At 60.2% G+C, this 94489-nt stretch carries 94 protein-coding genes and 4 tRNA genes; 52 read left to right on the forward strand and 46 right to left on the reverse strand.

Annotation, left to right across the window (positions count from 1 at the left end; translation table 11 throughout):
* Positions 1-190: 190 nt before the first annotated feature.
* The 10 genes from F8N49_RS00485 to F8N49_RS28495 form a co-directional block, all read right to left on the reverse strand.
* The gene (locus F8N49_RS00485; RefSeq protein ID WP_151550580.1) at positions 191-1168 is read right to left on the reverse strand and encodes a LysR family transcriptional regulator; all 978 of its coding nucleotides are present in this window, start codon (positions 1166-1168) and stop codon (positions 191-193) included.
* Between the two features lie 167 nt (positions 1169-1335).
* A complete protein-coding gene (locus F8N49_RS00490; RefSeq protein WP_151550581.1) occupies positions 1336-2283 on the reverse strand; it encodes a peptidylprolyl isomerase in 948 nt (315 codons plus the stop codon).
* Entirely contained in the window at positions 2280-2750 is a 471-nt protein-coding gene (locus F8N49_RS00495; RefSeq protein ID WP_151550582.1) for a YbjN domain-containing protein, read from the reverse strand. The genes F8N49_RS00490 and F8N49_RS00495 overlap by 4 nt, the downstream gene beginning before the upstream one ends.
* A 17-nt stretch (positions 2751-2767) precedes the next feature.
* The gene (locus F8N49_RS00500) at positions 2768-3397 is read right to left on the reverse strand and encodes a DNA repair protein (protein ID WP_130899367.1); all 630 of its coding nucleotides are present in this window, start codon (positions 3395-3397) and stop codon (positions 2768-2770) included.
* 17 nt (positions 3398-3414) lie between these two features.
* A complete protein-coding gene (locus tag F8N49_RS00505) occupies positions 3415-5112 on the reverse strand; it encodes a putative porin (protein WP_151550583.1) in 1698 nt (565 codons plus the stop codon).
* A 39-nt stretch (positions 5113-5151) separates the two neighbouring features.
* Positions 5152-5856: an energy transducer TonB gene (locus F8N49_RS00510; protein ID WP_130929959.1), complete on the reverse strand. Its 705-nt coding sequence runs from the start codon at positions 5854-5856 to the stop codon at positions 5152-5154.
* 3 nt (positions 5857-5859) lie between these two features.
* Complete coding sequence (locus F8N49_RS00515) at positions 5860-6285, reverse strand: biopolymer transporter ExbD (RefSeq protein WP_003201710.1); 426 nt, start codon at positions 6283-6285, stop codon at positions 5860-5862.
* Between the two features lie 11 nt (positions 6286-6296).
* Positions 6297-8096, reverse strand: coding sequence for a DUF2341 domain-containing protein (locus F8N49_RS00520; RefSeq protein WP_151550584.1), 1800 nt, complete (start codon positions 8094-8096; stop codon positions 6297-6299).
* Positions 8097-8108: 12 nt separating this feature from the next.
* Entirely contained in the window at positions 8109-9707 is a 1599-nt protein-coding gene (locus F8N49_RS00525; RefSeq protein WP_122610433.1) for a ShlB/FhaC/HecB family hemolysin secretion/activation protein, read from the reverse strand.
* Between the two features lie 54 nt (positions 9708-9761).
* On the reverse strand, positions 9762-10373 hold the full coding sequence (locus F8N49_RS28495) for a transposase (protein WP_151550585.1): 612 nt from the start codon (positions 10371-10373) through the stop codon (positions 9762-9764).
* Between the two features lie 414 nt (positions 10374-10787).
* Here F8N49_RS28495 and F8N49_RS00535 point away from each other — a divergent pair, with 414 nt between their 5' ends.
* The 4 genes from F8N49_RS00535 (at position 10788) to F8N49_RS00550 (ending at position 14929) form a co-directional block, all read left to right on the forward strand.
* Positions 10788-12410: an NADP-dependent glyceraldehyde-3-phosphate dehydrogenase gene (locus F8N49_RS00535; protein ID WP_122704468.1), complete on the forward strand. Its 1623-nt coding sequence runs from the start codon at positions 10788-10790 to the stop codon at positions 12408-12410.
* Between the two features lie 102 nt (positions 12411-12512).
* Positions 12513-12869, forward strand: coding sequence for a DUF3302 domain-containing protein (locus tag F8N49_RS00540; RefSeq protein WP_122746350.1), 357 nt, complete (start codon positions 12513-12515; stop codon positions 12867-12869).
* 2 nt (positions 12870-12871) lie between these two features.
* On the forward strand, positions 12872-13831 hold the full coding sequence (locus F8N49_RS00545; RefSeq protein WP_016774598.1) for an HlyD family secretion protein: 960 nt from the start codon (positions 12872-12874) through the stop codon (positions 13829-13831).
* Between the two features lie 57 nt (positions 13832-13888).
* Positions 13889-14929 (forward strand): FUSC family protein, encoded by a 1041-nt coding sequence (locus F8N49_RS00550; protein WP_178116870.1) that lies wholly within the window; start codon positions 13889-13891, stop codon positions 14927-14929.
* A gap of 3 nt (positions 14930-14932) precedes the next feature.
* On the opposite strand, the gene F8N49_RS00555 is transcribed toward F8N49_RS00550, so the two are convergent.
* Positions 14933-15826 carry a DMT family transporter gene (locus F8N49_RS00555; RefSeq protein ID WP_122746351.1) on the reverse strand — a complete coding sequence of 298 codons (894 nt, stop codon included), beginning with the start codon at positions 15824-15826 and terminating at the stop codon, positions 14933-14935.
* Positions 15827-15974: 148 nt separating this feature from the next.
* Here F8N49_RS00555 and F8N49_RS00560 point away from each other — a divergent pair, with 148 nt between their 5' ends.
* Together F8N49_RS00560 and F8N49_RS00565 are read left to right on the forward strand one after the other, a co-directional pair.
* Positions 15975-16412: an Lrp/AsnC family transcriptional regulator gene (locus F8N49_RS00560; protein WP_056785725.1), complete on the forward strand. Its 438-nt coding sequence runs from the start codon at positions 15975-15977 to the stop codon at positions 16410-16412.
* Between the two features lie 58 nt (positions 16413-16470).
* Complete coding sequence (locus tag F8N49_RS00565) at positions 16471-16800, forward strand: YceK/YidQ family lipoprotein (protein ID WP_071172328.1); 330 nt, start codon at positions 16471-16473, stop codon at positions 16798-16800.
* A gap of 65 nt (positions 16801-16865) precedes the next feature.
* Here F8N49_RS00565 and F8N49_RS00570 read toward each other — a convergent pair whose 3' ends face one another.
* The gene (locus tag F8N49_RS00570; protein WP_008006561.1) at positions 16866-17537 is read right to left on the reverse strand and encodes a Bax inhibitor-1/YccA family protein; all 672 of its coding nucleotides are present in this window, start codon (positions 17535-17537) and stop codon (positions 16866-16868) included.
* A 123-nt stretch (positions 17538-17660) separates the two neighbouring features.
* On the opposite strand from F8N49_RS00570, the gene F8N49_RS00575 reads away from it, so the two are divergent.
* Positions 17661-17748, forward strand: a tRNA-Ser gene (locus F8N49_RS00575).
* Between the two features lie 88 nt (positions 17749-17836).
* Here F8N49_RS00575 and F8N49_RS00580 read toward each other — a convergent pair.
* The 6 genes from F8N49_RS00580 to pstS all read right to left on the reverse strand — a co-directional run bounded on the left by F8N49_RS00580 (position 17837) and on the right by pstS (position 23152).
* Positions 17837-18541 (reverse strand): hypothetical protein, encoded by a 705-nt coding sequence (locus F8N49_RS00580; protein WP_241149622.1) that lies wholly within the window; start codon positions 18539-18541, stop codon positions 17837-17839.
* Positions 18541-19239, reverse strand: a complete 699-nt coding sequence (locus tag F8N49_RS00585) for a hypothetical protein (RefSeq protein WP_122750811.1) — start codon at positions 19237-19239, stop codon at positions 18541-18543. Before F8N49_RS00585 ends, F8N49_RS00580 begins: the two co-directional genes overlap by 1 nt.
* A gap of 93 nt (positions 19240-19332) precedes the next feature.
* Positions 19333-20094, reverse strand: a complete 762-nt coding sequence (gene pstB / locus F8N49_RS00590; protein WP_016774591.1) for a phosphate ABC transporter ATP-binding protein PstB — start codon at positions 20092-20094, stop codon at positions 19333-19335.
* 75 nt (positions 20095-20169) lie between these two features.
* Positions 20170-21081 carry a phosphate ABC transporter permease PstA gene (gene pstA / locus F8N49_RS00595; RefSeq protein WP_016774590.1) on the reverse strand — a complete coding sequence of 304 codons (912 nt, stop codon included), beginning with the start codon at positions 21079-21081 and terminating at the stop codon, positions 20170-20172.
* Positions 21081-22046, reverse strand: a complete 966-nt coding sequence (gene pstC, locus F8N49_RS00600) for a phosphate ABC transporter permease subunit PstC (protein WP_024012838.1) — start codon at positions 22044-22046, stop codon at positions 21081-21083. The genes pstA and pstC overlap by 1 nt, the downstream gene beginning before the upstream one ends.
* Before the next feature lie 74 nt (positions 22047-22120).
* Positions 22121-23152 (reverse strand): phosphate ABC transporter substrate-binding protein PstS, encoded by a 1032-nt coding sequence (gene pstS, locus F8N49_RS00605; RefSeq protein ID WP_051600442.1) that lies wholly within the window; start codon positions 23150-23152, stop codon positions 22121-22123.
* 313 nt (positions 23153-23465) lie between these two features.
* On the opposite strand from pstS, the gene F8N49_RS00610 reads away from it, so the two are divergent.
* Together F8N49_RS00610 and F8N49_RS00615 are read left to right on the forward strand one after the other, a co-directional pair.
* Positions 23466-24905, forward strand: a complete 1440-nt coding sequence (locus tag F8N49_RS00610) for an ATPase domain-containing protein (RefSeq protein ID WP_151550618.1) — start codon at positions 23466-23468, stop codon at positions 24903-24905.
* A gap of 23 nt (positions 24906-24928) precedes the next feature.
* Positions 24929-25291: a response regulator gene (locus F8N49_RS00615; protein ID WP_122746352.1), complete on the forward strand. Its 363-nt coding sequence runs from the start codon at positions 24929-24931 to the stop codon at positions 25289-25291.
* Between the two features lie 21 nt (positions 25292-25312).
* Here the strand turns inward: F8N49_RS00615 and F8N49_RS00620 are convergent, their stop codons facing one another.
* The 9 genes from F8N49_RS00620 to F8N49_RS00660 all read right to left on the reverse strand — a co-directional run bounded on the left by F8N49_RS00620 (position 25313) and on the right by F8N49_RS00660 (position 34731).
* Positions 25313-26227 (reverse strand): LysR family transcriptional regulator, encoded by a 915-nt coding sequence (locus tag F8N49_RS00620; protein ID WP_071172325.1) that lies wholly within the window; start codon positions 26225-26227, stop codon positions 25313-25315.
* A gap of 87 nt (positions 26228-26314) precedes the next feature.
* Entirely contained in the window at positions 26315-26851 is a 537-nt protein-coding gene (locus F8N49_RS00625) for a 2,4'-dihydroxyacetophenone dioxygenase family protein (RefSeq protein ID WP_024012829.1), read from the reverse strand.
* 130 nt (positions 26852-26981) lie between these two features.
* Positions 26982-28106, reverse strand: a complete 1125-nt coding sequence (locus tag F8N49_RS00630) for a glycerol dehydrogenase (RefSeq protein WP_151550586.1) — start codon at positions 28104-28106, stop codon at positions 26982-26984.
* A gap of 24 nt (positions 28107-28130) precedes the next feature.
* Positions 28131-28901 carry an SDR family NAD(P)-dependent oxidoreductase gene (locus F8N49_RS00635; protein WP_073474645.1) on the reverse strand — a complete coding sequence of 257 codons (771 nt, stop codon included), beginning with the start codon at positions 28899-28901 and terminating at the stop codon, positions 28131-28133.
* A gap of 33 nt (positions 28902-28934) precedes the next feature.
* On the reverse strand, positions 28935-29639 hold the full coding sequence (locus F8N49_RS00640; RefSeq protein WP_073474647.1) for an ABC transporter ATP-binding protein: 705 nt from the start codon (positions 29637-29639) through the stop codon (positions 28935-28937).
* A complete protein-coding gene (locus tag F8N49_RS00645; RefSeq protein WP_218574794.1) occupies positions 29632-31413 on the reverse strand; it encodes an ATP-binding cassette domain-containing protein in 1782 nt (593 codons plus the stop codon). The genes F8N49_RS00640 and F8N49_RS00645 overlap by 8 nt, the downstream gene beginning before the upstream one ends.
* Before the next feature lie 11 nt (positions 31414-31424).
* A complete protein-coding gene (locus F8N49_RS00650; protein WP_024012825.1) occupies positions 31425-32300 on the reverse strand; it encodes a branched-chain amino acid ABC transporter permease in 876 nt (291 codons plus the stop codon).
* A gap of 76 nt (positions 32301-32376) precedes the next feature.
* A complete protein-coding gene (locus F8N49_RS00655; RefSeq protein WP_151550588.1) occupies positions 32377-33624 on the reverse strand; it encodes an ABC transporter substrate-binding protein in 1248 nt (415 codons plus the stop codon).
* Between the two features lie 201 nt (positions 33625-33825).
* Entirely contained in the window at positions 33826-34731 is a 906-nt protein-coding gene (locus F8N49_RS00660; RefSeq protein ID WP_136493437.1) for a LysR family transcriptional regulator, read from the reverse strand.
* A 118-nt stretch (positions 34732-34849) separates the two neighbouring features.
* Between F8N49_RS00660 and F8N49_RS00665 the strand changes: the two genes are divergently transcribed.
* Both F8N49_RS00665 and F8N49_RS00670 read left to right on the forward strand, forming a co-directional pair.
* A complete protein-coding gene (locus F8N49_RS00665; RefSeq protein WP_178116868.1) occupies positions 34850-35776 on the forward strand; it encodes an alpha/beta hydrolase in 927 nt (308 codons plus the stop codon).
* A gap of 94 nt (positions 35777-35870) precedes the next feature.
* Positions 35871-36080: a hypothetical protein gene (locus F8N49_RS00670; RefSeq protein ID WP_151550589.1), complete on the forward strand. Its 210-nt coding sequence runs from the start codon at positions 35871-35873 to the stop codon at positions 36078-36080.
* A 1-nt stretch (position 36081) separates the two neighbouring features.
* Here F8N49_RS00670 and F8N49_RS00675 read toward each other — a convergent pair whose 3' ends face one another.
* A complete protein-coding gene (locus F8N49_RS00675; protein ID WP_151550590.1) occupies positions 36082-37056 on the reverse strand; it encodes an NAD-dependent epimerase in 975 nt (324 codons plus the stop codon).
* Between the two features lie 682 nt (positions 37057-37738).
* On the opposite strand from F8N49_RS00675, the gene rfaH reads away from it, so the two are divergent.
* From rfaH to F8N49_RS00745, 14 genes are all read left to right on the forward strand, one after another.
* Positions 37739-38257, forward strand: coding sequence for a transcription/translation regulatory transformer protein RfaH (gene rfaH, locus F8N49_RS00680; protein WP_110646548.1), 519 nt, complete (start codon positions 37739-37741; stop codon positions 38255-38257).
* Positions 38258-38308: 51 nt separating this feature from the next.
* The gene (locus tag F8N49_RS00685) at positions 38309-39469 is read left to right on the forward strand and encodes an outer membrane beta-barrel protein (protein ID WP_151550591.1); all 1161 of its coding nucleotides are present in this window, start codon (positions 38309-38311) and stop codon (positions 39467-39469) included.
* A 12-nt stretch (positions 39470-39481) separates the two neighbouring features.
* Positions 39482-40015 carry a polysaccharide biosynthesis/export family protein gene (locus tag F8N49_RS00690; RefSeq protein WP_150635425.1) on the forward strand — a complete coding sequence of 178 codons (534 nt, stop codon included), beginning with the start codon at positions 39482-39484 and terminating at the stop codon, positions 40013-40015.
* 2 nt (positions 40016-40017) lie between these two features.
* Complete coding sequence (locus F8N49_RS00695; RefSeq protein WP_151550592.1) at positions 40018-42327, forward strand: polysaccharide biosynthesis tyrosine autokinase; 2310 nt, start codon at positions 40018-40020, stop codon at positions 42325-42327.
* Between the two features lie 66 nt (positions 42328-42393).
* Positions 42394-43785: an undecaprenyl-phosphate glucose phosphotransferase gene (locus F8N49_RS00700; protein WP_122507234.1), complete on the forward strand. Its 1392-nt coding sequence runs from the start codon at positions 42394-42396 to the stop codon at positions 43783-43785.
* Between the two features lie 46 nt (positions 43786-43831).
* A complete protein-coding gene (locus tag F8N49_RS00705; protein ID WP_151550593.1) occupies positions 43832-45190 on the forward strand; it encodes a UDP-glucose/GDP-mannose dehydrogenase family protein in 1359 nt (452 codons plus the stop codon).
* Entirely contained in the window at positions 45187-45894 is a 708-nt protein-coding gene (locus tag F8N49_RS00710) for a WecB/TagA/CpsF family glycosyltransferase (RefSeq protein WP_151550594.1), read from the forward strand. The genes F8N49_RS00705 and F8N49_RS00710 overlap by 4 nt, the downstream gene beginning before the upstream one ends.
* Before the next feature lie 11 nt (positions 45895-45905).
* Positions 45906-46985, forward strand: coding sequence for a glycosyltransferase (locus tag F8N49_RS00715; protein WP_151550595.1), 1080 nt, complete (start codon positions 45906-45908; stop codon positions 46983-46985).
* Positions 46982-48088: a glycosyltransferase gene (locus F8N49_RS00720; RefSeq protein ID WP_071172306.1), complete on the forward strand. Its 1107-nt coding sequence runs from the start codon at positions 46982-46984 to the stop codon at positions 48086-48088. The genes F8N49_RS00715 and F8N49_RS00720 overlap by 4 nt, the downstream gene beginning before the upstream one ends.
* A gap of 1 nt (position 48089) precedes the next feature.
* Positions 48090-49397 (forward strand): O-antigen ligase, encoded by a 1308-nt coding sequence (locus F8N49_RS00725; RefSeq protein WP_151550596.1) that lies wholly within the window; start codon positions 48090-48092, stop codon positions 49395-49397.
* Positions 49391-50320, forward strand: a complete 930-nt coding sequence (locus tag F8N49_RS00730) for a glycosyltransferase family 2 protein (RefSeq protein ID WP_151550597.1) — start codon at positions 49391-49393, stop codon at positions 50318-50320. The genes F8N49_RS00725 and F8N49_RS00730 overlap by 7 nt, the downstream gene beginning before the upstream one ends.
* A gap of 17 nt (positions 50321-50337) precedes the next feature.
* Positions 50338-51756: an oligosaccharide flippase family protein gene (locus F8N49_RS00735; RefSeq protein ID WP_151550598.1), complete on the forward strand. Its 1419-nt coding sequence runs from the start codon at positions 50338-50340 to the stop codon at positions 51754-51756.
* Positions 51757-51787: 31 nt separating this feature from the next.
* Positions 51788-52843 (forward strand): UDP-glucose 4-epimerase GalE, encoded by a 1056-nt coding sequence (gene galE, locus F8N49_RS00740; protein WP_071172302.1) that lies wholly within the window; start codon positions 51788-51790, stop codon positions 52841-52843.
* A gap of 31 nt (positions 52844-52874) precedes the next feature.
* A complete protein-coding gene (locus tag F8N49_RS00745; RefSeq protein ID WP_151550599.1) occupies positions 52875-54353 on the forward strand; it encodes a family 16 glycosylhydrolase in 1479 nt (492 codons plus the stop codon).
* A 185-nt stretch (positions 54354-54538) separates the two neighbouring features.
* On the opposite strand, the gene F8N49_RS00750 is transcribed toward F8N49_RS00745, so the two are convergent.
* On the reverse strand, positions 54539-54853 hold the full coding sequence (locus tag F8N49_RS00750) for a hypothetical protein (protein WP_016774554.1): 315 nt from the start codon (positions 54851-54853) through the stop codon (positions 54539-54541).
* Positions 54854-55173: 320 nt separating this feature from the next.
* Here F8N49_RS00750 and cyoA point away from each other — a divergent pair, with 320 nt between their 5' ends.
* From cyoA to F8N49_RS00795, 9 genes are all read left to right on the forward strand, one after another.
* On the forward strand, positions 55174-56103 hold the full coding sequence (gene cyoA / locus F8N49_RS00755) for a ubiquinol oxidase subunit II (RefSeq protein ID WP_151550600.1): 930 nt from the start codon (positions 55174-55176) through the stop codon (positions 56101-56103).
* A 3-nt stretch (positions 56104-56106) separates the two neighbouring features.
* Positions 56107-58080 carry a cytochrome o ubiquinol oxidase subunit I gene (gene cyoB / locus F8N49_RS00760; protein WP_039760284.1) on the forward strand — a complete coding sequence of 658 codons (1974 nt, stop codon included), beginning with the start codon at positions 56107-56109 and terminating at the stop codon, positions 58078-58080.
* A 2-nt stretch (positions 58081-58082) separates the two neighbouring features.
* Positions 58083-58697, forward strand: coding sequence for a cytochrome o ubiquinol oxidase subunit III (locus F8N49_RS00765; RefSeq protein ID WP_039760281.1), 615 nt, complete (start codon positions 58083-58085; stop codon positions 58695-58697).
* A gap of 1 nt (position 58698) precedes the next feature.
* Entirely contained in the window at positions 58699-59037 is a 339-nt protein-coding gene (cyoD, locus tag F8N49_RS00770) for a cytochrome o ubiquinol oxidase subunit IV (protein WP_016774550.1), read from the forward strand.
* The gene (gene cyoE, locus F8N49_RS00775) at positions 58995-60020 is read left to right on the forward strand and encodes a heme o synthase (protein WP_151550601.1); all 1026 of its coding nucleotides are present in this window, start codon (positions 58995-58997) and stop codon (positions 60018-60020) included. Before cyoD ends, cyoE begins: the two co-directional genes overlap by 43 nt.
* Positions 60013-60273, forward strand: a complete 261-nt coding sequence (locus tag F8N49_RS00780; RefSeq protein ID WP_166554697.1) for a metallothionein — start codon at positions 60013-60015, stop codon at positions 60271-60273. Before cyoE ends, F8N49_RS00780 begins: the two co-directional genes overlap by 8 nt.
* Positions 60270-61454 (forward strand): MFS transporter, encoded by a 1185-nt coding sequence (locus F8N49_RS00785; RefSeq protein ID WP_151550602.1) that lies wholly within the window; start codon positions 60270-60272, stop codon positions 61452-61454. Before F8N49_RS00780 ends, F8N49_RS00785 begins: the two co-directional genes overlap by 4 nt.
* 27 nt (positions 61455-61481) lie before the next feature.
* Positions 61482-62156, forward strand: a complete 675-nt coding sequence (locus F8N49_RS00790; RefSeq protein WP_122704543.1) for a polysaccharide lyase family 7 protein — start codon at positions 61482-61484, stop codon at positions 62154-62156.
* A 310-nt stretch (positions 62157-62466) separates the two neighbouring features.
* Positions 62467-63783 (forward strand): MFS transporter, encoded by a 1317-nt coding sequence (locus F8N49_RS00795; RefSeq protein ID WP_372240999.1) that lies wholly within the window; start codon positions 62467-62469, stop codon positions 63781-63783.
* A gap of 7 nt (positions 63784-63790) precedes the next feature.
* Here F8N49_RS00795 and F8N49_RS28160 read toward each other — a convergent pair whose 3' ends face one another.
* Both F8N49_RS28160 and F8N49_RS00800 read right to left on the reverse strand, forming a co-directional pair.
* Positions 63791-63919: a hypothetical protein gene (locus F8N49_RS28160; protein WP_024012797.1), complete on the reverse strand. Its 129-nt coding sequence runs from the start codon at positions 63917-63919 to the stop codon at positions 63791-63793.
* A 132-nt stretch (positions 63920-64051) separates the two neighbouring features.
* Entirely contained in the window at positions 64052-64603 is a 552-nt protein-coding gene (locus F8N49_RS00800) for a cytochrome b (RefSeq protein WP_071172295.1), read from the reverse strand.
* A gap of 174 nt (positions 64604-64777) precedes the next feature.
* On the opposite strand from F8N49_RS00800, the gene F8N49_RS00805 reads away from it, so the two are divergent.
* The 8 genes from F8N49_RS00805 to F8N49_RS00840 are packed head-to-tail and all read left to right on the forward strand — an operon-like array spanning position 64778 to position 71287.
* Positions 64778-65455, forward strand: coding sequence for a thermostable hemolysin (locus F8N49_RS00805; RefSeq protein WP_151550603.1), 678 nt, complete (start codon positions 64778-64780; stop codon positions 65453-65455).
* On the forward strand, positions 65445-66923 hold the full coding sequence (locus F8N49_RS00810) for an AMP-binding protein (protein ID WP_151550604.1): 1479 nt from the start codon (positions 65445-65447) through the stop codon (positions 66921-66923). Before F8N49_RS00805 ends, F8N49_RS00810 begins: the two co-directional genes overlap by 11 nt.
* Positions 66923-67597, forward strand: coding sequence for a TenA family transcriptional regulator (locus tag F8N49_RS00815; RefSeq protein WP_073474673.1), 675 nt, complete (start codon positions 66923-66925; stop codon positions 67595-67597). Before F8N49_RS00810 ends, F8N49_RS00815 begins: the two co-directional genes overlap by 1 nt.
* A complete protein-coding gene (locus tag F8N49_RS00820; protein ID WP_122750786.1) occupies positions 67584-68393 on the forward strand; it encodes an SDR family oxidoreductase in 810 nt (269 codons plus the stop codon). Before F8N49_RS00815 ends, F8N49_RS00820 begins: the two co-directional genes overlap by 14 nt.
* On the forward strand, positions 68390-69034 hold the full coding sequence (locus F8N49_RS00825) for a tetratricopeptide repeat protein (protein ID WP_041478760.1): 645 nt from the start codon (positions 68390-68392) through the stop codon (positions 69032-69034). Before F8N49_RS00820 ends, F8N49_RS00825 begins: the two co-directional genes overlap by 4 nt.
* Before the next feature lie 11 nt (positions 69035-69045).
* Positions 69046-69708, forward strand: coding sequence for a response regulator (locus F8N49_RS00830; protein WP_016774538.1), 663 nt, complete (start codon positions 69046-69048; stop codon positions 69706-69708).
* The gene (locus F8N49_RS00835) at positions 69705-71075 is read left to right on the forward strand and encodes an ATP-binding protein (protein ID WP_151550605.1); all 1371 of its coding nucleotides are present in this window, start codon (positions 69705-69707) and stop codon (positions 71073-71075) included. The genes F8N49_RS00830 and F8N49_RS00835 overlap by 4 nt, the downstream gene beginning before the upstream one ends.
* Positions 71076-71083: 8 nt before the next feature.
* On the forward strand, positions 71084-71287 hold the full coding sequence (locus tag F8N49_RS00840; RefSeq protein ID WP_256675372.1) for a hypothetical protein: 204 nt from the start codon (positions 71084-71086) through the stop codon (positions 71285-71287).
* Between the two features lie 18 nt (positions 71288-71305).
* On the opposite strand, the gene F8N49_RS00845 is transcribed toward F8N49_RS00840, so the two are convergent.
* Positions 71306-72193 (reverse strand): universal stress protein, encoded by an 888-nt coding sequence (locus tag F8N49_RS00845; RefSeq protein WP_151550606.1) that lies wholly within the window; start codon positions 72191-72193, stop codon positions 71306-71308.
* 443 nt (positions 72194-72636) lie between these two features.
* On the opposite strand from F8N49_RS00845, the gene F8N49_RS00850 reads away from it, so the two are divergent.
* A complete protein-coding gene (locus tag F8N49_RS00850) occupies positions 72637-72849 on the forward strand; it encodes a hypothetical protein (RefSeq protein ID WP_224787233.1) in 213 nt (70 codons plus the stop codon).
* Positions 72850-72893: 44 nt separating this feature from the next.
* Here the strand turns inward: F8N49_RS00850 and F8N49_RS00855 are convergent, their stop codons facing one another.
* Complete coding sequence (locus F8N49_RS00855; protein WP_151550608.1) at positions 72894-73814, reverse strand: universal stress protein; 921 nt, start codon at positions 73812-73814, stop codon at positions 72894-72896.
* 233 nt (positions 73815-74047) lie between these two features.
* Between F8N49_RS00855 and fnr the strand changes: the two genes are divergently transcribed.
* The 4 genes from fnr (at position 74048) to F8N49_RS00875 (ending at position 78570) form a co-directional block, all read left to right on the forward strand.
* The gene (gene fnr, locus F8N49_RS00860; protein ID WP_073474686.1) at positions 74048-74788 is read left to right on the forward strand and encodes a fumarate/nitrate reduction transcriptional regulator Fnr; all 741 of its coding nucleotides are present in this window, start codon (positions 74048-74050) and stop codon (positions 74786-74788) included.
* Positions 74789-74859: 71 nt separating this feature from the next.
* Positions 74860-76050 (forward strand): sodium:proton antiporter, encoded by a 1191-nt coding sequence (locus F8N49_RS00865; protein WP_151550609.1) that lies wholly within the window; start codon positions 74860-74862, stop codon positions 76048-76050.
* Between the two features lie 224 nt (positions 76051-76274).
* A complete protein-coding gene (gene potE / locus F8N49_RS00870; RefSeq protein ID WP_122699273.1) occupies positions 76275-77615 on the forward strand; it encodes a putrescine-ornithine antiporter in 1341 nt (446 codons plus the stop codon).
* Between the two features lie 49 nt (positions 77616-77664).
* On the forward strand, positions 77665-78570 hold the full coding sequence (locus F8N49_RS00875) for an amino acid ABC transporter substrate-binding protein (protein ID WP_151550610.1): 906 nt from the start codon (positions 77665-77667) through the stop codon (positions 78568-78570).
* A gap of 41 nt (positions 78571-78611) precedes the next feature.
* On the opposite strand, the gene F8N49_RS00880 is transcribed toward F8N49_RS00875, so the two are convergent.
* The gene (locus F8N49_RS00880) at positions 78612-79523 is read right to left on the reverse strand and encodes a universal stress protein (protein ID WP_151550611.1); all 912 of its coding nucleotides are present in this window, start codon (positions 79521-79523) and stop codon (positions 78612-78614) included.
* Positions 79524-79746: 223 nt separating this feature from the next.
* On the opposite strand from F8N49_RS00880, the gene F8N49_RS00885 reads away from it, so the two are divergent.
* Complete coding sequence (locus F8N49_RS00885) at positions 79747-80310, forward strand: GNAT family N-acetyltransferase (RefSeq protein ID WP_151550612.1); 564 nt, start codon at positions 79747-79749, stop codon at positions 80308-80310.
* A gap of 53 nt (positions 80311-80363) precedes the next feature.
* Here F8N49_RS00885 and F8N49_RS00890 read toward each other — a convergent pair whose 3' ends face one another.
* The 4 genes from F8N49_RS00890 to F8N49_RS00905 all read right to left on the reverse strand — a co-directional run bounded on the left by F8N49_RS00890 (position 80364) and on the right by F8N49_RS00905 (position 84000).
* Positions 80364-81287 carry a universal stress protein gene (locus F8N49_RS00890; protein WP_151550613.1) on the reverse strand — a complete coding sequence of 308 codons (924 nt, stop codon included), beginning with the start codon at positions 81285-81287 and terminating at the stop codon, positions 80364-80366.
* A gap of 100 nt (positions 81288-81387) precedes the next feature.
* Positions 81388-82629 carry a DUF4010 domain-containing protein gene (locus F8N49_RS00895; protein WP_151550614.1) on the reverse strand — a complete coding sequence of 414 codons (1242 nt, stop codon included), beginning with the start codon at positions 82627-82629 and terminating at the stop codon, positions 81388-81390.
* A 37-nt stretch (positions 82630-82666) separates the two neighbouring features.
* Positions 82667-82891: a hypothetical protein gene (locus F8N49_RS00900; RefSeq protein WP_016774525.1), complete on the reverse strand. Its 225-nt coding sequence runs from the start codon at positions 82889-82891 to the stop codon at positions 82667-82669.
* Between the two features lie 35 nt (positions 82892-82926).
* Positions 82927-84000: an NAD(P)-dependent alcohol dehydrogenase gene (locus tag F8N49_RS00905; RefSeq protein WP_151550615.1), complete on the reverse strand. Its 1074-nt coding sequence runs from the start codon at positions 83998-84000 to the stop codon at positions 82927-82929.
* Positions 84001-84260: 260 nt separating this feature from the next.
* Between F8N49_RS00905 and F8N49_RS00910 the strand changes: the two genes are divergently transcribed.
* A complete protein-coding gene (locus tag F8N49_RS00910) occupies positions 84261-85187 on the forward strand; it encodes a universal stress protein (protein ID WP_151550620.1) in 927 nt (308 codons plus the stop codon).
* 144 nt (positions 85188-85331) lie between these two features.
* Here the strand turns inward: F8N49_RS00910 and F8N49_RS00915 are convergent.
* Positions 85332-85418, reverse strand: a tRNA-Leu gene (locus F8N49_RS00915).
* 491 nt (positions 85419-85909) lie between these two features.
* Between F8N49_RS00915 and F8N49_RS00920 the strand changes: the two genes are divergently transcribed.
* Positions 85910-86443, forward strand: a complete 534-nt coding sequence (locus F8N49_RS00920; protein WP_163012213.1) for a GAF domain-containing protein — start codon at positions 85910-85912, stop codon at positions 86441-86443.
* 82 nt (positions 86444-86525) lie between these two features.
* On the opposite strand, the gene F8N49_RS00925 is transcribed toward F8N49_RS00920, so the two are convergent.
* The 6 genes from F8N49_RS00925 to F8N49_RS00950 form a co-directional block, all read right to left on the reverse strand.
* Positions 86526-86599, reverse strand: a tRNA-Cys gene (locus tag F8N49_RS00925).
* A gap of 46 nt (positions 86600-86645) precedes the next feature.
* Positions 86646-86721: transfer RNA gene (locus F8N49_RS00930), tRNA-Gly, on the reverse strand.
* A gap of 60 nt (positions 86722-86781) precedes the next feature.
* Positions 86782-87342: a CDP-diacylglycerol--glycerol-3-phosphate 3-phosphatidyltransferase gene (gene pgsA / locus F8N49_RS00935; RefSeq protein WP_016774513.1), complete on the reverse strand. Its 561-nt coding sequence runs from the start codon at positions 87340-87342 to the stop codon at positions 86782-86784.
* Positions 87343-87374: 32 nt separating this feature from the next.
* On the reverse strand, positions 87375-89198 hold the full coding sequence (uvrC, locus tag F8N49_RS00940) for an excinuclease ABC subunit UvrC (RefSeq protein ID WP_024012762.1): 1824 nt from the start codon (positions 89196-89198) through the stop codon (positions 87375-87377).
* Between the two features lie 2 nt (positions 89199-89200).
* On the reverse strand, positions 89201-89842 hold the full coding sequence (gene uvrY / locus F8N49_RS00945; protein ID WP_024012761.1) for a UvrY/SirA/GacA family response regulator transcription factor: 642 nt from the start codon (positions 89840-89842) through the stop codon (positions 89201-89203).
* A gap of 127 nt (positions 89843-89969) precedes the next feature.
* Entirely contained in the window at positions 89970-90413 is a 444-nt protein-coding gene (locus F8N49_RS00950; protein WP_151550616.1) for an N-acetyltransferase, read from the reverse strand.
* A gap of 603 nt (positions 90414-91016) precedes the next feature.
* On the opposite strand from F8N49_RS00950, the gene F8N49_RS00955 reads away from it, so the two are divergent.
* Positions 91017-92090, forward strand: coding sequence for a 3-deoxy-7-phosphoheptulonate synthase (locus F8N49_RS00955; protein ID WP_110646513.1), 1074 nt, complete (start codon positions 91017-91019; stop codon positions 92088-92090).
* A 17-nt stretch (positions 92091-92107) separates the two neighbouring features.
* Here F8N49_RS00955 and F8N49_RS00960 read toward each other — a convergent pair whose 3' ends face one another.
* On the reverse strand, positions 92108-93220 hold the full coding sequence (locus tag F8N49_RS00960) for a hypothetical protein (RefSeq protein ID WP_151550617.1): 1113 nt from the start codon (positions 93218-93220) through the stop codon (positions 92108-92110).
* Positions 93221-93554: 334 nt separating this feature from the next.
* On the opposite strand from F8N49_RS00960, the gene F8N49_RS00965 reads away from it, so the two are divergent.
* The gene (locus F8N49_RS00965) at positions 93555-94424 is read left to right on the forward strand and encodes a triacylglycerol lipase (protein WP_151550621.1); all 870 of its coding nucleotides are present in this window, start codon (positions 93555-93557) and stop codon (positions 94422-94424) included.
* The last annotated feature ends 65 nt before the right edge of the window (positions 94425-94489 follow it).

The following is a 94489-nucleotide window of genomic DNA, read 5'->3' on the forward strand; positions in this document are numbered from 1 at the left end:
GCGTTCCAGCTCTGGGGGGACGCAGAGCGTCCCGGGCTGCATTCCCACGCGGAGCGTGGGAACGATCAACGGCGTAAGCAATGAAGATTCTTGTGGGAGCGAGCCTGCTCGCGAATGCGGTTTGTCAGTCACTGCGGCTTCGACTGGCGGATTGCTTTCGCGAGCAGGCTCACTCCTACATGGGGGCGGGTCAAGGCTGGAACCATTCGTGGCGTTCGTTGAAGGTTTGCTGGATGAGGTCGGTGAGGGCTTGGATTTCGGGCGCGTTTCGTGAATCGGCGTTGATCGCCAGCCACGCGTGTAGCTGCATCGGTTCGGCGAATAATCCGGGCAGTGCGATGAGGCCACGATCGAATCTGCTCATGTATGCCGGCAGCAACCCGATGCACGCGCTGCAGCGAATCATCTCCAGCATCAATTCATAAGACTGCATCTGCACCACCCCAGCCAACCTCTCCTCCACCAACTCATTCCACGGCCGAAAGCTCTCAACCTGTCGATCATGCTGCCAGTGCACCAACATGAAATCAGCCAGATCATCCGGCGTTTCCGGTCGCGCTGTCACCCGCGAATAGCGCTTGGCAATGTGCGGCAGATATTCAATTCGCGCGAGGTATTGCGGTGCGCTGGTGGCGAAGGTGGGACCAAGGTTTGGAGCTTCGCCGGAGGCGAGCCAGAGGACAATGTCGGCGCTGACCGCACGCAAGGCCAGTTCGCTGTCAAGGGCGATGATTTCCAGGCGCAGGCTGGCGTTGCGCCGCAGCAGTGCGATGAGGTCGCGGCCGAGGATGTCGTGGAGGATGGATGCGGCGACGGCGAGGCGGATCAGTGGCTGTTCGATGACCGGGAGTTTGCGTTCGTGGGCCAGGGTGCTGAGTCGGGCCTGCAACTGTTGGCCTTCGCGGGTGAGCGTTAGGGCGCTGCCCTGGAAGCTGAACAGGCTGTGTTGCAGTTGTTGTTCGAGTTGCGCGAGTTGTTTGCGCAGCAGCGTCGAGCGCACATTGAGGCTGCGCGCGGCTTGCATGAAGCAGCCGCAACGGGCGCTGGCGAGGAAGTACCGGGCGACTTCGCTGTCGATGGTTGCGGCCTGGAGCCAGGGTTCGGGGCTGGTTTGGGGCGTTTGGTAATCAGCGGTGCCCGGGCGTCCTGCGGGTTCAGTGAATGACATTGATGACTCCCTGTCGATCTAATGTGGTTGCTCTGAATACACCGGATTTCATTGTGGGAGCGAGCCTGCTCGCGAAAACGTTGGCACATTCAACATCTTCGCTGACTGACCCACCGCATTCGCGAGCAGGCTCGCTCCCACAGGGGTGAATGGCGTTCTGGCTAACGTCAGTGTTTTTCCTCCAGGACTTTGTTCAGTTCAGCGCCGTCGATGCTCAGGGTGGCGGTGTTGAGCATGCCGTCCAGATAAGCCTGGGCGATCTGTTCCTGGCGTTGTGCGCGCAGGGCCTGGGTCAGTTGGTCGCGCAGTTCCTCCAGCGTCGCGGTGCGGGCCGGTTGTTGTTCGGTTAGTTTGATCACATGAAAACCGGCGGCGCTTTGCACCGGATCAGACACGGCGCCCACCTTGAGCCGCGCCACAGCGCTGCGCACTTCCGGCACCAGTTGTTGCAACGGTTGCAGGCCGGTATCACCGCCCCGCTCTGCCGTGACGCGATCCTGCGAATATTGCGTAGCGAGCGCCGCAAAATCAGCCGGTGCTGACTGCGCCTTCTTGCTCAATTCAGCGGCTTGTTTGCGTACGGTTTCCAACGAAGCGGAATCACTGACAGCAAGGAAAATCTGACTGACCCGGTACAGCGCCGGCGTCTGCCAATTGGCCTTCCCCGCGTCGTACGCCTGCTGCAACTCGGCCGCGCTCGGATACTCCGTCGGCACCTGACTCACCGAGCGCAAATAATCACGGAACACGATCTGCTCAGTCGCTGCGCGAGTCTGCCGGGCGACGTCCGGACGCTGCGCCCACCCCTGCGCATCGGCCTGTTCCAGAACGGCTTTTTCCGCCAGTCGCGCACGAATCCAGCGTTCCAGCGCCTCACGGTTGCCGCGCAGTTGTTCGCGGGTTTGCGCCGGGACAGTGGCCAGCAGCGCCTGCAATTCCTCTGGCGAAACCTGCTGATTGCCTAACCGCGCCACTGCTGGCCCGGCTGCAACCGCCATCACCGGCGAGGACTGCTGAGCGGCGACCGGATCACTGCCCGGCCGCAGCACCAGCGCCACGGCCACCACCAACAACGCCAGCGCTCCGGCGCCGATCACCATGGCAGGCTTTTTCACAGCGCGACTTCCTCTTGTTCGGCGATAGCTGATTTGGCGGTTTGCACACCAGTGGCCTGGCTGAAGTCGCGCAGGTAAACGATGAATTCCTGCAACAGGCGATCCCACAATTCCAAATTGCCGCGCAGGTGCTCGTTGCTCACCCCAGCGGCCACGACCACGTCCATTTCCATCAGCAGAAACTCGCCCTGCAACGACAACCGTGCAAACCGCCGCGTAGCGTTCCACTGCTCGGCCACGCCCTGGGGCAAGTCGCCCTGCACGCGCAGCGCACAGCTGAAGGTGAAATCAACAAAGTTGCCCTGCTCCACCGCCGGGTTACCGAAACGCACGGCGTAGCCGATGCCCTGACTGGCGCTGAGCAATTGCACGATGCCGTTCTGTTCGCTCTGGTTGACGCGATAACCGGCGGCTTGCAGAACGTCGGTCAGTGATTGCGGGGAAACGTGGGTGATCAATTGAGTCATGGCTTTCTTCCTTGTTATCAGTGAGCGATCGCGGCTTGCGGCGCGTCGAATTGGGTTTTGTACAGCTCGTCGCCAAAGCCTTGCGCCAGCTCATCGAACTTGACCCGGGCACTGCCGGCGAATGGCTGGCGGATCTTCATCACTTCGGCGACGTCGATGTTTTCGTAGGCCGTGAGGATCTGTTTGGCGACACCGTACATTTGCTGATTCTTGGCTGAACATTGCTGCACTTGTGTGTCACGTTCCGCCAGTTGCGCTTGCAGCTTCGAGCGTTCGGCTTCCTTGCCGCGAGCGAGGACCAGCAACTCGTCGTAGGCTTTTTTGAACTTGCCAGTCTGCTCGGCACTGGCCGCAACTTGCGCCTGCGCCTGGCTGTGCAGGCTCTGTTGTTGCCCGGCCAGTTGCTCGGCGAGGCCTTTGGCTTTGGCCAGTTCGGCAGTCAGCTGCTTGATCTGCGCTTGCGCTGCCTTGGCTTCGTTCTGCGCCGCCAGTTGCGCGGCGCTGGCCTGGGCCTGTTGGCTTTGCAGGGCCTGCAATTGCTGGGTGGTGCTGCGCAGTTGCGTGCGCAAGCGTTCTTCCATGCCTTCGCCGTTCGCCCCGGTGGCAATCAACAAACCCAGGCCCAGCGCGAGAAAACGCGTGTTCATAAAGCTCTCCCGGCGCCTTAGAAGCGCGTGTTGATCTCAAGCTGCAAGACGTCGATGTCGAACGGCGCGCCGTACACCGCTTCGGTGCTCATCCAGCGACCCGTGGCGGAAACGTTCTTCGCCAGACCGTAGTTGCCGCCCATGAAATAGCCCTTGGCGTTGGTGCCGCCTAGGTGGAACGACGAGTCGTTGAAGCCGTCGGGCAAGGCGTCCGGCTGGATGTACTTGTAGCCGGCGAACAGGTTCCAGTCGCCCTTGCGCTTGAGGTCCAGCGCGTTGCCGAGGGTGAACTGCACCATCCATGCATTGGCGCCGCTTTCGATCTCGCCGTTGCTGTCGAGGTTGTTGACGATCTGCCCGGCGGAACGCTTGCGCATGTCGCCTTCGTCGTAGCTGAGGTTGTGGATGTAGTTGCCCTGGCTGCGCAGTTTGAAGTCCTGCGGCAGGTCGGCATCCCAGACCACGTTGAGATCGAGCAGGTTGAACTCGGACGCAAGCCCGACGAATTGCGGCTGCGGCGTAGCGCTCGGGTTGAGCGGGTTCGGCGTGATGTCACGCAGTAGGAACACGCTGTTGCCCTTCTGCATGAACGCTGCGCGGGTGCCATCGCTGTCGCAGCCCGGCGCGCCGGCCCACGGTTCGCAGGGGCTGGAGCGCTGGCCTTGTATGTCGTCGAAGCGGTAATAGGCCAGCGCACCTTTGAGGCGGTTGTTGCTATTGATCGCCCACTTCGCGCCGAGCTGCGCGCCGTACAGCCATTTGTTGTCGCTCTCTTCCTTGTCGAAACCGTTACTGCTGGAGGTGTCGTTGGTGTAATCCACCGGGAACGCGCCGACCGTGCCGAACACGCCCCAATCGCGGCTGAGCTTGTGATCGAAAATCGCCGCCACACCGTCGAAATTCAGGTCGTTGGAATAGAGCATGTCGGTGGACATGAACGGGTTGGCGAAGCGCCCGCCGGTCAGGGTCAGCTCGTCCGTTGGCTTCCAGCTCAGGTAACCCTGATCGAGCCAGATGTCTTTCTTGGCGAAGCCGCCGCCGAGGTTCTGCGTGGTCGATACCGGGTTGTTGTCCGAACCGGTGCCGATGCGAATGCCGGCGGTCCATTCCTCCGAAATCACCGCTTTCATGCCCAGGCGAGCGCGCAGGCGAAAGAGGTTTTCCCGGTCTTCACGGGTGTTGAGCAACGGCGGCAGGCTGGTGCTGCTGTTGGGGTTCACGTCGTACGGGCCGTTGTTGTTGAGCTTGGCGAAGTCGACGATTTCGTTGCTGTTGTTGCCCGAGTAGTACCGCGACTCGTCTCGCAGGCGAATGTCGCCGTCGAAACTGATGCGCGAGGCCCAGTCCGGAAAGGTATTCGGCGCGGCCCAGTTTTCCTGTTTGGCGGTGGCCATGACCTCGGCTTTGACCTGATCGCGGATCTGGTCGCGCACTGCTGCCGGTACGTACTGCACGCGCACATCCCCCGGCGCGGCGACCGGCCCGGCCGCGACTGCGGTGGACGCTGCGGCCTGTTTGGCCTGCGCCGCTTCGTTCTGCGCCTGGGCGATCAGCGCGTCGGCCTTGTCCTGCTTGAGAATGCCCTGCTCGACCAGCAAGCGGATCAGATTGATCGTGGCGTTCTCCGACGGCGCAGGCGCTGCCACGGCCTGACCGACCAGGGTCGCAATGACCATGCCGACCGCCAGGGACAATCGATTCACGTTGGAAATCATTTGCACACAACTCCTTTTGCCGAAGCTTGAATAAGTGAATTAACCCGGACGCCGCCCTTGCAGGGACAGGCGCACGGGCAAAGTGATGGAGGCCGGAGGCCGCTCGCTGAGGGCTGGCGCACCGCGTAAAGCGGCCAGCACCTGGGTATCGATTTGCGGGTTGCCGCTGGACTTGATCAGCTCGACACGGGTGATCTCGCCGACGCTGCTCAGCCAGACGTCGGCCTGCAGCGAGAACGCGAGGTTGCGCAGGTCGGGGTTCTCGCGCAGCAAACGCTGGAAGGTGAACGCGAGAAACTGGCTGTACGTGCCCGTGCCCAAACGCCCGCCGCCAGCACCGGCCATGCCGCCGCCCTTGCCCGCGCCGATGTTGAAAGCGTCGCTGCCGGACTGCGCGTCGCCGTCCATTTGCATCGGATTGGCCAGATCGTCCGCCGGCGATGGCGGCGCCTCTTCTTCAGGCTTGACCTCCTCCGGCTCCGGCGTTGGCTCGGGCTCGACGACTTTTTCTTCCACCGGCGTTTCCGGCTCTGGCGGTTTCTCCGGCGGCGGTGGTGGCGGTGGCGGCAATGGAATGATCGTCGGCACTTTCGGCGCTTCGCGGCGCACGCCGGCCATGTCGTTGGCCCACTGCCAGAGGAACCACGCGGCGAGCGCGGCGACCAGCAGTCCGGCGCCCCACTTCACATAGCGCAACGGCGACTTTTTCACGGGCGGCGGTTCGATCGGGAGTTGTGCGGTCATGACTCAGCCCTGACTCGGTTTGCCGGTAACGAGACCGACCTGGGACAGTTCGAGCCGGCGCAGCAGGTCGAGCACTTCGATGACTTTCTGGTACTGCACCGTCGCATCGCCACGCACGATCACCGGGAAATCCGGGCTCTGCGCTTTCTCGATGCGCAGGCGTTCTTCCAGCTCGGCCAAAGTGACCGGATAGGCATCGAGGAACACCTGGCCGCCGTCGTTGACCGAGATCGCCTTGGTCTTCGCTTCCGACAGCGACACCGACGCGCTGGCCTTGGGCAGGTTGATCTGGATCCCGGAGACCTGCGCGGTGGCGGTGAGGATGAACATCACCAGCACCACCATCAGCACATCGACCAGTGGGGTGATGTTGATGCTGTCGACGGCGGCATCGTCATCATCGTCGTGGGAGGCATTTACGGACGCCATGGCAGTGCTCCTCAGGCCGGTACGGAGTGGTTGGCGTGATGGCCGCGCTGGTGCGACGCCTCACTGAACTGGCTTTCGCCATGCATCTCTGCCAGACGAGTGATGAACTCGTCGACGAACACGCGCATGTCGGCGCTGACTTCCTTGTTGCGGGTGATCAGGCGGTTGTAGCCAAACAGCGCGGGGATCGCGACGAACAGGCCCATCGCCGTGGCCAACAGCGCGGCGGCCATACCGGGAGCGATGGCGTTGATGTTGACGTCGCCGGCCATTGCCGTGCCGAGGAACACCACCATGATCCCCAGCACCGTGCCGAGCAGGCCGATATACGGGCCGCCGGCGATGGCGTTGGACAGGGTCGAGAGTTTCGAACTCAGTTGCTGGTTTTCGCGGGTGCGCACGCCGTCCATCGAGCAGCGGATGGCTTCGATGGTCGCCGCTGAAACCGAGGAGGTATCAGCGCCCTGCTCGCGACGGGTACGGATCTCTTTGACCGCCACCAGGTAAAGGCGCCACAGCGATGAATGCTGCAGGCGTTGGGCCAGTTGCGCGTCGTCGGCGAACATCTCCAGACGCGTGCCGACTTTGGCGAATTGCACGCGGAAGTCTTCGTTGGCCGCAGTCACGCGGCTGAGGCTGCGGTTCTTGCGCAACATGATGATCCACGACTGGAACATCATCAGCACCAGCACGGCGATGATCACCCAGGCGTCGACTGGCACGGCGTTGAGCAGGAAGCCGAGGCTGCCGAAGCCAAAGCCGGACTGCTCTTCATCGACGCCGTAAGCCACCAGTTTCGACTCGGCGCCTTGCGAGGTGGCATCGGCCAGCAACAACGCGGCCGGACGGGCGACTTTCGACAGGCGCAGCTCATCAATAGCGCCAGCGAATGGCTGGAACGCGCCTTCCTGCAGATCGGCGCCGATGGCCATGACCGAGTTGAACGCCGGCATCGCCTGGGCCAACGTAGCACTTTCGCGACCGTTGATATACAGGGTGACTTTCGAGCCCTCGGCGGTCAGCGCAACGTGTTGCCATTGCGCCGGCGCCAGCGCCTGGGTGGCAGCAGCGCGCTGGCCGTCGATTTCCACGAACGGCAGGCCTTGGCTGACGCCGATCAGCAGACTTTGCGTGCCTTCGCGACGCGCCAGTATCACTTGTTCGCCGCTGGCCTGATCCAGACGCAGCCAGGCACTGAAGGTGAACGCGCTGCCGGCGTTGTGTTGCAGCGACGGACTGGCCGGCAGCAACAACGGCTGGCCGCTGAACTGCAAGGCGCGCCCGACGACGCCATCAATCGCTGTGCCGGTCGCGCTTTGCGCGGTGTTGCCGTACGCCGTGGTGTCTTTCGCCGGGGTGCCGGTGGCGCCGTCGAAGTGATACAGCGCGGTGTAATTCGGATCGAAAGTGAGTTGGCCGTTGCCAGTGGCCGGGGCTTTCTGGTTGCCGTAGTACATCCAGATGTCCTGACGCTGACCACCCTCGACATTCGGCACATCGACCCAGATCAGCGCCATCCCCATCAGCGCATCGAAACTTTCGATCTGGTGGTTGAGCACGGTTTTGTCATCCGCCGCGACGAAACGCAGATCGGAGCCGTCCTCTTTCACGCCGTCGAAGGTGAAGTTGCCGGTGTGCAGGCGCACCAGCAGCGCGGTGCGGCCGAGGTCCTGATTGATCGCCGCGCCTTGTGGCGTGGTGTCGACGGCGATCTGTTTGCGGTAATGCCAGTCGTCCTGCCACCAGGCCTGAGCCGTGGCCGGGAGCACGAAGCCCAGGCAGATCAACAACGAAAGGAAGAGGCGTTGCATGGACGTGCTCCGTTAGAAAGTGGCTTGGAGGTTGAAGTGCAGGCGCGATTCCTGCTTTGAGGTGTTCGGCCCTTCGAGTAGCGGGTAGCCCCAGTCGAGGCTGCCGGACAGCCATTTACTCAGGCTGGCGCGGGTGCCGAGGCCGACGCTGGCCAGGGCGTAATTGGCGTCCTGATCCGGCAGTTCGTCGCGCAGGTAAAGTTGCGCACCCTCGGCGAAGGCGTAGAAGCGCCAGTCCTGCATCCACGTGCCGGCAAATTTCGCCAGCGACGGTGTGCGCAATTCCTGGCTGAGCAAATAGCCGTCATCGGCGGTGCGCTCTGCCGCGAGATAGCCGCGCACGGAGGTGGCGCCACCGGCGGAGAATTGTTCGTTGGAAACCAGCGGCCCCGAGGCGAGTTGGAATGCGGCTTTGCTTGCGCTCTGCCAGTCGCTGTCGAAGGTCCAGGTGTAGTTGGTGTCGCCCTTGAGCACGGCGAAACTCGGTTTGGCGCGATAACGTTTGTAGTCGAAGTCTTCGTCGTCGCTGCCGTAGCCGAACACGCTGCGGGTCGCGGCAACCAGACTCAGGCCGAGGCCGAGCTGGCTCTTTTCGCTGTAACGAAAGCCGTTGTAGGCGAAGGTGAACGGCGCGTATTTCAGCGGCACCTTGTCGCTTTCGCCGGACAGGCTCAGGCGCTCGTCGAAGTCCTTGAAGTCGATCCCGGCCGACAACGAGTTCGACCAATTGCCGCTCGAGGGCAATGTGTAAATCGCCGCGACGCCGTAGCTGTGACCCTTGCCGAGCACGTTGCTGCCGCCGATGGTGGCGACGTTGCTGTCGGACTGGTAACCGGAGAACTGCACGCTCCAGCGCTCGCTCAGCGGCGCGGTGTAGGACCCGGACCAGACCTTGGCGTTGTCGGTTTCCTGCGGCGCGGTGAAGAACGTCAGGTTGACGCTGTGGCCGAGCTGCCAGAGGTTGTTGTAACCGAGACTGGTGACGCTGCGCAGCTTTTCGGTGTCGGCACTGTAGTCGTTATTGAGGCCGACGCTGGCCGTCCACGGGTTCTGGTCTTCGACCTGCAAGTCGACATCCATGGTGCCGGGGCGCTGACCTTCGCGCACCAGCGGCATGACCTGGCGACCGGGGGTCTTGTTGAGCTGCGCGAGTTCGCCCTGGACTTTTGCAAAGTCCGGCACCTCGCCTTCTTTCAGCGCCGGGACGTTGTCGCGGATATCCAGCGGCGAATAGTGTTTGGCGCCGACCACGCGCACCCGGCCGACCTTGGTTTCGCTGACTTGCAGATAGACGATGCCATCGGCCACGGCCTGCTCGGGCAGCTCGACAAACACCGATTGATAGCCGCGTTCCTGATAGGCCTTCTGCAACGCATCGCGGGCGCCTTCGATGTCGCTCAAGGCTTTCTGCGGGCCGAGAAACGGGTACACCGCTTCTTCGATCGCCCGGGCATCGAGCACGGTATTGCCGCGCACGAAGTATTCGTTGACGTCGACCAGTCGCTGCGCGGCGGGCGCTTCTGTGCCCTCCTCGGCCAGCGCCGGCTGCGCGCCCGCCGTCACCAGCAGCCAGCCCCACAGCGCCAGCCGTGACGTGAAAATCCGTTCCACATTACCCCCTGAAATTCGCGATGACCTGTGGGCGTTAGCGCCCGGTGTGCTGCGTCAATTGCTGATCGTGGTGGCGCAGGCGTGCTTGCCCAGCCAGGTGTGCAACAGCGCAAAGTTCAGCGAGAACTCGGGCATTTGCAGCAGGGCACCGCAGAACACTTCGCCGATGATTTTCTGAATCAGCAGCACCGCGCGCGGCTCGTTGAGCAGCGTGGCGATGTCACGGCTGAGGGCGGTGAAACTCCAGACTTTCTGGTTCAGGCCGAGGCCGACGAACCAGCGGAACAGCAGGTTGTAGTTCAGCTGTTCGTAGAGCTGCTGTTCGCTGGGCACCGAATACAGCAATTGCAGGAGCAGGATGTGCATCACCGTCTGCGCGGGAATGAGCATGCCGGGTGCGGCATTGAGGTCGTGCAGCAGGTCCTGGTGGGCGCCGAGCAGATCGTCGATCTGCGGGCGCAGCAACACTAGCGAATGGCCCGGCGGAATGTAGCTGGACACTTCTTTCAGAGCGCCCTGCCAGTCCTCCTGCGAGACGATCCAGACCCACGGCGCGCCGTAGCGATACACCGAAACCGGCTTCTTGCGCGCCGCTTCGACGATCTTCGACAGGCGTTGATCAAGCTCCTGCATGCCCACTTTCGAATAGCGTTCCATAGTCCCCATTGCCTCACTCCCGGCGTCCCGCCTCGGCTTGCAAAGTACGCCCCGAAAGGCCCCTCAAGCGCGTTACACAGGCATGACCGGACTGGCAAAGGGCTACCGAACTTTTGTCATAAAAGCTTCATTACGAAACTGCACATGGCCCGCGAAATCACTCAGACCCTGTGGGAGCTGGCTTGCCAGCGATGGCGGTGGGTCAGTCAATCAAGCGGGTGGATGTGCCGACCCCATCGCTGCCAAGCCAGCTCCCACAGGGATTCGGGGTGGCATGAAGCTTCGGCGACGCACCCGCCCTTCTGCCCTGCACCGTTGCGTGACATTCGCGTGACATTCACGGGGTTAAATCCCGGCCCGTTCAGGCGTATAACCTTCACAAGACTTTCAATCGGCACGCCGACTTCAACACAGGGTAGTGACATGACAGCAAACATCCTTGGCAACCTGTTCCCTTCGGTCAGCGACATCCCGGAAAAATATCGCCTCGACGCTCAGGTCGAGCAGCGTGAATACCTGGTCGATGGCCAATTGCGCCGCTGGGACGGCCCGCTCGCGCAGGTGCGCAGCCCGGTTTATCTGAAAAGCGAAAACGGCGAAGAACAGGTGATCCTCGGCAGCACGCCGCTGCTGGATGCCGACACCGCCCTCACCGCCCTCGACGCTGCCGTTCGCGCTTACGACCGAGGTCAGGGCCTGTGGCCGACCATGCGCGTGGCCGAGCGCATCCAGCATGTCGAAGCGTTTCTCGGCCGCATGCGCGAGCAGCGCGAGGCCGTGGTCAAGCTGCTGATGTGGGAGATCGGCAAGAACCTCAAGGACTCGGAAAAAGAGTTCGATCGCACCTGCGATTACATCGTCGACACCATCAATGCCCTGAAAGAACTCGACCGCCGTTCCAGCCGCTTTGAGCTGGAGCAGGACACCCTCGGTCAGATTCGCCGCGTGCCGCTCGGCGTCGCCTTGTGCATGGGGCCTTACAACTACCCGCTGAACGAAACCTTCACCACGCTGATTCCGGCACTGATCATGGGCAACACCGTGGTGTTCAAACCGGCCAAGCTCGGCGTGCTGCTGATTCGGCCGTTGCTCGAAGCCTTCCGCGACAGCTTCCCGAGCGGCGTGATCAACGTCATCTACGGCAGCGGCCGCGAGACCGTCAGCGCGCTGATGGCCAGCGGCAAGATCGACATTTTCGCCTTCATCGGCACCAACAAGGCTGCCAGTGACCTGAAGAAGCTGCACCCGAAACCACACCGTTTGCGCGCGGCTCTGGGTCTGGACGCCAAGAACCCGGGTATCGTCCTGCCCGAAGTCGATCTCGACAACGCCGTCAGCGAAGCGGTCACCGGTTCGCTGTCGTTCAACGGTCAGCGCTGCACCGCACTGAAAATTCTTTTCGTGCATGAAGACGTGGTCGACAGCTTCATCGAGAAATTCAACGCCAGACTGGCCACGCTGAAACCGGGCATGCCGTGGGACAGCGGCGTGGCGCTGACGCCGCTGCCGGAGTCGGGCAAGGTCGATTATCTGCACGGTCTGGTCGCGGATGCGCAAAGCAAAGGCGCACAGGTGGTCAACCCGAATGGTGGCGAGTCCCACGCCTCGTTCTTCTACCCGGCAGTGCTCTATCCGGTGAACCCGCAGATGCGCGTGTATCAGGAAGAACAGTTCGGCCCGGTCGTGCCCATCGTGCCGTACCGCCACCTCGATACGGTGATCGACTACGTGCTGGAATCCGATTTCGGCCAGCAGTTGAGCATCTTCGGCACCAACCCGGTGGCGGTCGGCCGGCTGGTCGACACTTTCGCTAACCAGGTCGGGCGGATCAACCTCAACGCCCAGTGCCAGCGCGGCCCGGACACTTACCCGTTCAACGGTCGCAAAAACTCCGCCGAAGGTACGCTGTCGGTTCACGATGCATTGCGAGTGTTTTCGATCCGCACGCTGGTGGCGACCAAATTCCAGGAGAGCAACAAGGACCTGATCAGCGAGATCATTCGCGGGCGTGATTCGAGTTTCCTGACCACCGATTACATCTTTTGACGGATGATCGGCAGGATTGAATGATCCTGCCGATCCGTCAGCCCCCCGGCGATTCAGTGACTACACTCAGCCCAGCATTGCTGGATGCCCGGGAGGCTGACCATGCTCGATTACTTCGCATTGGGTCTGTTGGTTTTTGTCGGTCTCGTGCTGTTTTACGGGATCATCGTGCTGCATGACATTCCGTACGAGATCGCCGTCCACCGCAACCACCCGCACCAGGACGCGATCCATGCCACGGGCTGGGTCAGCCTGTTTACCCTGCATGCGCTGTGGCCGTTTCTGTGGATCTGGGCGATGGCTTATCGCGAGGATCGCGGTTGGGGTTTCGGCGATGGCAAACCCATTCAGAACCACGTCAATCAACTGGAGCAGCAGGTCCTCGAGCTGCAAGCCCGGATCGAGCGGCTCGAAGCGCAGTCGCCGGTTGCGCCGCACTCTGACAGCCGGGGGATCTGAGCATGGATCTGTTGCTCATCCTCACGTACGCCGCACTCTGCGTCGCCATCTTCAAGATCTTCCGCATTCCGCTGAACAAATGGACGGTGCCCACCGCTGTCCTGGGTGGCGTGCTGATCATCGGCGCGCTGATTTTCACCATGAACTACAACCATCCCTATTCCGAGGTGGCGCGCTCCTACTTTGTCTCGGTGCCGGTCATTCCGATCATCAGTGGCCAGGTGATCGACGTACCGGTAAAGGGCAACGAACCCCTGGAAAAAGGCGACGTGCTGTTCCGCATCGATCCCACGCCTTTCCAGAACCGCCTGAAATCGCTCAAGGCGCAACTGGTTGCAGCGAAGGGCGACCGCTACCGCATCACCGAACTGATCCGCCGCAACTTCGGCACCCAGCGTGAACTGGATGCGGCCATTGCCCGCACCGACGATCTGCAGGCGCAACTCGACAATGCGCAGTTCGAGTTGGACAACACCGTGGTTCGAGCACCGAGCAAAGGCTTCGTCACCCACGTTTCGCTGCGCCCGGGAATGATGGCGAGCAAGCTGCCGCTGCGCCCGTCGATGGTGTTTATTCCGCAGGAAGGTCAGTACTTCGCCGCTTGGATGCGTCAGAACAGCCTGCTGCGTCTGACCGTGGGCGACGAGGCCGAAGTCGCCTTCGATGGCATTCCCGGCAAAGTCTTCGCGGGGCGAGTGAAAAGCGTGATCGGGGTGATCGCCGAGGGCCAGGTGCAACCTTCCGGCACGCTGATCAGCTACACCGGTTCGCCACCGGCGGGACGGGTGCCGGTGATCATTGAAATCACTGACCCGGCGTTCGCCGAATACAGCGCGCTCATGCCGGGCGGCGCCTACGGGCAAGCGGCGCTGTACAGTCAGCACTTTCATCACATCGGCGCGATGCGCAAAATCCTGCTGCGCATGTCCGCCTGGATGAATTACATTTTCCCCTTCCATTGATTTGACTGACTCACGAGGTTCGCACTGACTACTTACAGCACCCACCGCCTGCCACCGCTGTTGCGCCGTATCCTGCGTCCGCTGCTGGACCCGTATCGGCGCTACCGTCACGCCCGACTGATCCATTCCGTGCGGGTGGCGCTGGGGTTGCTGGCGACGATTCTGCTGACCACTGGCATCAATCTGCCCCACGGCGAATGGGCATCGGTGACCATGCTGGTGGTCATCGGCGGTTTGCAGCACCACGGCAACATCGGCAAAAAAGCCGCCGAGCGCGCCATTGGCACTTTGATCGGCGCGGGGGTCGGATTGGCCCTAGTGGCGCAGCACGCCTGGCTGGGCATGCCGTGGCTGACCTACTTTTCCATGGCTGTGGTGTGCGGTTTTTTCTCGTATCACGCGATTGGCAAGGGCGGCTACACCGCCCTGCTCTCGGCGATCACCGTGTTCATCGTTGCCGGGCATGGCGACAACCCGATCACCGATGGTCTGTGGCGCGGCGTCGACATCCTGATCGGCATCGCCCTCGCCCTGGCGTTTTCCTTCGCCCTGCCGCTGTACGCGGTCTACTCGTGGCGCTACAACCTCGCCGAAGCCTTGCGCGATTGCGCCACGGTATACGGGCGCATCATCAACGGTGAAGCGGTCAGCGCCGACGAGCATGTGCGGCTGATGAGCAAGGTCGGTGCGGTGATGGTGCAGTTGCGCTCGCTGATGCCGTCGGTGTCCAAGGAAGTGAAAATCTCCATGACCGAGCTCGACGCGATTCAGCGCAACCTGCGCATGTGCATCAGCACGCTGGAGATCCTCGGCAATATCCGCCCCAACGCAAGCGACCCGCAGGCCACGGCACATCTGCAAACGGCACTGAAGGCTGAGCACCGGCAAATTCGTGTGCAGCTGATCGGCATGGCTCGCGCGTTGAAAACCGGGGCCTCGCAACGGCTGGAGCGACCGATGGAGCTGCCAGCAGCGGACCTCGACGCGCCAGTTGCCAACACGCTCGACGGCTACCGGATGCTGACCCGACAACTGGCGGCCAATATCAGCGAGATGCGCCAGCGCTTGGCAGCAACCGCACCGCGCTGGAACATCTGATCCTTACTGCGCCGCCAGCCGCCGGGCTTTCCAGCCCCAACCTTGTTGCATGCCGGCGGCGGCGAGCAGGATCGCTGCGACGCCTATCCATTGCAGCAATTCGAGGCGATGGCCGAAGGCGAACCAGTCAACGAAAATCGCCGCGATCGGATAAATGAACGACAGTGCGCCGGTTAATGCCGTCGGCAGCTTTTGAATCGCGCCGTACAGCAAGACGTACATCAAACCGGTATGCACAATGCCCAGCGTCACCAGACTGGCCCACGCATCGGCGCCTTGTGGCAACGCATCGAAATGCGCGAACGGCGCGAGCAACAACACCCCGGTGCAGACTTGAATCAGCGCGATCAGATGTGGCGGCGTGCCGGTCAGGCGCTTGATGATCAGTGCGGCAATCGCATACAGAAACGCCGCGCCCAACGCCAGGGCAATCCCCAGCAGATAGTCATTGCCGCTCTCGCCTTGGGTACCATGGGCGCTGACAATCGCCAGCATGCCCAGAAACGAAATCGCCAACCAGAACAGCTTCTGCAAGGTGATTTTTTCGCCGAGGAACAACGCCGCCAAGCCGACCAGCATGAACGGCTGTACGTTATAGACAGCCGTGCCGATCGCAATCGAGGCGCGGGAATAGGATGCGAACAGCAGCACCCAGTTGCCGACAATCGCCATTCCACTGAGCACCGCCAGCAAAAACGTTGTGCGGGTCAGAATCCCCGGACGCAGGAAGCCGAAAGCGGCGCAGACCAACAGCAAGGTGCCGGCGCCGAACACGCAGCGCCAGAACACCACGTCGAGCACCGGTTGCCCGGACACCAGCACAAACCAGCCGATCGTCCCGGATATCAGCATGGCGGCGGTCATTTCCAGCGAGCCGCGGCGAATTGCGTTGTCCATTATTGTTCTCCTGAGGCTGTGAGCGAAGCATGGCAAAAGTATGCCAAGCGCACCTCGGGCTGCTCCAGCGCATAAAGCAGGCTAAACTTGGTTTTTGCCTTTTTTATCGAGGGTGATTTGCGTCCTTTGCCTAATCCGGAGTTTGAATGTGACTGACGATATCGATCAGATCCTTATCAGCGCGCTGATGGAAGACTCCCGTCGCTCGCTCAAAGCGCTGGCGCAGATCAGCGGCCTGTCATCGCCCAGCGTGGCGGAGCGGTTGCGGCGGCTGGAAGAACGCGGCGTGCTCAAGGGCTACACGGTGGAGATCGATCCGAAATGCTTCGGCTATCAGTTGCAGGCGATCGTCCGGGTGCGGCCACTGCCAGGGCAACTGCAGGAGGTTGAGCGGCAGATCATGTCGATTCCGGAGTTCACCGAGTGCGACAAGGTCACAGGTGACGACTGCTTTATCGCCCGCCTGCACGTGCGCTCGATGGAACAGCTCGATACCCTGCTCGACCGACTGAATACGTTGGCCGAAACCAACACCGCGATCGTCAAGAAGACCCCGGTCAAGCGACGCCTGCCACCGATGGCGTAGGTGTCTTTTACCAATGATCAGGGTAGATTGGGGTTTTTCGCGGCTAAGGAATGGCGCTATGAAAATTCAGGCAATACTGCTGGCCGGCATGCTGCTCGGCGGCTGTGGCACGATTCAGACGGTGGCGCGCGACGACCAGGCTGCCATTGACGGGCTCAAGCAGCAGAAAAGTTATTGCGGCGCGGTACCGAGAATCTACAGCGGCCTCGCTTATGACTTCTGTTCTTTGAATGCGCCGCTGGCCTCGGGTGTTGATGCCGATAATCATCGCAACACTGCGATCCCGGGGCTGTTGGTTGATGCCGTGGTCTCCGGTGCCCTCGATACGCTGCTGCTGCCGTACACGATCTACCGTCAGCAAGTGGACGGCAGCATCGTCATCAACTGAGCAGACACTTTTCTCCAGACAATAAAAAACCCGCCGAAGCGGGTTTTTTATTGCAGCCATTACGATCAGTCGTCGCGGCTCATGATGCCGAACAGTTGCAGCAGGCTGACGAACAGGTTGTAGATCGATACATACAGGCTGATGGTCGCCATGATGTAGTTGCGCTCGCCGCCGTGGATGATCGCGCTGGTCTGGAACAGAATGCAGACCGACGAGAACAGCACGAAGCCGGCGCTGATCGCCAGTTGCAGGCCGCTGATCTGGAAGAAGAAGCTCGCCAGTGTAGCGCCCAGCAGGACAAAGAAACCTGCGGTGATGAAACCACCGAGGAAGCTCATGTCCTTGCGGGTGATCAGCACGTAGGCCGACAGGCCACCGAACACCAGCGCGGTCATCGCGAATGCCGAGCTGACCACTTCAGCGCCGCCCTGCATGCCCAGGTAACGGTTGAGGATCGGGCCGAGCAGGAAACCCATGAAACCGGTCAACGCGAAGGCGGATACCAGGCCCCAGGCGGAATCACGGAGTTTGTTGGTGAGGAAGAACAGCCCGTAGAAGCCGATCAGCACCACGAAAATGTTCGGGTAGCCGACACGCATCTGCTGGGCTACGAAGGCCATCACGCCGCTGAATGCGAGGGTCAGAGCCAAGAGACCATAAGTGTTGCGCAGGACGCGGCTAACCTCTAGCTGCTCAGCCTGCACGCTGTTATTAACTGCGTAATCCTGTTCGCGCATGGCGACACTCCTGTTGGTTTGAAACGTTCAGTCGCAAAGATCATAACAGACGCTCTGTAACAAGCCATGCAGAGAGTTTGACAGTGTGTTTCATTCAGGTATTATGGCGCCCGCAACGCAAACGGAGGTGTGGCCGAGTGGTTTAAGGCAACGGTCTTGAAAACCGTCGACTGTAACAGGTCCATGAGTTCGAATCCCATCGCCTCCGCCATCTTATGTACGACAAAGCCCTGATTATTCAGGGCTTTGTCGTTTCTGCGAGACATGTTTTGCGCAGCAGCGTTTGCGCATCTATTGAGTCATTTCTCAGCAGTGCCTCGTACACCTGAGGCGCTGCTGTCCAGATAGCCAATGCGTACTCCCTCAGCCAAGCGACTCAAAGACAGCCTCCGCACGCTGTTGCACCGCGCCTGAGGTCTGCGCATTTGCTGCCAGGCGAGCTGCGCCTGGACCTTGGCCACCGAATCGAGCACTTTCTGCGCCCAGCGATCATCCTCGGGATGCACCACGACAACCCGGAAGCCATGATCCTTGCCTTCAATCTGCACGCCCTCCGAATCATCGACATGCAAGTCGATATCGAACGCTGGCGGATACTTGGAAGGCGCGTTCGACATCCCGTGCGCCGTCAGGGCACGGTTGTGCAGTACGCTGTTGACCACGCCGTCGACGCGGATACCGTACAGCGCCAACCAGCGCCTGATATAGGACGGCGTGCGCCCGGATGAGGTGTAGACCCAGACACTGCAATCCTGGTGACGCAGCTCTCGGATTAGCGATCGTGTGCCCATCCGCAACGGTTCACCCAGCCAACGATGAATACAGGCCGGTAGTCGACTGGTCTCGACTGCGCAGTGATGAAGCTGGCAGGCGAGCGTGTCATCGATATCGAACGAAATCCGTATACGCTGACGTTCGAACAACTGCGGCAAAGCGCAGCGGATAGCCTGCCCTGCCCGGCTGCCGAAGGTTCTCAATCTGGCAATTGCTGGTGTCCAGTTCATCAATGGCCACCCTGAGAGAGAGGCAAAGGCTTGCCTTTGAGAAAGAACTTCATTGGATCGGGCGCCTGTTCTTCCAGGAATGCTGCATATTTTTTCTTGATCTTGGGCAATTCGTACAACGCCTTGACGCCATGCTTGGCGGAGTTGCGGATGACCGAAGACGGGTTGAAATAGCCCTCGGCATTTTCCAGGGTCAACACGAATGGAGGCAGCCCCGCGCGCATGAGCAAGTAGCTGACAATCAGCGAGCCACTGCGGTTGTTGCCTTCGATAAACAGCTGCGGCTTGCTCAGAATGCGCACATAGACACCCGCTGCACGCTTCCAGACTGACTCACTGCGATATGCGCAATACCAGTTGTACAAGTCCTTGATGCCGCCCTCGACGTTGTTGAAGAAATGCGCCTCGGTGGCTGACAGATGCTGAGCGTATTCCAGCCGGCGCGCCGGATCCCGGCCACACAGCACCGTGGCATTGATCTCCAGCATCAGGTTCAGTTGCTGCAGATCGAACAGGTCGACGCCGCGGGCAACATATTCGTCAACCAACGCATAGCCTTCAAGCACATTGTGCAGAACTTCGTCGGTTAACGGGTCCCGGGGCTCGGTGAAGTGCCGGCTGAGCTCGGCGAAACGGCTCTGCACTTTCCGCAGTGCGCGTTCAATCGCAGGCAAATCAAGGCGATGCGTGGCAGGCATTGGAGCTCCTTGGAAACGCTTGGTAAATGTCCACCGATGCCCGCCAAATCCATTTGGCTTGTGCAGGTAGGCGGCCGTGACCGGTGCTGTGACTTAGCTGAACTTGCCGCTGATGTAATCGCCGGTCATCTGTTCACGGGGGTTGTCGAAGATCTGCGCGGTCGGGCCCATCTCGACCAGATAACCGGTGCGTGTGCCCTGGGAAATATCCACCGAGAAAAACGCCGTGGTGTCAGCAACACGGATGGCTTGCTGCATGTTGTGGGTCACCAGTGCGATGGTGTAGTCCTTCTTTAACTCGACCATCAACTCTTCGACGCGTCGGGTGGCGATCGGGTCGAGTGCCGAACAAGGCTCATCCAGCAGCAGGACTTCCGGCTCGGTGGCGATTGCCCGGGCGATACACAGGCGTTGTTGCTGGCCACCGGAGAGCGACAGGCCGCTGACCTTGAGCTTGTCCTTGACTTCGTCCCACAGCGCGGCGCCTTGCAGCGCATGCTTGACGCGGTCGCCGATATCGCCCTTGTAGCGGTTGAGGCGAAGACCAAACGCCACGTTGTCGAAGATGCTCATCGAGAACGGGTTAGGCTGTTGAAACACCATGCCGATGTAGCGACGTACGACCACCGGGTCGACGCCCTTGCCATAGACATCCTGCCCGAGGAAATGCACATGGCCCTCGAAACGAAAGCCCTTCACCAGATCGTTCATCCGGTTGAGGCTGCGCAGCACGGTACTTTTGCCGCAGCCTGAGGGACCGATGAATCCGGTGATCTTGTTTTTCTCGATGGGCACGTGGCTGTCACGTACTGCCATGAAGTTGCCGTAGAAAATCTTGTCCAGTTTGCAGTCCATGACTACAGGCGCCTGGGTGACAAACGGAGCGGCAATTTGCGCAGTGGATACGTTCAAAATCAGATGCTCCCGTTCTTAATACTTGGGCTTGCCGAAGATCCGGCTGATGATGTTCACGAACAGCACGATCATCACCAGCACCAACGAGGCCGCCCATGCGAGCTCGAGCTGGTTATCGAAAGGCATGCCGGAGAAGTTGTAGATCAGCACCGCCAATGAGGCAGTCGGATTCATGACATCGAGATTGCCCTGGTGGTAGATCCAGTAGTTGCTGAACAGCGCGGTAAACAACAGCGGTGCCGTCTCGCCTGCGGCACGCGCCACGGCGAGCATCACGCCAGTCAGGATTGCCGGCATGCCGGTCGGCAAGATGATTTTCCAGATGACCTGCGAGCGAGTGCAGCCCATGCCATAAGCAGCATCTTTCATGATCTTGGGCACCATCCGCATCGACTCTTCGGCGGTCAGCACCACGATAGGCAGCATCAGGACGGCGAGCGCCACGCCACCTGCCGGTGCCGAATACGTGCCGGTGGTCATCACTACCAAGGCGTAGGCAAATACACCTGCCAGGATTGATGGCAGGCCCGTAAGCATCTTGGCGGCAAAACGCGCGGCGTTCCCCAGCTTGCTGTCCGGCCCCAGTTCAGCCAGGAAAATGGCCGCCATGATCCCGACCGGCACCGCGATCGCTGCCGCGATACCGACCATCACAAAGGTACCCGCCATCGCATTGCCGAAACCGCCACCCATCTCGAAGCCGGTCGGCGGCAGTTCGGTGAAGACTTCCAGGTTCAGACGCGCGCCACCACGGGTGATCAGCATGTAGAGCACGGAAATCAGCGGCACGCTGGCGAGCAAAGCACCTGCCCAGACCAGGGTGGTCAGGATCAGGCTGCGCAGCGCACGGCCTTCGAATCTGCGTTGCAAGCTGGGCATCGCACCGGTTGGCGCCGTCAGGTCTGTTGCTGCGGTCAGATCAGTCATCACTTGTTACCCCGTTGGGCGTACATCATGATCATCGAGCCGAAAATGTTCACGATCAGCGTAATCAACATCAGCACAAGCGCGGCATACATCAACACCTCGATCTCGTTCGGCCCGGCTTCGGGGAAGTTCAGCGCCAGCAGAGCGGCAAGCGTGTTGGCCGGTGCAAACAGCGAGAGGGAAATGTTGTTGGCATTGCCGACCAGCATGGCCAGCGCCATCGTTTCACCCAGCGCGCGCCCCAGGCCCAGCACCAGAGAGCCGAAAATGCCGGTGGCGGCCGAAGGCACCATCACTTTGAGAATCGCTTCCCAATGGGTAGTGCCCATGCCGTACGCGGCCTGTTTGGTTTTCATCGGCACAGCCGTCAGCGCGTCCTGCGACACGGCGGCAATGGTCGGCAGAATCATGATCGCGAGCACCAGCGCTGCGGGCAGCAGGCCCGGACCGCTCAGGGACGTGCCGAAAAAAGGTATCCAGCCCAGTTCGCTGTTCAACCAGGTCGTCAGCGGCCGAATTGCCGGAATCACCACATAGATCCCCCACAGGCCATAGACCACGCTGGGAATGGCTGCGAGCAGTTCGACGATGGTGCGAAACAGCGCAGCGAGCTTGGTCGGCAGGAAATCCTGGGTCAGGAAAATCGCCATGCTCACGCCAAAAACACCGGCGATCAGCAACGCGATGAAGGCGCTGTAAAGCGTGCCCCAGATGGCCGGCAGGATGCCGTATTTGCCTTGGTTGACGTCCCACACGCTGCCCAGGAGCACATCGAAGCCGTGCTTCTCCATACCGGGAAGTGCCTTGCGTCCGACTTCGAACACCAGTGCAAATACCAGCGCCAGAATCAGTACCACACCGATGCGCGCCAGCGCGCGGAAGGTGCGATCAACCAGGAAATCCTTCGTCGAGGGTGGCTGGCAGGCAGAGTCGGGATTAACCGGTACGACAAAAGGTTTGTTCATGGGCTAAGTCCGGAACAGGGGGAAAACTCTCCCGGCGTGGCGCAGACGCACACGCCGAGAGAGACCTCACGGCGTTACTGAATGTTGGCGGACGCTTTGCGAACCTGTTCGACGACCGATTGTGGCAACGGGATGTAACCCATCGAATCGGCAATCTTCTGCCCCTCGGTCAGGCTGTATTCGACCATTTCACGCATGGCCTTGGCCTTGGCCGGGTTGCCATTGTCCTTGCGGAAAATCATCCAGGTATAAGAGGTGATCGGATAGGACTTGGCACCGTCCGGATCAGGCAGCCAGGCCACCAGGTTTTCCGGCATCTTCACCGCCGCCAGGGCCTCGGCACCGCTTTCGGCGTTTGGCACGACGTAATTGCCAGCCTTGTTCTGCAACTGGGCAAAGTCGACCTTGGCCAGCTTGGCGAAGCCATATTCGATGTAACCAATCGCACCAGGGGTCTGGCGTACGGTCGCGGTTACGCCATCGTTTTTCGGCGATTTGATGAACTTGTCACTGGCTGGCCAGTTGACGGTGTTGCCCTCACCCAACGCCTGCTTGAACTCGGCGTTGACGGTTGCCAGGTGCTTGGTGAATACCGCGGTCGTACCGCTGGAATCTGCACGCACGACAACGGTGATCGGCGTATCGGAGAGTTTCAGGTCCGGGTTGGCTGCGACGATCTGCGGATCGTTCCAGCGCGTGATCTTGCCCAGGAAAATGTTGGAATAGACGTCGCGTGGCAGCTTCAGACCCTTGGGATTGCCCGGCAGGTTATAGGCCAGCACGATTTCCCCGGCGGTCATTGGCAGCAACTGCACGCCTTCGGCGACCTTGGCGATATCTTCGTCTTTCATTGCCGAGTCACTGGCAGCGAAATCCACGGTTTTGTTCAAGAAGTCCTGTACGCCCGCGCCACTGCCCTTGGATTGGTAATCGACAGTGACGCCATCGGATTTCTTGCTGAAATCCTTGAACCAGGTCAGATAGATCGGCGCCGGGAAACTTGCTCCGGACCCCGTCAGGCGAACATTTTCTGCTGCAAAGGAGGCCGAGGTGGCACAAAGAGATACCGCAATGGCGAGCGCAGCAGACTTCATCAAACTTTTCATTAAATGACACCTAGTGATTACGGGCTCCCGAACTCTGCAGCAGTTTTATGACGATTTCATGAAAGCAAAGTGGCAAGCGCTACCCTCATGGTCCGCAGCAGCGCCTATGGATGAAATCGGCTTCCGGGTTTCGAAAAATCGAATCTTCCTGTGCCGGACTTGTCACTACCCCCTGATCCCGAGCAGTCACGTGCCAGGTTCACATTGCAAAAACGCTACTTTTCCCCAGCCTTTATGGCCCTCAACCGGAAATGGCGTTAGCATTTCACTCATTCGGCTGAACAAGCCTGTTTATTCAGATCAGGGTCGCATTGTGGAAAAGCTAAAACGCCTTCAAAGCGGGATCGAAGGGCTCGACGCGCTGCTTCAGGGGGGCTTTGTCGCCGGCGCTTCATACATCATTCAAGGGCGCCCGGGCTCCGGCAAGACCATCCTTGCCAACCAGCTAGGGTTTCACCATGCCCGCAACGGCGGCCGAGTGCTGGTCGCCACGTTGCTGGCCGAGTCCCACGACCGCCTGTTCCAGTTCCTGTCGACCATGAGTTTTTTCGACGCTTCGCGAGTCGGCGCGGAAATTCAGTTTGTCAGCGCATTCGATACGCTGGAAAACGAAGGCCTCGATGAAGTCGTGAAGCTGCTGCGACGTGAAATCACTCGGCAGAAGGCGACCGTCATGGTCGTCGATGGCCTGCTCAATGCACGTTCCAAAGCCGACTCGCCGATCGATACGAAAAAATTCATCTCTGAACTGCAAGGCCATGCCGCATTTGCCGGTTGCACCGTGCTGTTCCTGACCAGCTCGCGCCTGGACGACGGCAGCCCCGAGCATACGATGGTCGACGGCGTCATCGAAATGGGTGAAGAGCTGTTCGGTACCCGTTCGGTACGGCGCATTCATTTGCGCAAGACTCGCGGCAGCGGCGCGTTGACCGGTCTTCACGAATGTGAAATCACCGATAACGGCCTGGTCGTCTATCCGCGCCTCGAAAGTCTCTACAAGCGCCCTTCCGCCCCTGACAGCGCGGACATGACGCGCATTCCAAGCGGCATTGCTTCACTGGATGACATCCTCGGTGGTGGCTTGCACAGCTCCAGCGTGACGCTGGTCATGGGGCCTTCCGGGATCGGCAAGACCACGCTGGGTCTGAAGTTCATCGCACAGTCGACGGCCGAAGCGCCGGGCCTGCACTTCGGCTTCTATGAAAGCCCGCAGCGGCTGCGCCTGAAAGGCCGTTCGCTGGGCATTGATATCGAACACATGGAACACAGCGGTGCGCTGAGCATTGCCTGGCAGCCAACAACGGAGGGTTTGCTCGATGGCCTCGGCGCACGCCTGCTGAGCCTGGTCGATGAGAGAGGCATCAAGCGCCTGTTCATCGATAGCCTGAGCGGCATGACACGGGTGTCAACCACACCGGAACGCATCACCGACTTTTTCAGTGCATTGATGAACGAACTGCGGTCCAGAGGCGTGACGGTCTTTGCCTCCTGGGAAATGCGCGATTTGTTCGGCTCCGAGGTCAGCGCACCGAACTCTGACCTGTCCAGTATTGTCGACAACCTGATCCTCATGCGTTTCTTTGAGAATCACGCTGAACTTCGCAGGACGCTTTCCATTCTTAAGGTACGTGATAGCTCCTACAACCCGTCGCGGTTCGAGGTGGTTGTCCGTGATCAAGATGTGTTCCTGGAAAAGGCTTTGAAAAATGAACCTTCAGTCGCAGCTGAGTCATTGCCTGGTTCAATTTCGTAAGTCTTCAAGCGGGTTGAAATAACATGACCACCATTCTGGTAGTCGACGACGAGTATCTGATTGCTGACATTCTTGGCTTTGCGCTAGAGGATGAGGGCTTCATGACTGTGACCGCGAGCAATGGCAAGAAGGCTCTCGAAGTGCTGGAAAGAGAACGTCCAGCCCTGGTCATCACTGACTTCATGATGCCGGTCATGGACGGCCTCGAATTCGCCGAAGCCGTGCGTGCCCAGCCGTCCGTCAAACACTTGCCGATCATTCTCATGAGTGGCGCGCAAGCGCACATCGGCATGCAGCGCTCGGATCTGTTTGATGTGGTAGTGCCCAAGCCGTTTGATATTGCGGTGATTGTGGCTGAGGTAAAGAGGCTGTTGGCGACGGAGTAGTCCGTCGCTGACGCCAGTCTTTTACAGCCAGCTTTCAGTTTTCCACGGATGCTCACGCCACTTGTTCTGAAAAAACTCGATGAACACTCGTATCCGTGGACTCAAATGCTTGCGATCCGAATAAAGCAGGTAGATCGGCTCGACCACACCCGTTTTGAAATCCTCAAGCAACGGCACCAGCGTTCCCGCTTTTACATCAAGTCCGATATGAAAGTCCGCAAGCTTCACCACGCCAGCGCCTGACAGCGCCATGTCGCGCAACAGATCGCCTTGAGTAAACGACGCGCTGGCGGTCACCGGTACCGAGACGCCGTCTCCATCCTGCAAAAATGACCATTTGTTCCACGGGCTGACGAAGCTGAAATTGAAGCAACGATGATTCAGCAAGTCTGCGGGTGTGGTTGGTGTGCCGTGTTCAGCCAGGTACTGGGGCGAGGCACAGATCAGCCATTCACATTCGCCGATGCGTCTGGCAATGCGTGATGAGCTGGGCAATACGCCGCTGTGGATGGCGATATCGAGCCCTTGCTCGAAGTGATCGACGAATTGCGCGCCGAGTTGGATCTCAACGTCCAGTGAGGGATACAAATCCAGAAATTCCGGTAGCCACGGCACGATCTGGTGTTTGGCGAAAGAGGTCATGGTGTGGATGCGCAGGGTGCCACTGACCCTGGAGGGCAACGCCTCGGCCAGCGAGTCCGCCTCGTTCATGGCTTCGACGACGGCTTTGGCGCTGCGCAGGTAAGCGGCGCCCTCCTCGGTCAGCGTCAGCACGCGTGAGCCGCGCTGGAACAGCCGGACCTGCAAGCGATCTTCCAGGCGAGTGATCAGTTTGCTGACCGCTGATGGCGTCAGGTGATGGGCGCGCGCGGCAGCAGAAAAACTTCCACATTCGGTAGACCAGATAAAAGCGAGTAGCTGCGAATAATTGTCCATGGCCGGTCCTGGCGAAAAGCTTGAAGGCATGTTGTCTCAACGCTCATGAAAAAGCGCGCCGAAGCGCGCTTTTTCCTGGGGTCCGGGTCAGCGAATGAACTGTTCGATGTAGTCGTCCGGCAAACCCAGCGTCTTGTAATGCGCTCGGGCGGCTTCAAGCTTGGTGAACACATCTTCGTAACCCACGGCAACGCCCTGCGGATCGACGTAAGTGTAGCCACCCTGCACGTGGAACCAGGTGATCATTTCACTCACATCCTCGGGGACGAACAGGGTATGCGTTTCACCGGGCGGCTCATAGGCAAAAGACCCCTCCTCCGCGACCCAGTCATGCTCCAGGTAGTACCAGCGACCCTTGAGCACGATCGCATGCACGCCGCCGGTATGGCGGTGACGCGACAGCACGCCGGCCTGACGCACCCGCAACAGGTTGATGTAATAGCCGCCGCTGGTGTTGAGCAGCAATGGCTTGAAGGAGACAGATTTCGTTACCGGCACCCACAGCGCATCGTCTTCGAGCCACTGCGTCATGACGCCCGGATGCACCATGTCGGGCGTCATGAAGGGAACTTGCGGCAACTGGTACGCAATGGCGAGCTCATCAGGTTTAACAGGAGTATTCATAGTCAGGCCTCTAGGTTTTCTTGACGAACTCACAGCACTTTATTGCGCCAGGATTTCGCTTGAGGGAAAGGTTATGGCGTCGCGGTACGGGAGAAAACAGCTACTTGGTCATACCTGTTGTGACACAGGATCACAGCGTCGCGGGCGGCTTCGCGCAGCCTCTGATCAACCGCGCCCCCAGGCTGTCAGCCGCCGCCAATCCTTCCACCAGGCGCTGGTAGGTCAAGGGCGGCTGCATGTTTCTGGCGTATGCCGCCGATAAGGTCGCGTCCACGAGAATAGTGATCTGCGCCGTCGTCAACGGCGTGCGCTGACCCAGCTCAGCGAGCGTCACAGGCAGCTTCACCGCGTGCAGCAGACGCGCGACCTGTTCAATCTCTTCGGCCGGTCGCGCCTCCACCGCCATCTGCACCAGCGTGCCGAACGCTACCAGTTCGCCGTGCAGCATCGACGCCATCGCCGGTATCGCGGTCAGCCCCCGAACGAGGGCATGGGACAGTGACAAACCACCGCTCTCGAAACCGACACCGCTGATCAGCACGGTGCCTTCGATGACCCGCTCGACATCATCGGTGAGTTCATGTCGACACACCGCCTGATAAGCCGGGACGCCGTACTGCATCAGCGTGTCGAAAACCAGGTTGGTGAGCATCAATGCCGTGTGCAGCGGCGGTGTGCCGAAAGAGTTGTGGCCGCCGGCGGCGTAGCACTGTCGGGCTTCGAATTTCTTGCTGATGGCATCGCCGATGCCGGCCGCGAAGAACCGTGCCGGCGCCTGAACGATGACCTCTGTATCGACAATCACCGCAGCGGGATTCATCTTCAGGAACTCCACGCCCACCACTTTGTGCTCTTCGTCGTAAAGCACGATCAGCCGACTCGTTGGCGCGTCACTTGAAGCGATCGTGGGGCAGACAATGATCGGTACGTCGAGATTGGCCGCCAGCCCCTTCGCCGTATCGATGGTCTTGCCACCGCCCAGCGCAATGATCGTGTCGGGGGCGTGCAGCAATGCCTGCTCGGATAACTGCGCAATCGCAGCGCGCGTGCACTCGCCGGGAAACTCGATGTGCAATGGCTCCAATCCCTGGTCCTGCAACGCGGCGCCAACCTGCGGCCATAGATGCCGGGCGACAAACTCATCGCAAAGCACCAGCGGCCGTGATCGGCCCATGTCGCTCAGCACTCTGCCCAATTGGTGCAATGCATTCGGACCCTGCTCGTAGCGTCCGGGAAATCCCATCGTTTTAACCATGACAAACGTCCTCGCAAGAAGTCATCAGCGCATCAACCAGCCGCCCGCGACATCAACCACCTGGCCGGTAATGAAGTCGCTTTCGCTTGACGTGAGAAAACACGCCGCCCTCGCCACCTCAAGCGGTGTGCCGAGCCTGCGCAGCGGTGTCTCGTCGACTACGGCTTGATTGGCCTGGGCCGATACGGTCTTGAGCAATGGCGTTTCGATGCGTCCCGGTGCCAGCGCATTGGCGGTGACACCGAACGGCCCGAGTTCGCCGGCCAGGTGGCGGGTAAAGCCGATGATTGCGGCTTTGGTCGCACTGTAGTGCGCTGCGACAATCGGCAAGAACGCGCTGCCCGCCACCGAAGACATATTGACGATGCGCCCGAACCGGCGCTCGACCATGCCGGGCGCGAGCACTCGCACCAGGTTGAAGGAGCCATTGAGGTTGATATCGACAACCCGCTGCCACTCATCCGGTGCCATGGTCCAGATCGGCGCGGGTGCGCCGTGGTGTTTGGGCGAAATGCCGGCGTTGTTGATCAGGGTATCGATGGGGCCGAGCTCACCTTGCACGCGCTCGCATGCAGCAGCGCAGTCTTGAAAACTCGCGACATCAGCCTGCGCCCACGCGACCGCAAAACCCGCATCACGCAACGCCCCGGCCTGCTGTTGCACCTTGTCGACATCAGCGTCGAGCAGCGCCACCGCTGCACCTTCTTCGCAATACAACCGCGCGATCGCCGCACCGATGCCGCCACCGGCGCCGGTGACCATTACGGTGCGCCCGGCGTGTCTGGAATGAGTCATGACCTTCTCTCGCTTGCAGATGAATGGACTGGGTCAGAGCCCCAGATAAGCACGCTTGACGTGCGGGTTTTCCAGCAGTTCCTGGCCGGTGCCGCTGAGCACCACTTCGCCGTTCTCCAGCACGTAACCTCGATGAGCAATGCGCAGCGTATGAACGATGTTCTGCTCGACGATCAACACGGTGGTGCCCAACTGGAGAATCCTGTTGATGATCTCGAAGACCTGCGACACCAGCAGCGGCGACAGGCCCAGCGACGGCTCATCAAACATCAACAATTTCGGCTCGGCCATCAGGCCCCGGGCGATGGCAACCATTTGTTGTTCGCCGCCCGACAGTGTCCCGGCGTTCTGATCAAGACGTTCGCGCACCCTCGGAAACAGATCGAGAATATTGTCCAGACGCTGCCTGTAGCCCGCTCGTGCACTGCGTTTGTAGGCGCCCATCAAGAGGTTGTCGCGCACGCTGATGAAGGGAAACAACTGGCGCCCCTCCGGTATCAGCGTCAGGCCCGCGTCGACAATCTGATCGGGGCGATTGCCATCGATACGCTGGCCTTCAAACTCGATCGTGCCTTGGGACGGTGTGACGATGCCGCACAAGCTGCGCAGGGTCGTGGTTTTGCCGGCGCCGTTGGCGCCGACGATAGTCACCACCTCACCGGCATTGACCTCGAACGACACGCCACGAAGGATCTCCGTACCGCCATAGCCGCTGTGGACGTTGTCGAGTTTAAGCATGGCTGTACTCCTTACCGAGGTAGGCTTCGATAACCTGAGGATCGTTGATCACATCGTGAGGCGCGCCCTGCATCAGCAGCGTGCCGGAACTGATCACGACGATGCGGTCAGAAAGGCTCATGGTGGCTTGCATCAAGTGCTCGATCATCAACACGCTGACGCCCGAATCACGCACCCGGCGAATCACTGCGATGGCCTTGGCAACATCCGTCGGGTTGAGCCCGGCCATGACTTCATCGAGCAACAGGATGCGCGGGCGGGTCGCCAGAGCGCGGGCCATTTCCAGGCGTTTCATGCCGCCGACCGTCAAGTTGCGCGCCCGGGTGTCGAGCAGCGCGGTGAGTTCGGTCAGCTCGGCGACTTGCTCGGCGATCGCCCTCGCCTCCTTCGCATCGGCGGTGTGCATGAATGCACCGAGCATGATGTTTTCGCAGACACTCAAATCAGCGAATGGCTGGACGATCTGAAAGGTCCGGCCAATGCCTGCCCTGGCGAACTCGGCCGGGCTGCTCGGGGTGACCCAGTCGCCATTGAGCAGGCGCACTTTCACTTGGCCTTTGGACGGCAGGAGAAATCCGGAGAGCTGGTTGAACACTGTGGTTTTGCCGGCGCCGTTCGGGCCGATCACACCCACGATTTCGCCTTCGGCCAAGCTCAGCGAAACATCGTTGGTGGCGTGCAGTCCGCCAAAGAACTTGTGCAGGTTTTCTGCGACCAGAACCGGCTCACCGTGCGTGGCCGAGTGGGGTTGCGCCAAGGTCGGCCCGATCGGTGCTTTTGTATTTGCCATCGAACGACGGCCGCCGGGCAATGAGTCGATCCAGGCAAATATCCGGGCCCCAAAACGCCCCACCACGCCTTGCGGAATAGTCAGCACCACCACGACCAGCACGATGCCATAGACCAGACCGTGCACCCCGCTGCCCAGATCGCCAAGCCAGCCGCGTGCCAGTTCAGCCAGCGGCAGCACCAGCAAAGTGCCGATCAGCGGTCCCGATACCGTGCCCAGTCCACCAATCAACGCGAACATGGCGATCTGAATCGACATCTCGAGAGAAAACATCGAGCCGGGTTCGATGAAGGTCAGGTACATCGCGTGAAAGCTGCCGACCAGGCTGGTGATAAATGCGGACAACACCACGGCGATCAGCTTGACCTTGACCGAGTTCACGCCCACCGCATGGGCGGCGTCTTCACGTTCACGCACGGCGATCAGGTAATAACCCAGTCGGGAATTCTTGATCTTCCACGACACCGCCAATGTGATGAGCAGAAACGCGAAGGCAATCAGCAGGTATGGCCAGCGCGGGCGGAACAACATCCACTCGAAACCGAGCTTCAGCGGTACGCCCAGCCCTGCCGCACCACCGGTCACGTCATGCTGATTGATCGCCACCAGACGCACGACCTCCAGCACCGCAATGGTCGCCAAGGCAAAAAACGGCCCGCGCAATCTGAAGCACGGCCAACTGATCAGCACCGCGACAATCGAGGACAGGATTGCGCCAGCGAACATGCCGATCCATGGACTGATGCCCATTTTCATCATCAACAGCGTCGTCGTGTAAGCGCCCACTCCATAGAACACGGCATGCCCCAACGACAGCTGGCCGGCAAACCCGCCGACGATGTTCCAGGCACTGGCCAGTGCCGCATAACTGCATATGAGGATGAACAGGTGATAAACGAACGGCGAGCCAACGCTCAATGGAATGATCAGTAACAGCGCCAGGGCCAGTGCACTGACATAGACACGCGGGTGCAAAATATTCATGACCATTTTCCTCACTCAGACCCGCGACCGGCGCCGAAAAGACCTGTCGGACGAAACACCAGGATGCCCAGGAAAATCGTGAAATAGACGACCTCCTTGAGGTCCGGCGCGATGTAGTAACCGGCGAGACTGTCGACGATGCCGATCAGCATTGAACCGATCAGTGCGCCGGACAGACTGCCCAGACCGCCCAGCACCACAATCACAAACGCCGTCAGCACGAAGAAAGTGCCAACGGTTGGAAAGACCGGATATTGCGGAGCGATCAGTCCCGAGGCGACGCCCAGGCAGGCGCAACCCAGGCCGAAGGCAAACACATAGATGTTCTTGACGTTGACGCCCATCAGTTGCGCCGCGTTGCGATGCTGTGCAGTAGCGCGCACGGCCCGGCCGAGAAAGGTGTTCTGCAAAAACCAGTGCAGCCCCGCGACCAGTGCGAGCGACGCGACAAACGTGATCAACTGACCGCTGCTGACGCGAAAGGCGCCGAAGCTGACGGTTGTGGTACCGACGCTGATGTTCTTCACCGTCATGACGTCGGCACCGAAGATCAGCAACGCGCCGTTCATCAGGGCAATCGAGACGCCGACGGTGGCGAAAATCTGGATATGTCCCTCGGCGCCAAGCAACGGCTGAATGATGAAACGCTGCATTGCCGCACCAGCGGCAAACAACAGGATCGTTGCAGGAATGATCGCCATATACGGGTGGATGCCGAAGTGCGAATTCAGCAAGTACACGGCATACAGGCCGATCATCAGAAACTCGCCATGGGCGAAGTTGACCACACGCACGATGCCGAAAATCAAAGTCAGGCCGATGCTGATGATGGCCAACGTGCCACCGAGCAATAAGCCGTTCAACAGGAGCTGGATGAAAATTTCCACGGTTGGCGCCCTCTTTGCGAGCGAACGAACCCGTGAAGCTCAATGATCAAGCTTCAGCAGATTGCGGGTTCAGGTATCAGGGTTGGTCGGAAAAACGCGCTTGGGCAACGGCGGCTGCCTGGGGGTAAACGGTTTTCAGCAGTCCGTTCTGCCACTGCATGATTGCCGTATTGGCGCGCTGGTTCTGGCCGTTCTTGCCAAACCTGGCACCGATGCCGGCAGCCGTGCCACCGAGAGGAATATCGATGGTTGCCACCGAGGCACGGATCGTATCGGCGTCCAGCGAAGTACTGTTTTCCATGGCATCGAGGAATATCTTCGCCCCGACATAGTTGATCAGGCTGTGGCCCGAGCGCGGTTCGCTGCCGTAGCGATCCTTGTATGCCTTGGCGAACGCCCCGATACCGGGAGCGCCGTTTTCATTGGTCTGGAACTGTGGGAAATCGACATCGAGCACGCCTTCCATATTGGCTGCGCCGACGACCTTGACCGTGTCCTGCATGGAATAGCCGCCGCCGGCGCCGATAACGGCTTTGGGCCTGAAACCGGCTTCGCGGATCTGGCGGAAAAACAGCGTCGTGTCATTCTGATAACTGGTCTGCAATACCACATCCGCCTGGGCGCCCTTCAAACGCAGGATCAGCGATGAGAGATCAACCGCTTTGGCCGAATACGGCAGTACCTCGACCACATTCAGACCTTGCTCCTGAGCGATCTTTTTCTGAAACCCGGCGATGGTCGTACCGTACAGCGCATCCTCGTGGATGATCGCGACCTTCAATTGTTTCGGATCGACCTTGAGCGATGGGCTGACAATCTCCGTGATGGCGGTGATGGTGCCTTCGGCAAAATTCCTGGCGGTCGGGTTGCTGCGCATCACGTAGCTCAGATCACGCTCAGTGATGTGGTCGGACACCGCACCCAATTCGAAAAACGGCACCCCCGCCATCTCCGTCACCTGCGTGGCCGCAAATGACAGCGCCGAGGAATAGCTGCCAAATACAGCAGTGACGTTCTCAACAGAGGTAAGCCGGCGCGCGGCACCGACCGCTTGTCCCGCATCGACTGCGTCGGCCTTGAGCAACTTGATTGGCTCGCCCTTCAACCCCCCCAAGGCATTTCGTTCGGCGACGGCCAGTTCGAGGCCACGGTAGCTCTCGTCGCCCAGCAACGCCAGGGATCCACTCAGGGGATAAAGCGCACCGATCCTGATGTCCGCGAGCGCGGCAACCGGAGTGGACAGGCAAAGCAGGATGCCGGCAGCTTTCAGCCAGCTTTTCGCGGTAGCCGCCACGGCCACGACTTCCTCTTGAGCGAGTCTCATTGGATTCATCTCCCGCAGATATTGTTTTTATTGTTCCTTCAAGTGATCCGTGCCGAGCACAGACATCGTCGGATTACAGTGGCGATGACACGCAAGTTTCTGCGCCACTGTTTGCAAGAGTACGGCTCGCCAAGATTGGCTGGATATAGCTGAAAAAGCACACCTGCTGTGAATTTGCGGCACAGCTCCTATGGGGGCTGATCAGTCCCAAGGCGCCGGTGACCACGCTTCCACCAGCCTGTCGATGAACAGGCGAATCTTCGGCGACAGGTGTCGCTTGCTCGGGTAAATCACCCGGATCGGCTCGGCAGCCTCGGCGTGCTCTGCGAGCAACTGCACGAGCTTGCCACTGCGCAAGTCATCGTTGACCACATAGGATGGCAACGTCGCGATACCGAGGCCTGCGGCAGTCGCCTGATGCAAGGCTTCAGCGCTGTCCATCTGCAGCCGTCCAGCATGAATGACCGGCACAGGCTGACCATTGACGCGAAAATTCCACGCCAGCAATCGGCCGCCGCTGACGAAGTGCAGGCACGCATGCCCGGCCAGATCTTCGGGTGTCTGCGGTGCCGGATGTTCTTTCAGATAATCGGGCGCGGCACAGGTGATCATTTGCTGGTAAGCCACCGTGCGCGTGAGTAGTCCGGAGTCTTCCTTGGGCGGACCGATGCGAATCGCCAGATCGAAACCCTCGTCGATCAGGTCGACCAGCCGATCGGAAAACGTCGCATCGATGGCGAGCGACGGCCAGTCTCTCAGGCAGCGCTCGATGTGCTGTACAACGTGCAGCCGGCCCAGTGCTACCGGCAGGCTCATGCGCAAGCGGCCGCTGGGCGTCGAACGGCGGAACGCCAAAGCCTCTTCGACCTCGTCCAGATCCTGCAGGATGCCCACACATCGCTCATACAGCACCCGGCCATCGTCGGTCAGGCTCAGGCTGCGGGTGGTGCGGTTGAGCAGGCGGACCTGCAGACGCGATTCGAGCCGCACGATCGATTTACCGACGGCCGAGCGGGTCAGCCCGAGCTGCCTGGCCGCCGCCGTAAAACTTCCAGTATCCACCGAGGCGACGAAGGCGGCGATGTCGTTCAGGTTATGCAGTTCCATGTGGCCTCCGGGTTTGGCATTCAAGCGGCTTGGCACCGGTTATGGGGAACCCTATTCCCCAATCATGAGCATAACATCTCGATTAGTTAATCCATCACCAACGCCTGATTGAGGTCATATGAACACTGAAGTAAAAGCAGCCGTGCAAACCTGGGCCAATAGCCTCAGCGATCTGGTACCTGTGCTCAAGGGCACCGATACCACCACAAGGATGAGCGACATCCGCGATGCCTACGCAAAAATGCTCGGGCAGAATCAACCACCGGCTGGCGTGAGGTTTGAAGCAGTCGACATGGGCGGCGTGCCCGCTACGCTGGTGACTCCGGATGAACTCAAGACCGACGCGGTGCTGATATACATCCACGGCGGCGCCTACATCGTCGGTCGACCTGACGGCTACCACGGCATCGGCGGCAACTACGCAAAAATGCTTGGCGCGCGGGTGTACATGCCGGATTACCGCCTCGCACCCGAGCATCAGTTCCCCGCCCCCATCGATGACACTTTGCGCGCCTATGAGTGGTTGCTTGAGCAGAACATCGCCGCCAGCAAGATTGCCTTCGCAGGCGAGTCGGCGGGTGGCGCGATGGTGGTCAGCGTGATGGTCGCGGCAAAATCCAAAGGCTTGCCCTTGCCCGCAGTGGGTTCGTCCATCTCGCCATGGGCCAACCTCGAACACACCGGCGCCTCCATGAGCAATCGTGAAGGCCTTGACCCGCTAAACTCCAAGCCCGTGCTGGATATCCTCGCGCGAGCCTTTCTCGGCGACACCTTGGCCAACCATCCGCTGGCGTCGCCGGTGTTCGCCGACGTCACCGGACTGCCACCGATTCTGGTACAGATCGGCGAAAACGAACTGATGCTCAGTGACGCCTTGCGTCTGGCCAATCACCTGGCGGACAACCGCGTCCGGGTCAATCTTGAAGTGTGGCCCGGCATGTTTCACGCCTGGCATTTCTATGCGGGCATGCTGGCCGAGGGGCAGCAGGCGCTGGAGAGTTCGGTGCGGTTTATCGAGGCGGGGTTGATTGGGGCGGCTCGCTGATCAGACAGCATTCGCTGCTGATCGGCGACACTTCTGGCTGTATAGCTCGGCGCCTTGGCGGTATGGTGGTTTGCCGACCGCCGAGAAACCCTGAATGCCGAAAAAACCACCAGCCCCTGAGAACACCGCCAGCGCAGCCGACATCGAACGCGCCATTCTGGCCTTGAACAAAATGGCCGAACGCCTGTGGGGCGACGGGCGTGAATCCGAGGCCAAGGCGCTGCTCGATGCACTGGATGCGCTGAACCGCGCCCTCGACCGGATCCGCATCGGGGAAAGTCGCAGGGCCGTCACCCTGCACTGAATCAGACCTGGTAAAACTCGCGATACCACTGCACGAACGCTTGCACGCCCTGCTCGATCGGTACCTGCGGACTGAAGTCGATGCAGCGTGCCAGCGCCGATACGTCGGCCCAGGTCTTCAGCACGTCGCCCTCCTGCATCGGCAGATAATGGCGCTGGGCTTTGATGCCCAATGCCTGCTCCAGGCATTCGACGAAGCTCATCAGCGCTACTGGACTGCCGCGGCCGATATTGAACAGGCGATTGGTGCCGCGCTCGGCGCTGAGTGCGGGCGGTTTGTCGAGCAAGCGCAAAATCGCTTCGACGATGTCGTCGATAAAGGTGAAGTCGCGCGCCATTTCGCCTTGGTTGTAGAGGTCGATGGCGCGCCCGTTGAGCATCGCTTCGGTGAATTTGAACAGCGCCATGTCCGGTCGACCCCACGGGCCGTACACGGTAAAGAAGCGCAGGCCGGTGGCTTGCAAGCCGTAGAGATGGCAGTAACTGTGCGCGATCAGTTCGTTGGCGCGTTTGCTCGCGGCGTACAACGAAACCGGTTGATCGACCGGATCGTCTTCTGCAAACGGCATCTTGGTATTGGCGCCATACACCGAACTGCTCGATGCATAGATCAAGTGCTCTGGAGGGTGACGACGGCACGCTTCCAGAACGTTGAGAAACCCGACCAGATTCGACTGCGCATAGGCATCAGGATTGTCCAGCGAGTAGCGCACACCGGCCTGCGCAGCGAGGTGAATGACCTGTTTGTAGTGGCCGTGTTCGAACAACGCGGTCAAAGCGCTCTGATCGACAATGTCCAGCCGCTGAAACGTGAAATTGGCCAGCGTCTGCAATCTCTGCAAACGCGCCTGTTTGAGTTTGACGTCGTAATAAGGATTGAGATTGTCGATCCCCACAACCTCGAGCCCTTCGCGACATAAACGCATGACCGTGTGATAACCGATAAAACCTGCGGCCCCCGTTACCAGAACACTCATGATTGCCTCGGCTCAGCTGTTTGACTTCAAGAAATATGCAGCCCGAACATTTACCTGCGAACGACCGTAACTATTCATAGACGACCTTAGTTACTCGGGCCAGCAGCATCCGACGCGAGGCATCTAAAATCAAAACTTCTTACGAACCGAAACATGTAAGATTGAAACTAATTTGCTATCACGCGCGCCATCTAACCCGCGCGACTTCAACAACTTCGAAAAGTTTAAAAAACCCGACGAATAAAATCCGCCTTGACCAAACAATGACTTACGTGAGATGGCCATCATCAGCGGATGAAAGGTAATGTTTTTGACTGTTAGCAATTGACAGCTTGCAAAGACTGGCCGATAACTAATCACTGCCCGATGAGCTCGCGCCGACGCGCACTTTTCTGCTCTCCGGCTATTTATGTAATTGGATCCTGAAGGTCGCAACTGCGAACCGTGCGGTAGCTTTGCTCAAACAAAAGCGCGGACTCGTTATAGCCAAGACGGCCATGGATATAACAACAACCCAATCAAGTTGATTCATTTTTGAAACACTTCTTCTGCCAATAAACATTGATGCATCTGGCTCGGCACTTTGCCTTGATCAGCCTACTACCTACTAGCAAGCTTGGCGGCTCGTCCCACGTTATCGGCCGCCCTGCTTACACGATCGCTATGTATGGAGTACTCCAGCATGCTAACGGTTTGCCGCAACGGCTCTAACTGGTATTTATTGCAGTGCAAGCCCCGCCAGGATGAACGGGCACAACTCAATCTGCAGCAACAGAACTATTCGACCTTTCGGCCGCAGCTGATGAGCGAGCGAAGTATTCGTGGCAAACGCCAACGAACACTGGAATCGCTGTTCCCCGGCTACGTATTCATTGAACTGAGCCGCGACGATAACTGGGCACCGATTCGCTCGACCCGCGGTGTCAGCCGCATCGTCGAATTCAACCATGTGCCCGCCCGGGTCGACGAAGACGTGATTGCGCAACTGCGCGAACGCAGCCAGGAGTCGCTCGGTTTTCCTGCCGAACCGACACTCAAGCCCGGCGAACCTCTGCAAATCGTCCAGGGCCCACTGTCCCCGCTCGAAGGCGTGTTCCTGTCCATGCAGGGCGACGAGCGCGTGATGATGCTGCTCAATTTTCTCAACCGCCAACAGCACGTCAGCGTCCCGCTGAGTTACCTCGAACGCCAGCGACAATAGTCCGGATCCGCTTCGCCCTGACCCCGACCCCCTTAATCAGGAGCGTGATCCATGGCTCTGAAGCCTCGCTGTTCCCTGGTTTTAGTCGTCGCCTGCTGTGCCCCCGAAGCTGCCTGGTGCGTTGAGCCGCAAGCGATCAATGTCTACGGCTTCGATTTCACCCCGACCTTTGCCTTGTCGGAAAGCTACGACGACAACTTTCGCGAAGTCGAACACGATGTCGAATCGACCATGGTCACCCGTCTGGCGCCGGCCTTCGAGCTCAAGGCGGAGGACCGCAACAGCGCCACGCGGGTGATCTGGGAACCGACCCGCTACATCTATCACAGCGCCTCAGACGCTTCGAACACCGCCCAGCGCCTGCGCGCCGACAGCATCATGGAGTTCACTGATCGGCATCGTCTGAAACTCGAAGCCGAGGCGCGTAAATACGAGCGCACCACCTCGACCGCCGTCGACGGCATCAACGACAAGATCGAGAGTCAGCGCGTCGGCGGCGTCTACACCTTTGGCGCGCGCAGTGCGCTGAACCAGATCGACCTCGGCGCCAGCTACGCACAGCTGCGCTACGACAACTCCGATGGCATCAACGATGACAAGGAGCGCAACACCAGCAATCTGACCAGCACCTGGTATCACCGCCTCGGCAGCAAAAGCCGTGGCTTGCTCGAATACGACCACACCCGCTTCGACTACCTGCAATCGAACAGCCCGCGCAGCAGCCGCTCCGACGCAGTGCTGGCCGGTGCCGAGTGGGACATGACGGCGAAAACCACCGGCAAATTGCGCGTCGGTTACGAGCGCAAGAATTTCGACCAGAGTGGTTCCGACGACCTGAGCAACCCTACCTGGCAAGTGGATCTGGCGTGGAAACCGCGCACCTACTCGACTTTCACCTTTCTCGCCCGCCAGGCCATGGCCGAAGGCGACGATGGCTCCGACGCGGTGAAAGCCACCTTCACCCAGATCGGTTGGCGTCACGGCTGGACCGAACGCATCACCAGCGTTGCCGAAGTCGGTATGGGCCATTACGTCTACGAAGGCCAGGACCGTAGCGACGATTTGCAGGACTACAAACTCGGCGTGAATTACGCAATGCGCCGCTGGCTGGACGTCGAAGTCGCCTACCGCCACCGCGATAACGACTCCGATGCCGACAACGAAAGCTTCACCCGCAATGTTTTCCAGATCACGTTCGACGTCAGTCTGTAGGAGGGTTGGGCCATGCATACGCGCCTGATTTTATTGTTGTTGCTGCTCTGGACAGTGCCCACGGTCGAGGCGGCGGACACCGACACCCATTACCGCCTGGCCGCTGGCGATGTCTTGCGCATCATCGTGTTCGGCGAGCCGGAACTGAGCTTCAAGAAGATCCGCCTCAACGATGCCGGCACCTTCTCCTACCCGTTTCTCGGCGAAATCGTCGCCAAGGGCCTGACGCCCAATCAGGTCGAACAGAAGATCGTCGATGGCCTGAGGCAAGGCTATCTGGTCGATCCGAAAGTCAGCCTCAGCCAGATCGAATACCGCCCGTTCTACATCAACGGCGAGGTGCAGAAGCCCGGCAGTTATCCCTTCCAGCCCGGGCTCACTCTGGAAAAAGCCATCGCCCTGGGTGGCGGCCTGACCGAACGCGCCTCAATGAAACGCGTGACGATTTTGCGCGGCAGTGGCGGCCCACCGGTCACCGAGAACATCTCGCGCACCACCGTCATCGCCCCCGGCGACACCATTTCCATTGCACAAGGCTTTTTCTGATCATGGACAACAGCCCAAGCACCTACCTCGAACGTCCGCTCCAGGGCCACTTGCCAACGCAAGCCGCCGACGAGTCGGACACCCTTGATCTGCTGCACCTGTGGCGGGTGATCTGGTCGGCGAAGTGGAACATCGCCTGGCTGGTGCTGCTCAGTTGCGCGCTGGCCGTGGCGGCGCTGTCGTTTATCACGCCGCAGTACGTCGGCAGTGCTACGCTGCTGATCAAGGACAAGACGCCGCCGGTGTTGAGTTTTCAGCAAGCCGCCGAATCCGGCGGCGCCACCACCACTGATTACTTGCAGACCCAGCAAGCCCTGCTGCAATCGCGGGAGCTGGCCGAGCGCGCCGTGCGCAAACTTGGCCTGACTACCAACCCGGTCACCGATCCACGCCAGAAGGCGCAGCGCTGGTTCACCCCGCGCCAATGGCTGGCGGAGCTCAATCGTGACCAGTGGCTGCCGTGGCTGGACCTGTTGCCGCCGCCGAAGCCGCCAGCGACTGAAGAACAGGTGTTCAACGACGTAACGCAAAATCTGATGCTGCACACCAGCGTCAAATTCGTCGGCAAGAGTCAGTTGCTGGAAATCGAAGTCGAACTGCCCGACCCGGCACTCGCTGCGGCGGTGGCCAACGCCCTCGCCCAAGGCTTTATCGACAGCCAGCAGGACACCAGCCTCAAGTCTTCGCAAAACAACACCAGCTGGATGAACACCCGCCTGGTCGAGTTGCGCGACAACCTGCGCGTTGCCGAAAACAAGTTGCAGGCCTACCGCGAGGAACAGGGTCTGGTCGATGTCGACGGTGTCGCCACCATCAGTGCCAACGAGCTGCAGATGACCGGCAACCGCATGATCGATGCGCGCCGCGATCGCGCCGAAGCGGAGAGCCAGTTCCGTCAGGCGCAAGCCTTGAGCAACGGCGACATCAGTCGTTTGTCCAGCGTGCCGGCAGTGCTGAGCAATCCGCTGATTCAACAGTTCCAGGCTGATCTGGCCAAGGCTCAGGCCAAAGTCGAGGAGTTGTCGGGCCGCTACGGACCGAAGCACCCGGCGCTGATATCCGCCCGCTCCGAACAGCGCACCGCCGCCAACAGTCTGCGCCTGCAAGTGCAGCAAGTGGTTGCCGGTATTGAGCGCCAGTATCAGCTGGCAGTGGCCAGCGAAGACGCGCTGCGCAAATCCTTCAACAGCAACAAGGCGCAGATTCAGGACATTTCGCGCAAGGAATTCCAGCTGCGCGAATTTCAGCGTGAAGTCGACAGCACCCGGGCGCTGTACGAAACCTTCGTCACCCGACTCAAGGAAACCGCTGCCACTTCGGACATGGATTCGGCCAAGGCGCGCATCGTCGACCCGGCGATCGCACCGCTGGAAGCGAGCAAACCGCGCAAGAACCTGATTCTCGCGATTGTTGCGCTGGTCGCTGCGGTGGTTGGCGTCGCCCTCGCCTTCCTCTTCGATACGCTGAGCAACACCTTCAAGACCGACGACACCGTCGAGAGTCTGCTCAATGTGCCGTTGCTCAGCGTCGTACCGCTGGTGATGAAGAAGAGCCGGCGGCAGTTGGCGCGGCTGTTCGAGGACAACGACCACCCGCGCTTCTGCGAAACCATCCGCAACCTGCGCACCTGGCTGATGCTGCAGAACAACGAACGCCCGGCGCAGGTGGTGCTCGTCACTTCCTCGGTGTCCGGCGAAGGCAAAAGTACCATCGCCAACAACCTTGCCTCGTCACTGGCGCCACTGGAACGGGTGCTGCTGATCGATGCCGACATGCGGCAGCCGACGCTGTCGCTGAACTTCGATTTCCCGCCGCAGAGCCCCGGCCTCGCCAACCTCATGGCCGGCAGTGCGCGGCTGGAAGACTGCATCCGCAGCGTCGGCAATCTCGACATGCTCCCGGCCGGCTGCCTGACGCCATCGGCGCTGGATCCGTTCGAGGCACCGCGTTTGAAAGCCTCGAGCAGTTCGAGCAACGCCGTGGCCCCCGCGCAGGACTTGCTCAGTTCACCGCGCCTCGGTCGGCTGTTGCAGATTCTCAAGTCGCGCTACCGGCACATCATCATCGATTCGCCGCCGGCAGAAATCGTCAGTGACGCGCTGTTGCTGGCCCAGCATTCCGATGCGGTGATCTACGTGGTCAAGGCGCAGAGCACGCCGGTCGGCCAGGTGCGCAAAAGCATCGCCGTATTGCAGCAGAGCCAGGCGCCGGTGTTCGGCGTGGTGCTCAATCAGGTCGATCTGCGCAAGGCGCGCAAGTACGGCCATGGCCATTCCCGTTCCTTCTACGACTACGACTTCGCCCCGCGCTGATCCTTCGGGCCGTGCCGCCCGGCCGCAGCCTGTCCTTCCCTGTTCGACGAATCGGAGATCGCGCCGATGACCTCGCAATATTCCGCGCAAATGGCACACCGTCGCGGCCTCACCTTCTGGGTGCAATGGCTGTGCGCAATGACCCTGGTCAACCTGTTGCTGATCGTGCTGGTGCACTGGCGCATCGGCGAGTTGCCCAGTGAATATCGGCTGCTGATCATTCTCACGGTGCTTGGCTCAATGCCGGTCTACGGCCTGGTGCAGGTCTACCACAAGCGCCATGGTCTGCTGGTCGGGCTCGGGCGTTTGCTGGCCGGCTGGCTGATTCTGCTCGGACTGCTGATGAGCATCGCCTTCGTCACCCAGACCAGCGCGTTGTTCTCCCGGCAGGTGGTGATTGTCTGGGCGGTGGTCGGTTTTCTCGCCCAGGCGGCGACGTTTCTGCCGCTGCATCTGTTCGTGCGCATGTACACCAAAATGATTTGCAACGAGCGCCGCGCGGTGATCATCGGCACCTGCCCGACCGCCCATGAACTGGCGCGCAAACTGCTCGACCCGGATCGCGCACTGCTGCTGGGTTTTGTCGCGGCGAAAGCCGACAGCGGCCCGGCGCCGAGCATCCTGCCGCTGCTCGGCGAGGTCGAGGACATTCGCGAAATCATCACGCGGTTGCAGGCGCGGCGCGTGTACATCGTGCTGCCGATGGCTGAGGCAGCGACCATCGAAGCGCTGTACATCAACCTGCTCGACATGAACGTCGACGTGGTGTGGATTCCGGATCTGGGCAGCATGGTCCTGCTCAATCATTCGATCTCCGAGATCGAGCGCATGCCGGCGATCTATCTCAACGAAAGCCTGCTCACCTCGCACCCCGGCAGCCTGTTCTGCAAGGACCTGTTCGAACGCAGCGTCGCTGCCGTGGCGCTGATTCTGCTCAGCCCGCTGCTGCTTGGCGTCGCCATCGCGATCAAGCTGACGTCGCCGGGGCCGGTGCTGTTCAAGCAGAACCGCCATGGCTGCGACGGCGAAGTGATCCGCGTGTGGAAATTCCGCTCGATGCGCGTGCACGACGATCAGCAAGTGCGTCAGGCCACCCGCGACGACGACCGCGTCACGCCGCTGGGGCGCTTTCTGCGACGCAGCTCGATCGATGAGCTGCCGCAGCTATTCAACGTGCTGTTCGGCCACATGGCGCTGGTCGGCCCGCGCCCGCACGCAGTCACCCACAACATCTATTACACCGGCAAGGTGCGCGCCTACATGGCGCGGCATCGGCTCAAGCCTGGCATCACCGGGCTGGCACAGATCACCGGGCATCGCGGCGAAACCGAGACCGTGGAAAAGATGCAGCGCCGGGTCGCCCAGGACCTCAATTACATCAATCAATGGTCGCTGTGGCTGGACATCAAGATCCTGCTGAAGACGCCCTTCACCCTGTTCTCGAAAAACATCTACTGACAGCGGCCAGCGCTCTGGCCCACCCCGCCACGCATGAGGTTTTCCCATGAATGTGAGTGTATTCGGTATCGGTTATGTCGGACTGGTCCAGGGCGCCGCGCTGGCCGAGGTTGGCCACAACGTGCTGTGTGTGGATGTCGACGCGGCCAAGGTGCAGGCCTTGAACGACGGCACTCTGCCCATCTACGAACCCGGGCTGAAAAGCCTGGTGCGGGACAATCATCACAGCGGCCGTCTGCAATTCGGCAGTGATCTGGCCGCTGCGGTAAAGCACGGCGATGTGTTGCTGATCGCGGTCGGCACGCCGCCGGACGAGGACGGCTCGGCGGATCTCAAACATGTGCTCAGCGTCGCCCGCACCATCGGCGAGCACCTGCGCGGCGAGCAGATCATCGTCGACAAATCCACGGTGCCGGTGGGCACGGCGGATCGGGTGCGCGAATGCATCAGCGCCATCCTCGGCGAAAGCGGCCGTGGTGCACTGACCTTCGATGTGGTTTCCAATCCGGAATTTCTCAAGGAAGGCTGCGCGGTCGACGACTGCATGCGCCCCGACCGGATCATCATCGGCACCGACAGCCCGCGCGCTGAAGCAGTGATGCGCGAGCTGTACGAACCGTTCAATCGCAGCCGCGAAAAAATCATCGTCATGGATGTGCGCAGCGCCGAGCTGACCAAGTACGCGGCCAACTGCATGCTCGCGACCAAGATCAGCTTCATGAACGAGATGGCCGGGCTCGCGGAAAAGCTCGGCGCCGACATCGAAATGGTTCGCCACGGCATCGGCTCGGATCCACGCATCGGCTATCAGTTCATCTACCCCGGCATCGGTTATGGCGGCTCCTGTTTCCCCAAGGATGTGCGGGCGCTGATCCACGCCGCCCACGGCGTCGACATCGATGCGCGCCTGCTCCGCGCGGTGGAGTCACGCAACAACGAGCAGAAAAGCACGCTGTTTCACAAGATCGCCGAGCACTTCAACGGCGCGCTGGAAGGCAAAACCTTCGCGCTGTGGGGCCTGAGCTTCAAGCCCAACACTGACGACATGCGCGAAGCCCCCAGCCGCGTGCTGATGGAGGCGTTGTGGCGAGCCGGCGCCAGCGTGCAGGCGTTCGACCCGAAAGCCATGGAACAGGCGCAGCAGCTTTACGGCGCGCGCGATGACCTCTCGTTGGCGGGGACCAAAGAGGCGGCGCTGAAAAATGCCGACGCGCTGGTGATCGTCACCGAATGGCAATCGTTTCGCGCGCCGGACTTCGAACTGCTCGCCCGCCAGTTGAAAAATCCACTGATTTTCGACGGGCGCAACCTGTTCGATCCGCAACGCCTCAGCGCACGCGGCTTCACCTACATCAGCGTCGGCCGGCCAACCTGCGCCGCTGAAGCACAGGATCTCGCATCATGATCCGCCTGGAATTGCTCGACCGTTATTCGCCGGCGCTGCTGGACTCCAACCGGGCGTTCTCCTTTCTCAACTTCGCCTCGATCGGCAGTTTCATCCGCCAGCCGCCGCCGTCGCTGGCGTATTTCTGCGACGGCATGCTGATGTCCGGGTTCATGTCGCGCATCACCGGGCGCGCGGTGCAGCGGGTCAGTTTCGATTTCACCTCGATTGCCGACCCGGTGCTGAGTGAATCCGAGCAGCGCGGCAAGCGCGTGTATGTGGTCGGTGCGAAGCAGGCAGAGCTTGACCGCTTCGTGGAAAAACTCGGTATGCAGTACCCGCGCCTGCAACTGGTCGGCGCGCACAACGGTTACTTCGACGCCGAACAAGGTGCGGCAATCCAGTCAGACATCCGTCGGCAGCGGACCAATCTGCTGCTGGTCGGTCTCGGTGCAGGTCTGCAGGAGCGCTTTATCCTCGAAGCACTGCGCGGTGGTTTCAGCGGCGTGGCGTTCACCTGCGGCGGTTTCATTCGTCAGGAGGCCAATGCCAGCGAGCGTTACTACCCCGACGCAATCAATCGCCTGCACCTGCGCGCCTTCTACCGCATGTACCGCGAGCCGCACACGATCAAGCGTTACCTGCTCGACTACCCGAGCAATGCGCTGCGCCTGACCGAACTGATTCTGCGCCAGCAAGTAGCAATCAATGTCACTGCCCCATGAGGATTGTGCCGATGCATATTCTGTTCACGCTCAAGGATTACCAGACTGGCGGCGGCGTCGAGTGCGTGCAGCAACGCCTCGCCGAGCAGTTTCTGGCGGACGGACGGCGGGTGAGTTTTTTCGTCATGAACGGCGACTCGCCCAACGTCGACGGCGCGCCGAGCATGGCCGGTGGCGGCAGTGGGCTCGCGGGCTGGCTGAAGTCGATCGTGCTGTTGCGCCGGCTGATTCGCCGCGAAAGCGTGACGCACCTGATTGGCGCCAAGGAGCAGGCCAATCTGTGCACCTGGTTCGCCACGCTGGGCAGTCCCTGCAAAGTCATCTACACCCGCCATGCCGCGCTGGATTGTGCCGAGCAGAACACCGGGCGCGCCAGCCTGCGGCTGTTGTACGCGCTGTACCTGTGCGGCAGCGGCAAGGTGGTCGCGGTGTCCCACGGTCTGCGCCAGTCGCTTGCCGGGTTGATGCCGTGGGGGCGACCGCGCATTCGTTATTGCCCGAACGCGGTGATCAGCGAACAACTGATGCGTGCGGCACAAGCGCCGTTGCCCGGTGGTGTGCCCCATCATTACTGGCTGGGTATCGGCCGATTGGTGCACACCAAAGGCTTCGATTTGCTGCTCGACGCCTACGCGCTGGCGGCGCAACAACGCCGGCTGCCGTATCTGGTGATTGCCGGCGACGGCCCGTTGCGCGCAGCGCTTGAAGCGCAGGCGCAACGGCTGGGCATCGAACGTCTGGTGCATTTCACCGGACATCTGCGCAATCCCTATCCGCTGATCCGCCATGCGCAGCTGTTGGTGCTCAGCTCATTGCACGAAGGCTTGCCGACGGTGCTGGTCGAGGCGCTGGCGCTGGGCACTCCGGTGATCTCCACCGACTGCGGCAGCGGGCCGCGCGAGTTGCTCGACGATGGACGCCTCGGGCGTTTGGTCGGTGTCAATGATGTGCCGGCCCTGACCGAGGCAATGCTCGACAGTCTGGCCAACCGCGAAGCGGCAGCTCCAGCCCGACATTCAGTCAGCGAAGCGATCCTGCCCTATACCAGCCAATACGCCGCCCAGGCCTATTACCAAGTGTGGAACCGATGAAAAAGCTGCTGATCATCCTCCAGGACCTCGGCGCCGGCGGCGCGGAGAAAATGATGGTGCGCCTCGCCGGTGCCTTGGTCGAGGCCGGCAACGAAGTGACGCTGCTGATGCTCACCGGTGCCGGCATCAATCAACCGGCGCTCGACCCACGGGTCAGGCAAGTGCTGCTCGACAGCCCGCGCAGTGCCGCCGCCGTGCCCGCGCTGATGCGCTTTTTGCGCAGCAATCGCTACGACGCGCAACTGGCGGTGCTCACTCATGTCAACGTCGTGGCGATTGCCGCCGCCGCGCTGTCCGGGACGCTGGCGCGGCTGCACGTCAGCGAGCGCAATGCCTTTTCGCGGGACAAACACGTCAACCCGGCCCTGTCGGTCAAGCTCGCCTACTGGCTGGCGCCGTGGCTGTATCGGCTGATTCCCAACCCGGTGATCTGCGTGTCACAAGGCGTCGCCGAGGATCTGGTCGACACCACCATCGCCCGCCCGCGCGATGTGACCACCGCTGACAACCCGGTGCTCGACAACGATTTTCGTGACAAGCCCGCCGCCGCGCCCAGCCATACCTGGTTGAAGGACAAAACCACTCCGGTGATCGTCGCCGTGGGTCGCCTGGCGCAGCAAAAGGGCTTCGACACTCTGATCGACGCCTTCTCCCGTCTGCCACAAGGCGATGCGCGGCTGATCATTTTCGGCGAAGGCGCCTTGCGCGGCGAACTGCTTGCCCAAGCGACTGCGCTCGGCGTTGCACAGCGTTGCGATCTGCCGGGTTACGCCAGCGACCCCATCGCCGAAATCGCTCGGGCCGATTGCTTCGTCTTGTCGTCACGCTTCGAAGGCAGCCCCAACGCCCTGGTCGAAGCCCTGTCGACCGGCACGCCAGTAGTGGCGACACGCTGCCCGTATGGCCCGCAGGAAATTCTCGCCGATGGCGCCGTCGCGCCCTTGGTCGAGGTCGACGATCCCGCCGCGCTCGCCGTCGCGATCAGCCAACAATTGGCCACGCCGCGAGCCGTGCATCGCCAGCGCCGCATTGATGCTGCCGCGCGCTTTGTCAATGCTCGCGCGGTGCAGACCTACCTCAAGGCGTTACTCGGGAGGCGCTGAGATGAACCGCCTGCAAGTGCGTTATTCGACGCTGGCCGATGCCTTCACCCTATTCGGTGTGCTGTTCTATACGCAAGTGATCGGCTTCTTTTTGCGCCTGGGCAATGTGAGCACGCTGGACGATGCCCAGCAGGATCTGGAAGGCAATCTGGCCAATCAAGTCTGCGGTTTGCTGACCTTGCTGGTGCCGCTGTTTTTCTTCATCCGGCACAAGGTGTTCCTCAGCAAGAGTTTCTACCGGCAGAACCTGTTCTTGCTGTTGTTTCTCGGCTGCGTGGCGGCGTCGATCAGTTGGTCGAGCGAGCCGATGCTCAGCTTCAAGCGTTTCGTCGCGCTGCTCAGTGTGGTGTTCTTCGCCGGTTTCATTGCCTGGCGCTACAGCCTGGAACGCATTGCGTTTCTGTTCGGCTGTGTGATCGGTGCGGCGGCGTTGGTCGGCTTGATCTTCGCCGTGATTCGCCCGGACATCGCCTTTATTTCCGGCGGCATCCGTGACGGTGCGTTTCGCGGGGTGTTCGCGGAAAAGAATGCCGGTGCACGCCTGAACGCTATTGCGATCCTGTTGCTGCTGCCGATGATCCGCCAGCGCAACCCGCTGGCCATGCTGTATGGGCTGTTCGCGCTGATCGCCATCGGTCTGGCGCAGTCAGCCACGGCGATTGCGCTGATCGTCGCCGGCACCGCCAGTTACGCCTACTTCATCACGCTGATCCGCTTGCGTATCAACCGTTCATTGCTGGCTTTCACCGCGGCGACGTTGGTGTTCTTCCTTCTGTGTGGGGTGCTCTACGCCAACTACGCGATGCTGCTGGAACTGGTCGGCCGCGACCCGTCACTCACTGACCGCACGTTGATCTGGGAGCTGTTGCAGCCGCTGATCGATGCGCAATTTCTCAAGGGCTACGGCTTCGGCGCGTTCTGGGCCAGTGCCGATGCCGATGCGTTCATCACGCGCTGGGGTTACATCGGCAATGCCCACAGCGGCTACGTCGAAACCCTGCTCAATGGCGGCGTGATTCAGTTGAGCGCCCTGCTGCTGATGTTTGCCCAGACCCTGAGCAAGCGCTATCGGGCAATCACGGCGGATCAGTCGGCGCGCTATCAGGCCTGTGCGCTGGTGATCATCGGCCTGTTCGTCGTTACCAATTACGTCGCCTATGTGATTCCCAACTACCGCTCGGGCGAGTTCCTGATTTTCTGCGTGCTCAGCCTGACCTTCCGCCACCACCTCGTCGCCCGTCCGCAGCCGCTGCCAGCGGCGAATGCTCGGCCAATGCGCGGCACTTTCCGGGAACAACGCCCATGCTGAATGATCCCTCCGCCGTCACCGTGTGCGTGGTGATTCCGCTGTTCAACGCCGCCGCCAGCATTCAGCGCACACTGGATTCGGTGTCTGCACAGACTCGCCTGCCGGACAAAGTGATTGTCGTCGATGACGGTTCCAGCGATGCCGGACCAGAGATCGTCAAGCACTACGCCGCGCCCTTCCCCATCGTGCTGTTGCAGCAGCCCAACCAAGGCCCGGCGAGTGCGCGCAATCACGGCGTGTTCAGCGCCGAAGAAACCTTTATCGCCTTCCTCGATGCCGATGACCGCTGGAATCCGGAGAAACTGCAAAAACAACTGGCGCTGCACGCGGAGTTGACCCGACAGGGACGCAAAGTCGGCTTGATCGATTGCTTTCAGATGAGTGAATTCAGCGACGGCAAACGCCAATTGGAGGACCGCTGCAAACACGGCGAGCACTTTGCCGATTTCATGCGCGAGAACATCATCAACGGCACCTCCGGCGTACTCGCCCTGCGCGAGATCATCGTCGCCATTGGCGGCTTCGATCAGAGCCTGCGCTTTGCCGAGGATCGCCTGCTGTGGACGCGCATCGCCGAAATCAGCGAGATCCACAGCGTGCCGCAGATCCTCCACTGGCGCGCCGTCAACGCCGCCAACATCACCGCGCAACCGCACAAGTATTACCCGCACAAGCTGCGCTTCATCCAGCTGTATCTGGCGCGTTACGGCACCCGGCTGAACAAACAGCAACGGATCTATTTCGTCCTCGCCAACCACGCCGAATTTCTCAATGCGTTTTCCCGGCGCGGCGATCATCGACGGGTTATCGAGGTGTTCCGGCAGATGCTCGGGCATTCGTGGCAGACGCTGTTCTTCTTCCAGGGCAAACCGACCCTGCGCTACCTCTATGCCTGCTTGAAAAGCCTGGGCAACAGCCGCTGAATTACAGGGATCGCGCCATGGCCAACCGTCGCCTGATGACCCTCGTATGGATTTTCACCGAGAAGTTCGGCCTGATCTTTCTGTCGATGATTACCTTCGTCGTCTACGCGCATCTGCTGACGCCGACGGAGCTGGGCATCGGCACGCTGATCATCGCTGTGGTCGAAATGGTCGGCATTCTATTCTCGTCGATGCTGGAAGATCCGCTGGTGCGCCTGCAACGTGTCGAGGACAAACACATCAGCAGCGTGTTCTGGTTTGCCGTGCTGGTCAGTCTGTTGTCGATTGCTTTGATTTCGCTGGCAGTGGTGCTGTATACGCCGTCCACCGCGCTGCGCTGGATGACCGCTGTGGCCTCGGTGAAAATCCTTTTCACCCTGATGGCGCGGGTGTATGTGGCGCAAATGCGCCGCAGCGGCAATTTCAAGTTGCTGGCCTCGCGTACCTTGCTCGGCAAAGTCGCGGGCGGTGTCGGCGGTGTGGCTGTGGCGATGCTGGGTTTCGGCCCGTGGGCGGTGGTTGCCCAGGCGCTGATCATGGACGGCGTTTCCACACTGGTACTGATGCGCAGCGAGCGTCGGCGCATTCCCTTCCTTATCGACCGCCAGGTGCTAGGCGAACTGCTGCGCGCCGGTCTCCCCGTCTGCGTCAACGTGATGAGTTCGCAAACCCTGCAACGCGGCGTCAACCTGATTCTCGGCCTGACTGCCGGGGCGCATGCGGTGGGCATGTTCAACCTGGCCATGCGCATCATCGACCTGCCGCGCTCGGCGATCTACAACGGCTTGATGAGTTACGCCCTGCCGGTGTTCGCCCGGCGCAGTGCCGAACCGGCGCGGCTGATCGGGATGATTGGCGATTCCACGGCGATCAGCGGCTTCGTGCTGACACCGCTGTTCTGCGGCATCGCCCTGACCGCCGAGGACATCATCCTGCTGATCTTCGGCGCGAAATGGGCCGATGCGATTCCCTTGCTGCAAGTGCTCGCCTGCACGGCGGCGCTGGGCAACCTGGCGCTGTATGCAACCACTGCGCTGGTGGCGGTCAACCGCACGCATTTGACCCTCAAGGCGGAAGTCGCCACCACCTTGCTCGCGCTGGTGCTGGTGTATCTGCTCGGCGCGAGCTACGGCGGCATGGCGGCGGCGCTGGCTTTGCTGCTGCGCATGCTGCTGATCACGCCGTTGCAGGTACGCGGCCTGCACGCCGCGATCGGTTACGACTGGCGCAGCTTCTTTCAGTCCGGTTACCGCAGCCTGCTTGCCTCTCTCGTGATGGTCGTCGTGGTGATGTGGGCGTCGCGGCAAACCGGCCTGTCCGGCTACGCGCACCTGGCCGGCGATATTGCCATCGGCGCGCTGACCTATGCCTTGGCCTACAGCCTGCTGCACCCGCGCTGGCCGCAAGAATTCAAGTTGGTGTTTACCGCCCACTGAGCTGCATTTCCTCGCAATGGAGCACGTCGTCATGCGCAAAACCACGTTGATCACGGGCGGTGCCGGCTACATCGGTTCGCACACGGCATTGCAACTGATCGGATCCGGACACTCGGTACTGATCCTCGACAACCTGTGCAACAGCAGCCGCGAAGCAGTCGCACGGCTGGAGCTGTTGAGTCACTCGCACGTCGATTTCATCGAGGGCGATATCCGCGACGCCGCGCTGCTGGACGAGATTTTCAGCACCTACGCGATTGATGCAGTGCTGCATTTCGCCGGCCTCAAAGCCGTTGCGCAGAGCGTGCGCCGCCCGATGGATTACTACGCCAACAATGTGTTCGGCACACTGAACCTGTGTCAGGCGATGGCCCGCGCGCAGGTGTTCAATCTGGTGTTCAGTTCCTCGGCCACTGTCTATGGCGAGCCGACTGTGATGCCGATCGTGGAATCGCATGGCACCGGCAAACCGGCTAACCCGTACGGGCGCTCGAAGCTGGTGATCGAAGAACTGCTCAGCGACCTCGCCCTCGCGGATGCGCGCTGGAGCATCGCTGTGCTGCGTTACTTCAACCCGATCGGCGCGCACCAGAGCGGGCTGATCGGCGAAGCGCCCAACGGTCGGCCGAACAATCTGCTGCCGTGCCTGACCGAGGTTGCCAGCGGCCAGCGCGCTGCGTTGACTGTTTACGGCAACGACTATCCAACCGTCGACGGCACCTGTATTCGCGACTACATCCATGTGCTGGATCTGGCCGAAGGTCATCTCAAGGCGCTACAGGTTTTGCAGGACGATGAACATGGCCTGCACGTGTGGAATCTCGGCACCGGCAGCGGCTACAGCGTCTTGCAGATCATCAGCGCCTTCGAAGACGTCACCGGCCTGCGCATTCCCTACCGCTTCGCCCCGCGCCGCGCCGGTGATGTCGCCGAGTGCCGCGCCGATGCGAGCAAGGCCGGGCGCGAACTGGGCTGGCGGGCGGAGCGCGAGCTCACGCAAATGCTCATCGACAGCTGGCGCTGGCAGACCAACAACCCCTGGGGCTACCGCCCGCAACCGGCGCCGCTGCTGGCGGTGGGCACGTAATAACGGGGCAAATCCACGTTAGGGACGACTCATGAACAGATCACGCTGCTTGCTGTTGGTTTTGCTGCTGCTGAGCGCTGGCGCCAACGCCAATATTCCACGACCGGTGGCTGACGGACTGGTGCTGTGGCTGGACGGCAATGATCCGGCCTCGATGACGCTGGAGGGACAAAATCAGGTCGTGCGCTGGCTGGATAAATCCGGCAAGGGCAATGACGTGGTCGTCGACAACCGCGCGGCGACGACTTTGCCCACACGCGTCGATGGCGCCGTCAACGGCCACGGCGTGGTGCGCTTCAGCGGCACGGCGGCGTTCATGGGCCAGGCGATCCGCACAAGCAAAGGGCCGGTGACGGTGTTCGTTGTCTCGCGGCGTCTGCCCGAGCAAGCCGGCGGCAAGGCCTGGCAGCGCCTGTTCAGCTCGCGGCCGCAACTGGCGGATAACGATAACGTCGCGCCGAACTTCGGCATCAGCGTGCAGCAGACCAGCGCGTACGAGCCGGCGCTGGCGTTGCTGGAAACCACTGACGTGCCGATCGGCCCGTTCGCGGTGGCGCGCAATGTGGTGGGCACCTCGGAAATCCTCCGCGGTGACATCGCCGAAGTACTGGTTTATGACCGCCCATTCAGCAGCCAGGAAGAACGCCGCAACGTGTTCGAATATCTGGCGCAAAAGTGGGCGGTCGCCATTCCGCAACAGGTCGATGCCTGGACTCGCGTCGGTCCGCTAGGCCCGACCCCGACGCACGTTACGCCCGACCTGCCGTTATCGGACCAGGCCAATGCCGGCGGTTGGAAACGCGATACGCGGCTGTCCGACGAATTCAACGGCAGCGCCCTCGATGCCGAACGCTGGCACGTCAACAACGCCACCGGCACCGATTCCCTCGGGCGCAAACCGGCGCTGTTTTTGCCGGAGAACGCCAAGCTCGGCAACGGCAATCTGAACATCACTTTCCGCAAGCAGACCTTGCCGGAAAAATACGTCGCACTGGGCTACAAGGACTACAGCTCGGCGATGGTGCGAACCAACGAACGGGGGATGTACGGCTATTACGAAGCCCGGGCGAAACCGATGAACTCTGCCGGTTCCAGTGCCTTCTGGCTGGCCTGGACGGGGCTGCCGGACAACGCCACGGAAATCGATATCTTCGAAATCGGCGGCAAGACCCGAAACGAAGCCTTTGATCGCCGGTACAACATGAACGCGCATGTCTGGGCCAGACCGCAGAATGATCAACACTTGAGTTCCGGCAGTACCTGGGTCGCACCGTGGCGGCTGGCCAATACCTTTCACGTCTACGGCTTTGACTGGCAACCCGAGACTTTGCGCTGGTACGTCGACGGCGTGCTGGTGCGAGAGGCGAAAAACAACTACTGGCATTTCCCGATGCAAATCGTCTTCGACAGCGAAGCGATGTGGGACTGGTTCGGCGTGGTCGACGATGCTGACCTGCCGTCGGTGTTTCGCATCGATTACGTCAGGGTCTGGACGCGCTCAGAGCAATAAGGCAGCGCTCAGCGGTTACAGACCAGCGCCTGCATCTCCCCCCTGGCCTGCGCGCAGCTCCTGCGGCGTGCCGCCCCGCACGATCTCGCCTTCCTCCAGCGCCATTCCTCCCCCTCGATACGCGCAACCCCCGAAACTGCTCGGAAAGGTTGAAGCGCGCCAAGCCACCTGAGCGTTGCACACGGTCACTCATTCTCGTGACCGTGCGCATCGGCACAGGACAATCGTCCGGACTCGCCGCCGGCAATTCGTTCTGCCTGATCGATGCCACGTTTGAGCGCGTCCTCGACTTCCCACTCCACGCCGGGCAATTTCCTGATGCGCTCGTAAGCGCATTCGCCGGTCGCGGTGTAAACGCTGATGAACATTTCGACGTCGCCATCATCGGCTTCCCGTGCCCGTACCTCGATATGACAGCCGTTTTCAACCTCTTCGGTATGGCACTTTTCCGCCTTTTCCGTCGCCTTCCATTTGTTGTAGGTTTCGCCGCGTTTGAACATGTCGTACTCCTGAACTCAACTCGCTCACATCAAAGATCTTTCCTTTGGCGGAATAATTCCACGGACTGCCAAGAGGCATTTTCAGCATAGCGCGTTGATTCGCGCCCGCCGTTTCGCTAGTTCAACCGTTCGTCAGCTTGCGTAACATTCTGTAAAACCAACGCCGGAATGCTCATTCAAAAAGTTCGTGGCCCAGGCGAGCTCAAGTACAACTCGTTATTCAGCCCAGTGTGATTAGCCGGTACAGAAACAGGGGTTTCTGTCCATGGCCAACTGTTGCCCGAAGAAAACAAGGATCGATATAAAGAACAGGAGCATGTATGAAGCGAACAATCAGCTATTGCCTGGTCTATCTCGCTACCAGCGTTCTGCTCGCCGGTTGCAATCTGGTGGTGTTCAACCCCAAGGGCGATGTTGCCCGCGATGAACGCGACCTGATCATTCTCGCCACGGGCCTGATGCTGTTGGTGGTGATCCCGGTCATCGTCATGACCTTCCTGTTCGCCTATCGCTACCGCGCGACCAACAAGAAGGCCCGTTATTCGCCGCGTTGGGCCAGTTCGCACAAGATCGAAGCGGTGGTCTGGGGCGTGCCGTTCCTGATTATTTGCGTACTCGGCTGGGTGACCTGGGAAACCACCCACGCACTCGATCCGTACCGCCCGCTGGATTCCGACGTGCCGCACCTCAATGTGCAAGTGGTGGCAACGGACTGGAAATGGCTGTTCATTTACCCCGATCTGGGTATCGCCTCGGTCAATGAACTGGCGATACCGGTGAATACGCCGGTAAGTTTTACCGTCACTTCCGACGCGGCCATGACTTCATTCTTTATTCCGGCACTCGGTGGGCAGATATATGCCATGGCCGGCATGCAGACCAAGTTGCATTTGATCGCCAATGAAATCGGCCAGTATCGCGGGATTGCTGCGAACTATAACGGCCACGGTTTTTCCGACATGCACTTCAGCACCCTGGCACTCAGCGGCGCTGATTACGAGGCGTGGGTCAACAAAGTCAAAGCGACGCCCGGGCAACTTGATCAAGCCAGTTACGCGGAATTAGCCAAGCCTTCAGTGGCGCACAAGATCACTTATTACTCGGCTGTGCAGGAGCGACTGTTTCTCGACATCGTCGACAAATATGAGGGTATGAACAAAGCACCGCGCAAGAAGGAAACCCAGGTGCAACGCAACAGCGACGATGTGCGCGTCAATCAACAACCGAATCTGCTGGCCGAGGAGCGTTAAATCATGTTCGGGAAACTTTCATGGGACGCGGTTCCATTGCACGAGCCGATTGTCATGTACACCCTGGCTATCGTCGGCCTGATGGGTTTTGCCCTGGTCGGTACCGTCACCTGGAAGCGCAAGTGGGGCTACCTGTGGCGCGAGTGGTTCACTTCGGTGGATCACAAGAAAATCGGCTGCATGTACATCATCGTCGCGCTGGTCATGCTGCTGCGCGGTTTCTCCGACGCGATCATGATGCGTACCCAGCAGGCGATGGCATCCAGTGGCGGGCCGGGCTATCTGCCGCCGGAACACTACGACCAGATCTTCACCGCCCACGGCGTGATCATGATTTTCTTCATGGCCATGCCGTTCGTGGTCGGCCTGATGAACATCGTCGTGCCGTTGCAGATCGGTGCCCGCGACGTCGCCTACCCGTTCCTCAATGCGCTGAGTTTCTGGCTGTTCGTCGTGGGCGCGGCACTAGTGAATATTTCCCTGGGCGTTGGTGAGTTTGCCCGCACCGGCTGGGTCGCCTACCCGCCCCTGTCCGAGCTCGGCTACAGCCCCGGAGTCGGGGTGGATTACTACATCTGGTCATTACAGATATCCGGCATAGGGACGCTGTTAACCGGGGTTAACTTCTTCGTGACCATTCTGAAGATGCGCACCGAAGGCATGACCCTGTTCAAGATGCCGGTGTTCACCTGGAACGCACTGTGCACCTCGATCCTGATTCTCGCTGCGTTCCCGATCCTTACCGCCACCCTGCTGATGCTGACCCTCGATCGTTATCTGGGCATGCACTTCTTCACCAACGAGGCCGGCGGCAACCCGATGATGTACGTCAACCTCATCTGGGCGTGGGGCCATCCGGAGGTGTACATCCTGATCCTGCCGGCGTTCGGGATCTTCTCGGAGATCGCCGCGACCTTCAGCAGCAAGCGCCTGTTCGGCTATGTCTCGCTGGTGTGGGCGACGATTGCGATCACGATCCTGTCGTTCATCGTCTGGCTGCACCACTTTTTCACCATGGGCGCGGGGGCCAACGTCAACGCGTTCTTCGGCATCATGACGATGATCATTGCAGTGCCGACCGGGGTGAAGATCTTCACTTGGCTGTTCACCATGTATCGCGGCCGCGTGCGCTTCGAAACGCCGATGCTGTGGACGCTGGGCTTTATCGTCACGTTCAGTATCGGCGGCATGACCGGCGTGCTGCTGGCGGTGCCCGGGGCCGACTTCCTGCTGCACAACAGCCTGTTTCTGATCGCGCACTTCCATAACGTGATCATCGGTGGCGCGGTGTTCGGTTACATGGCCGGGCTGACTTACTGGTTCCCCAAGGCGTTCGGCTTCCGCCTCAACGACCGCCTCGGGCGCATTGCGTTCTGGTGCTGGCTGGTCGGTTTCTACTTCGCGTTCATGCCGTCTTACGTGCTCGGTTTCATGGGCATGACCCGGCGCCTGAACCATTTCGACAACCCGGCCTGGCAACCGTGGCTGCTGCTGGAACTGTTTGGCGTCGGCATCATTCTTTGCGGCGTGTCCGCGCAGGCGTTGCAGCTCTACGTGAGCATCCGCAACCGCGCGAAACTGCGCGACCTGACCGGCGACCCGTGGGACGGTCGCACGCTGGAATGGGCCACGGCCTCGCCGCCACCGTTCTACAACTTCGCCGAGCAACCGAAAGTCAACGATCTCGACGCCTATTGGGGCATGAAGGAGCGCGGCGTCAGCACCCTCAGTCACACCGACTACCGCGCCATTCACATGCCGCGCAACACCTCCGCCGGCCTGGTGATCAGTGTCTTCGCGCTGATCTGCAGCTTCGCCCTGGTGTGGCATATCTGGTGGCTGGCGATCTTCGGCCTGGTCGCTTCGGTGGTGGCGATGATCGTGCGCAGCTATGACGAAGACATCGACTATTTCGTCCCGGCGCAGGAAGTGGCGCGGATTGAAAAAGCGCGTCTCAAAGACTTGGCGGAGGCTTGAACATGTCCAATATCGTTCTGGATAAAGACATCGCGCACAGCCATGAACATGGCCACGAAGACGCGGGCTCGATGCGCATTTTCGGTTTCTGGATCTACCTGATGACCGACTGCATCCTTTTTGCGACGCTGTTCGCAGGCTATGCGGTACTGCGTGACAGCGTGGCTGGCGGGCCCTCGACCGTCGACATTTTCGAACTGCCCTACGTCCTTGCCGAAACCGCGTTGCTGCTGCTCAGCAGCATCACTTACGGCTACGCGATGCTGGCGATGAACCGCAATGACAAAGCCCATGTGCTGCGCTGGCTTGGCGTCACCTTCGTGCTGGGTTGCGGCTTCATCGCCATGGAAATCAACGAATTCCATCATCTGATCGCAGAAGGCTACGGGCCGGATCGCAGCGGATTCCTGACCGCGTTCTTCACCCTCGTCGGCACCCACGGCGCCCACGTGCTCAGTGGTCTGGTGTGGATGGCGGTGTTGATGCTGCAAGTGCGCAGCCGGGGCCTGACCAATACCAACACCACGCGCCTGAGTTGCTTGAGCCTGTTCTGGCACTTCCTCGATGTGGTGTGGATCTGCGTGTTTACCGTGGTTTATCTGCTGGGGGTGGTGTGACATGTATAACCAGAGTCCGATTCATAGCAGTGCCGGCACCAGCCATGGCACCAGTCGTTCGTACATGGTCGGTTTCATCATTTCGGTGATTCTGACCGTCATTCCCTTTGGCCTGGTCATGTACCCGACGTTGCCACGCAGCGTCACCGCCTGGGTGGTGGTTGCACTTGGCGTGGTGCAGGTCTTCGCCCACCTCAAATATTTCCTGCATCTGGACACCGCCAAGGAGCAACGCTGGAACCTCAGAGCGCTGATCTTCTCGGTGGTGATCATTCTTCTGCTGGTGGGGCTTTCGCTATGGATCATGGACAGCATTCACCACAACATGCTGGCGCACTGAAGCAATGGCGGCTGTCGCTGAATGTCGGGCTGGAACTGACCAAGCCCGGCATCATCGTCGGCAACCTGGCTTCGGTGTTCGGCGGCTATCTGCTTGCCGCCGGTGGCCGCCCGGTGTCCCTCGCGCATTTCTTGGCCGCCCTGCTCGGCACCGCGCTGGTCATCGCTTGCGGTTGCGTGATCAACAACTGCGTCGACCGCGATATCGACCGGCGCATGGTGCGCACCTGTCATCGGGCGCTGGCCGTTCGCGCTGTGTCGTTGCCCAGTGCGTTTTGCTACGCGACGGTGCTGGGTGTGATCGGCTTCGGTTTGCTGTGGGTCGGCACCACAGCATTGGCCTGCGCCATGGCGGCAGTCGGTGTGATCGTTTATGCGGGCGTTTATACCTGCCTGATGAAACGCCGTTCGCACTGGGGCACGCTGGTCGGCAGCCTGTCCGGGGCCATGCCGCCGGTGGTCGGTTATTGCGCCGTGACCGGCAGCTTCGATGCCACGGCGCTGATGCTCATCGTGGTGTTTTGCTGCTGGCAGATGCCCCACTCCCACGCGATCACCGTCATGCGCCACGAAGATTTTCGTGCCGCCGGATTGCCGACGTTGACGCTCAGACAGGCACGACGCGAGATCAACCTGTACATGGTCGCGTTCCTGATCAGTGCGGCGATATTGGGCTGGGTGGCGGCTATCAATGTTTCTTATCCGCTGGTGGTGCTCGGGCTGGGCGGCTACTGGTTTTATCTGACGTTGCGACCGGTGCGAACCACCAATGCGAAAGTCTGGGCGAGGCGCATCTTCAGCGTGTCGATCCTGCTGATCCTGGCGCTGAACCTTTCCCTCGCGCTGAACGCCTTGCTGCCCTCGCCCTCTGCGCTCTACCGCTCATCGGGCGTGGCGGAAAATCATCAAACGCAGGTGCGGGGCGGGTTATCAGAATCGGTAACGACTGCCTTTACAGACCACCTGGAGGAAACCCATGGCTAACGATCCTTCAACAATTGATTGCGCCTGCCCGGGCTGCACCTGCAAATGCAGCGGCGAGCAAACCTTCGAGCGTGACGGCAAGCAGTTTTGCAGTCAGGCCTGCGCCGATCTTCACCCGAAGGGCCAACCGTGCCCGTCCTCGGCCTGCCATTGCGAGCAGAACCTTGGCGCCGATGAGCGCAATGTCAGTGACTCGAAACTGGATCAGGCGGTCGAGGAAACCTTCCCTGCCAGCGATCCGATTTCCCCGTGAGCCTCAATCGACGCAGCCTCAATCTGGTCGCAGCAGCCTTCGCGCTGACCGCCTTGTCCTATGGCTTGGCGCGTTTCGCCTATGGACTGCTGCTGCCACAGATTCGTCAGGATCTGACGCTAAGCGTGACCGCTGCCGGCTGGATCGGAGGCAGTGCGTTTGCGGCTTACTGTGTGGGCATCGTTGCGACGTTTGCCTGCAACGGCAAAGTCAGTCCGCGTGGGTTGACGGTGATGGCCGGCGCCGCTGCGACGCTGGGCATGGGACTGGTGGTTGTCGCTTCGTCGGGATTGACGTTGGGTTGCGGCGTCGCGTTGGCGGGATTGAGCACGGGTCTGACTTCGCCACCATTGGCCAGTGCGGTGGCAGCGCGTCTTGATGATGCGGATCGCCCACAGGCCAATGGTTTTATCAATGCCGGGACAGCGGCGGGCATCGTTTTTTCCGGTTTGGTGGCGATATTGGCGGCCGGGCAATGGCGCCAGCTGTATGCCCTGTTTGCCTTGATCGGCATCGGCGTCACGATCTGGCTCTGGTTTGCGGTACCGCGCCGGGTCGAGCGTGACGTCGCGCAGAACTTCTCGCTGGCAATGCTGCGTCGACCCGGCGTACTGCCTTTGTGCGCCAGTGCTTTCCTGATGGGCCTGGCGAGCACGGCGATCTGGACATTCGGTGCCGATATCCTGCGCAGCGAGGCTGGACTCAGCGATCAGTCGATCGCCTGGGCGTGGATAGTCCTGGGGGCGGCGGGAATCAGCGGATGCATGACGGGCGTGTTCACCGGCCGATTCGGTGTCGTGCGTATTCAGCATCTGGCACTGGCAGGGATCGCCCTGGGGACATTGAGCCTGGCGGCCGCTGCCGTTTCAGCCGGCTGGGCCCTCGCAGCAATGTGCCTGTTTGGCGCGGCCTACATCGTTTCTTCAGGCGTTTATCTGCTGCAAGGCATCCGCCTGTTTCCGGATCGCCCGGACTTGGGGCTGGGCATTCCGTTTCTGCTTCTGGCTCTCGGTCAGACCGCTGGCACGCCGGTTTTCGGCGCTGTGCTGGAGGCTGCCGGCGTAATCGTTGCCCTTTGTGTTTTCGCGGCGGCCGCTTGCGCCGCCATGGTGCTGTGCCCAAGAGATGGTGAAAGTCCGCGCGGACAGATGTGCCAATCCACCGAAGGCTTGGGTCGCTAATGATTTTTATCGTCAGGAGTACAAACCATGGCCGTAAACATCAGCAATCTCACCCTCTCCACTCCGGTCCCCGTTTCGGCAACCAATCCGGTCGCACTTGAGCTCAACGGCGCCGAAGCCATTGCGCAGTTCCCCAGCATCGTCACGGTGCTGCCGGATGGATCGCTGCAACTGTCCGCGCCAACCAAAGGCGCCTCGAGCAAGAGCACTCACCGCACCCGCTGCGAATGGAAAGAATCCTTTTATTGGTCGCTGGGCAGCGCCGCTGACCACCTCAACTATCAGGAGATGACCGTGACCAAGGTCAACTCTGCGCAGAAAGTCGTTATTTCGCAGATGCATGTGAAAAACGACGACAGCCCCGCCATCAAGGTGTTCTGGCAGAAAGGCAACATCACCATGGGCTTCCGCCAGAGCTTCAATCAGCCCACCCCGGTCAACACCACGGTGCTCAAGGGCGTACCGCTGGGAGCGAAATTCAAGGTGACCATTCGCGCCAACTCTGCCGGCGTAGCTCGAGTCACCGTCGACTACAACGGCGTTGTCGGTACATCAGGTGATTTGCAGCTCGACTCAACGTGGAATTCGCAGGTGTTCAATTTCCACGGCGGGGTCTACAACCAGATCGACTACACCGACGCCACGCCGCCAGAGGATGGCTCGATCTGCATCATCAGTGACTTGTTGATTTCGCATACTTAGGCGCTGAAACGAGCAAGGGCCTGCGTCAGCTTTCGCTGGCAGGCCCTTGTCAGAGCTGAGCTCGATGGTGGGTTTTCAGCCTCCTCTTCGACTTCGAAATTGCCTGCGTCCTAACGTCGCAGCCTTCGGCTATTGGCAAATCCTGAGCAAGCCGTAGAATCCCGCGCGCTCTTGCAAGCGCGCGTCTGGTCACAGACGCGCGCTTGAGGGCTGGCCATGTCGTCCGACGCCACCGCCCTGCCCGATCGGCAGACATTTGCACAACACCTGTTCCAGCCTGGCAACCGCATGCGCAGAGGCGCACGTTGCGCTGTTCGATTTTCTTGAGGTTTTTATGTCTCCGCGTTTGCTGGCCATGGCGCTGGCACCCCTGCTCGGGCTGTTCATTATTGCTCTGGGCAACGGTTTTCTGTCTTCCCTGACCACCCTTCGCCTGGACGCCGCCGGCGCCTCGGCGACGATGATCGGAATTGTTTCGTCGGCCTACTTCATCGGCCTGACGCTGGGCGCGGTGTTCAACGACCGGCTGATACTGCGCATCGGCCACATTCGTGCCTACGGCAGCTTCGCCTCGCTGATCGCCGTGACGATCCTTTTGCAGGGTCTGTTCTATGACGCTTGGGGCTGGCTGGTCCTGCGCCTGATCAACGGCTGGGCCACGGTCGGTGTGTTTCTGGTGATCGAAAGCTGGCTGCTACTGGCCGGTGACGAGAAGATTCGCGGGCGCTTGCTCGCGCTGTACATGATCGTCCTTTATGGCGCTGGCGTTCTGGGCCAGGCGACGCTGGGAACCATCACCGGCATGAGCGACAGCGCGCCGTTCATGGTCGCCGGCATGCTCGCTGCGTTGTCGGTGCTGCCGATCGTGATCCTGCCGCGCGTGTCGCCGCTACTCGATCAGGTCGAGCCGCTCAAGCCCCGGCAACTGCTGGGCGTGACGCCGACCGGGCTGGTCGGCTGTTTCGGCTCGGGGGTGACCATAGCGGCGATCTACACCTTGTTGCCGCTGTATCTGCAACGCAGAGGTCTGGACGTCGGTGAAGTCGGCAGCATGATGGCCTGGACGATTCTCGGCGCGATGTTGCTGCAGTATCCGGTCGGACGCTGGTCCGACCGCACCGATCGCTTGCAGGTGCTGACCCTGCTGACGGTGGCGTGCACCGCGTTATCACTGGTGATTGTGCTGCTGCCGCTGTCTTCGACAATGCTCGCGGCAATGCTGTTTCTGCTCGGTGGCGGCGTCTTCGCGCTGTACCCGGTGGCCGTCAGCCACGCGGCCGACCGCGCCCCGGCCGAAGCGCTGGTGCCGATGATTCAGGGTTTGCTGCTGATCAACTCGCTGGGCTCGGCCATCAGCCCGATGATGATCTCGCCGGTGATGAATTCGTTCGGCGCCAACGGCCTGTTCTGGGTCTTCGCAGTGGTCAATTTGAGCATGGTCAGCTTTTTCTTCTGGCGCCGTGGCAAACGCCCGGTGCCGGCCAACCCCGCACCGTTCACGGCGGCAGCCACCTATTCGCCGACGGGTGCGGAGTTGCGGGTCACCGAGGATTTGCGCGTCGCCGCTGAGGAGCATCCGGCGATGATGGATGCGATCAGCGGGGAACTGGTGACGCAGCCACGGTGACCGCTGATCAGCAACTGCCCGGCGGGATGCCGTCCTTGTTGAAGTCCTTCAAGCGCTCGCGCTCTTCTTCGGTGGAATGCGCCGGGGTTGTTTGATCCGGTACTTCTTGCGGCACTTCGGTTTTTTCTTCAGTCATGGCTTTGCCCTCGTTGTCGATGCTGTTTCGGCATCGGCGAGGGCTGGCAGTTCCGGATTTTCAGCTCCACCGCAGCCATGCGCTTGAGTTGCGGCGAACATTCCCTTCGACGAACAGCGCCAGATGCTTGCCTCAAGAGCGGGCACGCTCAATCAACATCCTCTGCAACGTGTTGTCCTTCACCCAGTAATGGTGGAACAGCCCCGCCAGCGCGTGCAGGCCGATCAGCCAGTAGCCGGCACTGCCAATCCATTCGTGCCAGTACTTGAGTTGTTTGGCCAGGTCCGGGTCAATAGCCACCGGCGCCGGCACATGGAAGCCGAAGTACGGAAACGGCTTATCGCCCGCCGCGAGCATCAGCCACGCGAGGAGCGGTGTGGCAATCATCAATCCATACAGCGCCAGGTGTGTCAGGTGCGCGATTGCGGTCTGCCACGCCGGCGGCTTGGGGATAATCGGCGGACGCGGGGTCAGGCGGCCGATCAGGCGAATCCACACTAATGCGAAGATGCTTGCGCCAAACAGGCCATGCAGGCCCATCAGCATGCTGCGCCCCTCACTGCCCTTGGGCAGATAGCCCTTGATTTCGACGCACGCATACACCCCGACGAACAACGCCAGCATCAGCCAGTGCAGGATGATTGAGAGTTTTCCATAACGGGTTACAGCGGTGTCGCGAATCATAGGAAACGCCTCGTGATTGTTGTGGAGCGACGATCTTTCGCTGGCCTACCGTGCTCGCCCAGCCTTAAGACAGTCTGAAGATCGGCGCTGCGGTTAACGGTTTTTCATCTTCAGACTTCGTTAAGAAATGGCTTGGATACTGCGCTCAAACCCATTGAGGGAGGCGCTCTGCCCATGCCCGAATTCGACTGGAACATCCCGCTGCCCTTGCACTTCGGCCAGGCCGAATCGATGCCGATGACGCTGAGAAACGCGTTGCCGGAGGACGAGCTGCGCGCGCCCTTCGAAGCCTTTATCCAGCAGCGTTTCCGCACGGCTCACGGTGCCGAAATCCGCCATTTCATGCCCGAGCTGTTCGGCATGCACAACAGCGATGGCCAGTTGTGCGCGGTGGCCGGGGTCCGTCGAGCGCATCTGCAGGCACTGTTTCTCGAGCGCTATCTGGATGAACCGATCCAGTCGTTGATCAGCGCCGCCGCCGGTCGTGCAGTGGATCGCAAGGTCATTGTCGAAGTCGGCAACCTCGCCGCCAGCGACACCGGCAGTGCGCGCCTGAGCATCATCGCCATCACCTATCTGCTGGCCATGGGTGGCCTGGAATGGGTGACCTTCACCGGCAACATCGGGCTGGTCAACAGCTTCCATCGCCTGGGCCTGAAGCCTGTGACATTGTGCGCCGCTGATCCACAGCGACTGGGTGACGAGCGTCAACACTGGGGCAGTTATTACGAAAGCAAACCCTGGGTGCACGTCGGCAACATTCGCGCGGGATTTGTCCATCTGCGCAATATTGGCCTGTTCACTCGCCTGGGTTTGCCGACTTCTGTTGAAGGAGCCTGCCATGTCGCTTGAATTGCAACGCTTCCAGGAAACCCTGCGCGACCATGCCCGGCGCAATGACAACGCCTCAGCCCTGTGGGGCGACACGCTGAGAATAGATTACGCCACGCTGTATGCCGAGGTGTTGTATCGCCAGGAGCGCCTGCGCGATGAGCAGGTGCAGGTGATTGCGCTGGCGCTGGACAACGGCGTCGACGCGATGCTTTGGGATCTGGCTGTGTTGTTCGAAGGCTTGACCTGCGTAACGCTGCCGCCGTTTTTCAGCGCCGCGCAGCGCGCCCATTGTCTGGAGCAGAGCCAGGCCGAACGGGTGATCGCCGAGCCGCAACTGCAAGCCGAGCTGCTGGCGGCGGGCTATGAATTACGAGGTGAATTCTGGTGTCGCTCGTTCAATGGCCCCAGTCGCATGCCGGCGGGCACCGCGAAACTTACGTTTACCTCCGGGACCACCGGCACGCCGAAAGGGGTGTGCCTGAGCGCCGACAGCTTCTTGCGCGTTGCCCGGGAGCTTGATCAGGCAAGCGCAGCTACTGGGCCGGAGCACCATCTGGCGCTGTTGCCTTTGGCGATCCTGCTGGAGAACCTGGGCTGTTATGCCGCGCTGTACGCCGGTGCGGTGTTGAGCCTGCCAAGCCAGACAACCCTCGGCATTCAAGGCGCCAGCGGCATCGACGTTGCGCGCCTGCTCGGTTATCTGGCCAAGCGTGCGCCGGAGAGCCTGATACTCGTACCACAGCTTCTGCAAGTTCTGGTCAGCGCCGCTGAACAGAAGGCTTTCGATCCGCAAACTTTGCTCTTCGCCGCGGTCGGTGGCGCGCGGGTGTCAGCGGATCTGCTGCACCGCGCGCAACGGATCGGGTTATCGGTTTACGAGGGATACGGCTTGTCCGAATGCGCCTCGGTCGTATGCCTCAATCGCCCCGGCGCACGCCGTCCGGGCAGCGTCGGGCGCCCTCTGCCTCATATCGAGGTGCGGTTGGCCGAGGACGGGGAAGTGCTGATCAAGGGTTCGGTGTTGCTCGGTTATCTGGGGGAGCCGGCGTATACCGATCAATGGTGGCCGAGTGGCGATCTGGGCGAGTTCGATCCGGAAGGTTTTCTTTATCTCAAGGGCCGCAAAAAACACCAATTCGTCACCAGCTACGGGCGAAACGTCAACCCGGAATGGGTCGAGTCGGAACTGACCCAGCGCCGCCACATCGCTCAAGCGTTCGTCTATGGCGAGGCGATGCCGCACAACCACGCCCTGCTCTGGCCGCATCGTCCGGACTGCACCGATGCCGAGCTGGCCGCAGCCGTCGCCGAAGCGAACGAGGCGTTGCCCGATTACGCCCAGGTGCATCAGTGGACGCGCCTGGCGCAGCCCTTCACCGCCGCCAACGGCCTGCTCACCGCCAATGGCCGGCCGCGCCGCGACGCCATCATCGCGCAGTACCGCACGCAACTGACCGAATCCGCCACTTCCGAGGAATCCGCATAATGAGTTTTTTCGACACCCTGCAAGAAGCCACGCAACGCGAACGCCACGAGCTGTTCAACCTGCCGATCATCGTCGATGCGTTGCAAGGCAAGGTCAGCCTCGACAGCTATCGGGCCTTTCTTGCCCAGGCTTACTACCACGTGCGCCACACCGTGCCGCTGATGATGGCTTGCGGTGCACGCCTGCCGACGCGCCTGGAATGGCTGCGCAAAGCGGTGTGCGAGTACATTGAAGATGAATACGGCCACGAGCAGTGGGTGCTCAACGACATTGCCGCCTGTGGTGGTGATCGCGACGCCGTGCGCGATGGTCAGCCGTCGTTATCGATCGAGCTGATGGTCAGTTTTCTCTACGACCTGATCGCCCGGGGCAATCCGGTGGGTCTGTTCGGCATGGTAAACGTGCTCGAAGGCACCAGCATTGCCCTGGCCACCCACGCGGCGGGGAGCATTCGCGATCGCCTGACGCTGCCGGAAACGGCATTCAGCTATCTGAGCTCCCACGGCGCGCTCGACATCGAGCACATGCAGACCTATCGGCGGTTGATGAATCAGCTGGAAGACCCTGACGATCAAGCGGCGGTCATCCACGCATCGAAAGTCGTCTATCGCCTCTACACCGACATGTTCCGTGATCTGCCGCGCGATGCTGAGGCCCAACATGCAGCTGCATGAAGCCCGCGTGGTCCTGACAGGTGCCAGTGGCGGCATCGGCCTGGCCATCGCCAGTGCCTTGTGCGCCGCCGGTGCCAGGGTATTGGCCGTGGCGCGGCATCAGGAGGCGCTGTTGCCGCTGCTTGAGCGGTATCCGCAGAACCTGTGCTGGGTCGCCGCCGATCTGACCTTCCTCAGCGATCGGCGCAAAGTGTTGTCCGCCGCCGACGGCATCGGCGGCATCAATCTGCTGATCAACGCCGCCGGGGTCAATCACTTCGCCATGCTCGAACAGCTCGATGACAGTGACATCAACGCGATGCTGGCGGTGAACATCAGCGCGCCAATCTGCCTGACCAAAATGCTCTTGCCGCAGCTCAAGCAGGCTGACAGCGCGATGGTGGTCAACGTCGGCTCGACCTATGGCTCGATCGGCTACCCCGGTTACGCCAGTTATTGCGCGAGCAAATTTGCCCTGCGCGGATTCTCCGAGGCGTTGCGCCGCGAGCTGGCCGACACGCGGGTCAGCGTGTTGTATGTCGCGCCCCGGGCCACCCGCACCTCGATGAACAGCGCCGCTGCGCAAGCCTTGAACGATGCCCTCAAGGCCAGCGTTGACGATCCGCAAACCGTGGCGTCGGCAGTGATGCATGCGATTGCCGGCGACCGTCGTGACCTGTACCTAGGCTGGCCGGAGCGGTTTTTCGTCCGTTTGAACAGCTTACTGCCGCATCTGGTGGATCGCGGCCTGCGCAAGCAATTGCCACTGATCCGCCGTCTCAGTGAAAAACCTGACAACGAGGCTTCAAAGCCATGAAAAAACTTTCCACTTGCCTGCTGTTCGCCGCCCTCAGTCAAAGTGTCTGGGCGCTTGAGCCGGCTGATCAGCAACGTCTCACCGGCATCCAGCAGAACTGGGCGCACATTCAATACGAGGTGGCGGAAAAACAGCGCGCCGCGGCGTTCGAGCAATTGGCCAGCGAAGCCAACGCGTTCACCACGCAACGTCCGAATGTGGCCGAAGCCTGGATCTGGAAAGGCATCGTCACCAGCAGTTGGGCCGGTGCCGAAGGCGGGCTTGGTGCCCTGGGCAAAGCCAAGGACGCCAAGGCGGACCTGGAAAAATCCCTGACGCTTGACCCCAAGGCCCTGCAAGGCTCGGCATACACCAGCCTCGCTGCATTGTACGACCGGGTACCGGGCTGGCCGATCGGCTTCGGCGACAGCGACAAGGCCGAGCAATTGCTCAAACAAGCCCTGCAGCTCAACCCCGATGGCATCGACAGTCTGTACTTCTGGGGCGACCATCTCTACCGTCAGAAGCGCTACGCTGAAGCCAAGGCAGCGCTGATCAAGGCCAGACAAGCCGCACCCCGTGCGGGCCGCGAAAGCGCCGATGCCGGGCGTCGTAAAGAGATCGACGCCTTGCTGGTGGACGTGAACAAGAAACTCGACTGAAAGGAGTGCGCGTGCGTTTATTACTGATCGAGGACGACGTAGCGCTGGGTGAAGGCATTTACCAGGCGCTGGGTCGCGAGGGTTACACGGTCGACTGGCTCAAGGACGGCAGCAGCGCCTTGCATGCACTGCTCAGCGAAACGTTTGATGTCGCCGTGCTGGACCTCGGCCTGCCGCGCATGGATGGCCTTGAAGTGTTGCGCCGCCTGCGTGACAGCGGTTCGAACCTGCCGGTGTTGATTCTCACCGCTCGCGATGCCACCGAAGATCGCATTGCCGGACTCGACGCCGGTGCTGACGATTACCTGGTCAAACCCTTCGACCTCGCCGAACTCAAAGCCCGCCTGCGTGCCCTGTTGCGCCGCAGTGCCGGGCGCGCCCAGGCGCTGATCGAGCACGCCGGTATCAGCCTCAACCCCGGCACCCAGCAGGTCAGTTATCAAGGCCAACCGGTCGCGCTCACCCCCAAGGAATATCAGTTGCTGCACGAACTGCTGTCGCCGCCGGGGCGGGTGATGACTCGCGATCAATTGATCCAGTTGCTCTACGGCTGGAATGAAGAAGCGGAAAGCAACACCCTGGAAGTGCACATTCATCACCTGCGCAAGAAGTTCTCCACCGACCTGATCCGCACCATCCGCGGCGTGGGTTATCTGGTGGAGGAGCGTCGATGACCTCGATCCGCCGGCGCACGCTGACCCTGATCATCGGCCTGTTACTGGCCGGTCTGGCGGTACTCAGCCTCTTCAACGTGCATGACAGCAACCACGAAATCGCCGAGGTCTACGACGCGCAACTGGCGCAGAACGCACGCCTGCTGCAGGGCGTGATGCGTATGCCGATGGCGAGTACCGAGCACGCGCAGTTGTATCAGGCCTTCAATCAGGCTCTCGGGGAAGCCAAGCCACGGGTTGACGGACATCCTTACGAAAGCAAAATCGCCTTCCAGGTGTGGAACCCGCAAGGCGAGGTGCTGGTACACACCGCCAGTGCGCCCTCCTTCACTGCGCCGCCGACGAGAACGGGCTTCAGCGACGTGGTCGATCTGAAAGGTCGGCAATGGCGAGCGTTCATGCTGGAAGACAAGCAGAACGGCCTGCGCATCTGGGTCGGCGAGCGCGACGATGTGCGCACCGACCTGGTCGACCGCATCGTGCGCCACACGCTGTGGCCGAACATGCTCGGCAGCCTGATCCTCGCCGCGATGATCTGGCTGGCCATAGGCTGGGGGCTCAAGCCCCTGGCAGACATGGCGGCGACTCTGCGCGCCCGTCACAGTGGTTCACTTGAGCCGCTGCAACTGACGCCCCTGCCCAGTGAGCTGGAGCCCATGCAGGCAGCGCTCAATCGCATGCTCGCGCAGATTCAGGAGGTGCTCGGCCGGGAGCGTCGCTTTATCGCCGATGCCGCGCACGAAATGCGCACGCCGCTGGCGGTGCTGCGGGTGCATGCGCAAAATCTGCAGGAGGCCGGTACCGAAGAAGAACGTCGTGAGTCGCTGGAATTTCTGATCTCCGGAGTCGACCGCACCAGCCGACTGGTCAACCAGCTGCTGACCATGGCGCGCCTTGAACCCAAACCCGACCCGCCGCCACTGCAACGCATTGATCTCAGCGAAACCGTACGCAACAGCCTGGTGCAATTGACACCGTGGTTGCTGAGCAAACACCTTGAGTTGATCTTCGAGGTCAGCGACCAACCGTTTCATGTCCTCGCCGACCCCGCCGCCATCGATATCGCGCTGAATAACCTGATCACCAACGCGGCGAATTTCTCCCCCGAACACGGTGCGATCACCGTGCACCTGAGCGAGTCCGATGGCTTCTGTCATTTGACGGTCGACGATCAAGGGCCGGGAATCGATGAATCGGACAGAGAGCGATTGTTCGAGCGTTTCTACAGCCGTGGCACGGCGCATGGCGCCGGGTTGGGGTTGACCATTGTCAACACCATCGCGATGCGACTGAACGGACGAATTGAACTGACAAACCGCGCAGAGGGAGGTTTGAGGGCGACGTTATCGATTCCGGCAGGGGAATAATCATCCGATTGATTCAGCTGTATGCCGCCGGCCCCAAATACCTGCTGCTCAGCGCTCTGCTCTACGCGCCTGGCTCGTTGATTCACCTGGGCACGTTGAAAACGCGCCAGGGCCAGCCGCTCAGCGGTCCGGAAACGGGTGTGTTGATCATCATCTGGGCCGTCGCGATTTACGCTGGCCGGATGTTGTGGGCCGGAACGCTGACTTTGTAAGGTGCACCAGCGTTTGCGCTAGACCGCCAGTACGCTGCAGGGAACCTGGTACAGAATATGTTCGGTGGTACTTCCCAGCAGTTTTTCCAGCCCGTGACGTTGAACCCTGCCCATCACAATCACGTCCACATCGTGCTCATCGGCAAACTCACTGATCGCCGCCACGGGATGTCCCTCCCTGCTATGCCTGTGCTCGGCCGTCACACCGAATTTCCTCGCCAAAGCGCTGTAATGCGCTTGCAGTTCCTGGCGCCGGGCATTCATCAGTTCCGAAACCGTCCAGTTGTTCACCACTTCATCCAGATAGTTTTGCGAGACGTCATAGGCATATAACAGGTGCAACTCTGCACCAAACTGAGTGGCGAAGGATATGGCCTGTTCGACGATCCGGTCATTGAGAGCGCCCCCATCATCTTCGCTTGCAGCTACATCCACTGCCGCTACGACCTTGCGCGGCAGACCCGGGCCAGCAGCGCCCAACAAGTAGACCGGCACCGGACAATCACGCAGCAGCTGCCAATCCAATGGGGTAAACAAAGCGCGTTTGAGTAAGGATTCGTGCTGCACTTCCTTGATCAGCAAGTCGGGCTGGTTCACGGTGACGTGATCGAGGATCTCCCGTTTCATGTCTTCGGACCAGCCAACCTCCGTCGTCACCCGCAAACCTTCGGCTCGCAGGCTGGCAGCCTGGCATGCCAGCCACTCGTGATGGTCCTGCAAATAGGCCGCACGGGCCCTTGCCCGATCCCCTTCCTCCAGCAGCGACAGGAAATCCCACCATTTGATCAAGGCTGCGATGTGCAGCGACGCGCCGCTGGCTTTAGCCAGCGCGGCGGCCTGCCTTATCGCCGGGGAATGGCGCAGGGCCGGGTTGATGATCAGCAACAAGTGTTGATATTGGCTCATGTTTGTCTCCAGAGAGATGGACGTCTGCGCTCATGTCACTCGCCGCTGACCCGGGCCGAAAGAACCGGACAACAACGTCAATCGAGGTTGCGCCATAGCCCGGCGACTTCCTTGATAAATGTCATATGCAAGGCCCCTGGTGCGCGTCCTCCCCCTGAAAAACCTGAATATCGAGGCTTGTCCACCACCCTTGCGCAAGCGCCTGGAAAACCGACAAAGCGGCGATGAAACTGGCGAGCGACATTGATCTGGATCAATCGCTGCGACGACAAACTGGATCGAAATAGATTCATGACTCGGCTGCGCCCGCATCTCGGATCAGGGACAGTCACAAGCTGCTCGAACGCGTGAAAGTTACAGATGCGGCCACAGGGTGACAGGTCCGCAACCCACCCTCATTCTTGCTTTGCGAGGTTCACGATATGGTCATCAATGATCCAGCCATGACAACCGCCAATGTCCCCGACGCGATCGATGACAGTGGCGCACTGTTTCACGAAGCCGATCGGCTCAGCGAACGGGCCTATGCCGTCCTTGAAGAGCCGTTTTCTACAGACACCATGCACAAGTTCACTGAAGCGAGGAAACGCGCCGATGAGAAATATCGGCACGCCTGGCAACAATGGCAATACGCACACGGCGGGCGCAGTCACTGATGGATTATCCCCAACCGATTACCATCAACTGCTGCGATGACCGGTCAGGCTGTGGCAGGCATTGCCTTGACCATCAACAAACTGCAAGGAGCCCGGTTCATCAGGCATTCGGCCGTGCCGCCGATAAAGCCGTCGAGCGCTTGATGGTGACAGATGCCGAGCACCAGCAGATCGAACGCGTGCTGCCGGGCGAAGTCTTCGATCACCCGGAACGGGACACCTGAGAGCAGGTGGCTATGTTCTTCATCGAGACCATAGCGCTCGGCCAGCGTATCGAAGGCTTCCTGCTGAGTGTCGTTGATCGCATCGCGCAAACTGTGATCCAGACTCAAGTTCGGCACACTCATCGCCGCATCACCCACCACCGACCAGTTGCTCACATTCAACAAGTGCAGCGAGGCATCGCATTTCGCTGCCAATGTCGATGCAACGTCAAGTAACCGGTCGTTGAGGCCTTGGGTCAGATCCTCGAGATGCGACAGGTCAACGGCCGCCAGTATCTTCAAGGGTTTCGGATGTGCGGCCTCGGTGACCAGATGCACGCAGGCGGGACAATCTCGTACCAATAGCCAGTCCAATGGCGGATGAAACGTTTGATTGAGCGCTGAAACATGGTGAGCATCCTTGATCACCAGATCGACATGAAAGTCATTGATGTACTCAAGTACATGCGCCGGCGTGGCCCTGGCCCAGACCACTTCGGTGCTGACTTGCACGCCGGCGCCACGTTGAAACCGGGCCTGCTGCTCCAGCCACTGGCGATGCATCTGCAAATAGCCTTCACGCGCTTGCGCCATGGCGTCGTGGTCGAACAGACCGGCCAACGCCAGGGACTGGACATGATCGAACGCCACGATGTGCAGCAACGCGCCAGTGGCCCGAGCCAGCGCCTGGGCGCGATCAAACGCCGGGGTGCGGGTCATTTCGGCAGGTGCGATCAACAGAATTCGTTTGAGCCTGAACATCACGTGTATTTCCAGTCAGCGCCATTGGACGATTCTGCAACTCTGCCAACCGCCACGCTTGATATGCATCAAGTCTCCCCATCAACCCTGCGACACAAGAGCGGCGCAGAGGCCGTTGCCTTTGTGATTCCCCTCCCCGCCGTTCGTCCGTAATCACGCTGGCACGCCAAACGAAAGGCACGTGCGCTGCGAAGACTTCTATGCTTATCACACTCATTGGAGGCTGCTAATCCATGCTTGAAGCCCACTCGCCCCCGCCGATTCTCAAAACTGCCTGTTCCAACTGCAGCGTGGTCGAGTTATGCCTGCCGCTTGGCCTGACGGGCGCGGAGGTCGAGCGGCTCGACACGCTGATCGTGCAGCGATACAAGGTGAAGAAAGGTGCCGCTCTCTACCGGACCGGAGACCCGCTGCGCTCGCTGTACGCTGTGCGAATAGGTTCGTTCAAGACCAGCGTGGTCTCCGTCGATGGCCGCGAGCAAGTGACCGGTTTTCATATTCCCGGCGAAATGCTCGGGCTGGACGCCATCAGCATCGATCAACACGCGTGTACTGCGTATGCGCTGGAAGACAGCGAAGTCTGTCCTATTCACTTCGCACAGCTGGAAAAACTCGCGCAAAGCCTGCCATCCCTGCAGCACAACCTCAACAAGCTGCTGAGCCGGGAAATCGTGCGCGACCACAGCATGTTGATGCTCATGGGCAACATGAACTCCGATGAGCGCCTGGCGGCTTTCCTGCTCAACCTCTCACAACGCCTCAGCTCCCGTGGCTATTCCTCGAAAGAGTTCGTGCTGAAAATGCGCCGCGAAGAAATCGGCTCCTACCTTGGGCTGCGTCTGGAGACCATTTGCCGCGGCATTGCCCACTTGCGCGATCAGGGCTTGGTGGAAATCACCGCGCGTGACGTGAAAATCCGCAACATGGACGGCCTCAAGCAGATGGTGTCGGGCTGCAACCGACAGAGTCATTGAGCGCGTCCATGCCCGCCTGAGAAGGCCCGTACTGCCATGGCTGTGGCAGCCATCACAACAGGCAAGCGGTCATGTATCAGAACCTCGCCCTGCTTGCCGCTTTCATTCTGACCTACAGCATATTTGCCGGGCGATTCGAGTCACGTCTGCTCAATGGACCACTGATGTTCATGCTGGCGGGTCTGATTCTCGGCCCGGCGTTTCTGGGCATTCTGCAACCTCGGATCGATAGTCATGGGCTCAGGATTCTTGCAGAACTGACATTGGCGATTGTCCTGTTCAGCGATGCCGCCAATGCTGATCTCAAGGTTCTCAAGGCGCACGAAGGATTACCGCTGCGCTTGCTGTTGATCGGTCTGCCGCTGACCATACTGAGTGGCTGGCTGCTGGGTATCTGGCTATTCCCGCAAGCGCCCTTGATCGAGTTGGCGTTGCTGGCAATCCTTCTGGCCCCCACAGACGCAGCGCTGGGCAAGGCTGTCGTGAGCAATCCCAAGGTTGCGGCGCCCGTGCGTGAGGGATTGAACGTGGAAAGCGGGCTCAACGACGGCATTTGTGTTCCGGTGTTGTTGATGTTCCTGGCCTTGTTGATCGAAGAGCACACGCAGTCCCCCCTCTCGCTGGCGATAGAGCTTTTTTTCGAGGAGCTTGGTATCGGCGCGCTCATCGGCGGCACCCTGACTTTCATGGCCTGGCTGATGCAGCGCTACTCTGCAAAACATCACTGGCAGACACCGATGTGGTCGCAGCTGACGCTGCCCGGGTTGGCGGTGCTTTGCTTTACCACCGCCCAAACACTGGGTGGTAGCGGGTTTATCGCCGCGTTCGTCGGCGGGCTGCTCGCCAGCTATCTGTTTGCTGAACAAAAACATGACCTGCTCAAGGCCAGTGAAGAGTTCGCCAGCCTGCTGTCGATCATCACTTGGGTCGTGTTCGGCGCGCTGGTGATCCCTTCGGTCTGGAGCAGTTTCACGGTCGATGTCTGGCTGTATGCGTTGCTCAGTCTGACCGTGATTCGCATCGTGCCGGTACTTGTCAGCCTGGCGGGAACCGGCTTCGATTTCGAAACCCGCCTGTTCATCGGCTGGTTCGGCCCGCGAGGTTTGGCCAGCATCGTCTTCGCCATAATGATTTTGGACTACCCTCTGCAAACCGGTCGGACGTTGGTAGCCGTGGCGGCCTGTACCGTTTTACTCAGCGTGCTGCTCCATGGCTTGAGTGCCAATCCATGGGTGTCACGGCTGGCAAATCGGATTAATTGATAATTGTCAGAAATGCCACCGTCTGCCGCGACTAGGGTTGTGAGGAAAACGTGATCAAGCGTCTGCCCGAACAACCCTCACAGCACAAGGAATGGGCAGGCGCATGAGCCTTTTCAGGCAGTTGCTCAGATAGCCCGTCGCCGTTTTCGTCGGCAGCCTGAGCCTGTCTCCCAGTGCGTTCGATGGCTGAGCGGTGACGCGTTGCGCAAATCGAGGGAACTCCAATGGCCGACTCAAGCAAGAAAATGAGCCTCATGGGGCTCACCACACTGGTGACGGTGAACATGATGGGCTCAGGCATCATCATGTTGCCGACGAGCATGGCCCAACTCGGGGCTGTTTCATTGCTGTCATGGATCGTCACCGCTGTCGGCTCGATGGCTATCGCGTACTGCTTTTCCCAATGCGGGATCTTCTGCCTGCGCTCAGGCGGGCTATCCGCCTACACCGAAGAGGCGCATGCAAAGTCAGGCTTTTTTCTGTGCTCGTACCTGTACTTCCTGTCGCTGGCCATCGCCAACGTGGCGGTGGCCATTTCGGCAGTGGGCTACATGACGTCGTTCATGCCCTGGCTGGGAAGCGGCGCCATTCCTTTATTCGTTGGAACGGTCGGCCTGCTCTGGCTGACCACCGTGGCGAATTTCGGCGGCCCAGGCATCACCGGCAGGATTGGCGCGGTTACGGTGTGGGGGGTGATCATTCCTGTAGCGGGCTTGAGCATCATCGGTTGGTTCTGGTTCAAACCCGAGCTGATCATCGCCGCCTGGAACCCGAACCAACTGCCGATATCCGAGGCCATCAGCAAAGCGATTCCCCTCACGCTTTGGGCGTTTCTCGGCATGGAGTCGGCAGCCCAGGCCTCAGATGCGGTGGAAAACCCCAAGCGCACCGTACCGCTGGCCTGCCTGTTCGGGACACTGGGGGCAGCGGTGGTCTATGTGCTATCGACGACGGTCATTCAGGGCATTATTCCCAACGCCGAACTGGCCAACTCTTCAGCGCCTTTCGCGCTCGTTTATGCGCACATGTTCAATCCCCTGGTCGGCAACATCATCATGGCGCTCGCGGTGATGGCCTGTGTCGGCTCGCTCCTGGGCTGGCAGTTCACCTTGGCGCAAACTGCCAAAGTGACCGCTGATCAGGGCATGTTTCCAAAATTTTTCTGCAAGGTCAGCGCACGCAACGCCCCCATCGTCGGGATGCTGGTCTGCGGCGTCCTGCAGACCTTTATGGCGCTGTCGACCATTTCGCCGAACGCGAGCGCGCAGTTTGGAAAACTCGTCAGCCTCGCGGCGGTGACCAACCTGATTCCCTATGTGACGGCAGCCACCGGGCTGCTGGTCATGATGTACAAAGCCAGAGTCAGCGCAGCCGTATACACGCGCAATACCCTGCTGTTAGTGGTTGCCGTGGCCTATTCCTTGTATGCGCTGTATGCCTGCGGCAAGGACGCGGTGTTCGGCGGCATCCTGGTCCTGGTGTTCGGCTACCTGCTTTACGGTTTCCTTGCCAAACGTTTTGTCGATGCCCCTGCGCCTGTCGGCCCCCGGCCTGATAACCCTTGATCGAAGTCTTCGGTACAGCACAGATATCTGAATTCGAGGAACCGCGCGCATGAACGTGAAACTGATCAGAGCCCACCACCTGCTGCTCGCCTGCGTCCTTGCGCTGCTACCGGTAGTGACCCATGGCAACACGCTGGAGCGCATCCGTGCCAGTCAAGCGATCACCCTTGGCTACGTGCCTGACTTCATGCCGTTCAGTGATCAGGCCGCCGATAAAGCCAGCGGCTATGCCATCGATCTCTGTCTGAAAATAGCCGAGAAGGTCAGGATCGATCTGAATGTGCCGGCGTTGAAAATCCAGTACCAAGCGGTCTCGCTCAACGACGAGATGAGCGCTGTCAGTTCCGGCAGGATCGACATTCTTTGTACGCCGACCCCACCCACGCTGGCGCGGCGCAGGATCGTCAGTTACTCGGTGCCGATTTACACCGCTGGCCTCTCGGCTGTGGTGCGCCAGGATGCGTCCGAAACCTTGCTCAATGTGCTGAATGGCAAAGTGGCCCATACCGGACCAACGTGGCGAGCCACGGTGAACCGTGGTCTGGCCAACCAGACGTATGCCGCCATCGCCGGCGGGGTCACCGAAACGTGGATACAACAGCAGATGCGATTGCTGGGTGTGGTAGCCACGCTGGTCACCGTAGAAAACGCAGAAGCCGGTCTGAAGCTGGTTGCCAATGGCAAAGCCGATGCCTTCTTCGCTGAACGCATGATGCTCAAACATCTGCTGACCAGAAATTATCCATCGGGCAACCTGGTGCTGCTGGAGCGGATTTTCGAGTACGCACCGACGGCGATGGCAGTGGATCGAGAGGATGAGGACTTTCGTCTGCTGGTCGACACGGCGCTGAGTGAAATGTACCGATCCGGCGAAATTGAACAGGCATTCGACAAACATCTGGGCGGCGCCAACAGTGCCGCCAAAAAGCTCTTCAGGATCTATGCAATACCCTAGCGGGCCAGCGAACAGGCCGGCTCGCTACGCTGCGATCATGCTCACCGCACAGGCTCTTTCCTCACCGCCAGAATGCTCCCCGGCACCGAATACAAGGCGCGCTCGGTGGTGCTGCCGATCACGCGTTCGATGCCCACGCGATGAACCGTGCCCATCACCACCACGTCGGCCAGGTACTGCTCGACGAACTCATTGATGACCTGCACTGGATGGCCCATGACGAAGTGTCGACGCTCAGGTGGCACGCCGTGGCGATCGGCAAGGGCGACAAAAGCCTGATGCAGTGTCTGACGCAGTTCGTTCGCCAAATCTTCGTTCCAGCCACCGTTGACCACTGGCGCTTCGCCGTTGAAGGCAGCGGACAAATCGTAGGCGCAGAGCAGGTGCAACGGCACGTCGCATTGCAACGCCAAAGCGTTCGCCGACCGTATGATCACGTCGTTCAAGCCACTGATTTGGGTATCCGGATCGAACGGGTCCACGGCTGCCACGACACGATGCGGCAACGCATAGCGAATCTGATTGACCAGATGCACCGGAATCGGACACTCACGCAGCAGGTGGCAATCGAGCGGCGTGATGAACACGCGCTTGAGCGCCGGTTCCAGTCGCACGTCCTTGATCAACAGGTAGGGCTTGAGCACATGGACGGTCTTCAGGATGTCCAGCAGCGGATGGCTGGAGAAGACCACGTCAACGGTGCCGTCCAGCCCCTGGTTGCTGAGCTGCTCGAGCTCATCGGCCACCCAGCGACGGTAGCGCCGCTGATAGCGCTGAGCATCCACGTCATCGATTTTTTCCTCCCACAGATGGGTGATCGGCACCGGCGAAACAAAGGCCCGCACATCCAGCGCCGCCCCGCTCGCCTTGGCCAGCGCGATGGCACGCAGCATCGCCGCTGATTGATGCAGCGTCTGGTCAGCGACCAGCAACAGACGTTCATATTGGCCCATCACACACCTCCGCTCGGCACCGGCGCGGTGGGCCGGCAGGCTTCAAGACTGCGCCCGCTCGCCCTTGCCCGGCGTTGATTTACATCAAGCCCGGGTCAATGAGCGAGGCGCATGGCAGCTGTCTGATGTAGATCAGATGTCGCCGTGGGCAACCGCGTAGAAGGGAGGCAAGCGGACGCTGTTTCAACGCCCGCCAGCCTCTCGAACCGGATGGAGAATGACCATGCTCACCGTCAAAGACCACAACGATCAGGCCGTGGCCGCTTATGCGGGGGTCGCCGGACAATACTGGATTGAGGCGCTCAAGGACGGCCGCCATGTCCTGATCCGGCCGCTCAGGGAGAAGGATCGCCTGCGCGAATACGACTTCATCAAGCGCCTGTCCCCCGAATCCAGGCACATGCGTTTTCTCGCCCAGATCAGCGAACCCGGCACCGCTCTGCTAGACCAGTTGATGGACACCGATAACAAACAGCGCACCGCCTTCATTGCACTGGTTTACGAGAACGGCAAGTTGATCGAAATCGGCATCAGCCGCTATGCCGGCACAGGCGCCCATCAATGCGAGTGCGCGGTGACGGTCGCCGATGAATGGCAGCACCTGGGCTTGGGCACGTTGCTGATGGAGCATCTGATCAAGGCAGCCCGCCGCAACGGATTCCGCCAGATGTACTCAGTCGATGCCGCCAGTAACGCGGCGATGCGCGACCTGGCCAAAAGCCTGGGCTTCGAAACCCACAATGATCCTGACGACGCACGCCAGGTCATTCATCGTCTTGACCTGTAAATGAATCGCCCTGAGGTGGGTCGGCCAACGATTCACCTCGGGGCGATCGTGTCTCAGGATTGCAGTGTGGGTTGCGGCTTGATCGCCAGCACACTGCAAGGTGCCCGATGCAGCAGCTGTTCGGCGGTGGTGCCTAACAACTTGCTCAAGCCGTGGTGCTGCACTGTGCCCATGACAATGACGTCAATCTGCTTGTCGATGGCGAACCCGCAGATACTGTGCACCGGCGCGCCCTCGATGAAGTGCCGGCATGAGACCGGCACGCCGTGGCGCTCGGCCAAGGCCGTAAATGCCTCATGCTGCGCAGTGCCCAGCGCTTCATGAATCCCGGTCGCCAGCGGCAGTGCGCCGAACCCCATGTCCGTGGCGTAAACCGCCGTCCAGTCGTAAACATGCACCACATCTAGACTGGCATCGCACTGCGCGGCGAGTTGGGCGGCGGCATCGATGATCTGATCGTTGAACACGCAGTCCTGCTCTTCGCTGCGCAAGACATCGACGATAGCCAGCACACGGCGTGGGCGCGGATGGGTGTCGTCGGTCACCAGATGCACCGGCACCGGGCAATCGCGCAACAGTTGCCAGTCCAGCGGGGTGTAGAAAATACACTCCAGCACGGACTCGTGCTGCACATCCTTGATGATCAATAGCAACGGCATTTCGTTGATGAACTGCAGGATCTCGGCGAAGGGATCCTGGACCCACATCACTTCGCTGGTGACCATGATCTGATGCCTCGCCAGCAATGAAGCCTGCTCTGCGAGCCACTGCCGGTGAGTGCGCAGATAACCATCGCGGGCGAGGCGGATCTGCTCGGGGGCAAACAGCCCTGCCACGGCCAGCGCCTGCAAGTAGTCGAAGGCCACGATGTGCAACGGCAACTGCATGGCCTGGGCCAGTGCAGCCGCGCGCTCGAACGCCGGCGTGCGCTCCATGGCTGAAGGAGCGATCAACAGTAAACGCGGAGTCTGTGACATGGGATACCTCGGCATGCGGCCAGCCAGGAGAAACAGACTTCAGGGTGAATGCTGTGGCCATTGGCAGCTTGATCTTTGTCAGCAAGAGCACTGACTGCGCTCAAAACAGCACGTTGCCCGCCCACATGGCCAAGGTCAGCAATACCTGGCCCGGGATCACGCAGGCAGCGAAACGCCTGCCGCCGCTGACCCACGCCACCACGCATTTGCTCACCGAGTTACTGCTGACGGCAATCAGCGCTGGCACCGCTATCGAGTCATAAGGCACCTGGCCCGCCTTGGCCAGGCTGGCGATGGACGCTGTGGCAGAGTGCGCATCGGCAAAGCCCGAAAGCATTGCGGTAAGCCACAGACCTGCCTGACCAAAGTGGCTGAGCATGGCCGATGAGACGAATGTGATGCCGGTAAGGGTCAGTGTCACGATGACCGCGAGTTTCAGATTGAACGCCCCTGCCGTGTCGACCGGCTTGCTGCGGCTCCCTCGTGTGGGGTCTGGGAACATCAGGCAGGCGCCGTACAACAACGTGGCGATCAAGCCGAAAAGCAGTGGCGCCCATACACTGTTCAGCAGATCCGCATCAACCATCGTCAGGATCAGGCCGATCTGTATCACCGTCGCGAGATTGGAAAAAATCGCCGCCGCGCCGAGGATGCGGATGTTGTCCGGCTCATGGGCAAGGCGTTGGCCCATGGTCGCGATCGTCACGGTACTGGAGGCGAAGCCGGATGCAATCGCGCTGATGACGTAGCCATAGCGCGAGCCCAGGGCGCGCACGGCAATGTGGCCGAACGCGCCGACCAGCATCAGCAACACCGTCACGGTACAAATGGTGCGCAGATTGATCGCGGCGTACGGGCCGATATACCGGTCCGGTGCCAAAGGCAGTATCACCAGCGCTGCGATCAGCAGGATCAGGCCATCACGCATTTCCGTTTCGGACAACTGGCTGTTGGCAAAGTGATGCAGCGCCTGGCGATACGCCAGAAGGCCCGCGATCACCACGCCAAGGGCAATGGCCAGCGCCGACGCGGTTGCGCACAACGCGCCCAGGACCAGCACTGCGGTCAACGCCACCTCGCTGGTCACCCCGGGATCGTCGCTCTGACTGCGCCAGTAGGCGACGCTGGTCAGCAACGTGACACAGACAGCGATGATCCCCAGCAGCAGGCCACCGCCGACTTGTAGCGCGACATATCCCAACAGCGCGGTAATGGCGAACGTGCGCAAGCCGGCGCAGTGTCGCGCATCGCCAGTACCCTTGTGCCGTTCACGCTCAAGACCGATGAGCATGCCGATCCCCAACGCCGCAGCGGCGCCGGACAGATCAAAAACCTCATTCATGGGTAGCGTCCCGCAGGGTTTGCGCACCCTGCTCGGCTTATGGCGAGCATTCAACACTTGCGCTGATGCGGCGAGCCGTTGCCGGCCTTGCTGGCAACGGCTGGGCAAACGCATTCGGCCACTCGTGAGGGGCGTTGATACGGGCCTCAAGCACCTCGACAAATTCCTGCGCAGCCTTGAGGCTCCTGAAGCCCACATCCCAGTCATCCATGTGCACGACCCAGCCGTGGGGAGCGTGTTTTTCAGTGATCTTGATGTTCATGGAAACCCCGGTTTCAGCGGCACGCCAAGGTGCTTTCAAGGAGTGATTGCGACTTTCATGACTCCGTCGCGTTGATGAGCGAACAACTCATACGCCTGCTCGATGTCGTCCAGTCTGAAACGGTGAGTCACCAGCGGTGACAGATCGACGGCGCCGCTCTGCACCACGGCCATCAGTCGACGCATGCGTTCCTTGCCGCCCGGGCACAGGGTGGAAACGATGCTGTAATCGCCCAATCCGGCGGCAAACGCCCCGAGCGGGATGTGCAGATCGCTGGAATACACCCCGAGGCTGGACAAACGCCCGCCCGGGCGCAGCACCCGCAATGCCGACTCGAACGTGCCTTGGGAGCCCAGCGCTTCGATGGACACATCCACGCCACGGCCATCGGTCAATGCCATGATCTGTTCCACCACATTGCCGTCCTTGAAATTGACGGTATGAGTCGCCCCCAGCTGGCGCGCCATGGCCATGCGTTCGGGCACCGCGTCGACACCGATAATCGTCGTGGCGCCCTTCAGCCCTGCTCCGGCCACGGCACAGAGGCCGATCGGGCCCAATGCAAACACCGCGACAGCGTCGCCGATGGCGATCTCGCCCCGCTCGGCCCCCGAGAACCCGGTGGACATGATGTCCGGGCACATCAGCACCTGTTCATCGCTCAACTGATCGGGGATCGGGCACAGGTTGGCCTGTGCATCCGGCACCAACACGTACTCGGCCTGGCAACCATCGATCGTGTTGCCAAACTTCCAGCCGCCGATGGCCTTGAAGCCGTGCCGGGTGTCGGGGCCGTCCTGCGAGCCGCAGCCACACAGGCACGCGTAACTGTGCCCGCTGGGGGTGATGGCACCGGCAATCACCCGCTGCCCTTCGACAAAACCGCGTACTTGCGAGCCCAATCGCTCAATGATGCCGACCGGTTCGTGGCCGATGGTCAGTCCTCTGGCCACTGGGTATTCGCCGCGCAGGATATGCACGTCGGTGCCGCAAATGGTTGTGGTGGTCACGCGGATCAACGCATCCAGCGGCCCGACCTCGGGAATCGGCTTGTCATCGAGCACGATGCGGTTTTTTTCAACGAATATTGCGGCTTTCATGGTGGCCATGATGGCTTTCCCTCCGCCGACAGGTGAGTGCAGAGCAGAGCTTGAGCCGCGGCGGCAGGGTCGTAGTTGATAATGGTCAACTATCCGAGGATCAGTGGTCTCGCTCGACCGTACATCCGCTCACGACCACGCGCTGATGTCTGGTTGATAAATATCAACCCCGCCCTGCTGGCTCGCTCCAGGATAAGCGCATGCCCCACTACTCACTGATTCCAGGCATGCAGCGCAATGCCTGGGTGACCACCCTCGGGAGTCCTGTCATGTCTGAGCAATCGCGTTTCATGCTGGTCGTGTCGCCGCTGATGAAAAACAGTCCGGCGTTCGACCGCGCCGCCGCACTGGCCAAAGCGTCGGATGCCGCACTGCATATTGTCGCGTTTGATTATCTGGAGGGCCTGGCGACCGCAGGAATGGTCAACGAGCAAGCCCTGGAGCAGATGCGCCTAGGCTATGTCGAACGCCATCATCAATGGCTCGAAGACCAGGCCCGGCCGCTGCGCAAGATCGGGGTGACCGTCACCACCGAGGTCGTCTGGGTGGACAATCCTTTGAAGGAAATCCTCATTCATTTGAAGGAACAGCCGATGGCTGTCCTTATAAAGGCTCTGGAGCACGAACCATTGCTGTCGCGGCTGATGTTTACGCCGCTGGACATCCACCTGTTGCGCGAATGCCCGGTGCCGCTGCATTTTGTCAGCCACGCTCAAAACGCACTGCCACGCCGAATCGTCGCGGCGGTCGACCCCTTCCATCGTGAGGGCCAATACCAGGGCCTCAACGATCGGATCCTGCGCGAAGCAGCAAGACTGGCCAGTATCTGCAATGGCAGCCTGGACGTGATTTATGCCCATGACCTGTCATCGATCAGCGCTGCCGAGTTCGGCTTCAATAACGCCTCAGCGATCTTTTCTTCCAGCGCAGCCAAGAAACTGTTCGAGGCCCAGGGCGAAGCTTTCCAGGCGCTGGCTGCACGCAACAACATTCCAGCAGAAAACCAGCACATGATTCTGGGCGATCCCGCCAAGGTGCTTTCCAGCTATGCCGATGCGTACGACATCGATGTGATCGTAATGGGCCGCGTCACTCATCGAGGAATAGGCAGACTGGTTGGCAGCACGGTGGAGCATCTGTTGTACAAAATGCCATGTAGTGTGTGGGTTGTGGCCCCGGAAACGCTTACTCGCTGATGGATGCAGTCGACGCTGAAGAAAGGAGTGGATTTCCAAACACCAGACGGTGACGGAATGGCCAGTCAGGAGCGTGGAAAACATTTCCATTGCACAATAAATAAGGGCTTGCATGACATATGTCATGCAAGCCCTTGATATTTATGGTGCCCGAAGCCGGAATCGAACCGGCACGCCCTTACGAGCGGGGGATTTTAAGTCCCATGCGTCTACCAGTTTCGCCATTCGGGCGGTAGCGCGGTGTTGCTTCGTCAGCCCTGCGGTTGCGATCCTGACAGGATGGCCGCTTGAAAAGCCGAGCGGGGAATATATACATCACGTCCCGGTGAAGCAAGTTTGGAGTGCGCGATTTGAGAACTAAATATCGCTGACCGCGGAAAATCAAAAAGCCTCAGAAATCAGGGAGCTACGGAGTGTGCTTGAAGTAGACGCCGAGGTTACTGGCAAATCGCAGCAACCCGACTGGAAATTGGGACGATAAACTCAAAAGATTCAGATGCTCACCATCACCTTAGCTGCACGGGTGACAGATGTTTCATCGATTGAGATTATGAGCAGGCAACCCAAGACTGGACTGGATGTCTACGCTAAAGGTTGGCGCCGAAATCAATAATCAAAGGGTAATCAGCACGCCCCCCTTCAACCACGATCACGCCGCACAGAACGTCACCAGAGCAGAGCTCAGGGATGTACAAGCAATCAGGAGATTTGATTCCATGCAAATGAGTGACACCGTTCTAAAAGCGTCTTTAAGCCAAGAGGAGCGCTCGGCGATCGCCGAGATCGAAGCGACCACCAATATCCTGCAGCTTGTCACCCGTCTGACCGGTACACGCTTTGCCGGAATCGCAAAATTCACTGAAACAGAGTGGATCGTTTGTTCGGCGTACGATCCGATTGAACTGGGAATAAATGTCGGCGATACGCTGGATCTGGAAACCACCCTTTGCAGTGAGTTTCGACGAAATCCGCAAGCCCTCTTCCTTCCACAAATCAGCCAGGATGGACGACTGTCGTCACGTCCTGTGGTGAAGCAATATTCGATTGAAAGCTACGCAGGCGCGCCTGTTTTTCTGCCGGACGGGAGACTTTGGGGTGCCTTATGTGCTCTGGACTCAAGGGCTGTTCTGTTTGACAACCCCGATCTTGCAGAGACATTGACGCTGTTCGCGCGGCTCATTGGCTGCATCTTTTTCTCGAATCTGACGGTGGAAGGTGCCAGCCACATTCAGACCGGATCGTGCTTGACTGATTGACCCTGGGCAAACAGGTGAACACCACTTTTTTTGCAGACAACAAAAAACCCCGTAGATCATTGATCTACGGGGTTTTTGATAGTGGAGGCCGAGGTCGGAATCGAACCGGCGTAGGTGGATTTGCAATCCACTGCATAACCATTTTGCTACTCGGCCTCAAAGTATTCGCTGTCAGTAGCACAACAACAAACACTGTACAAATTGGAGCGGGAAACGAGACTCGAACTCGCGACCCCGACCTTGGCAAGGTCGTGCTCTACCAACTGAGCTATTCCCGCTTGGTGTGGCGCATTCTATAGAATTAAGATGCCCCGTCAACCCCTTGATTCAAAAAACTTTTATTTCTTTTCGACATCGGTCTTCAGGTGCGGCCAGGCAGCGCGAAGGTATTGAACCATCGACCACAGGGTCAGCCCTGCCGATACGATCAGCAGCGTATAACCGAGCACGACCCAGAAGCTGAATGCCTTTGGATGAGCCAGCAGAATCACCAGCGCGAGCATTTGCGCCGCTGTTTTCCATTTGCCCAGATTAGAAACGGCCACCTGTGCCCGGGCGCCGAGTTCGGCCATCCATTCGCGCAGTGCCGAAATCACGATCTCACGACCGATGATGACCGCCGCTGGCAGCGTCAGCCAGAGATTGCCGTGTTCCTGCACCAGCAGGACCAAGGCAACAGCGACCATCAGCTTGTCGGCGACCGGATCGAGGAAGGCACCGAACGGTGTGCTTTGCTCCAATCGGCGCGCCAGATAACCATCGAGCCAGTCGGTCGCAGCCGCGAAGGCGAACACCGAAGCGGAGGCCATGTAACTCCACTCGTAGGGCAGATAGAACAGCAAAATAAAGATCGGGATGAGCAGGACGCGTAGAACGGTAATCAGATTAGGGATATTCATCGGCACAACTGGCTACGAGGTGAAGGGGCATTCTACTCACTATGCAGGTTCGCATAAATCGACTCAGCGAGCTTTTTACTGATCCCCGGGGCTTTGGCGATCTCTTCGATGCTTGCACGAGACAGCTCCTGCAATCCACCAAAATGTTTCAACAGGTCACGGCGACGTGTCGGCCCTACCCCTGCCACGCCTTCCAGCGTTGAGGTTCGGCGGGTCTTGCCGCGACGAGCGCGATGCCCCGTAATTGCGAAGCGGTGCGCCTCATCGCGGATCTGCTGAATCAGGTGCAAGGCGGGTGAATCGCCGCGCAAGGTGAACTCGTGCGCTGCATCATTCAGATACAACGTTTCGAAACCGGCCTTGCGCGTGGCGCCCTTGGCCACGCCCAAAAGAATCAGATCCGGTACGGCCAGTTCGTTCAGCACATCACGGGCCATCGACAATTGGCCTTTGCCACCGTCGACCAGCAGGATGTCCGGCAACTTGCCCTCGCCGTCCTTGAGTTTGCTGAAGCGGCGAGTCAACGCCTGGTGCATGGCCGCGTAATCGTCGCCGGCGGTGACGCCTTCGATGTTGTAGCGGCGATAATCCGACTTGATCGCGCCTTCCGGCCCGAACACCACGCAGGAGGCCACCGTGGCTTCGCCGCTGGAATGACTGATGTCATAGCATTCCAGGCGTTGCGGCGGTTCATCCAGATTCAGCACTTCAGCCAGCGCATCGAATCGCGCGGCGGTGTGCTGACGGTTGGCCAGACGCGCGCCCAACGCTTGCTCAGCGTTGGTCACCGCCAGTTGCTGCCAGCGCGCACGGGTACCGCGCACCCGATGACTGATGGCCAACTCACGGCCGCGCAAGGTGTGAATCCCTTCGATCAACGCCGGGAAGTCTTCGTGAACCACGTTGACGATCAGTTCGCTCGGCAGATCGCGTTCGGGGCTACTGATGTAGTACTGACCGAGGAACGCTGCCATGACCTCGGAAACGTCTTCCTCAATGCCGACCTGCGGGAAGAAATTCTTGCTGCCGAGCACGCGCCCGCCGCGCACGCTGATCAGGTGGACACAGGCGCCGCCTGGGTTGACGAATGCGGCAATAACGTCGATATCGCCGGTTCCGCCTTCCATGCTCTGCTGGTCCTGCACCCGGCGCAGCAAGGCAATCTGGTCGCGCAATTCGGCCGCGCGTTCGAATTCGAGATTGATCGCTGCCTCTTCCATCGCGGTGGACAGCTCGTTGGTCAGCGCGTGGCTGCGACCTTCGAGGAACATCACCGAGTGGCGTACGTCTTCGGCGTAGACGTCAGGCTCGACCAGGCCCACGCATGGTGCCTTGCAGCGTTTGATCTGGTATTGCAGGCACGGACGGGTGCGGTTCTTGTAATAGCTGTCTTCACACTGACGGACGAAAAAGGTTTTTTGCAGGATGCTCAGGCTTTCACGTATGGCGCCGGCACTCGGATAGGGGCCGAAATACTTGCCCTTGGCCTTTTTTGCGCCGCGATGGATGCTCAGGCGCGGAAACTGTCCGTCGGAGAGAAACACGTACGGATAGGATTTATCGTCGCGCAGCAGGATGTTGTACGGCGGGCGCCACTCCTTGATCAGCGTCTGTTCCAGCAGCAGCGCTTCGGTTTCGTTGGCGGTGATGGTCGTCTCGACCTGAGCGATACGCCCGACCAGTGCAGCCGTTTTCGGCGCCAGCCCGGTCTTGCGAAAGTAGCTCGCCAGACGTTTCTTCAGGTTTTTGGCTTTGCCGACATACAGCAGGCGCGCCTCGCTGTCGAACATGCGATAGACGCCCGGGCGACCGCTGACGGTCGACAGGAAAGCACTGGAATCAAATGTCTCGGTCATGGTCAGGCGCTGGCATCCACCATGCCGTGACGCACCGCGAGCAGTGTCAGCTCGACGTCGCTGCTGATCGAAAGCTTCTCGAAAATGCGGTAGCGGTAGGTGTTCACGGTTTTCGGCGACAGGCACAACTTGTCGGAAATGATCTGGACCTTCTGGCAGCCGACAATCATCAAGGCAATCTGGATTTCCCGCTCCGACAAGGCATCGAACGGCGAATCATTGGTTGGCTGGAATGATTTGATCGCCAGCTGCTGAGCGATCTGCGGACTGATGTAACGCTGCCCGGCGAAAACCAGCCGAATGGCCTGAACCATCTCCGGCAGACCCGCGCCCTTGGTCAGGTAACCGGCGGCGCCGGCCTGCAGCAAACGCGTCGGGAAAGGGTCTTCCTCGCACACCGTAACGGCAACCACCTTGATGTCCGGGTGGCTGCGCAGCAGTTTCCGCGTGGCTTCGAGGCCGCCGATGCCGGGCATCTTGACGTCCATGAGCACTACGTCAGGCTTCAATTCACGGGCTTTGATCAGGGACTCTTCACCTGACTCGGCCTGACCCACCACCTGCAGGCCATCGATATCGGCCAGCATTCGTGTAATGCCTGTGCGAACGAGATCATGGTCGTCGACCACTAGCACCCTAATCAAGCAGACACCTCGCGATATGGTCTTATTGGGATGCCGGACACCTTAGCAAAAAGTGCCAGACAGACCTAGCGGAAAGCCGCATTTAAAAAGTTTCAATTCGTCATTCAGGGCTTGCCGGCTGTGGGTTTCAGAGCACAGCTGTACTCAAATCGAGCTGCATTCTGAGGAAACACTCATCCCTGCCCACGATGTGCAGTCCTTTGCGTGCATACAGTTCTTGCGCCCGGTTATTGTCAAACACTGTCAGTCGCAGTGCCGGTCGTCTTGCCTGACGAGCCATTTCGGTAACTTGACTAATGGCCCAGGAACCGGCGCCCTGCCCTTGCCAGGGCTGATCAATCTGCAATTCGCGTATGTACAGCGCTCGGGCATCCTGGCTCAGACTGACAAAGCCGATCAGCAGTTCATCCTGAAGGATCATCCAGTTCTCACGATGCTGCCAGCCTGCGTCGAATGCCTCGTCCTGCCACAACAGATCGTGGTCAATGTAATAGCGCAGCATGTTGCGACAGGTCAGATCCCGCGCAAAAGCAAGATCATCATGGGTGGCATGCCGAATTCGATAACTCATTCAGCTCTCTCCAATCGTAAAAATGTACTTTAACCAGATCGTTTGCCAGTGATAGCCGTTTCGCTCGGCACGCAATAGCATTTTCTGATTGCTGACGCGTATCAGCGTCGAGTAAGCTCGGCGTATTCATCGGAGACAGACCATGTTCAACGCCCCTTCACAGTCTTGCATCGCCAGCGCCTCGCGCTCGATTGCGGCTGCGCGGGTGAACGACGCCTGCGCTCCAGACAACTTTTATTTTGGGTATTGGTTTAGCCACTGGCGCGCCTGATACCCAAACGGCGCCCATGATAACGGGTCGCCTACCAGAGATTTCTCAACCCCCGGTCGGCCTCCCGACCGGGGGTTTTGTTTTTTCAGGCCCATCACTTTCAGCGACACACCACATTTCGAGGATTACACCATGAACTACGCCACTTATTACCGTTACGACAGCTTTAGCGCCTGGCGATTTACCAGCCTCCGCTCGGGACAGCCTGCCGCCTCCGATCGGTCACCCACAGGTGGCAAACACACATGCCTAGCCAGTACGGCCATTTGTCGAACACCCCAGTAGGGCCGAGTGCGCGGGAAAAACCCGCCATCCGCCCAGGAAGACCGAACATGAACTCTTCAGTTTCCGCTTTGCCGCTGTCCACCCTCGATTCTGCCAACGAAGCGCTGACCCTGCGTCTGCCCAGCTCGTTGCAACTCAAACAGCAATTACCGCTCAGCCACTCCCTGCATCAGCAGGTCAATGCCCATCGCCAGGCGGTGCGCGCCATCCTCGACGGTGAAGACCCGCGCCTGCTGGTCATCGTTGGCCCCTGCTCCATCCATGATCCGCAGTCGGCAATCGAATACGCCAGCAAACTTGCTCGACTGGCCGAAGATGTCAGCGGTGAAATGCTGCTGGTCATGCGTGCTTACGTCGAAAAGCCGCGAACGACGATCGGCTGGAAAGGTCTGGCCTACGATCCGCATCTGGACGGCTCTGACGACATGGCTGCCGGTCTGACGCTGTCGCGCGAACTGATGCTGGAAATGATCCGGCTCGGACTACCGGTCGCTACCGAACTGCTGCAACCCATGGCCGCCAACTACTTTGATGACCTGCTGAGCTGGGTGGCCATTGGTGCCCGCACCACCGAATCGCAAATCCACCGCGAAATGGCCAGCGGCCTGAACATGCCGGTGGGCTTCAAGAACGGCACCGACGGCGGCGCCGCCGTTGCTGTCGACGCCATGCGCTCGGCAGCCCATCCGCATCGACACTTCGGCGTCGACAGCCAAGGGCATCCGGCGATCGTGCAGACAGCCGGCAACGCTGACACCCACATCGTGCTGCGCGGTGGCCATCAAGGGCCGAACTACGATGCAACCAGCGTGGCCAACATCAGCGCCGAGCTCAGCAGACTGAAGATCCCCAGCAGGATCATGGTCGATTGCAGCCATGCCAACAGCGGCAAGGATCCACTGCGCCAGCCGGCAGTCTTCAATGACGTCCTTGAACAACGCCTGCGTGGAAACCACTCGCTGATCGGCATGATGCTGGAATCTCACCTGTTCGAAGGCTGCCAGCCGCTGAGCAGTTCTCTAAGCTACGGCGTATCGATCACCGACGGCTGCCTCGGCTTCGATGCAACTGAGCGATTGCTGACCGATGCCGCACGACGCGTCGCACAAGCCAAACGTTGATCGAACCGCCCTCCCGCTCATTCAAAGCGCGGAGGGCCGGCATTCACTGGCAAAGCCTCCACGCTGATTTGCGTAACGGGGGATTGCTGACTGACATCGTCCAGACGCTCCACGGTGTAGGCGATCTGCACCGTTGTGCCGTGATGTTCACGCCAGAACCGGTGAGGGACAATGAAACACACGGCTTGACCAGCCGTCTCCCGCGTAATTTCAAGATCATCCCGGTGACTGAAGAACTCACCGTCACACTTGAGATAGACCAACTCATCCTCTTGCACCTGCGCCCCTTCGATGAGAACGGAAACGCCGTCGACCGAATCCTTCAGTGACAACGCGTTTTCAACTGCCTCGACGACATCCGGCGCAGGCAATTGCGCACGCACTGCAGGCCCTAGGAAAACCGTGGCAGGCTCGGACGCTCGAACCGTTCCACAGCGTTGTTCGACACGGTAGGCGACGACCACTTCACCACCTCGGTGAGCTTCGATGTAGCTCCCCGGCACCCAGAACGACAGGCATTGCGCGACGGAGTAGGCCTCCACGTTCAATGAGTCGGTAAAGATCTCGGGCGAAGTATCGCCGTGCCAGGACAACATCACCCGATCACCCGCCGACATCCTCGCGTAAGGCTGTAGAGTCACCAGGGTGCCCTCGGCCACTCGCGATGGCTCCAGCGCTCCGTTTACCGAGCCTTCGACCTGTGGCGCCAACAATTGCGTGCGCATATCGCCCACAGACAGTTGCAGGCGTGCAGATTCCACTGCCTTGGGCGCGGACGCACTTTGCAGTGTCCAGTAAACCTCCAGCGAGCCTCCATCCAGCGCAGCCACATGCATGGCCTTGATGACGAAGACTACGTCCCTGCCGACCTGAGCCTGGCTGATGAATCGAACACTCTCGTATTGATAGGTGAAGCCTTCGATATCCAGCCCCTCCCAATACAGCGTCAACTGATCGCCGCAGCTCATGTTGGCATAAGGAGAAATGCGAACGATGGCTTTGACCAGTGAAGGATCCAACACGCTCCCACTGAGCCCGTCAATCATCGGCGCGACAAGAGGTTCGATGGACACTTCGGCAACCATCGGCTGACGCATCCGCCAGCAAAACTCGACTTCATGGCTATTCATTTTCGTTTCCACTCCCTGGAAAACGTGCCGCCCCGAATGGCGACACTGACATCTACATTGAGGACTTCTTCGAATGTTCTTGATGTCAGCCGAATACACCGCGACGACGGCGTAAGCGCTACTCGCAAGGTAGGCAACCGCGGAGTTCGCGCTGTTATGCCGACAAACGACCCACTGAACTTCCGATTCGGATTTCACAGCTCTCCGAAATTTCGTACGCCTCGTAGTCCATTTTCAAACACAACGCGAAGCCTCTTCGTACTTCCTCAGCGACAGCGGTGTTTTAGAGTGGCTCGGTGATTTCCCGATGAACTTCTACGAAAAAGGTAAGAACATGCAACGGAATGCTACAACTCGTTATCCCATCCTGTTGGTCCACGGTCTGTTCGGGTTCGAGCGTATCGGTCATTTCGAGCTGTTCCATGACGTCAAATCCGCGCTGAAAGCGGCTGGCTGTCGATTGTTTGTTCCACACCTTTCGGCCACCCACGACAATGAAATGCGGGGTGAGCAATTACTGTCACAGATGGCCTGCGTGCTGCGAGGCACAGGAGCGAAGAAAGTCAACCTTATAGGACACAGTCAAGGTGCACTCGCTGCACGCTATGCGGCAGCGCTTGCACCAAACGTCGTCGCTTCAGTCACCTCCGTCAGTGGTCCGAACCATGGTTCGGAGCTCGCCGACTTCCTGCGCAAGGCACTGGTCCCGGGCAAGCTGCCGGAGGTCGTTGCACAAAACGTGACGACGCAATTTGCCGATTTGTTGTCGCTGCTCAGTGGCAGCGTGGCACTGCCACAGAATGCGGTGGCTGCTCTCAACGCACTGACCACCGTCGGCGTCGGGCAATTCAATGACAAATTCCCACAAGGCCTGCCACACACCTGGGGCGGTCACGGCCCGGAGCAAGTCAACGGCGTGCGCTATTACTCGTGGAGCGGAGTTGTTGCGCAATCCAGGCTGCCGGCGCTGGATCCGGTTCAAGCAACCTGCCGGGTCCTGTCGCAGTATTTCACCACCGAACCCCAGCAGAATGACGGCTTCGTCGGACGCTTCAGTAGCCATCTCGGCCAAGTGATCCGCTCTGATTATCCAATGGATCACCTGGCGAGCTTGCGGCGCAGCCCGGGCGTAACCGCGTCTTCGCCGGACCCTATCGAGCTGTACGTCGAGCATGCCCAGCGCCTGCGTGCGGCGGATCTTTGAGTAGAGTCAGGAAATCAGAATGGAACTTTGCCGAGAATTCACCGACTGATTCCGGTACGCTCCAC

The sequence above is a fragment of the Pseudomonas sp. GXM4 genome, assembly GCF_008923895.1.
Lineage (GTDB): Bacteria > Pseudomonadota > Gammaproteobacteria > Pseudomonadales > Pseudomonadaceae > Aquipseudomonas > Aquipseudomonas atacamensis.

Bases quoted from the DNA above. Each gene is read 5' to 3' on its own strand.
- pstC (WP_024012838.1), bottom strand. From the start codon at position 22,046: ATGAACAAACCTTTTGTCGTACCGGTTAATCCCGACTCTGCCTGCCAG.
- F8N49_RS00730 (WP_151550597.1), top strand. From the start codon at position 49,391: ATGCTGAATGATCCCTCCGCCGTCACCGTGTGCGTGGTGATTCCGCTG.
- potE (WP_122699273.1), top strand. From the start codon at position 76,275: ATGGCCGACTCAAGCAAGAAAATGAGCCTCATGGGGCTCACCACACTG.
- F8N49_RS00545 (WP_016774598.1), top strand. From the start codon at position 12,872: ATGGATCTGTTGCTCATCCTCACGTACGCCGCACTCTGCGTCGCCATC.
- F8N49_RS00665 (WP_178116868.1), top strand. From the start codon at position 34,850: ATGAACACTGAAGTAAAAGCAGCCGTGCAAACCTGGGCCAATAGCCTC.
- F8N49_RS00510 (WP_130929959.1), bottom strand. From the start codon at position 5,856: ATGACCGCACAACTCCCGATCGAACCGCCGCCCGTGAAAAAGTCGCCG.
- F8N49_RS00705 (WP_151550593.1), top strand. From the start codon at position 43,832: ATGAATGTGAGTGTATTCGGTATCGGTTATGTCGGACTGGTCCAGGGC.
- cyoB (WP_039760284.1), top strand. From the start codon at position 56,107: ATGTTCGGGAAACTTTCATGGGACGCGGTTCCATTGCACGAGCCGATT.
- F8N49_RS00635 (WP_073474645.1), bottom strand. From the start codon at position 28,901: ATGACTCATTCCAGACACGCCGGGCGCACCGTAATGGTCACCGGCGCC.
- F8N49_RS00495 (WP_151550582.1), bottom strand. From the start codon at position 2,750: ATGACTCAATTGATCACCCACGTTTCCCCGCAATCACTGACCGACGTT.
- F8N49_RS00500 (WP_130899367.1), bottom strand. From the start codon at position 3,397: ATGAACACGCGTTTTCTCGCGCTGGGCCTGGGTTTGTTGATTGCCACC.
- F8N49_RS00965 (WP_151550621.1), top strand. From the start codon at position 93,555: ATGCAACGGAATGCTACAACTCGTTATCCCATCCTGTTGGTCCACGGT.
- F8N49_RS00715 (WP_151550595.1), top strand. From the start codon at position 45,906: ATGCATATTCTGTTCACGCTCAAGGATTACCAGACTGGCGGCGGCGTC.
- F8N49_RS00765 (WP_039760281.1), top strand. From the start codon at position 58,083: ATGTCCAATATCGTTCTGGATAAAGACATCGCGCACAGCCATGAACAT.
- F8N49_RS00565 (WP_071172328.1), top strand. From the start codon at position 16,471: ATGAAAATTCAGGCAATACTGCTGGCCGGCATGCTGCTCGGCGGCTGT.
- F8N49_RS00640 (WP_073474647.1), bottom strand. From the start codon at position 29,639: ATGCTTAAACTCGACAACGTCCACAGCGGCTATGGCGGTACGGAGATC.
- F8N49_RS00910 (WP_151550620.1), top strand. From the start codon at position 84,261: ATGTCTGAGCAATCGCGTTTCATGCTGGTCGTGTCGCCGCTGATGAAA.
- F8N49_RS00670 (WP_151550589.1), top strand. From the start codon at position 35,871: ATGCCGAAAAAACCACCAGCCCCTGAGAACACCGCCAGCGCAGCCGAC.
- F8N49_RS00700 (WP_122507234.1), top strand. From the start codon at position 42,394: ATGACCTCGCAATATTCCGCGCAAATGGCACACCGTCGCGGCCTCACC.
- F8N49_RS00745 (WP_151550599.1), top strand. From the start codon at position 52,875: ATGAACAGATCACGCTGCTTGCTGTTGGTTTTGCTGCTGCTGAGCGCT.
- F8N49_RS00810 (WP_151550604.1), top strand. From the start codon at position 65,445: ATGTCGCTTGAATTGCAACGCTTCCAGGAAACCCTGCGCGACCATGCC.
- rfaH (WP_110646548.1), top strand. From the start codon at position 37,739: ATGCTAACGGTTTGCCGCAACGGCTCTAACTGGTATTTATTGCAGTGC.
- cyoD (WP_016774550.1), top strand. From the start codon at position 58,699: ATGTATAACCAGAGTCCGATTCATAGCAGTGCCGGCACCAGCCATGGC.
- F8N49_RS00890 (WP_151550613.1), bottom strand. From the start codon at position 81,287: ATGTCACAGACTCCGCGTTTACTGTTGATCGCTCCTTCAGCCATGGAG.
- F8N49_RS00905 (WP_151550615.1), bottom strand. From the start codon at position 84,000: ATGGCCACCATGAAAGCCGCAATATTCGTTGAAAAAAACCGCATCGTG.
- F8N49_RS00900 (WP_016774525.1), bottom strand. From the start codon at position 82,891: ATGAACATCAAGATCACTGAAAAACACGCTCCCCACGGCTGGGTCGTG.
- F8N49_RS00535 (WP_122704468.1), top strand. From the start codon at position 10,788: ATGACAGCAAACATCCTTGGCAACCTGTTCCCTTCGGTCAGCGACATC.
- F8N49_RS00580 (WP_241149622.1), bottom strand. From the start codon at position 18,541: ATGAACTGGACACCAGCAATTGCCAGATTGAGAACCTTCGGCAGCCGG.
- F8N49_RS00865 (WP_151550609.1), top strand. From the start codon at position 74,860: ATGTATCAGAACCTCGCCCTGCTTGCCGCTTTCATTCTGACCTACAGC.
- F8N49_RS00720 (WP_071172306.1), top strand. From the start codon at position 46,982: ATGAAAAAGCTGCTGATCATCCTCCAGGACCTCGGCGCCGGCGGCGCG.
- pstB (WP_016774591.1), bottom strand. From the start codon at position 20,094: ATGGACTGCAAACTGGACAAGATTTTCTACGGCAACTTCATGGCAGTA.
- F8N49_RS00885 (WP_151550612.1), top strand. From the start codon at position 79,747: ATGCTCACCGTCAAAGACCACAACGATCAGGCCGTGGCCGCTTATGCG.
- F8N49_RS00835 (WP_151550605.1), top strand. From the start codon at position 69,705: ATGACCTCGATCCGCCGGCGCACGCTGACCCTGATCATCGGCCTGTTA.
- F8N49_RS00955 (WP_110646513.1), top strand. From the start codon at position 91,017: ATGAACTCTTCAGTTTCCGCTTTGCCGCTGTCCACCCTCGATTCTGCC.
- F8N49_RS00555 (WP_122746351.1), bottom strand. From the start codon at position 15,826: ATGGACAACGCAATTCGCCGCGGCTCGCTGGAAATGACCGCCGCCATG.
- cyoE (WP_151550601.1), top strand. From the start codon at position 58,995: ATGGATCATGGACAGCATTCACCACAACATGCTGGCGCACTGAAGCAA.
- pstA (WP_016774590.1), bottom strand. From the start codon at position 21,081: ATGACTGATCTGACCGCAGCAACAGACCTGACGGCGCCAACCGGTGCG.
- galE (WP_071172302.1), top strand. From the start codon at position 51,788: ATGCGCAAAACCACGTTGATCACGGGCGGTGCCGGCTACATCGGTTCG.
- cyoA (WP_151550600.1), top strand. From the start codon at position 55,174: ATGAAGCGAACAATCAGCTATTGCCTGGTCTATCTCGCTACCAGCGTT.
- F8N49_RS00960 (WP_151550617.1), bottom strand. From the start codon at position 93,220: ATGAATAGCCATGAAGTCGAGTTTTGCTGGCGGATGCGTCAGCCGATG.
- F8N49_RS00505 (WP_151550583.1), bottom strand. From the start codon at position 5,112: ATGATTTCCAACGTGAATCGATTGTCCCTGGCGGTCGGCATGGTCATT.
- F8N49_RS00950 (WP_151550616.1), bottom strand. From the start codon at position 90,413: ATGAGTTATCGAATTCGGCATGCCACCCATGATGATCTTGCTTTTGCG.
- F8N49_RS00515 (WP_003201710.1), bottom strand. From the start codon at position 6,285: ATGGCGTCCGTAAATGCCTCCCACGACGATGATGACGATGCCGCCGTC.
- F8N49_RS00875 (WP_151550610.1), top strand. From the start codon at position 77,665: ATGAACGTGAAACTGATCAGAGCCCACCACCTGCTGCTCGCCTGCGTC.
- F8N49_RS00615 (WP_122746352.1), top strand. From the start codon at position 24,929: ATGACCACCATTCTGGTAGTCGACGACGAGTATCTGATTGCTGACATT.
- F8N49_RS00855 (WP_151550608.1), bottom strand. From the start codon at position 73,814: ATGTTCAGGCTCAAACGAATTCTGTTGATCGCACCTGCCGAAATGACC.
- F8N49_RS00825 (WP_041478760.1), top strand. From the start codon at position 68,390: ATGAAAAAACTTTCCACTTGCCTGCTGTTCGCCGCCCTCAGTCAAAGT.
- F8N49_RS00685 (WP_151550591.1), top strand. From the start codon at position 38,309: ATGGCTCTGAAGCCTCGCTGTTCCCTGGTTTTAGTCGTCGCCTGCTGT.
- F8N49_RS00655 (WP_151550588.1), bottom strand. From the start codon at position 33,624: ATGAGACTCGCTCAAGAGGAAGTCGTGGCCGTGGCGGCTACCGCGAAA.
- F8N49_RS00805 (WP_151550603.1), top strand. From the start codon at position 64,778: ATGCCCGAATTCGACTGGAACATCCCGCTGCCCTTGCACTTCGGCCAG.
- F8N49_RS00520 (WP_151550584.1), bottom strand. From the start codon at position 8,096: ATGCAACGCCTCTTCCTTTCGTTGTTGATCTGCCTGGGCTTCGTGCTC.
- F8N49_RS00845 (WP_151550606.1), bottom strand. From the start codon at position 72,193: ATGAGCCAATATCAACACTTGTTGCTGATCATCAACCCGGCCCTGCGC.
- F8N49_RS00815 (WP_073474673.1), top strand. From the start codon at position 66,923: ATGAGTTTTTTCGACACCCTGCAAGAAGCCACGCAACGCGAACGCCAC.
- pstS (WP_051600442.1), bottom strand. From the start codon at position 23,152: ATGAAAAGTTTGATGAAGTCTGCTGCGCTCGCCATTGCGGTATCTCTT.
- F8N49_RS00790 (WP_122704543.1), top strand. From the start codon at position 61,482: ATGGCCGTAAACATCAGCAATCTCACCCTCTCCACTCCGGTCCCCGTT.
- fnr (WP_073474686.1), top strand. From the start codon at position 74,048: ATGCTTGAAGCCCACTCGCCCCCGCCGATTCTCAAAACTGCCTGTTCC.
- F8N49_RS00630 (WP_151550586.1), bottom strand. From the start codon at position 28,106: ATGGTTAAAACGATGGGATTTCCCGGACGCTACGAGCAGGGTCCGAAT.
- F8N49_RS00645 (WP_218574794.1), bottom strand. From the start codon at position 31,413: ATGAATATTTTGCACCCGCGTGTCTATGTCAGTGCACTGGCCCTGGCG.
- F8N49_RS00710 (WP_151550594.1), top strand. From the start codon at position 45,187: ATGATCCGCCTGGAATTGCTCGACCGTTATTCGCCGGCGCTGCTGGAC.
- F8N49_RS00800 (WP_071172295.1), bottom strand. From the start codon at position 64,603: ATGATTCGCGACACCGCTGTAACCCGTTATGGAAAACTCTCAATCATC.
- F8N49_RS00850 (WP_224787233.1), top strand. From the start codon at position 72,637: ATGACAACCGCCAATGTCCCCGACGCGATCGATGACAGTGGCGCACTG.
- F8N49_RS00485 (WP_151550580.1), bottom strand. From the start codon at position 1,168: ATGTCATTCACTGAACCCGCAGGACGCCCGGGCACCGCTGATTACCAA.
- F8N49_RS00750 (WP_016774554.1), bottom strand. From the start codon at position 54,853: ATGTTCAAACGCGGCGAAACCTACAACAAATGGAAGGCGACGGAAAAG.
- F8N49_RS00895 (WP_151550614.1), bottom strand. From the start codon at position 82,629: ATGAATGAGGTTTTTGATCTGTCCGGCGCCGCTGCGGCGTTGGGGATC.
- F8N49_RS28160 (WP_024012797.1), bottom strand. From the start codon at position 63,919: ATGACTGAAGAAAAAACCGAAGTGCCGCAAGAAGTACCGGATCAAACA.
- pgsA (WP_016774513.1), bottom strand. From the start codon at position 87,342: ATGAATATCCCTAATCTGATTACCGTTCTACGCGTCCTGCTCATCCCG.
- F8N49_RS00660 (WP_136493437.1), bottom strand. From the start codon at position 34,731: ATGGAACTGCATAACCTGAACGACATCGCCGCCTTCGTCGCCTCGGTG.
- F8N49_RS28495 (WP_151550585.1), bottom strand. From the start codon at position 10,373: ATGGGGACTATGGAACGCTATTCGAAAGTGGGCATGCAGGAGCTTGAT.
- F8N49_RS00625 (WP_024012829.1), bottom strand. From the start codon at position 26,851: ATGAATACTCCTGTTAAACCTGATGAGCTCGCCATTGCGTACCAGTTG.
- F8N49_RS00920 (WP_163012213.1), top strand. From the start codon at position 85,910: ATGAGTGACACCGTTCTAAAAGCGTCTTTAAGCCAAGAGGAGCGCTCG.
- F8N49_RS00540 (WP_122746350.1), top strand. From the start codon at position 12,513: ATGCTCGATTACTTCGCATTGGGTCTGTTGGTTTTTGTCGGTCTCGTG.
- F8N49_RS00690 (WP_150635425.1), top strand. From the start codon at position 39,482: ATGCATACGCGCCTGATTTTATTGTTGTTGCTGCTCTGGACAGTGCCC.
- F8N49_RS00880 (WP_151550611.1), bottom strand. From the start codon at position 79,523: ATGGGCCAATATGAACGTCTGTTGCTGGTCGCTGACCAGACGCTGCAT.
- F8N49_RS00620 (WP_071172325.1), bottom strand. From the start codon at position 26,227: ATGGACAATTATTCGCAGCTACTCGCTTTTATCTGGTCTACCGAATGT.
- F8N49_RS00570 (WP_008006561.1), bottom strand. From the start codon at position 17,537: ATGCGCGAACAGGATTACGCAGTTAATAACAGCGTGCAGGCTGAGCAG.
- uvrC (WP_024012762.1), bottom strand. From the start codon at position 89,198: ATGACCGAGACATTTGATTCCAGTGCTTTCCTGTCGACCGTCAGCGGT.
- F8N49_RS00695 (WP_151550592.1), top strand. From the start codon at position 40,018: ATGGACAACAGCCCAAGCACCTACCTCGAACGTCCGCTCCAGGGCCAC.
- F8N49_RS00780 (WP_166554697.1), top strand. From the start codon at position 60,013: ATGGCTAACGATCCTTCAACAATTGATTGCGCCTGCCCGGGCTGCACC.
- F8N49_RS00735 (WP_151550598.1), top strand. From the start codon at position 50,338: ATGGCCAACCGTCGCCTGATGACCCTCGTATGGATTTTCACCGAGAAG.
- F8N49_RS00725 (WP_151550596.1), top strand. From the start codon at position 48,090: ATGAACCGCCTGCAAGTGCGTTATTCGACGCTGGCCGATGCCTTCACC.
- F8N49_RS00820 (WP_122750786.1), top strand. From the start codon at position 67,584: ATGCAGCTGCATGAAGCCCGCGTGGTCCTGACAGGTGCCAGTGGCGGC.
- F8N49_RS00585 (WP_122750811.1), bottom strand. From the start codon at position 19,239: ATGCCTGCCACGCATCGCCTTGATTTGCCTGCGATTGAACGCGCACTG.
- F8N49_RS00675 (WP_151550590.1), bottom strand. From the start codon at position 37,056: ATGAGTGTTCTGGTAACGGGGGCCGCAGGTTTTATCGGTTATCACACG.